The organism is Microbacterium sp. MMO-35 (assembly GCF_037147555.1).
Classification (GTDB): domain Bacteria; phylum Actinomycetota; class Actinomycetes; order Actinomycetales; family Microbacteriaceae; genus Microbacterium.
The window spans coordinates 503,028-616,246 of sequence record NZ_JBBCVH010000002.1; the positions used below are offsets into that span (position 1 = coordinate 503,028).

The 113,219-nt window shown below is 70.9% G+C and carries 103 protein-coding genes and 3 tRNA genes (2 of these 106 cut by a window edge); 34 read left to right on the forward strand and 72 right to left on the reverse strand.

The features are described from left to right. The 5 genes from WFJ01_RS05860 to WFJ01_RS05880 form a co-directional block, all read left to right on the forward strand. Positions 1-566 carry the 3' portion of a 3-methyladenine DNA glycosylase gene (locus WFJ01_RS05860; RefSeq protein WP_336628504.1) on the forward strand. Its footprint begins 343 nt before the window's first position, so 566 of the gene's 909 nt are visible here — the last part of the coding sequence; its start codon lies off the left edge, out of view; the stop codon is at positions 564-566. 70 nt (positions 567-636) lie between these two features. Then, positions 637-1,929, forward strand: a complete 1,293-nt coding sequence (locus WFJ01_RS05865) for a threonine/serine exporter family protein (RefSeq protein ID WP_336628505.1) — start codon at positions 637-639, stop codon at positions 1,927-1,929. Between the two features lie 102 nt (positions 1,930-2,031). After that, positions 2,032-3,846: a TIGR03767 family metallophosphoesterase gene (locus WFJ01_RS05870; RefSeq protein WP_336628506.1), complete on the forward strand. Its 1,815-nt coding sequence runs from the start codon at positions 2,032-2,034 to the stop codon at positions 3,844-3,846. After that, on the forward strand, positions 3,843-4,211 hold the full coding sequence (locus WFJ01_RS05875) for a hypothetical protein (RefSeq protein WP_336628507.1): 369 nt from the start codon (positions 3,843-3,845) through the stop codon (positions 4,209-4,211). Before WFJ01_RS05870 ends, WFJ01_RS05875 begins: the two co-directional genes overlap by 4 nt. After that, positions 4,208-4,786, forward strand: a complete 579-nt coding sequence (locus WFJ01_RS05880; protein WP_336628508.1) for a hypothetical protein — start codon at positions 4,208-4,210, stop codon at positions 4,784-4,786. The genes WFJ01_RS05875 and WFJ01_RS05880 overlap by 4 nt, the downstream gene beginning before the upstream one ends. 22 nt (positions 4,787-4,808) lie before the next feature. On the opposite strand, the gene WFJ01_RS05885 is transcribed toward WFJ01_RS05880, so the two are convergent. Continuing rightward, entirely contained in the window at positions 4,809-5,882 is a 1,074-nt protein-coding gene (locus WFJ01_RS05885) for a flavin-containing monooxygenase (RefSeq protein WP_295033721.1), read from the reverse strand. Positions 5,883-5,952: 70 nt separating this feature from the next. Then, entirely contained in the window at positions 5,953-6,972 is a 1,020-nt protein-coding gene (locus WFJ01_RS05890; protein ID WP_336628509.1) for a helix-turn-helix domain-containing protein, read from the reverse strand. Between the two features lie 85 nt (positions 6,973-7,057). On the opposite strand from WFJ01_RS05890, the gene WFJ01_RS05895 reads away from it, so the two are divergent. Further along, positions 7,058-7,276, forward strand: a complete 219-nt coding sequence (locus WFJ01_RS05895; protein WP_336628510.1) for a hypothetical protein — start codon at positions 7,058-7,060, stop codon at positions 7,274-7,276. Positions 7,277-7,305: 29 nt separating this feature from the next. Here WFJ01_RS05895 and WFJ01_RS05900 read toward each other — a convergent pair whose 3' ends face one another. From WFJ01_RS05900 to WFJ01_RS05915, 4 genes are all read right to left on the reverse strand, one after another. Next, positions 7,306-7,716: a pyridoxamine 5'-phosphate oxidase family protein gene (locus tag WFJ01_RS05900; RefSeq protein WP_251441655.1), complete on the reverse strand. Its 411-nt coding sequence runs from the start codon at positions 7,714-7,716 to the stop codon at positions 7,306-7,308. A gap of 87 nt (positions 7,717-7,803) precedes the next feature. After that, the gene (gene mgtA, locus WFJ01_RS05905; protein ID WP_336628511.1) at positions 7,804-10,476 is read right to left on the reverse strand and encodes a magnesium-translocating P-type ATPase; all 2,673 of its coding nucleotides are present in this window, start codon (positions 10,474-10,476) and stop codon (positions 7,804-7,806) included. Then, complete coding sequence (locus WFJ01_RS05910; protein WP_442928021.1) at positions 10,466-12,895, reverse strand: phosphoketolase family protein; 2,430 nt, start codon at positions 12,893-12,895, stop codon at positions 10,466-10,468. The genes mgtA and WFJ01_RS05910 overlap by 11 nt, the downstream gene beginning before the upstream one ends. A 2-nt stretch (positions 12,896-12,897) precedes the next feature. Continuing rightward, positions 12,898-14,817, reverse strand: a complete 1,920-nt coding sequence (locus WFJ01_RS05915; protein WP_336628512.1) for a heavy metal translocating P-type ATPase — start codon at positions 14,815-14,817, stop codon at positions 12,898-12,900. 126 nt (positions 14,818-14,943) lie between these two features. Between WFJ01_RS05915 and WFJ01_RS05920 the strand changes: the two genes are divergently transcribed. Beyond that, complete coding sequence (locus WFJ01_RS05920) at positions 14,944-15,405, forward strand: universal stress protein (RefSeq protein WP_336628513.1); 462 nt, start codon at positions 14,944-14,946, stop codon at positions 15,403-15,405. Positions 15,406-15,514: 109 nt separating this feature from the next. Here the strand turns inward: WFJ01_RS05920 and WFJ01_RS05925 are convergent. Both WFJ01_RS05925 and WFJ01_RS05930 read right to left on the reverse strand, forming a co-directional pair. After that, positions 15,515-15,590: transfer RNA gene (locus WFJ01_RS05925), tRNA-Ala, on the reverse strand. A 121-nt stretch (positions 15,591-15,711) separates the two neighbouring features. Then, positions 15,712-16,638, reverse strand: coding sequence for a LysR family transcriptional regulator (locus WFJ01_RS05930; protein WP_336628514.1), 927 nt, complete (start codon positions 16,636-16,638; stop codon positions 15,712-15,714). Between the two features lie 119 nt (positions 16,639-16,757). Here WFJ01_RS05930 and WFJ01_RS05935 point away from each other — a divergent pair, with 119 nt between their 5' ends. The 4 genes from WFJ01_RS05935 to lysA are packed head-to-tail and all read left to right on the forward strand — an operon-like array spanning position 16,758 to position 22,077. Then, entirely contained in the window at positions 16,758-18,314 is a 1,557-nt protein-coding gene (locus tag WFJ01_RS05935; RefSeq protein ID WP_336628515.1) for an aminotransferase class I/II-fold pyridoxal phosphate-dependent enzyme, read from the forward strand. Positions 18,315-18,374: 60 nt separating this feature from the next. Continuing rightward, positions 18,375-19,877, forward strand: coding sequence for an amino acid permease (locus WFJ01_RS05940; protein ID WP_336628516.1), 1,503 nt, complete (start codon positions 18,375-18,377; stop codon positions 19,875-19,877). Then, positions 19,874-20,767 carry a universal stress protein gene (locus tag WFJ01_RS05945; protein ID WP_292885910.1) on the forward strand — a complete coding sequence of 298 codons (894 nt, stop codon included), beginning with the start codon at positions 19,874-19,876 and terminating at the stop codon, positions 20,765-20,767. Before WFJ01_RS05940 ends, WFJ01_RS05945 begins: the two co-directional genes overlap by 4 nt. Positions 20,768-20,817: 50 nt before the next feature. Beyond that, positions 20,818-22,077, forward strand: a complete 1,260-nt coding sequence (gene lysA / locus WFJ01_RS05950) for a diaminopimelate decarboxylase (RefSeq protein WP_336628517.1) — start codon at positions 20,818-20,820, stop codon at positions 22,075-22,077. Positions 22,078-22,228: 151 nt separating this feature from the next. Here the strand turns inward: lysA and WFJ01_RS05955 are convergent, their stop codons facing one another. The 3 genes from WFJ01_RS05955 to WFJ01_RS05965 form a co-directional block, all read right to left on the reverse strand. After that, on the reverse strand, positions 22,229-24,574 hold the full coding sequence (locus WFJ01_RS05955) for an FdhF/YdeP family oxidoreductase (RefSeq protein ID WP_336628518.1): 2,346 nt from the start codon (positions 24,572-24,574) through the stop codon (positions 22,229-22,231). Next, on the reverse strand, positions 24,571-25,455 hold the full coding sequence (gene fdhD, locus WFJ01_RS05960) for a formate dehydrogenase accessory sulfurtransferase FdhD (protein WP_336628519.1): 885 nt from the start codon (positions 25,453-25,455) through the stop codon (positions 24,571-24,573). Before fdhD ends, WFJ01_RS05955 begins: the two co-directional genes overlap by 4 nt. Positions 25,456-25,557: 102 nt before the next feature. After that, positions 25,558-26,124 (reverse strand): TetR/AcrR family transcriptional regulator, encoded by a 567-nt coding sequence (locus WFJ01_RS05965; protein ID WP_251441697.1) that lies wholly within the window; start codon positions 26,122-26,124, stop codon positions 25,558-25,560. Positions 26,125-26,188: 64 nt separating this feature from the next. Between WFJ01_RS05965 and WFJ01_RS05970 the strand changes: the two genes are divergently transcribed. Then, the gene (locus WFJ01_RS05970; RefSeq protein ID WP_336628520.1) at positions 26,189-26,662 is read left to right on the forward strand and encodes a DUF1772 domain-containing protein; all 474 of its coding nucleotides are present in this window, start codon (positions 26,189-26,191) and stop codon (positions 26,660-26,662) included. Positions 26,663-26,685: 23 nt separating this feature from the next. Here the strand turns inward: WFJ01_RS05970 and rsfS are convergent, their stop codons facing one another. The 9 genes from rsfS to rplU all read right to left on the reverse strand — a co-directional run bounded on the left by rsfS (position 26,686) and on the right by rplU (position 33,683). Next, on the reverse strand, positions 26,686-27,072 hold the full coding sequence (rsfS, locus tag WFJ01_RS05975) for a ribosome silencing factor (RefSeq protein ID WP_374208766.1): 387 nt from the start codon (positions 27,070-27,072) through the stop codon (positions 26,686-26,688). Then, the gene (locus tag WFJ01_RS05980) at positions 27,072-28,433 is read right to left on the reverse strand and encodes a hypothetical protein (protein WP_336628521.1); all 1,362 of its coding nucleotides are present in this window, start codon (positions 28,431-28,433) and stop codon (positions 27,072-27,074) included. The genes rsfS and WFJ01_RS05980 overlap by 1 nt, the downstream gene beginning before the upstream one ends. Beyond that, complete coding sequence (nadD, locus tag WFJ01_RS05985) at positions 28,430-29,026, reverse strand: nicotinate-nucleotide adenylyltransferase (RefSeq protein ID WP_251441704.1); 597 nt, start codon at positions 29,024-29,026, stop codon at positions 28,430-28,432. Before nadD ends, WFJ01_RS05980 begins: the two co-directional genes overlap by 4 nt. A 9-nt stretch (positions 29,027-29,035) precedes the next feature. After that, positions 29,036-29,263, reverse strand: coding sequence for a hypothetical protein (locus tag WFJ01_RS05990; RefSeq protein ID WP_251441706.1), 228 nt, complete (start codon positions 29,261-29,263; stop codon positions 29,036-29,038). Between the two features lie 48 nt (positions 29,264-29,311). After that, positions 29,312-30,538 (reverse strand): glutamate-5-semialdehyde dehydrogenase, encoded by a 1,227-nt coding sequence (locus WFJ01_RS05995; RefSeq protein ID WP_336628613.1) that lies wholly within the window; start codon positions 30,536-30,538, stop codon positions 29,312-29,314. A 120-nt stretch (positions 30,539-30,658) separates the two neighbouring features. Next, a complete protein-coding gene (gene proB / locus WFJ01_RS06000) occupies positions 30,659-31,441 on the reverse strand; it encodes a glutamate 5-kinase (protein WP_336628522.1) in 783 nt (260 codons plus the stop codon). Further along, positions 31,438-32,973, reverse strand: a complete 1,536-nt coding sequence (gene obgE, locus WFJ01_RS06005; RefSeq protein ID WP_336628523.1) for a GTPase ObgE — start codon at positions 32,971-32,973, stop codon at positions 31,438-31,440. Before obgE ends, proB begins: the two co-directional genes overlap by 4 nt. Before the next feature lie 123 nt (positions 32,974-33,096). Beyond that, positions 33,097-33,354, reverse strand: coding sequence for a 50S ribosomal protein L27 (gene rpmA, locus WFJ01_RS06010; protein ID WP_251441714.1), 258 nt, complete (start codon positions 33,352-33,354; stop codon positions 33,097-33,099). Positions 33,355-33,374: 20 nt separating this feature from the next. Further along, positions 33,375-33,683, reverse strand: coding sequence for a 50S ribosomal protein L21 (gene rplU, locus WFJ01_RS06015; RefSeq protein WP_233309240.1), 309 nt, complete (start codon positions 33,681-33,683; stop codon positions 33,375-33,377). Between the two features lie 269 nt (positions 33,684-33,952). Between rplU and WFJ01_RS06020 the strand changes: the two genes are divergently transcribed. After that, the gene (locus tag WFJ01_RS06020; RefSeq protein WP_336628524.1) at positions 33,953-34,216 is read left to right on the forward strand and encodes a DUF4031 domain-containing protein; all 264 of its coding nucleotides are present in this window, start codon (positions 33,953-33,955) and stop codon (positions 34,214-34,216) included. 165 nt (positions 34,217-34,381) lie between these two features. Here WFJ01_RS06020 and WFJ01_RS06025 read toward each other — a convergent pair whose 3' ends face one another. After that, complete coding sequence (locus WFJ01_RS06025; RefSeq protein WP_336628525.1) at positions 34,382-36,889, reverse strand: Rne/Rng family ribonuclease; 2,508 nt, start codon at positions 36,887-36,889, stop codon at positions 34,382-34,384. 262 nt (positions 36,890-37,151) lie between these two features. Between WFJ01_RS06025 and WFJ01_RS06030 the strand changes: the two genes are divergently transcribed. Further along, positions 37,152-37,772, forward strand: a complete 621-nt coding sequence (locus WFJ01_RS06030; protein WP_336628526.1) for a vitamin K epoxide reductase family protein — start codon at positions 37,152-37,154, stop codon at positions 37,770-37,772. A gap of 21 nt (positions 37,773-37,793) precedes the next feature. Here the strand turns inward: WFJ01_RS06030 and WFJ01_RS06035 are convergent, their stop codons facing one another. The 6 genes from WFJ01_RS06035 to ileS all read right to left on the reverse strand — a co-directional run bounded on the left by WFJ01_RS06035 (position 37,794) and on the right by ileS (position 46,342). Continuing rightward, positions 37,794-39,134: a flavin monoamine oxidase family protein gene (locus tag WFJ01_RS06035; protein ID WP_336628527.1), complete on the reverse strand. Its 1,341-nt coding sequence runs from the start codon at positions 39,132-39,134 to the stop codon at positions 37,794-37,796. Continuing rightward, positions 39,131-40,669: an APC family permease gene (locus WFJ01_RS06040; RefSeq protein ID WP_292885935.1), complete on the reverse strand. Its 1,539-nt coding sequence runs from the start codon at positions 40,667-40,669 to the stop codon at positions 39,131-39,133. The genes WFJ01_RS06035 and WFJ01_RS06040 overlap by 4 nt, the downstream gene beginning before the upstream one ends. Before the next feature lie 96 nt (positions 40,670-40,765). Beyond that, positions 40,766-41,182: a nucleoside-diphosphate kinase gene (ndk, locus tag WFJ01_RS06045; RefSeq protein ID WP_336628528.1), complete on the reverse strand. Its 417-nt coding sequence runs from the start codon at positions 41,180-41,182 to the stop codon at positions 40,766-40,768. A gap of 5 nt (positions 41,183-41,187) precedes the next feature. Further along, the gene (locus tag WFJ01_RS06050; RefSeq protein WP_336628529.1) at positions 41,188-41,667 is read right to left on the reverse strand and encodes a DUF4233 domain-containing protein; all 480 of its coding nucleotides are present in this window, start codon (positions 41,665-41,667) and stop codon (positions 41,188-41,190) included. Next, the gene (locus tag WFJ01_RS06055; RefSeq protein ID WP_336628530.1) at positions 41,655-43,010 is read right to left on the reverse strand and encodes a bifunctional folylpolyglutamate synthase/dihydrofolate synthase; all 1,356 of its coding nucleotides are present in this window, start codon (positions 43,008-43,010) and stop codon (positions 41,655-41,657) included. The genes WFJ01_RS06050 and WFJ01_RS06055 overlap by 13 nt, the downstream gene beginning before the upstream one ends. After that, positions 43,007-46,342, reverse strand: a complete 3,336-nt coding sequence (gene ileS / locus WFJ01_RS06060) for an isoleucine--tRNA ligase (protein WP_336628531.1) — start codon at positions 46,340-46,342, stop codon at positions 43,007-43,009. Before ileS ends, WFJ01_RS06055 begins: the two co-directional genes overlap by 4 nt. 484 nt (positions 46,343-46,826) lie before the next feature. Between ileS and WFJ01_RS06065 the strand changes: the two genes are divergently transcribed. After that, positions 46,827-47,471: a pentapeptide repeat-containing protein gene (locus WFJ01_RS06065; RefSeq protein ID WP_336628532.1), complete on the forward strand. Its 645-nt coding sequence runs from the start codon at positions 46,827-46,829 to the stop codon at positions 47,469-47,471. Positions 47,472-47,984: 513 nt separating this feature from the next. Here the strand turns inward: WFJ01_RS06065 and WFJ01_RS06070 are convergent. The 5 genes from WFJ01_RS06070 to WFJ01_RS06090 form a co-directional block, all read right to left on the reverse strand. Continuing rightward, a complete protein-coding gene (locus WFJ01_RS06070) occupies positions 47,985-48,830 on the reverse strand; it encodes a type IV toxin-antitoxin system AbiEi family antitoxin domain-containing protein (RefSeq protein ID WP_336628533.1) in 846 nt (281 codons plus the stop codon). A 338-nt stretch (positions 48,831-49,168) separates the two neighbouring features. Next, on the reverse strand, positions 49,169-50,695 hold the full coding sequence (locus tag WFJ01_RS06075; RefSeq protein ID WP_336628534.1) for an ABC transporter ATP-binding protein: 1,527 nt from the start codon (positions 50,693-50,695) through the stop codon (positions 49,169-49,171). Further along, on the reverse strand, positions 50,692-51,504 hold the full coding sequence (locus WFJ01_RS06080) for an ABC transporter permease (RefSeq protein WP_336628535.1): 813 nt from the start codon (positions 51,502-51,504) through the stop codon (positions 50,692-50,694). The genes WFJ01_RS06075 and WFJ01_RS06080 overlap by 4 nt, the downstream gene beginning before the upstream one ends. Next, positions 51,501-52,514: an ABC transporter permease gene (locus WFJ01_RS06085; protein ID WP_336628536.1), complete on the reverse strand. Its 1,014-nt coding sequence runs from the start codon at positions 52,512-52,514 to the stop codon at positions 51,501-51,503. The genes WFJ01_RS06080 and WFJ01_RS06085 overlap by 4 nt, the downstream gene beginning before the upstream one ends. Before the next feature lie 25 nt (positions 52,515-52,539). Continuing rightward, positions 52,540-54,156: an ABC transporter substrate-binding protein gene (locus tag WFJ01_RS06090; protein ID WP_336628537.1), complete on the reverse strand. Its 1,617-nt coding sequence runs from the start codon at positions 54,154-54,156 to the stop codon at positions 52,540-52,542. A gap of 198 nt (positions 54,157-54,354) precedes the next feature. Between WFJ01_RS06090 and WFJ01_RS06095 the strand changes: the two genes are divergently transcribed. The 7 genes from WFJ01_RS06095 (at position 54,355) to WFJ01_RS06125 (ending at position 63,169) form a co-directional block, all read left to right on the forward strand. Further along, a complete protein-coding gene (locus tag WFJ01_RS06095; RefSeq protein WP_295033073.1) occupies positions 54,355-55,116 on the forward strand; it encodes a DeoR/GlpR family DNA-binding transcription regulator in 762 nt (253 codons plus the stop codon). Then, positions 55,113-56,060 (forward strand): 1-phosphofructokinase, encoded by a 948-nt coding sequence (gene pfkB, locus WFJ01_RS06100; protein WP_251441736.1) that lies wholly within the window; start codon positions 55,113-55,115, stop codon positions 56,058-56,060. The genes WFJ01_RS06095 and pfkB overlap by 4 nt, the downstream gene beginning before the upstream one ends. Positions 56,061-56,084: 24 nt before the next feature. Beyond that, positions 56,085-58,184, forward strand: a complete 2,100-nt coding sequence (locus WFJ01_RS06105) for a PTS fructose transporter subunit IIABC (protein WP_336628538.1) — start codon at positions 56,085-56,087, stop codon at positions 58,182-58,184. Positions 58,185-58,211: 27 nt separating this feature from the next. Further along, on the forward strand, positions 58,212-58,481 hold the full coding sequence (locus tag WFJ01_RS06110; RefSeq protein WP_251441740.1) for an HPr family phosphocarrier protein: 270 nt from the start codon (positions 58,212-58,214) through the stop codon (positions 58,479-58,481). Position 58,482: 1 nt separating this feature from the next. Next, positions 58,483-60,174, forward strand: a complete 1,692-nt coding sequence (gene ptsP, locus WFJ01_RS06115) for a phosphoenolpyruvate--protein phosphotransferase (protein ID WP_336628539.1) — start codon at positions 58,483-58,485, stop codon at positions 60,172-60,174. Between the two features lie 116 nt (positions 60,175-60,290). Beyond that, a complete protein-coding gene (valS, locus tag WFJ01_RS06120; RefSeq protein ID WP_336628540.1) occupies positions 60,291-62,909 on the forward strand; it encodes a valine--tRNA ligase in 2,619 nt (872 codons plus the stop codon). Continuing rightward, the gene (locus WFJ01_RS06125) at positions 62,909-63,169 is read left to right on the forward strand and encodes a hypothetical protein (protein ID WP_251442396.1); all 261 of its coding nucleotides are present in this window, start codon (positions 62,909-62,911) and stop codon (positions 63,167-63,169) included. The genes valS and WFJ01_RS06125 overlap by 1 nt, the downstream gene beginning before the upstream one ends. A gap of 40 nt (positions 63,170-63,209) precedes the next feature. On the opposite strand, the gene WFJ01_RS06130 is transcribed toward WFJ01_RS06125, so the two are convergent. The 4 genes from WFJ01_RS06130 to tdh form a co-directional block, all read right to left on the reverse strand. After that, positions 63,210-63,431 (reverse strand): hypothetical protein, encoded by a 222-nt coding sequence (locus WFJ01_RS06130; RefSeq protein ID WP_251441751.1) that lies wholly within the window; start codon positions 63,429-63,431, stop codon positions 63,210-63,212. After that, entirely contained in the window at positions 63,428-64,081 is a 654-nt protein-coding gene (locus WFJ01_RS06135) for a winged helix-turn-helix domain-containing protein (RefSeq protein WP_292885983.1), read from the reverse strand. Before WFJ01_RS06135 ends, WFJ01_RS06130 begins: the two co-directional genes overlap by 4 nt. A 182-nt stretch (positions 64,082-64,263) precedes the next feature. Continuing rightward, a complete protein-coding gene (locus WFJ01_RS06140; RefSeq protein ID WP_336628541.1) occupies positions 64,264-65,439 on the reverse strand; it encodes a glycine C-acetyltransferase in 1,176 nt (391 codons plus the stop codon). Positions 65,440-65,448: 9 nt separating this feature from the next. Then, positions 65,449-66,492 carry an L-threonine 3-dehydrogenase gene (gene tdh, locus WFJ01_RS06145; RefSeq protein ID WP_336628542.1) on the reverse strand — a complete coding sequence of 348 codons (1,044 nt, stop codon included), beginning with the start codon at positions 66,490-66,492 and terminating at the stop codon, positions 65,449-65,451. Between the two features lie 87 nt (positions 66,493-66,579). Between tdh and WFJ01_RS06150 the strand changes: the two genes are divergently transcribed. From WFJ01_RS06150 to WFJ01_RS06160, 3 genes are all read left to right on the forward strand, one after another. Further along, a complete protein-coding gene (locus tag WFJ01_RS06150; RefSeq protein ID WP_251441756.1) occupies positions 66,580-67,482 on the forward strand; it encodes a LysR family transcriptional regulator in 903 nt (300 codons plus the stop codon). Between the two features lie 70 nt (positions 67,483-67,552). Beyond that, the gene (locus WFJ01_RS06155; RefSeq protein WP_336628543.1) at positions 67,553-69,604 is read left to right on the forward strand and encodes a M3 family metallopeptidase; all 2,052 of its coding nucleotides are present in this window, start codon (positions 67,553-67,555) and stop codon (positions 69,602-69,604) included. Positions 69,605-69,705: 101 nt separating this feature from the next. Then, a complete protein-coding gene (locus WFJ01_RS06160; protein ID WP_336628544.1) occupies positions 69,706-70,233 on the forward strand; it encodes a GyrI-like domain-containing protein in 528 nt (175 codons plus the stop codon). A gap of 52 nt (positions 70,234-70,285) precedes the next feature. Here WFJ01_RS06160 and clpX read toward each other — a convergent pair whose 3' ends face one another. From clpX to WFJ01_RS06210, 10 genes are all read right to left on the reverse strand, one after another. Next, on the reverse strand, positions 70,286-71,554 hold the full coding sequence (clpX, locus tag WFJ01_RS06165) for an ATP-dependent Clp protease ATP-binding subunit ClpX (protein WP_251441767.1): 1,269 nt from the start codon (positions 71,552-71,554) through the stop codon (positions 70,286-70,288). Positions 71,555-71,816: 262 nt separating this feature from the next. Further along, on the reverse strand, positions 71,817-72,668 hold the full coding sequence (locus tag WFJ01_RS06170) for an aldehyde dehydrogenase family protein (protein ID WP_336628545.1): 852 nt from the start codon (positions 72,666-72,668) through the stop codon (positions 71,817-71,819). Further along, complete coding sequence (locus WFJ01_RS06175; protein WP_336628546.1) at positions 72,665-74,182, reverse strand: aldehyde dehydrogenase family protein; 1,518 nt, start codon at positions 74,180-74,182, stop codon at positions 72,665-72,667. Before WFJ01_RS06175 ends, WFJ01_RS06170 begins: the two co-directional genes overlap by 4 nt. Positions 74,183-74,195: 13 nt before the next feature. Then, entirely contained in the window at positions 74,196-75,158 is a 963-nt protein-coding gene (gene deoC / locus WFJ01_RS06180; protein WP_336628614.1) for a deoxyribose-phosphate aldolase, read from the reverse strand. Positions 75,159-75,205: 47 nt separating this feature from the next. Then, a complete protein-coding gene (locus tag WFJ01_RS06185; protein WP_251441785.1) occupies positions 75,206-76,162 on the reverse strand; it encodes a sugar-binding transcriptional regulator in 957 nt (318 codons plus the stop codon). Between the two features lie 146 nt (positions 76,163-76,308). Further along, a complete protein-coding gene (locus WFJ01_RS06190; RefSeq protein WP_251441788.1) occupies positions 76,309-76,959 on the reverse strand; it encodes an ATP-dependent Clp protease proteolytic subunit in 651 nt (216 codons plus the stop codon). Positions 76,960-76,976: 17 nt separating this feature from the next. Beyond that, entirely contained in the window at positions 76,977-77,567 is a 591-nt protein-coding gene (locus WFJ01_RS06195; RefSeq protein ID WP_251441790.1) for an ATP-dependent Clp protease proteolytic subunit, read from the reverse strand. Between the two features lie 80 nt (positions 77,568-77,647). Beyond that, complete coding sequence (locus WFJ01_RS06200) at positions 77,648-78,142, reverse strand: tetratricopeptide repeat protein (RefSeq protein WP_251441793.1); 495 nt, start codon at positions 78,140-78,142, stop codon at positions 77,648-77,650. Between the two features lie 79 nt (positions 78,143-78,221). Further along, positions 78,222-79,706 carry a trigger factor gene (tig, locus tag WFJ01_RS06205; protein ID WP_251441798.1) on the reverse strand — a complete coding sequence of 495 codons (1,485 nt, stop codon included), beginning with the start codon at positions 79,704-79,706 and terminating at the stop codon, positions 78,222-78,224. Between the two features lie 64 nt (positions 79,707-79,770). Beyond that, positions 79,771-79,844: transfer RNA gene (locus WFJ01_RS06210), tRNA-Pro, on the reverse strand. A gap of 128 nt (positions 79,845-79,972) precedes the next feature. Between WFJ01_RS06210 and WFJ01_RS06215 the strand changes: the two genes are divergently transcribed. Together WFJ01_RS06215 and WFJ01_RS06220 are read left to right on the forward strand one after the other, a co-directional pair. Continuing rightward, positions 79,973-80,043 (forward strand) — tRNA-Gly (locus tag WFJ01_RS06215). A gap of 52 nt (positions 80,044-80,095) precedes the next feature. Next, entirely contained in the window at positions 80,096-80,464 is a 369-nt protein-coding gene (locus WFJ01_RS06220; RefSeq protein ID WP_251441801.1) for an A1S_2505 family phage non-structural protein, read from the forward strand. A 68-nt stretch (positions 80,465-80,532) separates the two neighbouring features. Here WFJ01_RS06220 and WFJ01_RS06225 read toward each other — a convergent pair whose 3' ends face one another. The 16 genes from WFJ01_RS06225 to WFJ01_RS06300 all read right to left on the reverse strand — a co-directional run bounded on the left by WFJ01_RS06225 (position 80,533) and on the right by WFJ01_RS06300 (position 96,625). Next, positions 80,533-80,889, reverse strand: coding sequence for an RNA polymerase-binding protein RbpA (locus tag WFJ01_RS06225; protein ID WP_251441805.1), 357 nt, complete (start codon positions 80,887-80,889; stop codon positions 80,533-80,535). Further along, positions 80,889-81,137 (reverse strand): preprotein translocase subunit SecG, encoded by a 249-nt coding sequence (gene secG / locus WFJ01_RS06230; protein ID WP_251441808.1) that lies wholly within the window; start codon positions 81,135-81,137, stop codon positions 80,889-80,891. Before secG ends, WFJ01_RS06225 begins: the two co-directional genes overlap by 1 nt. A gap of 99 nt (positions 81,138-81,236) precedes the next feature. After that, a complete protein-coding gene (tpiA, locus tag WFJ01_RS06235; protein WP_251441810.1) occupies positions 81,237-82,028 on the reverse strand; it encodes a triose-phosphate isomerase in 792 nt (263 codons plus the stop codon). Continuing rightward, positions 82,019-83,245 (reverse strand): phosphoglycerate kinase, encoded by a 1,227-nt coding sequence (locus tag WFJ01_RS06240; protein ID WP_336628547.1) that lies wholly within the window; start codon positions 83,243-83,245, stop codon positions 82,019-82,021. Before WFJ01_RS06240 ends, tpiA begins: the two co-directional genes overlap by 10 nt. A 10-nt stretch (positions 83,246-83,255) precedes the next feature. Beyond that, positions 83,256-84,266: a type I glyceraldehyde-3-phosphate dehydrogenase gene (gene gap, locus WFJ01_RS06245; RefSeq protein WP_045252312.1), complete on the reverse strand. Its 1,011-nt coding sequence runs from the start codon at positions 84,264-84,266 to the stop codon at positions 83,256-83,258. Between the two features lie 100 nt (positions 84,267-84,366). Continuing rightward, the gene (locus tag WFJ01_RS06250; RefSeq protein ID WP_251441816.1) at positions 84,367-84,993 is read right to left on the reverse strand and encodes a superoxide dismutase; all 627 of its coding nucleotides are present in this window, start codon (positions 84,991-84,993) and stop codon (positions 84,367-84,369) included. 197 nt (positions 84,994-85,190) lie between these two features. Next, entirely contained in the window at positions 85,191-86,168 is a 978-nt protein-coding gene (gene whiA / locus WFJ01_RS06255) for a DNA-binding protein WhiA (protein ID WP_251441818.1), read from the reverse strand. Between the two features lie 86 nt (positions 86,169-86,254). Then, complete coding sequence (rapZ, locus tag WFJ01_RS06260) at positions 86,255-87,124, reverse strand: RNase adapter RapZ (RefSeq protein WP_336628548.1); 870 nt, start codon at positions 87,122-87,124, stop codon at positions 86,255-86,257. Positions 87,125-87,151: 27 nt separating this feature from the next. Then, positions 87,152-89,131, reverse strand: a complete 1,980-nt coding sequence (gene uvrC / locus WFJ01_RS06265; RefSeq protein ID WP_336628549.1) for an excinuclease ABC subunit UvrC — start codon at positions 89,129-89,131, stop codon at positions 87,152-87,154. Next, positions 89,131-92,049, reverse strand: a complete 2,919-nt coding sequence (gene uvrA, locus WFJ01_RS06270; protein ID WP_251441823.1) for an excinuclease ABC subunit UvrA — start codon at positions 92,047-92,049, stop codon at positions 89,131-89,133. The genes uvrC and uvrA overlap by 1 nt, the downstream gene beginning before the upstream one ends. Before the next feature lie 89 nt (positions 92,050-92,138). Beyond that, positions 92,139-92,651: a hypothetical protein gene (locus WFJ01_RS06275; protein WP_336628550.1), complete on the reverse strand. Its 513-nt coding sequence runs from the start codon at positions 92,649-92,651 to the stop codon at positions 92,139-92,141. Beyond that, positions 92,648-93,955, reverse strand: coding sequence for a DUF58 domain-containing protein (locus WFJ01_RS06280; RefSeq protein WP_336628551.1), 1,308 nt, complete (start codon positions 93,953-93,955; stop codon positions 92,648-92,650). Before WFJ01_RS06280 ends, WFJ01_RS06275 begins: the two co-directional genes overlap by 4 nt. Beyond that, positions 93,952-94,947, reverse strand: coding sequence for an AAA family ATPase (locus tag WFJ01_RS06285; RefSeq protein ID WP_336628552.1), 996 nt, complete (start codon positions 94,945-94,947; stop codon positions 93,952-93,954). Before WFJ01_RS06285 ends, WFJ01_RS06280 begins: the two co-directional genes overlap by 4 nt. Further along, a complete protein-coding gene (locus WFJ01_RS06290) occupies positions 94,944-95,417 on the reverse strand; it encodes a hypothetical protein (protein ID WP_336628553.1) in 474 nt (157 codons plus the stop codon). Before WFJ01_RS06290 ends, WFJ01_RS06285 begins: the two co-directional genes overlap by 4 nt. Further along, a complete protein-coding gene (locus WFJ01_RS06295) occupies positions 95,414-96,124 on the reverse strand; it encodes a DUF4129 domain-containing protein (protein WP_336628554.1) in 711 nt (236 codons plus the stop codon). Before WFJ01_RS06295 ends, WFJ01_RS06290 begins: the two co-directional genes overlap by 4 nt. Positions 96,125-96,181: 57 nt before the next feature. Beyond that, a complete protein-coding gene (locus tag WFJ01_RS06300; protein WP_295034020.1) occupies positions 96,182-96,625 on the reverse strand; it encodes a MarR family winged helix-turn-helix transcriptional regulator in 444 nt (147 codons plus the stop codon). 45 nt (positions 96,626-96,670) lie between these two features. Between WFJ01_RS06300 and WFJ01_RS06305 the strand changes: the two genes are divergently transcribed. Next, complete coding sequence (locus WFJ01_RS06305; RefSeq protein WP_292886054.1) at positions 96,671-96,916, forward strand: hypothetical protein; 246 nt, start codon at positions 96,671-96,673, stop codon at positions 96,914-96,916. A 29-nt stretch (positions 96,917-96,945) separates the two neighbouring features. On the opposite strand, the gene WFJ01_RS06310 is transcribed toward WFJ01_RS06305, so the two are convergent. From WFJ01_RS06310 to rpsA, 7 genes are all read right to left on the reverse strand, one after another. Then, positions 96,946-97,290, reverse strand: coding sequence for a TfoX/Sxy family protein (locus WFJ01_RS06310; RefSeq protein ID WP_336628555.1), 345 nt, complete (start codon positions 97,288-97,290; stop codon positions 96,946-96,948). A gap of 30 nt (positions 97,291-97,320) precedes the next feature. Continuing rightward, entirely contained in the window at positions 97,321-99,390 is a 2,070-nt protein-coding gene (uvrB, locus tag WFJ01_RS06315) for an excinuclease ABC subunit UvrB (RefSeq protein WP_292886058.1), read from the reverse strand. Positions 99,391-99,544: 154 nt separating this feature from the next. Next, positions 99,545-100,162 (reverse strand): hypothetical protein, encoded by a 618-nt coding sequence (locus tag WFJ01_RS06320; RefSeq protein ID WP_251441867.1) that lies wholly within the window; start codon positions 100,160-100,162, stop codon positions 99,545-99,547. A gap of 234 nt (positions 100,163-100,396) precedes the next feature. Further along, the gene (locus WFJ01_RS06325; RefSeq protein ID WP_336628556.1) at positions 100,397-101,215 is read right to left on the reverse strand and encodes a GNAT family N-acetyltransferase; all 819 of its coding nucleotides are present in this window, start codon (positions 101,213-101,215) and stop codon (positions 100,397-100,399) included. Then, positions 101,182-101,790, reverse strand: coding sequence for a dephospho-CoA kinase (gene coaE / locus WFJ01_RS06330; RefSeq protein ID WP_336628557.1), 609 nt, complete (start codon positions 101,788-101,790; stop codon positions 101,182-101,184). Before coaE ends, WFJ01_RS06325 begins: the two co-directional genes overlap by 34 nt. Before the next feature lie 52 nt (positions 101,791-101,842). Beyond that, complete coding sequence (locus tag WFJ01_RS06335) at positions 101,843-103,054, reverse strand: MFS transporter (RefSeq protein WP_336628558.1); 1,212 nt, start codon at positions 103,052-103,054, stop codon at positions 101,843-101,845. A gap of 178 nt (positions 103,055-103,232) precedes the next feature. Next, complete coding sequence (gene rpsA, locus WFJ01_RS06340; RefSeq protein ID WP_251441879.1) at positions 103,233-104,690, reverse strand: 30S ribosomal protein S1; 1,458 nt, start codon at positions 104,688-104,690, stop codon at positions 103,233-103,235. A gap of 294 nt (positions 104,691-104,984) precedes the next feature. On the opposite strand from rpsA, the gene WFJ01_RS06345 reads away from it, so the two are divergent. Next, positions 104,985-105,920, forward strand: a complete 936-nt coding sequence (locus WFJ01_RS06345) for a 5'-3' exonuclease (RefSeq protein ID WP_336628559.1) — start codon at positions 104,985-104,987, stop codon at positions 105,918-105,920. A gap of 9 nt (positions 105,921-105,929) precedes the next feature. Here WFJ01_RS06345 and WFJ01_RS06350 read toward each other — a convergent pair whose 3' ends face one another. Together WFJ01_RS06350 and trpD are read right to left on the reverse strand one after the other, a co-directional pair. Beyond that, positions 105,930-106,916, reverse strand: coding sequence for a PHP domain-containing protein (locus WFJ01_RS06350; protein WP_292886074.1), 987 nt, complete (start codon positions 106,914-106,916; stop codon positions 105,930-105,932). A gap of 17 nt (positions 106,917-106,933) precedes the next feature. Next, positions 106,934-107,998, reverse strand: a complete 1,065-nt coding sequence (gene trpD, locus WFJ01_RS06355) for an anthranilate phosphoribosyltransferase (protein ID WP_295034008.1) — start codon at positions 107,996-107,998, stop codon at positions 106,934-106,936. Between the two features lie 180 nt (positions 107,999-108,178). Here trpD and ctaE point away from each other — a divergent pair, with 180 nt between their 5' ends. The 5 genes from ctaE (at position 108,179) to WFJ01_RS06380 (ending at position 113,047) form a co-directional block, all read left to right on the forward strand. Beyond that, the gene (ctaE, locus tag WFJ01_RS06360; protein ID WP_442927998.1) at positions 108,179-108,811 is read left to right on the forward strand and encodes an aa3-type cytochrome oxidase subunit III; all 633 of its coding nucleotides are present in this window, start codon (positions 108,179-108,181) and stop codon (positions 108,809-108,811) included. Between the two features lie 21 nt (positions 108,812-108,832). Then, positions 108,833-109,630, forward strand: coding sequence for a cytochrome bc1 complex diheme cytochrome c subunit (qcrC, locus tag WFJ01_RS06365; protein ID WP_251441891.1), 798 nt, complete (start codon positions 108,833-108,835; stop codon positions 109,628-109,630). Between the two features lie 33 nt (positions 109,631-109,663). Next, positions 109,664-110,737, forward strand: a complete 1,074-nt coding sequence (qcrA, locus tag WFJ01_RS06370) for a cytochrome bc1 complex Rieske iron-sulfur subunit (RefSeq protein ID WP_251441894.1) — start codon at positions 109,664-109,666, stop codon at positions 110,735-110,737. Continuing rightward, entirely contained in the window at positions 110,734-112,545 is a 1,812-nt protein-coding gene (gene qcrB, locus WFJ01_RS06375) for a cytochrome bc1 complex cytochrome b subunit (protein WP_336628560.1), read from the forward strand. Before qcrA ends, qcrB begins: the two co-directional genes overlap by 4 nt. 82 nt (positions 112,546-112,627) lie before the next feature. After that, positions 112,628-113,047 (forward strand): rhodanese-like domain-containing protein, encoded by a 420-nt coding sequence (locus WFJ01_RS06380; RefSeq protein WP_336628561.1) that lies wholly within the window; start codon positions 112,628-112,630, stop codon positions 113,045-113,047. Between the two features lie 67 nt (positions 113,048-113,114). Here the strand turns inward: WFJ01_RS06380 and WFJ01_RS06385 are convergent, their stop codons facing one another. Next, on the reverse strand, positions 113,115-113,219 hold the 3' portion of the coding sequence (locus WFJ01_RS06385) for a VOC family protein (RefSeq protein WP_336628562.1). 300 nt of this gene lie beyond the right edge of the window; 105 of the gene's 405 nt are visible here — the last part of the coding sequence; its start codon lies off the right edge, out of view — the gene reads right to left on this strand; its stop codon occupies positions 113,115-113,117.

The window sequence follows — 113,219 nt, forward strand, 5'->3', positions numbered from 1 at the left end:
AACCGGAGCTCGCCCGGCTGGTACGGCTGATGCTCGCCCGCACCGCCGCGCGCCCCGGGCAGTTCGGCTGCTTCGGGCTGCACGAGTGGGCCATGGTCTACCGCACCCCGGAGCATCGCCACGCGGTGCCGCTGCGCCTCGGCCAGGCGGGCACCGACGCCGTGGTGGAACAGGGCGAGCTGCGCTGCACGCACATCGACGCCTACCGCTTCTTCACCCCGGAGGCCGTGCCGCGCAACCGCCTGCACCCGACGCGGGAGACCCAGCCGCAGCTGGAGCAGCCGGGCTGTCTGCACGCCGGGATGGACGTGTACAAATGGGCGATGAAGCTCGGCGCGCTCGTGCCGGGCGAACTGCTGCTGGATGCGTTCGAGCTCGCCCGCGACATCCGCGTCCTCGACATGGAGGCGGCGCCCTACGATCTGTCGGACTGGGGCGTGGAACCGGTGCGGATCGAGACGGCCGAGGGCAAGGCCGAGTATGTGCGCCGGCAGCGCGGCTTCGCCGAGCGCGGGAACGCGCTCCGGGCGAGGATCCTCGAGGCCTGGCAGGAGCCCGCGGTCTGATCCGCCCCGCGCTTGCCCCGGACGCCGGCGCGCGAGCGCGGGAGGACGGCCGCAGGTTCTACGATTTCTGATGATGTCTCCCACCGACCCCGTCTCCCCCGACGTCGCGCTCGGCGACCTCGGTGCGCTGCTGCTCGATGCGGGAGTGTCCGTCACCGATGTGCGCGGCACCCTCGAACGCGCACGCGACGCCGTCGTCCCCGGCACGGAACTCGCGTTCGCCGTGCTGCCGGAGCACGTCTTCGTCAGCCGCCCCGGGGTTCCGCGCGCGACCACCATCGCCGCGGGGGGCGGGCCGGGACTCACGTTCCGGCAGACCGCGCATGCGTCGCGCCTGGCGAGGCGGCTCGAGGCCGGCCGTGTCGCCCTGGATCAGGTCCCGGCGCACGTCTCCCACATCCGTGGTCTGGAACGCCGCCATCCTGCGCTGCAGACCGCACTCGGCGGCGCCCTCCTGTCCGCCGGACTCGCGGTGCTGTTCCGGTGCCCCTGGTGGGCGGTGGTGCTGGCGCTGCTCGTGGGAGCGCTCGTGGCGTCGATCGTCCTCCTCACCGAGCGCATCCGGGCGGCGGCCGCCGTCGTCCCCTTCGTGGCGGCGCTGATCTCGACGCTCGTCGTCGGGGTCGTGGCCGACCGGCTCGACTTCGGCGCGGTACCGCTCTTCGCCGTGTGCGCCCCGGTGGCCCTGCTCGTTCCCGGGGCGCTCATCACGAATGCGCTGCTCGAGCTCACCGCGGCCGACATCGTGACCGGAGCGTCCCGCCTCGTGTACGGGCTCATCATGCTGACGTTCATGGCGGCGGGGATCTTCGCGGGCGCGGCCGCGACCGGATTGCGGGTGGATCCGCGGTCCGCGGCCCTCGTCGGCGAGACCTCGCTCGTCACCGGGCACGGCGGCTGGGAGGCGGTGCCGCCCCTGGCCTGGAGCTGGGTCGGCGTCGTCGTGCTCGCGGTCGGGATCGGCCTGAGCTTCGGATCCGGGTTCCGGCTCACCATCGCCACCGTCGTGATCATGATCTGCACGTACGCGGCGCTGATGCTGCTGAGCCCGTTCACGGGCAGCACCATCGCCACCGGGATCACGGCGGGGCTGCTCTTCCTCGCCGCCCGCGTGCTGGAGCGGGTCACGCTGGCGGTGCCGGCGACGGTCTCCTTCCAGCCGGCGTTCCTGCTCCTCGTCCCCGGGACCGTCGGCCTCGTCGCGCTCGCATCCTTCGACGCCGCGGCTCTCGCAGCCGCACCGATGGTCTTCATCAGCCTGTGCATCGGGACGAAGGTCGGCGCGCTCCTGGCGGACGCGCTGCGGATCACCCGGCCGGCGTCTCCTTCGACCGCGACCGGATCGATCCGCATCATCCGCTGAGCGCCCGCTCCGGCGCTCGACGCTTGCGCGGGGAGCGTCTCCCCCGCCAGGATGAGTCAACCGTTCCTCCTGCGAACGTTCCCTCCCCCGAAGGGCGCCCGTATGCCCGGTCTCAGCCGACGGCACTTCCTCGCGCATGCGACGATGCTGGCCGCCGCCTCCCGACTGCCCCTGGACGCGCTCGGGCCGCGGCTCGCGACGGCGGATCCGTCTGCCGTCCGCTCTGCCCCGGGACTGTCCGGTCCGCCTCAGGAGGCACCCAGCACGCTGCTGCAGACCATCCTGCGCGGCCCCGTCGTGCAGGGCAGCTACCGCCGGCTCTCGACGGGGCCCGGCGAACCGCACCTCCCCCGCTTCGACGTGCTGCGCCGGGTCGCGGACGACGCGCGGAAGACCTCCCGGCGCTCGCTGCTCTATCTCGGGCACCTCTCCGACCTGCACGTGATCGACGCGCAGTCCCCCGGCCGCATCGAGCCCATGATCACGCAGGACCACTCGGCCTGGGGATCCGCGTTCCACCCGCAGGATCCGCTCAGCCCGCACACCGTGGCCGCCATGGTGCGCGCGTTCTCCGATGCGCGCTACAGCGCCGTGACCGGGGCCCCGATGGGCGCCGCCGTGGTCACGGGCGACAGCGCCGACATGCACTCCCACCTCGAGCTGCGCTGGTACATCGATCTCATGGACGGGCTCGCCGTCGATCCCGCGACGGCGGGTGCGACCTACCGCGGCGTGCAGGCGTGGTCGGAGGCGACCTGGGCGTACCGGCCCGGCGACCCCCGCGGAGGCGCGTTCGGCGACTACGGGTTCCCTCGCCTCCCGACGCTCCTCGCCGATGCGATCGCCTCGAAGGTGCCGTCTCCCGGGCTCCCCGCGCCCTGGTACGCGGTGTACGGCAACCATGACACCCTGCTCCTGGGCACCTTCGGGCTGACGCCCCAGTTGCGGGCGCTCGCCACCGGAGGGCAGAAGGCGTACACGCTCGAGGCGACGGCGGGCACCGCGCTCGGCGGATACGCCTCGTCGACCGGACTGCTGCAGCAGATGATCGACGGCCTCGGCCTCGCGCTCGGCAGGCCGGGGTTCCGCACGGTGCCGCCGAATCCGGAGCGCTTCCTGTTCGAGCAGCGCGAGTTCATGGCCGAGCACTTCCGTACGGAGAAGAACCCGGGGCCGGTCGGCCATGGGTTCACCCAGCACAACCTCGACACCGGGGAGACCTGGTGGAAGGCCGATCTCAGCCCGCGCGTGCGCGCCCTGGGCCTCGACACCTGCAACGCGGTCGCCGGACCCGACGGCGCCGTGCCCGACGTGCAGTTGCGCTGGCTGGAGCAGGAGCTCGCACGCGCCGAGCGCGAGAACGTCCTGGTCCTGGTGATGAGCCACCACAACAGCCTGACCCTGGAGAACCGCGCCCAGCGCCCCGGCGACACGAGCGTGCTGCACGGCGCGGATGCGCTCATCGACGTGATGCTGCGCCATCCGGTCGCGGTCGGCTGGCTCAACGGGCACACCCATCTCAATCAGGTCCTCGCGCACACCTCGGCCACGGGCGGGTTCTGGGAGATCACCACCGCCTCCTGCATCGACTTCCCGCAGCAGCAGCAGGTGATCGAGATCGTCGACAACCGCGACGGCACGCTCTCCCTGTTCGCGACGGTGCTCGACCACGCGTCGGACGCGAGGCCCGGATCCGGCGGCTCCTCCGCCGACCTGGCCTCCCGCGCACGAGAGTTCTCGTTCAACGACTGGGCCGAGTCGCCGACGATGCGCCGCGGCTCCCCGCTGGACCGCAACGTCGAGCTGCTGCTCCCCGCCCCCTTCGATCTGTCCACGATCTCGGACGCGGCGCTCGAGGCGCAGCGCATGACGGAGCAGACCCGCATGCTCGCCTACGAGCAGAGGCTCCGCGCATGAGGCGCCGGTCGCCGCGCCCGTTCCGCGCCCGCGCCGCCGTGGTGCTGGTGCTGGCGGGCCTGTGCCTGACCGGCTGCTCGCAGGCGCAGGCGCTCGCGCCGGTCGGCGGCGACCGACTCGCGGCGGTGCGCTTCGGCACGCTCGACGCACTCGTGGAGGCGGAGGTGGAGGTCCGCTCGGCGCCGACCTGCGAGCAGAAGCCGGACGACACCGTCTCCTGCACGGGCACCGCGAGCGACGGGCGCGAGATCAGCGCGATCTCGCGCGGTACCTCGCCCGACATCGAGGTCGTCGTCGGCGGGGAGACGGTGTACTCCGGATCCCTGACCGACCTCCTCGATCGCGCGGCGGGAGAAGCCGGATGACCGCGCCCCGCTCCCGGGGCCGCCTGCTGCGGACGGCCCTCGCCGTGGTCGGCGTCGCGGCGATCCAGGCGGCCCTGGTCGCCCTGATCCCCTCTCCGGCCGCTCCGGCGCCCCTGATCGCAGGAGCCGTCGCGTCCTTCGCGGCCTGCGTGCTGGGCCTGGCCGTCGCCGTGCGCGAGGCGGGACCCGGCGCTGCCGTACCGGCGGTCGGTTTCGGACGCGCCGTGCTGTTCTCGCTGCTCGCGACGGCCGCCGTCAGCGCGGCCGCGATCGTCTCGGTCTTCGCCGGCGCGGCGGTCATCGTCCTCGCCCTCGGCCTCGTCCCGCTGCTGACCTCGGGAGCCCGCGCCACGGCGCTGGCCTGGCGACGACGACCGGTCCGCGGAGCGCTGCGCGTGCTGACCACCCTCCTCGCGATCGGGCTCGCCGCCACGGCGTCCCTGCTCCTCGGGCTCTTCGTCACCGGCTGGCCGGCGAGCGCACTGTCGTGGCTGTGGTTCGGGACCACGGCGGCCGCCCTCGTGCTGTGGTGGGCGGCATCGGCGCATCCGCGCTCCGTGCGGACCGCGGTCTGAACCGCCGCTCCCTCGCCCCGCCCTAGGCCGTCGCGTCGAGCGCTGGGGCCGGCGTCCTCAGGTACCGCTGCACGCCGCGCGCGGCCGTGCGCCCGGCCCGGTTGGCGCCGATCGTGCTGGCGGACGGACCGTAGCCCACGAGCTGGATCCGCGGATCCTTCACCGCGGTCGTGCCGCGTCCGTCGTGATCGAGCTGGATCCCGCCCAGCGCGCTGCGCAGGTGCAGCGGCGCGAGGTGGCCGATCGCCGGCCGGAAGCCGGTCGCCCACAGGATCGCGTCGACCCGCTCGAACGAGCCGTCGGCCCAGCGCACGCCGTCGGGCTCGATGCGCTGGAACATCGGTCGCCGCGCGTCGTACACGCCCAGCCGGGCCGCCTCCTGCTCCTGCGGACGCAGCATGAGCCCGGTGACGCTCACCACGCTCTGCGGTGCGAGCCCGCGCGCCACGCGCTGCTCGACCAGGGCGACCGCGGCCGCGCCCGCCTCCGGGGTGAAGTCGTCGGTGCGCCAGACCGGTGGCCGGCGGGTCGCCCACAGCACGTCGGCGATCGGGGCGAGTGCTCCGAGGAACTGCACGGCCGAGGCTCCACCCCCGACGACCAGTACGCGCTTGCCGCGGAAGTGCTCGGGCCCGGGGTAGTCGACGGTGTGGAACTGCTCGCCGAGGAAGGTCTCCATGCCCGGGTAGTGCGGGAGGAACGGCTGCGTCCAGGTGCCGGTCGCGTTCACCAGCGTGCGCGCCCGCCACGTGCCCTCGGCCGCGTGCACGACGAGGATCCCGTCCTCGTCCGTCACGCGGTCCACGTGCACGGGACGCCGCACCGGAAGCTCGTGCTCGCGCTCGTAGGCGGCGAACGTGGCGGGCACCGCGGTGTTCGCCCGCGCGCTGGTGCGCGGGGGCGGCACGGATCCGGGCAGTTCGGCGACGCCGTGCACGTCCTGCATCGTCAACGCATCCCACCGGTGCTGCCAGGCTCCGCCCGGAGCGTCGTCGGCGTCGAGCACCAGGTGCGGGATGCCCAGGCGGCGCAGATGGTACGAGCTCGAGAGCCCGGCCTGGCCGGCGCCGATCACGATGCTGTCGAGGAGGTCCACGGCGGGTGCAACATCGGCGGCCCGGGCGCTGTTCCCCGGGACGGCCGCCGGCGACACGGCCCGAGCCCTGCTACGTCGTCAGCAGAGCGTGCCCGGACGAGGCGTCGACCGGGCGAACATCCGACTCCGCGACGTCACACGCGTACGACCGGCGATACGCGGTCGGGGCGATCCCGACTTCGCGGGTGAAGTGGTGGCGGAACAGCGTGGCGCTGCCGAAGCCACAGGACGCGGCGATCTCCTCGATCGAGGCGTCGGTCGTCTCCAGCGCCAGGCGCGCCTGCAGCACCCGCTGAGCGGCGAGCCACTGCATCGGCGTCACCCCCGTCTCCGCGACGAACCGGCGCGCGAAGGTGCGGCTGGACATGTGCGCGCGCTGCGCGAGCGAGGCGACGGAGTGGGCGTCGGCGAGGTTGTCGTCCATGTGCGCGAGCACGTCGCTCAGCGCGTCGCTGGACACCTTCGGCACCGGGCGCTCGATGTACTGACGCTGGCCCCCGTCGCGCTGCGGCGGCACCACCATGTTGCGCGCGATGACGTTCGCGATCGCACTGCCGAGCTCGCGGCGCACCAGGTGCAGGCTCGCGTCGATGCCGGCGGCGGTCCCGGCGCTGGTGATGAGGTCCCCGTCGTCGACGAAGAGCACGTCGGGGTCGATGCGCGCGCTCGGGTACCGGCGCTGCAGCTCTTCGGCGTAGCGCCAGTGCGTCGTGCAGGGCCGCCCGTCGAGCAGGCCCGCCGCGCCGAGGACGAATGCTCCCGAGCAGGCGCTGAGCAGGATCGCACCCCGATCGGCGGCGCGCCGGAGCGCGTCCAGCAGCTCCGCCGGGTACTCGTCGGCCGGCCGCACGCGAGCCGCCGGCACGGCGATCACATCGGCGTGCTCCATCGCCTCGAGGCCGTGCGCCGGGATCACCTGGGCCCCCACTTCGGTGCTCACGGGCCGGCCGGCCTCGATGCCGCAGACGCGGAAGTCGAACGCGGGCACATCGGAGTAGACGCTGCGATCCAGCCCGAACACCTCGCTGAGCAGGCCGAATTCGAAGACGGCGAGCCCGTCGATGACGGGAAGAGTGACGCTGCGGATCATGCCCTCATGGTACTGGCTGAATCTTTATGAGGAAAGGCTTTCCGCCATCTGGTGGCAGGAATCAACCGATCGTAGCTTTAGAGCCATGACCGAGACCGCAGCATCCCACCCCTCCCTTCCGCTCCTGCCCCGTGCCGGATCCGCGGCACGCCCCGTCCCGCCGCGGGAGGCGCCGCGTCGCGCACGGCTCCCCCTCCCCGCCTGGCTCCCCCGTCGGATCCTGCAGCGCGGCGGCATCGCCACCCGTGACGACGTACGCGCCCTGCGCGACCTGGAGGCCGCCCGCGATCGCAGCGAGTGGTGAGGCGGGCGCCCACTGCTGCCCAGGACCGGCTAGCCTCGCGCGAAGATCCGCCCCGTCACCGCCGTGGGCCGGATCCGCACCCAGCGGTCCTTGGGCTCCGGCGCCCACGGTGTCACCCCCGTGCGCTCCGCGGCCAGCGTGTCCGCATCACGGTCGAACTCCTCGGCGAGGCCCTTCACCACGACGCTGAAGGCCTCGGCGTCGTCGGCCCCGTCGATCTCGAACACGACCCGCTGCCGGATCGTCAGCTCGAGCAGCTTCGTGCCCGCCGCGGTGCGGAACACGATCGTCCCGTCGAGCACGGCGTGGTTGACCGGGAACACGTCGATCTCGTCCGCCGCGGCGACGGCGATCCGCCCGTAGGGCGCCCGGCGGATCCGCTCCCAGCATTCGCTCTCCTCGAGGGGCCGTGTCGGCTCCCTCTCCACTTCGGTGTCCATGTCCCGATCGTGCGCCCTGCCGCGACGACGGCCCGGGCCGAAAGTCCCGCCGGCATCCGCCGGACGGCCCGGACGGCGTCCCTCCGCTCAGCGTCCTGATCGCGCGGTGAACCGGGCGGCCCGGCGGAGCACGCGCCGCGCCGGACGCCGGGGCGCGCGAGCCCTGGGAGGGTGCGCGCCCACCCGCCGGAAGTACCCGCGCTTCGCGAGCTCGACGAGCACGAGATACAGGATCAGCATGCCGACGAGGGCGAGGAAGAAGGGCGCCGGAAGCGGCGTGAACCCGAGCAGCCCGTTCAGAGGCGAGTAGGGAAGCCACGCTCCGACCGCGATCGCCGCGAGCACGGTGACGACCAGCACCGGCGCCGGCCGACTGCGGAAGAACGGCACCCGATGGGTGCGGATCGCGAACACGATGAGCGTCTGCGTGGCGATCGACTCGATGAACCATCCGGAGCGGAACTCGGGCGGTGCGGCATGGAAGACGAACAGCATCAGGCCGAACGTGGCGAAGTCGAAGAGCGAGGAGATCGGGCCGAACAGGAGCATGAAACGGCGGACTGCCGCGATGTCCCAGTGCGAGGGTGCGCGCAGCTGCTCCGGATCCACCCGGTCGGCGGGGATCACGAGCTGGCTCGCGTCGTAGAGCAGGTTGTTGAGCAGGATCTGACCGGGCAGCATCGGCAGGAACGGCAGCACGATCGAGGCGGCCGAGGCGCTGAACATGTTGCCGAAGTTGCTGGACGTGCCCATCATCACGTACTTGATCGTGTTCGCGAAGATGCGCCGCCCCTCGGTCACGCCGTCGGCGAGCACGTCGAGGTCCTTGTCGAGCAGGAGGACGTCGGCCGCATCCTTCGCGACGTCGACCGCCGAGTCCACGGAGATGCCGACGTCGGCTCCGTGCAGCGCGAGGGCGTCGTTGACGCCGTCGCCGAGGAAGCCCACGGCCCGGCCCTGGTGACGCAGCGCCCGCACCACGCGCGCCTTCTGCTCGGGCGACACCCGGGCGAAGACGGTCGTGCGCTCGGCGAGCTCGATGAGCCGCCCGTCGTCGAGCTCGTCGATCTGATCCCCGGTGAGCGTGCCCTGGATGGTCATGCCGAGGTCGGCGCAGGTGCGGGTCGCGACCACCGCGCCGTCGCCGGTGCAGACCTTGACCGAGATGCCGAGGTCCGCGAGTCGCAGCAGGGATGCTCTCGCGCCGGGCTTGATCTCGTCCGTGAACACCAGGAACCCGTCGAGGGTCAGCCTCCCGTCGGCCCCCTCCGCTGCGACGGCGAGCGTCTCCGCACCGGGAGCCCGGCGCCCTGCCACCGCCACGACCCGGAATCCCTCCCGGTACAGGTCGTCCAGTCGAGCCGACGCAGCGTCCGGCACCCCCTCGCACCGCGGCAGGACCGACTCGGCCGCGCCCTTCACGATGATCATCGGATCCTCGCCGTCCCGCCGGGCGAGCACGGTCGTCGTGCGGCGCTCATGATCGAACGGGATCGCGTCCAGCCGGCGCCAGCCGACCAGCCCGCTGCGATCGGCGACCCCGGCGAGCAGTGCGGCATCGAGCGCGTTCAGGCCGATGCCGGAGGGAGCGGCGAGGTCCGCGTCCGAGGCCAGCAGGCCGCGCTCCGCGAGCGCCTGAGGCGTGCCGCCGGACACCGGGACGGCCTCGCGGAACGTGATCTCGCCGCTCGTGAGCGTGCCGGTCTTGTCGGTGACGAGCAGGTCGAGGTCGCCGAGGTCCTCGATGCACACCATGCGCTTGACGAGCACGCGTCGCCGGGCCATCGCGCGCGACCCTGCCGCGAGGCTCGTGCTCACGACGGCCGGCAGGAGCTGCGGCGTGATTCCGACCGCGATGGCCAGCGAGAACAGCAGCGATTCGATCAGGGGCCGCCCCAGCGCGACGGCCACCGCGAAGATGCTCGTGGTGAGCACCAGCGCGACGATCAGCAGGAAGGACGAGAACCTGCCCAGGCCGCGCTGGAACTCGGTCTGCGGCTCCTGCGCCGCGAGCCCCGCGGCGATCCGCCCGAACTCCGCGTCGCGCCCGGTCGCGACCACCACGCCCAGCGCGGTGCCGGCATGCACGACGGTGCCCATGAGCGCGCAGCAGGAGAGCTCGCCGACCCCGGTCCCCGCCGGCACCGGCGCCACGCCTTTGACCGCGGGGACGGACTCGCCGGTGAGGATGCTCTCGTCGCATTCGAGGCCTTCCGCGCGGACGAGGCGCAGATCGGCCGGCACCACGGATCCCACGGACAGGGCGACGAGATCCCCCACGACGAGTTCGGTCACATCCACCCGCAGGGTCGCCCCGGAGCGGTGCACGATCGCCACGTGCCGCATCCGATCGTGCATCGCATCGGCGGCGCGCTCGGCGCGGAACTCGTTGACGAAGCCGAGTCCGACGCTGAGCAGCAGGATCGCGCCGATCACCCCGGCGTCGGTCGCGTCCCCCACGAGACCCGCGACGAACGCCGTGCCGAACAGCATCAGCACGATCGGGCTGCGCAGCTGTCTTCCCAGCACCCGCCAGGGGCGGGCGCGGTGCATGCGGATCGCATTCGGCCCGTCCGCGGCGAGACGCGCCGCCGCTCCGGCGGGATCCAGGCCCGAGAGTCCGGATCCGAGCTCGTGCAGCACCTGGTCCGCCTCCTGTGCCGCGACTCGACGGACCGGGCTCGGCGCCTCGGCGCCGGAAACCCGCGCTCCGCGGTCGACCGGTACGGCTGAGCTGCTCGCCGGGTCCTCAGCGACCACGATCCCAGGCCCACTCGGCCACTTCGGGGATGTCCTCGCCGTGCGCGCGGGTGTAGGCGCGAGCGCGCAGCCGGGCGTCCTGCAGGTCCTGACGCAGTCCGGCGCAGCGCTGGGCGAGGCCGGGGACCCGGTCGATCGCGTCGATCGCGAGCTGATAGCGGTCGAGGTCGTTGAGCATGACCATGTCGAAGGGCGTCGTGGTGGTGCCGTTCTCCTTGTAGCCGCGCACGTGCAGGTTGTCGTGGCCGTGCCGCTTGTACGCGAGGCGGTGGATGAGCCAGGGATAGCCGTGGTACGCGAACACGACGGGGCGGTCGACGGTGAAGATCGCGTCGTACTCGCGGTCGGAGAGCCCGTGCGGATGCTCGCTCTCCGACTGCAGCCGCATCAGATCGACCACATTGACCACCCGGACCCGCAGGTCGGGAAGGGCCGAGCGCAGGATCTGCGCGGCGGCGAGCACTTCGAGCGTCGGGATGTCGCCCGCCGCGGCCAGGACCACGTCCGGGTCCTCCCCCGTCACCTCGGTGCCCGCCCATTCCAGGATCCCGAGCCCGCGCGTGCAGTGCTGCACGGCCTCGTCCATGGTGAGCCAGTTCGCGGCCGGCTGCTTCCCGGCGACGACGACGTTGACGTAGTCCACGGAGCGCAGGCAGTGATCGTAGGTCGACAGCAGCGTGTTCGCGTCGAACGGGAGGTAGACCCGCACCACCTCGGCGCTCTTGTTGACGACATGGTCGATGAATCCCGGATCCTGGTGGCTGAACCCGTTGTGGTCCTGCCTCCAGACATGGCTGGTGAGGAGGTAGTTCAGGCTCGAGATCGGACGCCGCCACGGGATCTCCCTGGTGACCTTGAGCCACTTCGCGTGCTGGTTGAACATCGAGTCGACGATGTGGATGAAGGCCTCGTAACAGGTGAACAGACCGTGCCGGCCGGTGAGCAGATACCCTTCCAGCCACCCCTGGCACTGGTGCTCGCTGAGCATCTCCATGACCCGGCCGACGCGGGCGAGGTGGTCGTCCGTGGGCAGGATCTGGGCGGTCCACTGCTTGTCCGTGGCTTCGTAGACCGCGGGCGCGAGGCGATTCGACGCCGTCTCGTCCGGCCCGAAGATCCGGAAGTCCTCGGGATTGCGCCGGATCACCTCCGCCAGCCAGGTGCCCAGGACCCGGGTCGCCTCGGCCGTGGTGGCACCGGGCGCCGGCACGTCCACGGCGAAGTCGCGGAAGTCGGGCAGCGACAGCGGCGTGCGCAGCAGCCCGCCGTTCGCGACGGGGTTCGCGCTCATCCGGTGCTCTCCGCGAGGGGCGAGCCGCTCGATGAGGGCGACGGGTGCGCCCGCATCGTCGAAGAGCTCCTCCGGGCGATACCGGCGCATCCAGTCCTCGAGGATGCGCAGGTGCTCGGGGGTGTCCCGCGCGCTGGCGAGCGGGACCTGGTGGGCGCGATAGGTGCCCTCCACGAGCACGCCGTCGACCTCGTGCGGCCCGGTCCATCCCTTCGGCGAGCGCAGGATGATCATCGGCCACTCCGGGGTCGCCATCACGGGATCGTCGGAGTGGTAACGGCCGGCGCGCGCCTCCGTGCGGATCCGCGCGATCTCGTCGAACACCTCCTCGAGCAGCTCGGCGAAGCGGCGGTGGATGCTGAGCGGATCCTCGCCGTCGAACCCCGCCGTGAACACGTAGGGCGCGTAGCCGAAGCCGCGGAAGAGCTCGACGAGGCGACGCTCCGGGATCCGGGCGAGCACGGTGGGGTTGGCGATCTTGTAGCCGTTCAGGTGCAGGATCGGCAGCACCGTGCCGTCCTGCACGGGATCCAGGAACTTGTTCGAGTGCCACCCGGTCGCGGCGGGCCCGGTCTCGGCCTCGCCGTCGCCGACGACGCAGGTCACCACGAGGTCGGGGTTGTCGAACGCGGCGCCGAAGGCATGGCTGAGCGAGTACCCGAGTTCGCCGCCCTCGTGGATGGATCCCGGCGTCTCCGGGGCGACGTGGCTCGGGATCCCGCCCGGGAACGAGAACTGCCGGAACAGCCGGCGCACGCCGTCCTCGTCCCGGGCGATGTCCGGATACATCTCGGAGTAGGTGCCGTCCAGGTAGGCGTTGGCGACCATGCCGGGGCCGCCGTGCCCCGGTCCGGTGACGAAGATCGAGCTGAGCGCACGATCCCGGATGACGCGGTTGAGGTGCGCGTAGAGGAAGTTCAGCCCGGGGGTGGTCCCCCAGTGCCCGAGCAGTCGGGGCTTGACGTCCTCCGGCACGAGCGGCCGGCGCAGCAGCGGGTCGTTCAGGAGGTAGATCTGCCCGACGCTGAGGTAATTCGCCGCACGCCACCAGGCGTCGATGCTCGCGAGGTCCGCGTCGCCGACGCTCCCCGGGGTCGTGGCGGGTGTCATCGGGGGCGTCTCGCTCATGCTCACAGCCTGGTCCTCTCCTCGTGATCACGACGGGCCTTTGGTCCCGCCTCGGGATGCTCTGCCGCGATGTCGCTCTCCGAGGTCAGCGGGCCCCGCAGCGCCCGGAGCGCGTAGAGGATCGTCGCGAGATCCACGAGCTCCTGGATCAGCGCGCCCGCGACCGCGGGGATGACGCCGGTCATGGCGACGATCATGAGCGCGATGCTCAGTGCGATCCCGATCCAGATCGCCGTCAGCGCGACCCGGACGGTGTGCCGGCCGATCTCGACCGCGTGCACGACCTTGGCCAGGGAGTCGACGAGGATCACCGCGTCCGCCGCCTCACCCGCCGCCGTCGCCCCCTTCGCCCCCATCGCGATCCCCACGTCGGAGGCGGCGAGGACGGGGGCGTCGTTGACCCCGTCGCCGACCATCATCAGGGGGCGCGGCCGCAGATCACGGGCGAGGCGGACCTTGTCGTCCGGCAGGAGCTCGGCATGCACACCGGTGATCCCGACCGTCTGCGCGATCGACATCGCTGTGGCCTCGGCATCGCCGGTCAGCATGACCACGCGCTCGACCCCGTGGGCGCTCAGCCACGCGACGACGCCAGGGGATTCGGCGCGGGGCGCGTCGGCGAGCACCAGCGCTCCGGCGTGCCGGCCGTCGATGGCGACGTAGGCCGCGGCCTCGCCCGGCGCGAGGTCGGTGCGCGCGAACTCCGGCACGAGCGAGGCGACGTACGCGGGTTTGCCCACGACCACGGTCCGCCCGCCGATGCGCGCCATGACGCCGTTCGTGGCGACCTCGCCCGCGTCCTCCGCCGCGGCGAGCGCGAGACCGCGCTGCCGCGCTGCGGCACGGATGCCTTCCGCGAGCGCGTGCGAGGAGTACTGCTCCGCGGACGCGGCCAGGTGCAGCACCTCGTCCGCGGAGAATCCTCCTGCGGGCCGCACGGCCACCAGCGCGGGGCGACCGCGGGTGAGCGTGCCGGTCTTGTCGAACGCGGCCGAGCGCACCCGGGAGAGCGTCTCGATCACCGCGCCGCCCTTGAGCACGATGCCCGCCCGCGCCGAGCGCGACAGGCCGCCGAGGAAGGCGACGGGGGCCGCGATCAGCAGGGGGCACGGCGTCGCGAGCACGAGCACCTCGGCGAACCGCACGGCTTCGCCGGAGAGCGCCCAGGCCAGGCCCGCGAGCACCAACGACACCGCGGTGAACGGGATCGCGAACCGGTCGGCGAGCCTCACCACGGGCGCACGCGACTCCTGCGCCTGACGCACCAGCAGCAGGATCTGCTGGTACTGGCTGTCGGCACTGCGGCGCAGAGCCTGCATCCGCACGACACGGCTGCCGTTGACGGCGCCGGAGAGCACGGTGTCGCCGGCGCTGCGTCCCACGGGCAGGCTCTCACCGGTGAGCGACGACTCGTCGAAGGAGGCCTCGTCGGTGAGGAGTGCGCCGTCGACCGGCACGATCTCCGAGGGACGCACGAGCAGGAGATCGCCCACGGCGACGTCGTCGACGGGCACGTCGCGCACCCGCTCCCCTTCGACGTCATCGGCCTCGACGATGTGAGCGGTCTGCGGCGAGCGCTCCAGCAGCGCGGTGAGCTCGCGCTTGGCGCGTCGCGCGGCGAAGTCCTCCAGCGCCTCTCCGCCGGACAGCATCAGCACGATGATGAGCGCCGCGACGTACTCCCCCACGACGAGGGTCGCCACCATGGCCACGATCGCGAGGACATCGAGCCCGAACCGGCCGTGCAGCATCTCGCGGATCATCTGCACGAGCGTCCAGACCACGAAAGCCCCGACGACGACCGTGGCGAGCCAGCGCGCCGCGAGATGCTGGCCGGTCGTGTCGAGCACGAGGACCACGACGAGGGTGAGGAGGGCGAGGGGGATCGTCGGCTGGCGTCTCATCGCCTTCAGCACTGCCATGTCCTCGGGGATCTCCTCTCCGGTGGCGCGCGGATCCGCTCCTGCTCTCACCCTTCCGCGCGCTCCCGCCGTGCGCAAGTGACTTTCGTCCCGGTCGTGGCCGCGCTGCCGGAGGAGGCTGAGCGCATGAACACCTCTGCGAACGCCCCCATCCTCGTCGGCGTCGACGGCTCCGACCCGTCGCTCGACGCCCTCCGCTATGCGGCGAAGCTCTCCGCCGCCCTCGGCGTCCCGCTGCGTGCGGTGACGACGTGGGACTACCCGGCCCTCATCGACCTGTATCCGAGCGCGGGCTGGACGCCGGACAAGGACGCGGCGGTCGTCCTCGACGCCGCGATCAAGGACGTGTTCGCCGGGGACCCGCCGGCGGATCTCTCGGCGTCGGTGCTGGCCGGCCCCGCCGCGCCCGTGCTCATCGAGCAGACCCGTGGCGCGGAGATGCTGGTGATGGGCAGCCGGGGCCGCGGAGGATTCACCGGACTGCTGCTCGGATCCGTGAGTGCGACCTGCGCGACGCACGCGCACTGCCCCGTCCTCATCGTGCGGCACGAGAGGCACGAGGAGAAGCACGACAAGCAGGAGGACTGAGCGCCGGGGTGGTGCCGTCGAACCGGCGGCACACACAGGCCGGCGGACCAGGACATCCGCGCGACGGGAACGACGAAGCCCCCGATCTCTCGGGGGCTTCGTCGTGTTTTGGTGGACCTGAGGGGACTCGAACCCCTGACCCCCTGCATGCCATGCAGGTGCGCTACCAGCTGCGCCACAGGCCCAGACGCTGTTCGCGGCTTCCCGCGACAACTCACTCAGCTTACAACACCGTTTCGATCGGATGCGAATCGGTGCGGCGAATCCCGGACGCCGGGCGTGTCCCTCGACGAACCGCAGAAGCCCTCAGTCGAAGGACAGCGCGGCGAAGCCGTCGCGGATCGCCAGGACCAGCTGCCGCACCGCGGTCGACGGGCCGCGCGGCGAGCCCTCGGCCGAGGTCGCCACGAGCACCGAGCGCGCGAACGCCGGATCCTCGATCGGGCGCAGGACGATGCCCGGATGCGCATTGCCGACCGCGAGCCGTGGGAGCAGTCCGACGGCCAGGCGCGCCGCGATCATCCCGAGCATGACCTGGAAGTCGTCCGTCCTGATCGCGACCTCGAGCGCGTGCCCCTCGGCGGCGAACGCGTCGACCACGATCGTGTCCATCGGATCGTCCCCCGCCGCGGCGAAGAGCCAGCGCTCCTGCCACAGCGTGAGCATCGTCGGCAGGTCGATCGGGCCGGGCGTGGCGAGCGGATGGCCGGACGGCAGCGCCAGCAGGAGCGGATCCCGATGGACCTCGACCGCGGCGACGTGCGGCCGGAACGGCAGCTCGTACCCGGGCACGGTGTAGACGAGGGCGGCATCCAGCCCACCGCGGTTGATCCGTTCGACGAGCGTGGGCACCTCTTCGAGCACGGCGTCGATCTCGATCCCGAAGTCGTTCACGCGGGAGACGACCGCCGGCAGGATCTTCGCCGCGGCCGTCGGGAACGTCCCGAACCGCAGCCTCACCCGGCCCATCTGGGTGAGCTCCCTCGCGTCGCGGATAGCGCGTTCGCTCAGGGTCAGGATCTCCTGGGCCCTGTCGAGCAGGAGCATTCCGACGGGCGTGAGCCGGCTGCCCCGCGGCGAGCGCAGCAGCACCGGGGATCCGACCAGGCGCTCGAGGTTCTTCAGATGGTAGTCGACGGTCGGCTGCCCCCAGCCGAGACGGCGCGCGGCCGCGGTCACGGAACCCTCGGCATGCACCGCTCGGAGCGCCTCGAGCTGCCGCAGATCGACCATGACACCAACCTCCTATGTGGGATCAGGCCGTTTCGGACCGTCCAGTCACATACAGGATATGTGAGGCGGATGAAGTTCGAGGGATTCCTTCCCGCCGGCTCCGCCCTCACCATGGGGGAATGCCTTTCACCGAGTCCCTCGTCGCGGCCGCACCCGTCGCGTCCAGCGGGTCCTCGATCACCCGAGATCTCCGCCACGCAGCGACCCCCTACGCCGACGCGCTCGAGCGCCACGCGAGCCGATCGCCGATCCAGCTCATGGTGCCCGGCCACAGCGGAAACGGCCGCGGCATCAGCGCCCGCCTGGCGGAGTACTTCGGCGAGCGCGTGCTGCAGCTCGACGTGCCGATGCTCCTCGACGACATCGACCTGGGCGAGGCCTCCCCCCTCTCCCAGGCGCTCGAGCTCGCCGCTGACGCCTGGGGCGCGCGGCGCACCTGGTTCCTCGCCGGCGGCGCCTCTCAGGCGAACCGGATCGCCGCGCTCGCCGTGCGCGGCCTCGGCGCGAACATCCTGTCGCAGCGCAGCGCGCACTCGAGCTTCAGCGACGGCGTGCTCACGGCCGGTCTCACGCCGTCGTTCGTGCTGCCCTCGGTCGACCGCCGTCACGGCGTCGCACACGGCGTCTCCCCCGCAGCTCTCGACGACGCGCTGACCGCGGCGGCCGCACGGGGCCAGGCGGCGAGCGCCGTCTACATCGTCTCGCCGAGCTACTTCGGATCCGTGGCCGATGTCGCCGGACTCGCCGAGGTCGCGCATGTGCACGGCGCCCCGCTGATCGTGGACGGGGCCTGGGGGCCGCACTTCGGCTTCCACCCCGACCTCCCGGAGTCGCCCGCCCGCCTCGGCGCGGACCTCGTGGTCTCGAGCACGCACAAGCTTGCCGGGTCCCTCACCCAGTCCGCGATGCTGCACCTCGGCGACGGCCCATTCGCCGACCGCCTGGAGCCCCTGATCGAGCGCGCCGTGTCCACGACGTCATCGACGTCCTCCTCGGCTCTGCTCACCGCCTCGCTCGACATCGCGCGGCACTCGCTCATGACGGGCGCCGAGGAGATCGGCCGCTCGATCGTCGCCGCGAACGCGTTCCGCGCCGCACTGCGCGAGGATCCCCGCTTCACCGTCCTCGACGACGGCTTCGGCGCCTTCGACGACATCGTCGCGACCGACCCGCTCCGCGTGCCGATCGACGTCTCGGCCACCGGGGTGAGCGGCCATTGGCTGCGCCAGCACCTGCTCGAGGTCGAGGGCATCTACTTCGAGATCTCGACGGCGACCGCACTCGTCGCGCTCATCGGCGCCGGCAAGACGCCGGACCTCGAGCACGTGCACCGCGTGCTGTCCGCGGCGGTCGACTCCGATGAGGCGCACGCTGAGCGCGCGCAGGCCGACACCGCCGACTTCCCCGCGCTGCCACCCTCCGGCGCGCTGCGCATGCTCCCCCGCGACGCCTACTTCGCGGGCACAGAGCTCGTCCCCGCCGCGCAGGCGGTCGGCCGCGTCTCGGCCGACACCCTCGCCGCGTACCCTCCGGGGATCCCGAACGTCATCCCGGGCGAGGAGATCACGGCGCAGACCGTGGCGTTCCTCCAGGCCGTGGCCGCGTCACCGAGCGGATACGTCCGCGGTGCGGTCGATCCCGACGTAGCGCGATTCCGGGTGACGAGAGAAGACTGACACCTGATCCTGCCGGACCCGGACCGCGCAGGATCACACATCCAATCGAAGGAGACTGGAATGACCACCATCGCCCAGCAGCTGCTGCGCCGGAAGCCGACCACACCGGTCGGCGCCGGCGAGGTGCACCTGAAACGCAGCATCGGACTGTTCTCGCTGACCATGATCGGCGTGGGCGGCACGCTCGGCACGGGAATCTTCTTCATCCTCTCGCAGGCCGTACCCATCGCCGGCCCGGCCGTGATCTGGTCGTTCGTGATCGGAGGCGTCGTGGCCGGGCTGACCGCCCTCTGCTACGCCGAGATGGCGGGCGCCGTGCCGGTGTCCGGATCCACCTACTCCTACGCCTACGCCACACTCGGCGAAGGGACCGCGATGGCGGTCGGCGCGTGTCTGCTCCTCGAGTACGGCGTCTCCACGGCAGCGGTCGCGGTCGGCTGGTCGCAGTACGTCAACCAGCTGCTGCAGAACCTGTTCGGCTGGCAGATCCCGGTGCAGTTGTCGCAGGCTCCGGAGCAGGGCGGCATCATCAACGTCCCCGCCGTCATCGTGATCGTGCTCTGCGGGCTGCTCCTGATGCGGGGCGCCCGCGAGTCGACCCTCGTCAACAGCATCATGGTCGTGATCAAGATCTCGGTCGTGCTGTTCTTCTGCGCGGTCGCCTTCACCGGCTGGAACGCCGACCACTTCCAGAACTTCGCCCCCGCGGGCTTCGCCGGCATCGTCGGCGGCGCGGGGATCATCTTCTTCTCGTTCGTCGGTCTGGACGCCGTCTCGACCGCCGGCGACGAGGCGAAGAACCCGAAGCGCAACCTGCCGCTCGCGATCATCTTCGCCCTCGGCATCATCATCACCCTCTACGTGCTCACCTGCCTCGCCGCGCTCGGCGCGCAGGCCCCGGAGAAGTTCGAGAACCAGGATGCGGGCCTGTCCGCGATCCTGCAGAACATCATCGGATCCACCTGGCCGGGCACGGTCGTGGCGATCGGCGCGATCATCTCGATCTTCTCGGTGACCCTGGTCTGCCTCTACGGCCAGACCCGGATCCTCTTCGCGATGTCGCGCGACGGCATGATCCCGCCGGTGTTCGCGAAGGTCGACCCGCGCACCCTCTCCCCCGTGAACAACACGATCATCGTGGTCATCGCGACGAGCGTCCTCGCCGCCGTCGTGCCGATCAACTTCCTCGCCGAGATGACCAGCATCGGCACCCTCGTCGCCTTCCTCGTGGTGTCGATCGGCGTGATCATCCTGCGCGTGCGCGAACCCGAGCTGGAGCGCGGCTTCCGTCTGCCGCTCGGCTGGACGATCCCGCTCCTCTCGATCATCGGCTGCATCGCGATCATCACCCAGCTGCGTCCGATCACGATCTTCGTGTTCGTCGCCTGGGCGGCCGTGTTCCTCGTCTTCTACTGGTTCTACGGGCGCAAGCACTCGGCGCTGGGGGCCGGCCACCCGGTCGTCGCCGCCCCGGACGTCCCGTACACCACCGCCGTCGCCCAGCCGAGCACCGGCGAGGTGCGCCGGGCCGCGGCCGAACGCCGGACGGACGGCGAGCGATGAGCCTGCTCGTCGGCCTGAACCCCGCCAGCCGCTCGGCGTCGGTGCTGCACCTCGCGGCGATGCTGGCGCGCTCCGCGGACACCGATCTGATCGTCACGACGGTGATCCCGGAGACCTGGCCGCGCGCGGCCGCCGCCCGAGACGACGCCGAGTGGCAGGCCTACACCCACGAGACCGCGAACGCCGTGCTCGACCACGCCGCCGCGGTGCTGGGCGGGTCCGTGCGGGCGGAGTTCGTGCTGCACGAGGCGGCCTCCGCCCGGCGCGGGCTGCTCGAGCTCGCAGAGCTGCGCGATGTCGGCATGATCGTGATCGGATCCTCCTCCGCCGCCCCGCTCGGGCGGATCGCCCTGGGATCCGAGAGCGACGCACTGCTGCACGCCTCCCCCGTCCCTGTGGCGATCGCGCCCCGCGGCTTCCGCACGAAGGGCGACGCCAGGGTCGGCCGGGTCACCGCCGCGTACCGGGGCACGGACTCGTCCTCGACCCTCGTGCTCGATGCGGCCACGGTCGCGGCCGCGGTGGGCGCGTCCTTGCGGATCGCGTCCTTCGCCGTGGTCCCGCGCACCTCCGGCACGGCGGGCGCCGGGCTCGACGCGGAGCGGGGCATCGCCGAGAAGTGGGCAGAGGACATCCAGGCGGACGTGGCGCGACTCCTCTCCGAGGTGTCCACCCTGCCCGACCCGCCCGAGCTCGCGGGCACGGTGATCGGCCTGGCCGACACCTGGGAGGCCGCGGTCGACGACGTGGAATGGGACCCGGACGAGGTCCTGGTCGTAGGATCGAGCAGTCTCGGGCCCCTCGCCCGGGTCTTCCTGGGCTCGAACGCGACCAAGGTCGTCCGGCACTCCCCCGTGCCCGTCGTGGTCGTCCCGCGCCGCGCCCTGTGAGACGCTGACCGCACCCCCGAAGTGACCGCACCGACCCGAAGGATGTGACCATGCCGCACCCGATCCTCGACCTGTTCCCCGCCGGGACCACCGTCGACCCCGACGGCACGCTGCGGTTCGGCGGCTGCCGCGTCGACGACCTGGCGCGGGAGTTCGGCACTCCGGCGATCGTCGTCGACGAGCCCGCTCTGCGGGCGCGGGCCAGGGAGTACCGCACCGAGCTGACCTCGCGGTGGCCGAACGCGCGCGTCGTGTTCGCGTCCAAGTCGTTCCCGGCGACCGCGGTGCAGCGCGTGATGGTCGAGGAGGGCCTGGGGCTCGACGTCGCGGGCGGCGGCGAGATCCTCAGCGCCCTCCGCGCGGGGGTGGATCCGGCTCTGCTCGTGCTGCACGGCAACGCCAAGTCGACCGAGGAGCTGCAGATCGCGGTGGACGCCGGCCTCGGCCTGGTCGTGGTCGACAACGCGGACGACGTGGACCGCCTCGAGCAGCTCGTGCCGGAGGGGCGCACGCAGGACGTGCTCGTGCGGATCATTCCCGAGGTCGAGTCGTCGACCCACCCGCACGTGCAGACCGGGCAGGTCGGATCCAAGTTCGGCCTCACCATCCCGGTCGCGAAGGAGCTCATCGCGCGGATCGAGGCGAGCCCGAAGCTCTCGATGCGCGGCGTGCACGCTCACGTCGGATCGCAGATCATGGATCCGTCCGAGCTGGCGGCCGCCGTCGCCCCGCTCGCCGAGCTCGGCACCTTCCCGGTGTACGACCTCGGCGGCGGGCTCGGCGCGCGCTACACCTACGACGAGCACCCGGCGAGCGTCGCCGAGTACGTCGAGGCGCTGCTCGCCGCCGCGCGGGAGCACCTCCCCGCGGGGGCGGAGCTCATCATCGAGCCCGGCCGCAGCATGGTGAACGGCTCGGCGATGACGCTCTACACCGTGACGACCGTCAAGCGCGATGCGCGGACCTTCGTCGCGGTGGACGGCGGGATGGGCGACAACCTCGAGGTGGCGCTGTTCGCGCAGCGCTACGAGGCGGCTCTCGCGGCCCGCATGAACGAGGAGCCCGAGGAGGACGTGCTCGTCGTCGGGCGGCACTGCGAGTCCGGCGATGTGCTGATCGACCCGCTGCGGGTTCCCGCGCCGCGGGTCGGCGACCTCCTCGCCGTCCCCGCGACGGGCGCGTACACGCACACCATGGCGAACAACTACAACGGCTACCGGCGCCCGCCCGTGGTCTTCGTGCGCGACGGCGAGGCCCGCGCCGTCATCCGCCGCGAGACCTGGGACGACCTCTTCGACCGCGATCTCTGAGACCGCCGCAGTGCGGTCGCTCGGTTCACCGTGCGCCTCGCTCGGAGATGTGCGCTTGCTTCGGACGCGATGAGCGAAGACGTCCGATCGAAGAGCACATCTCCGAGCGAGATGCACAGCATCACGCCAGGCAGCCCGCGCCGTGGGGGCCTCAGGCCGCGGAGCGGCTCACCGTCACCTGGATGCTCTTCATGAGCGGCTGATCGCTCTGCACACTGAAGTCGGCGTGCCCGATGAGCACGTTGAGCTCGGGCATGTACCCCGCGGCGTTGCCTCGGGGCAGGTCGTACGGCACCGCGCGGAAGGCGCGCGCGATCCGCGTCGAGCCGTCCTTCGACGTCGAGCGGATGTCGACCAGGTCGCCCTCGACGATCCCTCTGGCACGCATGTCGTCGGTGTGCAGGAAGATCAGCTCGCGCAGGTTCTTGACGCCCCGATAGCGATCGTTGTTGGAGTAGATCGTGGTGTTCCACTGGTCGTGGGAGCGCATCGTCTGCAGCACCAGGGTCTCGTCCGACGCCGGGATGACGTCGGGCATCGGCGCCAGCGAGAACTCCGCGAGACCCGACTCGGTCTCGAACACGCGCTCGCGCGCGGGCTGCGGGATGCGGAAGCCGTGCCGGCTCTGGATCCGCTGGTTGAAGCCCTCGAACCCGGGCAGCACCTGGGCCATCACGTCGCGGATGCGGTCGTAGTCGGCGATGTAGTCGTCCCACGGCGTCTGCGTCTGCGGGAGCGTCGCCTTCGCGATGCCGGCGATGATCGCGGGCTCCGAGCGCAGGTAGGCCGATGCCGGCCGCTTGCGGCCGATCGAGAGATGCACCATGCTCATCGCGTCCTCGACGGTGACGCCCTGCGGCCCGGCCTCCTGCTGATCCCGCTCGGTGCGCCCGAGGCACGGCAGGATCACCGCCTTCTCGCCGTGCACGAGGTGGCTGCGGTTGAGCTTGGTGCTCACCTGCACCGTGAGGCGGCAGCGACTGAGCCCTTCGGCGGTGTACGGGGTGTCCGGTGCGGCGAGCACGAAGTTGCCGCCCATGCCGACGAACACCTTCACGGTGCCGTCGTGCATGCCGCGGATCGTCTTCACCGTGTCCAGGCCCTCCCGGCGGGGCGGGTCGATGCGGCAGACCTCGGCCAGCCGGTCGGTCCACGCCGGCGGCCGGTGATCGATGCCGCAGGTGCGGTTGCCCTGCACGTTGCTGTGCCCGCGCACGGGTGACGGTCCGGTGCCCGGCCGCCCGATGTTGCCCCGCAGCAGCAGCAGGTTCACGATCTCGCGCACCGTGTCGACGCCGTGCTCATGCTGGCTGACGCCGAGGCACCAGCTGATGATGGTGCGCTCCGAGCCGAGGTAGATCGCCGCAGCCCTGCGGATCTGCTCCTCGGTGAGGCCGGACTGCCGCACCAGCTCGGCCCAGGGCGTCGCCTCGACGAGCGTCCGGTACTCCTCGACCCCGTTCGTGTATTCGCGGAGGAAGGCGGTGTCCAGCACCGTCGGATCCGTCCGCGCCTCCTCGAACACGACCTTGGCCATACCGCGGATCAGCGCGAGGTCGCCGCCGATGCGCACCTGCAGGTTCATGGTGCTCGTGTCGGTGCTCTTGAACAGCGCCATGTCCACGAACTCGTGCGGCACGATCGTGCGAGTCGCTCCGGCCTCGACCAGCGGGTTCACATGCACGACCTGGGCTCCGCGGCGGACCGCGTCCGACAGCGCCGTCAGCATCCGGGGTGCGTTCGAGGCCGCGTTCACACCGAGGATGAACAGCGCGTCGCACTCCTCCCAGTCGCGCAGGTCGGCTGTGCCCTTGCCCGTGGCCAGGGACGCCTTCAGGGCTCGCCCGGAGGCCTCGTGGCACATGTTGGAGCAGTCCGGGAGGTTGTTCGTCCCGTACTCGCGCACCATCAGCTGGTACAGGAAGGTGGCCTCGTTGCTCAATCGTCCCGAGGTGTAGAAGCTCGCCTCGTCGGGGCTGTCCAGCGCCTGCAGCTCCGCGCCGATGAGGGCGAACGCGTCATCCCACGAGATGGGCACATAGCGGTCGGTGACGGGGTCGTAGCTCATCGGCTCGGTGAGCCGGCCCTGGTCCTCGAGGTCGAAGTCGGTCCACTGCGCGAGCTCGGCGACGGTGTGCTGGGCGAAGAACTGGCGGTCGACGCGCTTGTGCGTCATCTCCCAGGTGACGTGCTTGATGCCGTTCTCGCAGATGTCGAGCCGCAGATTGCCGAGGTCGTCCGGCCACGCGCAGCCGGGGCAGTCGAAACCCGAACGCCCGTGGTTCATGATGAGCATCGCCTCGGATCCGGCGATCGGCTCGCGCTCGCGCAGCAGCACTTTCCCCACCGACATCGCCGCTCCCCAGCCGGCTGCCGGGTGATGGTAGGGCTTGCGCGACCAGGCCGCCGTCGTGCGCGGCCCGTAGCCGCCCTGGCGGGGCTCCTCGGGCATCAGGCCGAAGGCCGTGCCTCCGCGTGCGTCCACGTCGTCGCTCATCGTCGTGCTCGTCCTTCCTGCACGGGCGCATCGCCCCGCGTCACCGCATCGATCAGCACACGATGCTCGTGCGCGTACACGTTCATGGTTCGGCCCCGGACGAAGCCGAGCAGGGTCAGCCCGGACTCCTCGGCGAGCTCCGCCGCCAGCGACGACGGCGCCGACACCGCGGAGAGGATCGGGATCCCCGCCATCACGGCCTTCTGCACGAGCTCGAAACTGGCGCGTCCGGAGACCTGCAGCACGGTCCCGCGCAGCGGCAGCCGTCCCTCCTGCAGCGCCCAGCCGACCACCTTGTCGACGGCGTTGTGCCGGCCGACGTCCTCTCGGATCACCAGCTGCTCGCCGGTCGCGACGTCGAAGAGGCCGGCCGCATGCAGTCCCCCGGTCTTGGCGAATGCCGCCTGCCCGGCGCGGAGACGATCCGGCAGCTCGGAGATCCACTCCGCGTCGACGGTGACGTCGTCATGCGTCACGTCATGATGCGAGGTCGTCCGCACCGCGTCGATGCTGGCCTTGCCGCAGACCCCGCACGAGCTCGTCGTGTAGAAGCGCCGCGTCTCATCGGCACCGGGGATCCGGACCCCTGGTGCGAGCGTGGCGTCGAGCACGTTGTACGTGTTCTCCGCGCCGCCGGTGCCGGGCCCGCCGCAGTGGATGGCGGACCGGAAGTCGGAGCTGTCTGTGATCACGCCTTCGGAGACGAGGAATCCGATCGCCAGCTCGACGTCGTGCCCCGGCGTGCGCATCGTGACGGCCAGCGGGGTTCCGCCGATGCGGATCTCCAGCGGCTCCTCGACCGAGAGGGTGTCGGCGCGGCGACGAACGCCCTCGCCCAGGGCGATCCGAGTGACCGGCCGCAGAGTCGTGATCCGTCCCACGGCTCGACCCTACCCGTCGATCACCCGCGGACAGGTCGACCCGACCGTCTTTGTCAGCGAGGACAAAGAACGCGTTCGCGCGGCACCGCCGCGAGCCGGATGTCAGCTGCGTCGATCGAACAGCGCGACGATCGCCGCAGTCCGGTCGTCCTCGAGCGCCGCATCCAGACGAGCATGCGCGTCCAGCTGGCTCAGGCCGTGCAACGTGCTCCAGAGGAGCTCCGCGCGCACCGCGCGGTCCCGGGCGTCCGTCCCGCCGACGGCGAGCTCCAGCATCCGGAATCCGCGACGGAGCTCCTCGGGTGTCTCCTCGGCGGCGAAGACGACGCTGCTGCGCGCCGACGCCATGGCCTCGTACACGGCCGGATGTTCACGTGCGAAGTCGAGATAGGCCGAGACCAGGGCCGGAAGGGTGCTCCCCCGGTCGTCCGGGACATCCATCGCCGCCGCCAGCTCGGCGTATCCCTCGACGACGACCCGGCCGACGATGTCCTCGCGTCCACCCGGGAAATGCCGGTACAGGATCGGCTGGCTGACGCCGACCGCGGCGGCGAGGCGGCGCACCGTGACCGCCGGCCATCCCTCGCTCTCGGCGATCTCCCGGGCGCTGCGGATGATCCGCGACTCGCGTTCGCGGACTCTTTCGGCATCTTGCGCTGATCGGGCCATGGGATTACCTTAGCAGTGCTAACAGTTAGCGCCGCTAACACATGCATTCCCGATCGGAGAAGCAATGTCCCTCATCATCGGCATCACCGCCGTCCTCGCCGTGCTCGGACTCGCCGGCATCTTCGGCACCGATCTGAGCGTCGCCGTCGTGCAGCGCGCCGTCTACGCGGAACTGGACGACCGCACCCTGGTGCGGATCATCGGCCGCGGCCACTACTACGGCGACCGCCGGTTCCCCGTGATCGGCATCGGCGGCACCGTCGCCACGGCGGCGACCGCGCTGCTGGCGTTCCTCGGGGGCACCCCGCTCGCCGGACCGCTCGCTGCCGCGGCGCTCATCCTGGTGATCGTGTGGCTGCTGCTGTTCGTCCGGGTCGCGAAGCCCATCAACGCCCGCTTCACCGCGGCAGCAGCGGCCGGCGAGATCCCTGAGGACGCGCGGGCCCTGCAGGCGCGTTGGGAGTCGATCATCCCGTTGCGCGCAGGGCTGCTGGCGGTCGCGATCGCCCTGCTGTGCGCGACGCTGTTCCTGCTCTGAGGCCTCCTGCCCCGAGGCGGGGCTCAGTCCTGGTCGGCGGCCACGCGCAGCGGCGCCGGCTCGGCGATGGGGACGACCGGGCAGTCCTTCCAGAGGCGCTCGAGACCGTAGTACGTGCGCTCCTCCTCGTGGAAGACGTGCACGATGAGGTCGCCGAAGTCGAGCAGCACCCAGCGGGCCTCGCTGCGGCCCTCGCGGCGCACGCGCTTGTATCCCGCCTCGATCATGCGGTCCTCGATCTCGTCGGCGATCGCGGCGACGTTGCGCTCGCTGTTACCGGTGACGAGCAGGAAGATGTCGACGAGCGGAAGGGGCTCCGACACGTTCAGCGCCAGCAGATCCTCCCCGCCCTTGGCACGGGCCGCGTCGGCGGCGATCTGCAGCATCTCTGCGGCGGAGGGTGACTGCATCATGAAGAGAACGCTCCTGTGGCGATGGCGACGATGAGTGCCCCGACCAGTGCGACGGCGAGGGCGCCGGCGGTGATGGTGAGGGCGAGCATGAGCTTGTTGCCCTTCTCGGGCTCCGGCGGTCGGATGACCTCGCCGGCGGGCTTGATGGTGCCGATGGCGGCGCTGGCCGCGATCGGAGTGGGCGACGACGACGGCGCGAGCTCGCCGTCGAGCAGGACCGCATCGATCTCCTTGCCGTCGGCGACGCCGTCGGCGTGGCCGCGCGAGCCGAGCCCCGCAGGCAGCTCGTAGCTGCCGGTGACGAGGATCTCGCCGGTCGAGGCGACCGGGCCGGAGAGCGAGGGCCCCGCAGGAGCCTGCTGGAAGATCAGGGCGTTCGGGGCCGCGTGGTGCGATCCGGTGGAATCCCCGATCAGCGTGTCGAAGGAGTCGATCCCCGGCGCGGTCGGGACCGACTGCTCCGAGAGCACCCGGGCGCCGAAGGCCGGGTTGACGGAGGATCCGGCCGGGGCGGCGGGCGCGGCCGGGGCGGGCTCGGGCGCCGCGTCGGACTCGGCGACGAGCTCCGACCACAGCGCGGACTGTCCGGGCTCCTCGACCGCATCGGACATCGGCGCGGCGGGCCGCAGGGGCGCCACGGCGGGCGCAGCGGCCGGATCCGACGACGGCGCGGCCGGAGCGGCCGCGGGAGTCGTCGGCGCGGCGGCATGCCAGGTGCGCCCGGTCTCCTCCTCGGCGCGCATGACCGCCGAGACCGACACCGGCGCGACGGCCTGCTCGGCGTCGTCGACGCCCTCCTGCTCCTCGTCGGACCCGGACGGTGCCGGTGCGGCGTCGACGGCCGGCTCGTACGACCGACGGCGGCTCGGGTAGGCCGGACGCGGGACGTCGGTGATCATCCCTTCCGCCGCGGGAGCGCTCGGCGCCGCGGGAGCCGGCGCGGCGGGCCGCTCCGGGATCGTCATCGCGGCAGCGGACGGCGCGACCGGGGCGGTCGGTGCCGGGGCGACCGGGGCGGTCGGTGCCGGGGCGACCGACGCTGCAGGGTCGTGCACCGGGACAGAGCCCGTGCGGATCCGCTCCTGCTCGCGGATCTGACGGCGGGTCAGCGGCTCCTCGGCGTCGTCCTCTGCGACGGGGTCGGGGCTCGTCTCGGGCGCTGCGACCGGAGGCACGCTCACGGCATCCTGGAGACGCGCGGCCGCGGCCTCCTCCTCCGTGACGATCGGGGTCGAGCCGGTGAGGCGGGACTCCCGCAGCTGCTTCCGGGTCAGCTGACCGCCACCCGATGACGGGTCAGCACCGTGCGTGCTGCTGTCGGCCGACTGATCAGCGGGGCGCTGATCCCATGTGCTCATGACGTGCTCCGATAAAGATGATGCTTCGCGATGTACTGAACCACCCCATCCGGTACGAGATACCAGACCGGGTCTCCCTCGCGGACGCGGGAACGGCAATCGGTCGAGGAGATCGCAAGGGCGGGGACCTCCAGCTGGCTGACGTCGCCGGGCGGCAGACCGTCCGTGCTCAGCACGTGACCGGGTCGGGATACCGCGACGAAGTGGGCCAGATCCCACAGTTCATCATGATCCCTCCAGCTGAGAATCTGCGCCACGGCGTCCGCACCGGTGATGAAGAAGAACTCGGCGTCGGGACGCTGCGCCTTCAGATCCCGGAGCGTGTCGATCGTGTACGTCGGACCGTGCCGATCGATGTCGACGCGGCTGACCGTGAACGACGGGTTCGAGGCCGTGGCGATCACCGTCATGAGGTAGCGGTGCTCGCTCGGCGTGACGCCGCTCTTCTGCCAGGGCTCCCCCGTGGGCACGAAGACCACCTCGTCGAGCCCGAAGGAGTGCGCGACCTCGCTCGCGGCCACGAGGTGCCCGTGATGGATGGGGTCGAACGTCCCGCCCATCACGCCGATCCGCGGCGCCGGAGTGGTCGTCATCGGCTCAGCTCAGTGACCGTGGCCGGCCCCGTGTCCCTCGTGACCGTGCTCCGCGGCCCAGGCGTCCGCCTTCGCGGCGTGGCGGTTGGCGACGTTGCGGTAGGAGAGCGCGACGAGCCCGAGAAGCGCGAACACGCCGCCGGCGATGAAGAAGAACGGGAGCGTCTCCAGCATCACGTTGCCGCTCTGCTCGGTGTTCTCAGCGGCGGCCTGCACGAGCTGTGCGACGAGGTTCATCGATTCTCCAGAGTGATCAGGGTGGATCTCAGCTCCTCAGTCTAGCCCTCAGCCGCGCGTCTGCCCCGCTCCGCGCGCGAGCCACTTGGTGCTGGTCAGCTCCGCGAGGCCCATCGGGCCCCTCGCGTGCAGCTTCTGCGTCGAGATGCCCACCTCGGCGCCGAAGCCGAACTCGCCGCCGTCGGTGAAACGCGTCGATGCGTTCGCCATCACCACCGCGGAATCGACCTCGGCGAGGAAGCGCTCGATCGCCAGCGCGTCGGTGCTGATGATCGACTCGGTGTGACCCGTGCTGTACCGCCGGATGTGCGCGAGCGCCTCATCGAGGTCGTCCACGACGCGCATCGAGAGGTCGAGGCTCATGTGCTCCAGCCCCCAGTCCTCCTCAGTCGCAGGGACGGCGTCCGGGACGAGACGGCGGATGTCGTCGTCGCCGTGGATGGTGACCCCCTGCGCGATGAGCGCCTCCGCGACCTCGGGCACGAGGCGTTCGGCCGCGCCGCGCAGCACGAGCACCGTCTCCACCGCATTGCAGACGCTCGGGCGCTGCGCCTTGGCGTTCACGACGATGTCCCGCGCCCAGTCCCGCGGCGCCGACTCGTCGAGCACGATGTGCACGACGCCCGCACCGGTCTCGATCACGGGCACCGTCGACTCGGTGACGACGGTCTCGATCAGCCCGGCGCTCCCCCGCGGGACGAGCACGTCGATGAGTCCGCGGCCGTGCATCATCGCGGTGGCGCCGGCCCGTCCGAAGTCGTCGACCGTCTGGATCGCCTCGGCGCTCACCCCGGCCGAGGCCAGCGCGTCGCGCATCACCTGCACGAGCACCGTGTTGCTCTCGCGGGCGGCGCTGCCTCCGCGCAGCACGGCCGCGTTGCCCGACCGCAGGGCCAGGGCGGCGATGTCGACCGTGACGTTCGGCCGCGCCTCGTAGATCGCCCCGACCACCCCGAACGGCACGCGCACCTGCTCCAGAGCGACGCCGTTGGGCATCCGATGCCCGCCGACCACGCGCCCGACCGGATCCGGCAGCGCTGCGACCTCGCGCACGGCGGCGGCCAGCGCCTGGATCCGCTTGTCGTCCAGGCGCAGCCGATCCAGCAGCCCGTCGCCGATCCCCTCCTCGGCGCCTCGCTCGAGATCCCGTGCGTTCGCGGCGATGATGTCGTCCGACGCCGCCGTGAGCGCAGCGGCGATCGCCTCGAGCGCCTTCGCCTTGCCGTCGCTGGTGAGCCGCGCGGTCTCGCGCGAGGCGTCCTTCGCCGCGCGCATGCGCGTTTCCGGGGAGTCGTGACCGGCGGAGACGTCGGCGGGCGCGGTCGTATCGGCGATCATCGTGGACATGCGGTCAGTGTACCCACGCCGCGCGCCACCCGGACGCGGGATGACGGATCAGACCGCGGGTTCGAACCAGGTGCCGATCTCGGATCCGGAGAGCGCCTCGGCGACGAGATCAGCACTGGTCACCAGCACGCCGATCCCGCTGGCCGCGGCGAGGCGTGCCGCCGAGACCTTCGTCGCGGCGCCGCCGGTGCCCACGCCGTTGACGACCGTCGCACCGAACTCCAGACCCGAGAGGTCCGCACCGGCGGCCACCACGTCGAGCGGCTCGGCGGCCGGATCGGACGGCGGCCGCGTGTACAGCGACTCGACGTCGCTGAGCAGCACGAGCGCATCGGCCCCGACGAGCTGCGCGACGAGGGCGCCGAGCCGGTCGTTGTCGCCGAAGCGGATCTCCTGCGTGGCCACGGTGTCGTTCTCGTTGACGATCGGCAGCACCCGCAGTCCGAGCAGCCGCTCCATCGCCCGTCGCGCGTTGCTGCGCGACGTGGGGTGCTCGAGGTCGCCGGTCGTCAGCAGCACCTGTCCTGCCACGATGCCGTGCGGGCGCAGCGCTTCCTGATAGCGGTAGACGAGCACGTTCTGGCCGACCGCGGCCGCCGCCTGCTGCGTCGCGAGGTCGGTGGGGCGGGCCTCCAGCTGCAGGAACGGGATGCCGGTGGCGATGGCGCCCGAGGAGACCAGCACGATCTCCGCACCGCGCGCGTGCGCAGATGCCAGCGCCTCGACCAGCAGGGGGATCCGCCAGGCGGCGTCGCCGCTGATCGACGAGGATCCGACCTTGACGACGATGCGCGCGGCTCCGGGCAGGTCCGCCCGGGTGAGTGCCGTCACCGCGCGTCCTCGCCGGACTCCTCGACGTCCTCCCCCGCGGCGGCGCGGGTCGCGAGGCGCTGCTCCTCGAGCTCGGCGCGTGCTGCGGCCTTCGCGTCCATGCGCTCGTGGTACTGCTCGCGACGCTCGCTCGTGGTGCGGCGCGTGTTCGGGTCGAAGCGGGAGTCGAGGCCGCGCGGCGACGTGATCAGCTCGGCCGCGGAGCTCAGCTGCGGCTCCCAGTCGAACACGATGCTCTCGCCCGGGCCGATGACGACGGTGGATCCGCGCACCGCACCGAGGCGGAACAGCTCGTCCTCGACGCCCAGCTTCTCCAGACGGTCGGCGAGGTAGCCCACGGCCTCCTCGTTCTGGAAGTCGGTCTGCTGCACCCAGCGCACGGGCTTCTCGCCCAGGATCCGGTAGATGTTGCCGTAGCTGCCGCCCTCGACCCGGATCTCGAAGTCGCGCTTCGCGCCCTTCGGGCGGATGACCACGCGCTCCTTGGGCGCTTCGGCGGCCGCGGCGAGCTCGGCGCGGTGGGCGTCGACGGTCTCGCCGAGCGCGAAGGTCAGCGGGCGCAGCCCCTCGTGGGCGACCGTGGAGATCTCGAACACGCGGAAGCCGCGCGCCTCGAGCTCGGGGCGCACGAAGTCGGCGAGCTCGCGCGCCTCGGGAACGTCGATCTTGTTCAGGGCGATCAGCTGGGGACGCTCGAGCAGCGGCACCTGCCCCTCGGGCACCTCGTAGGCGGCGAGCTCGGCGAGGATCACGTCGAGGTCGCTGATCGGATCGCGGCCCGGCTCGAGGGTCGCGCAGTCGAGCACGTGCAGCAGCGCGGAGCAGCGCTCCACGTGCCGGAGGAACTGGAGGCCGAGTCCGCGGCCCTCGCTCGCGCCCTCGATGAGTCCGGGGACGTCGGCGACGGTGTACCGCGAGTCCCCGGCCTGCACGACGCCGAGGTTCGGGTGCAGCGTGGTGAACGGGTAGTCAGCGATCTTGGGACGGGCCGAGGAGATGGCGGCGATCAGGCTCGACTTGCCGGCGGACGGGAAGCCGACCAGCGCGACGTCGGCGACCGTCTTGAGCTCGAGCACGACATCGCCCTCGAAGCCGGGCGTGCCGAGCAGCGCGAAGCCGGGCGCCTTGCGCTTCGGAGTCGCCAGTGCGGCGTTGCCGAGGCCCCCGTGGCCGCCCGCGGCGACGACGTACCGCTCGCCGGGCGTGACCATGTCGGCGAGGATCTGGCCGTCCGTGGTCTTCACGACGGTGCCCACCGGCACCGGGAGCTCGAGGTCCTCGCCGTCGTAGCCGGAGCGGTGGTCGCCCATGCCGAAGCCGCCGTTCTGCGACGTCCGGTGCGGCGAGTGGTGGTACGAGAGCAGGGTGCCGGTCTGCGGGTCGGCGACGAGCACGATGTCGCCGCCGTCACCGCCCTTGCCGCCGTCGGGCCCGCCCAGGGGCTTGAACTTCTCCCGGTGCACGGACACGCAGCCGTTGCCGCCCTTGCCCGCGCGCAGGTGCAGCGTCACCCTGTCGACGAACGTGACCATGCGGGGATCCTCCTGGGTTGGCGGGCGGTGGGCCCTGTTGATCGTGCCGGGAATAGGGAAACGGGGCGAGCCGAAGCCCGCCCCGTTTCCGAACGCTCAGCCGATGGCCGAGCCGTCGAAGCCTTACTCGGCAGCTGCGACGATGTTGATGACCTTGCGGCCGCCCTTCGCGCCGAACTCGACCGCACCGGCGGCGAGGGCGAACAGCGTGTCGTCGCCGCCACGGCCGACGTTCACGCCGGGGTGGAAGTGCGTGCCGCGCTGGCGGACGAGGATCTCGCCGGCGTTGACGGTCTGGCCGCCGAAGCGCTTCACGCCGAGTCGCTGTGCGTTGGAGTCACGACCGTTGCGGGTCGAGCTCGCACCCTTTTTGTGTGCCATTTCTCAGCTCCTCTTCGTGCTTACTTGATGCCGGTGATCTTGACGCGCGTGAGGTCCTGACGGTGCCCCTGGCGCTTCTTGTAGCCGGTCTTGTTCTTGAACTTCTGGATGACGATCTTCGGGCCGCGGAGGTGGCTCACGACCTCTGCCGTGACCTTGACCTTCGCGAGCTTGTCGGCGTCGGTGGTGATCTTGTCACCGTCGACGAGGAGCACCGCGGCGAGCTCGACCTTGTCGCCCTGGGCAGCCTTCAGGCGGTCGAGCTGAACGATCGTGCCGACCTCGACCTTCTCCTGGCGTCCACCGGCGCGCACTACTGCGTAAACCACTTCATACCTGTTTCGTTGGGGAGCGGGACCGCTCCGTAATCTCACGGGAAGACTGTGCGTGCATCGCGCCACAGCAGAGGGATCCGCAGTGGCGGGCGCGAGTTGCATGATCCCGCGGCGGCCGAGTGGGGCGTCCGGCGCGGTGCACCAAGGAGCTACTTTACCGGATGCGCCGTCCCCTCGCAAAGCGAGCGCGGCCGTGTCGGGATCCCGGATCCGATCCGCTCCGATTCGGCCGCGCGGCCGGCACGGCGTCCTAGGATCGCGGAATGGCGATCCTCGTGGACGATCCGATCTGGCCGGCGCACGGCCGGCTCTGGGCGCATCTGGTCAGCGACTCCGACGTCGACGAGCTGCACGCCTTCGCCGCCGCGCACGAGATCCCGCCGCGGGCCTTCGACCTCGACCACTACGACGTGCCGGAGGACGCACTTCCCCGGCTCATCGCCGGCGGTGCGGAGCACGTCGGCGGCAAGGAGCTCACCCGCCGTCTCATCGCCTCGGGGCTGCGCATACCGGCTCGCGACCGCTGATCGGCGCGCCCCTCTGCACTCCCCGAAGGATCGTCGCTCTCCGACGGTCGTCGCGACGATCGGCACATCATGTGACGATCAGCACAGGATCCCGCAGGATCCGTGTGCCGATCGTCACACTGTGTGCCGATCGCGACATGCGTCGTCCGACGACGCGTGCGGGTCTCAGGCCTGCTCGCCCCGCGGCGCCGCCTCGGTCGTGTGCACGACGGCCGTCCCCGCGGAGAGCGCCGCCGTCGTCACCCGACGACGATTGCGCCCCTGACCCGGGGCCTTGGGCTCGGGCAGCGCGTCCAGCACGGAGTCGAGCAGCTGCTCGGCCTCGGTCTTCGGGCCCTTGCCGCGGTCGGATCCGCGCTTCTTGCGCTGCTTCTTGGGCCGCTCGGCGACGGGCGCCTCGGCAGCGGCGTCGACCGGTGCCTCCGCAGAGACCGGGGCCTCTCCCGCGGGCCGGCTGGACGCGGCGATCTGGGCGAGCGCCGACTTGGCGCCCTCGGGGATGCTGTGCGTGCCGCCGTTGGCGGCGGCGGGCGCGGGCGCACCGCTCGCCGCGCCGTTGGACGGCGAACCGCCGTTCCCGCCGCCGCGCTGGCGTCGGTTCGACGTCTGCTGCGGCGCGGCCGCGCGGTGCTTGACGACGGGATCGTGATGCACGATCACGCCACGGCCCGCGCACACCTCGCAGGGCTCGCTGAAGGTCTCGAGCAGGCCGAGACCCAGCTTCTTGCGGGTCATCTGCACGAGCCCGAGCGAGGTGACCTCGGCGACCTGGTGCTTGGTGCGGTCGCGGCTCAGGCACTCCACGAGGCGGCGCAGCACGAGATCGCGGTTGGACTCGAGCACCATGTCGATGAAGTCGACGACGATGATGCCGCCGATGTCGCGCAGGCGCAGCTGGCGGACGATCTCCTCCGCGGCCTCGAGGTTGTTCTTGGTGACGGTCTCCTCGAGGTTCCCGCCCGAGCCCACGAACTTCCCGGTGTTGACGTCGACGACCGTCATGGCCTCGGTGCGGTCGATCACGAGGGATCCGCCCGACGGCAGCCAGACCTTGCGGTCCAGGGCCTTCTCGATCTGCTCGGTCACCCGGTAGGCGTCGAACGGGTCGCGCTCGTCCTCGTACGCCTCGACCCGGTCGAGCAGGTCGGGCGCGACGCTCTCGAGGTAGGAACGGATCGTGCGGCCGGCGTCGGCGCCCTGGATCCGCATCCGGGTGAAGTCCTCGTTGAAGACGTCGCGGACGATCTTGACGAGCAGGTCGGGCTCGGCGTGCAGCAGCGCGGGCGCCTGCTGGGTCTCGACCTGCTTCTGGATGTAGCTCCACTGCGCCGTGAGGCGCTGCACGTCGTTGGTCAGCTGCTCCTCGGTCGCGCCCTCGGCCGCCGTGCGCACGATCACGCCGCTGGACTCCGGGAGCACCTCCTTGAGGATCCGCTTCAGGCGCGCGCGCTCGGTGTCGGGCAGCTTGCGCGAGATGCCGTTCATGGATCCGTTCGGCACGTACACGAGGTAGCGGCCGGGCAGCGAGATCTGGCTGGTCAGGCGGGCGCCCTTGTGACCCACCGGGTCCTTGGTGACCTGCACGAGCACGCGGTCGCCGGCCTTGAGCGCGAGCTCGATGCGCCGGGGCTGGTTGCCGGTCTCGACGCCGTCCCAGTCCACCTCACCGGAGTACAGGACGGCGTTGCGGCCGCGGCCGATGTCGACGAACGCGGCCTCCATGCTGGGGAGCACGTTCTGCACGCGCCCCAGGTACACGTTGCCGATGAGCGACGCGTCCTGGTTGCGGGCGACGTAGTGCTCGACGAGGACGTTGTCCTCGAGCACCGCGATCTGGGTGCGCCCGTTCTTCGAGCGCACGATCATCTCGCGGTCGACCGCCTCGCGACGGGCGAGGAACTCGGCCTCGGTGACCACGGGGCGGCGGCGACCGGCGTCGCGGCCGTCGCGGCGGCGCTGCTTCTTGGCCTCGAGCCGCGTGGATCCCTTGATCGCCTTCGGCTCGGTGATGTACTCGACGACGCGCTGGCGCTGGCGCGGCTGCTCGGCGTCGCCGCCGCGCCCGCGGGTGCGGCGGCCGTCCTCGGCGTCACGGCCGGTGTCGCGCGTGCGCGCCGGAAGCGGGACGAACGCGGGGGCGTGGAAATGCAGCTGCGTCGAGACGCGCGAGACGAAGATCTCCGGCAGCAGTCCCAGGCTCACGGCGGTGGCCGCCACGGGCTCCGCCTCGGGAGCGGACTCGGCTGCGGTCTCCGCGGCCGGCTCGCTCTCCGGGGCCGCCTCGGCCTCAGATTCCGCGGGGACCTCGGCCTCGACGACGGGCTCGGCCGACTCACGCTCGGCAGCGACGGGCTCGGGCTCGACGGCGCGCGCCGGCTGGGCCTCGGCCGCGGGCTCGGGCTCGACGGCGGGCGCCGGCTCGGCCTCGGCCGTGGGCTCGGCCTCGACGGCGGGCTCGATCTCAGCCGCGGGATCGCCGATGCTCTCGTCCTCGGCGGATGCCGCAGCGTCCTCGACGGGCGCATCGGGAGTGTCGACGGGCGCCTCCGGGGCGTCCTGGACCTCGGCGGGTGCCGTGTCCTCGACCGCCGGGGGCTCCGCGGAACCCGGCGCTACCGGCAGCAGCGCATCGATGTCGAGGGTAGGGGCGTTGTCATTGTTCTCGTCGGCCATCTCTGGCGTACTCCCTGCACGACGGGCGAGCCGTCGTGAATTCTCTCGTGCGATGCGCTCGGCACCGCGAACTCAATCGGTCTGCGATCGGCGTGTGCTCTGATCGCTGGGGGCCGGAGCCCCCGAAGTCTGTATCCGTCGTCCGTCGTCATGGCGGTTCGACCCCTCCATTATCGCACCATCGGGGCAGGATGCCCGCCTCGACGCGTTCCGATGCGCGCAGATGGATCCCGCGCAGAAGCGCGACTGCGATAATCGCGGCATGTCTGCACAGCGCAACCTCGCGGGAACCAGGCCCGTCGGCTACGCCATCTGGCTCATCGTGGCGAGCGTCGTCGGGTGGTGGGCGGCCTTCCAGCTCACACTCGACAAGTTCGCCACCCTGGAGAACCCGACCGCGGATCTCAGCTGCAACGTCAGCGTGTTCGTGCAGTGCGGCAAGAACCTGGACTCCTGGCAGGGCTCGGTGTTCGGCTTCCCGAACCCGCTGATCGGCCTCACCGGCTGGATGGCGCCGCTCGTCGTCGGCGTGGCGATCCTCGCCGGTGCGCGCTTCCCGCGCTGGTTCTGGGCGCTCTTCGGCCTCGGGATCACCGGCGCGTTCGTCTTCATCGCCTGGCTGATCTGGCAGAGCTTCTTCGACCTGCACACGCTGTGCCCCTGGTGCGGGCTGACCTACCTCGTCGTCATCCCCACGTTCCTGGCGACCGTGCAACAGCTGTTCGCGAACGGGACGTTCCCCGTGGGCAAGGGCGCCCAGCAGGCGGCGCGCCGCCTCGGCGCGTGGGTGCCGCTCGCGTCGATCCTGGGGTTCGCGATCGTGGTGATGCTCGCCCAGATCGCCGGCGTCGACCTGATCGGCGAGATCGTGCGGATGTTCTGAGGCGGATCCGGGACGCCGGCCTCAGTCCGTCGCCCAGAGCGTCTCGATGCCGATCGCCGCGCCGAGGATGCGCTCCGCCGCGCGGTGGCCGGAGAGCAGGGCGGCGGTGACGGTGGCCGGATCGTCCGTCCAGGTCGCTTCGCCCGCGATGTGGAGCCGGTCGCCGACCGGGGTGGCGAGATCGTCGTGGTCGGACGTCGTCGATCCGAGGGCCATGTAGGCGTAGGCCCCGCGCGAGAAGGGATCGTCCTGCCAGGCCGTGCGGTGCACCTGAGCCGGCGGGACCGCACGATCGCCGTAGAGGCGTCGCAGCTGCGCCATCACCGACTCGACGACCCGGTCGTCGTCCCAGGTCCGTGTGGCATGGGCCGCGCGCCCCGCCGCGAAGGTCAGCAGGGTCGGCTCGCCGTGCAGGGCGGTGAGGTCGTACCAGGAGTGCCACCAGTCCCCCGCGGAGCCCTGCTGCCGGATGGCGTAGACGTCGTCCTCCCAGAACCGCACCGGGAACCGGAGGAACACCTTCTCGAACGCGTTCATGCGGAGCCGGCTCAGGGCGTCCCGGTTGACCGCGGGCAGGGGCGGCGTGAACCTCACGGTCCCGCTGCGGAGCACGCCCACCGGCAGCGTGACGACGGCCTCCTGTGCGAGGAAGTCGCCCCGCTCGGTCGTGACGCGGACGCCGTCCGACCAGTCGATCCCGGTGGCCACCTGGTTCAGACGGACGTCGAGCCCCTCTGCCAGCCGCATCGGGAGCACGTCGTACCCGTCGGGGAACACGACCTCGTCGCCGTCGATCGCGTCGTCGTCGAGGCCGTGCGCTGCGAGCTCGCCGATGACCGCGCCGTACTGCTCCTCTGAGCGATGGGCGAGGTACTCGCGGACCCGCTTCGTGCGCTCCGGATCCCACCCCTGCTTCTCAAGCACCGCCTCGGTGACATCGCGGTAGGACGCGTCCGGCGCCGAGCCCGCGATCTCCTCCGCCAGAAGGTCGTCCACCCGGTGGATGTCTGCGACGAACGCGGCGGCGGCCTCGTCCGGCAAGCGGCGCCCGTCCGGCCCGTAGTACGCGATCGGCCGGCTGTCGGCCTGGTAGCCGCCGACAGTGAACTCGTGCATGCGCATGCCGAAGGCCGTCGCTGCCGCGGCGACGGCGCTGCCGTCGATCCCGTGGATCCAGGATGCGCCGAGATCGGTGGGCGACCCGGTGCGATCCGTGTGCACCCGCCCGCCGACGCGATCGCGTGCCTCGAGGACGATGACCTTCCTGCCGGACCGGACGAGCAGCCGGGCCGCCGTCAGGCCCGCCACTCCGGCCCCGACCACCACGACATCGCAGCGCTCCGTCACGACGACCTCGCTCACATTCCGCCGTCGATGGAGCGCGGGAAGTCGGCGGGCTCCTCGGGCACCATGACCTCGGTCTCGCGGTTCAGGCTCTCCCCGCGGAAGAACCTCTTGGACCGCGGGAAGAGGTACCAGAGGAACATCAGCACCAGTCCGATCCCGAGAGAGCCGATGCCCACGACGAACGTCCCGCCGATGCCCCAGATCACGGTGTTGCCGTAGTCGGGCTGCCACATGTCCATCGCCGACTGCACGAACGCCGCCGCGAGCATGATGCCGCCCAGGAGCGGGAAGAGACCCTTGAAGAAGAAGTCCCGGGCGGAGCGGGTGAGCTCCGCGCGGAAGTACCACACGCACGCGAATCCGGTGATGGCGTAGTAGAAGGCGATGGCGAGGCCGAGCGACAGGATCGAGTCCTGCAGGATGTTGTCGCTGATCAGGGTCATCCCCACGTAGTACGCGATCGCCACCACGCCCATGACGAGGGTCGAGAACGACGGGGTCTTGTACACGGGGTGCACGTCCTTGAACCGGGCCGGCAGCGCGCGGTACACGCCCATCGCGAGCGTGCCCCGCGCGGTCGGCAGGATCGTCGTCTGCGTCGAGGAGATCGCGGAGATGACGACGGCGACGACGAGCACCCATCCGAACGGACCCAGCAGCCCGTCCTTGATCGCGAGGAAGAAGTCGTCGGCGTTGGCCTCGTTCCCCAGGCCCGTCCCCTCGGTCCCGAGGCCCGCGTACATCATCGCCGCGATGGTCACCGACACGTAGGTGACGAGCAGGATGACCGTGGTCAGCAGCGCCGCGCGACCGGGGATCCGCTTCGGATCCTTCGTCTCCTCGTTCAGTGCGAGACAGGTGTCCCAGCCCCAGTAGATGAAGAGCGCGAGCAGGATCGCCTGGGTGAACCCGGACCAGGAGGTGAACGCGAACGGGTTCAGCCACTCCCAGGAGAACGGCGTCGCCCCGGGTGCGGTTCCCGTGGCGAACTGCCATACGGCCGCGACGAGGAAGACGGCGAGGGCCAGGTACTGGATGCCCAGGAGCACGTTCTGGACGCGCTCGCCGATCTCGACGCCGCGCCAGCTCACCCACGTCATCGCGGCGATGAAGAGCACGGCGACGAGGATGACCCGCAGGTCGTTGTTGGTCACGTCCTGGCCGAGCAGGGACCAGAAGTAGACGGACGCGATCTGGGCGAGGTTCGCGAGCACCACCATGCCGGCGACCGCGACGCCCCATCCGCCCATCCACCCGACGACGGGCCCGAACGCCTTGGTCCCCCACGTGAAGGTCGTGCCGCAGTCGGGCACGGCGTTGTTCAGCTCGCGATAGGCGAACGCGATCAGCAGCATCGGCACGAAGGCGAGGACGAACGCGATCGGAGCCTGAGCCCCGACGGCGATCACCACCCACCCCAGTGACGCGACCAGCGAGTACACCGGTGCGGTGGACGCGAGCCCGATGACCGTCGACCCCCACAGCCCCAGCGTCCCCGCTGCCAGTCCCTTGCCCTCGGGGTTGCCCAGATGGATCGGCGTCGTCGACATGCAAGCGACAGTAGGGGCATTGCGCCCGAGCGCACAACTCCACGCAGAAGGCCCCGTGCTCCCTCGGGAGCACGGGGCCTCGTGGCGCGCTTCGGATCAGCCGAACCAGATGCCGAGCTCGCGCGCGGCGGACTCGGGCGAGTCCGAGCCGTGCACGAGGTTCTGCTGCACCTTCAGCCCCCAGTCGCGGCCGAAGTCGCCGCGGATCGTGCCGGGCGCGGCCGTGGTCGGGTCGGTGGTGCCGGCCAGCGAGCGGAAGCCCTCGATGACGCGGTTGCCCGCCAGGCGGATCGCCACGGACGGGCCCGAGAGCATGAACTCGAGCAGCGGCTCGTAGAACGGCTTGCCCTCGTGCTCGGCGTAGTGCGCGGCGAGGAGGTCGCGGTCGGGTTCGACGAGACGGATGTCGACCAGCGCATAGCCCTTGGCCTCGATGCGGGCGAGGATCGCGCCGGTGAGGCCGCGTGCGACTCCGTCGGGCTTGACCAGGACGAGGGTCTCTTCGGTGGGCATGTCAGTCACTCTCTGTCGTTTCCAGCGGGGTCGGTGGAGCTGTGCGCGGCGGGGTCTGCCGGACGGGTCGCGGAGCCTGCCGCGCGAGCGGCGCGATCCGCGCGTCCGCCGACGATCATCGCATAGGCCCACATGCCGCCGAAGACGATCACGACCAGCAGGATCGCGGGCACCAGGATGGCGGACAGCAGGACGATGACCTGCAGGATCCATCCCATCACGATTCCCGCCCTGCTGCCCATGAGACCTGCCGCGACGAGCATGGCGACACCCACGACGGCGCCTCCGACGATGCCCCACCACGGCTCGATGTCGGGCCCCAGCGCCTTCAGGCCGAAGATCGTGAGGCCGGCGAGGCCGACCACGATCGCTTCGAAGGCGAGGATGATCGACCCGAGCTTCTGGGCGAGGCCCCGCGGCGGACGGGCCCGGCGAGGCTTCACCGCGGCGGATCCGGGGGTGGTCTCGTCGGTCACGCGCGCCATCCGCTCTTCCAGTCCTCATCCGCCGCCAGCGAGATCGCCTCGCCCGCGAGCACGACGGATCCGGCGATGATCACCGCGCGGCGCTCGGCGGATGCGGCCCATTCGCGTGCCGCGTCCGCGGCGTCGGCCAGGGTCGGGTGCACCGTGGCCCGGCCGCCGGCGCGCTCCACGAGATCCGCGATCGCGTCGGGATCGCTCGCGCGATCGGAGTCGGGGGCGGTCGCGAACACGTGCTCGACCGACGGCAGCAGCGTCTCGACGATGCCGGCCGCGTCCTTGTCGCCGAGCACACCGAGCACGAGGCCCCACTCGTCGAAGTCGAAGCTGTCCTTCAGGGCAGCGGCGAGGGCGCGCGCGCCGTGCGGGTTGTGGGCCGCGTCCACGACCACGGTCGGAGCGATCCCGAGCAGCTGCAGGCGGCCCGGCGAGGTCGCGCCCTGAAGTCCCTCGGCGAGGACGTCGCCCACGATCGCGTGCTGCGCACCGCCGATGAGCGACTCGACGGCGGCGATCGCGAGCGCGGCATTGAAGCCCTGGTGCTCGCCGTACAGCGGCAGGTACTCCTCGGAGTACTGCCCGGCAAGACCCCGTACGGTGATCTGCTGGCCGCCGACGGCGAGCCGCTGCTCGACGAGGGCGAAGTCCTGGCCTTCGAACGCGATGCTCGCCCCGCGTTCCGCCGCGACCCGGCGCAGCACGGCTTCGGCCTCGGGCGTCTGCCGCGAGGAGACCACGGCGGCGCCGTCCTTGATGATCCCGGCCTTCACCTCCGCGATCTTCGCGATCGTGTCGCCCAGGCGATCGGCGTGGTCGAGGTCGATCGGGGTGAACACCGCGACGTCGCCGTCCGCCGTGTTCGTGGAGTCCCAGGATCCGCCCATCCCGACCTCGAGCACGAGGACGTCGATGGGGGCGTCGGCGCAGGCCACGAAGGCCAGCACGGTGAGCAGCTCGAAGAAGGTGAGCGGCGCATCGCCCGCAGCCTCGAGTTCGGCGTCCACGATCCCGACGAAGGGCTCCACCTCCTCCCAGGCGTCGGCCACGGCGGCGTCGGCGATCGGCTCGCCGTCGACCATGATCCGCTCGGTGAAGCGCTCCAGATGCGGGCTCGTGAACAGGCCGGTGCGCAGCCCGTGCGCCCGCAGCAGGCTCTCGATCATCCGTGCGGTCGAGGTCTTGCCGTTCGTGCCGGTGAGGTGCACGACCCGGTACGTCTTCTGCGGGTCGTCCATGAGCTCGAGGAGGCGGGCCGTGCGCTCCTTGCGGGGCTGGACCCACCGCTCCCCCGCGCGCTCCAGCAGCGCGGAGTACACGGCGTCGGCGCGCTCACGGTCATCGGTCATGATGCATCTCCGATCCGGCTCACGGCGACGGCGAAGGCGCCGCGGTTCGCGTAGGTGCCCTTCTCGATGTCCGCCACGAACTCGGCCGTGGCGAACTCGGCCCCCGCGTCGAGCACGTCCGCCTCGACCGCGAGCGTCTCCTCGGCCACCGCGGCCACGGCGAACGCCGAGCGGACTGCCGCGGCGTCGTCCGCGTCGGCGAAGCGCAGCTGCAGGCGGATGCGGTCGCTCACATCGAAGCCGGCGTTCTTGCGGGTGTCCTGCACGGCGCGGATCACGTCGCGCGCGAGGCCCTCCGCCTCCAGCTCGGGCGTGGTCGCGGTGTCGAGCAGCACGAACCCGCCGGTGGGGACGACGGCGAGCGCCTCCCCTTCCGGGCGTCCCGTGGTCTCCAGGGCGAGCTCGTACTCGTGCGGCTCCAGGGCGATGCCGTCGGCCGTCACCACCCCGTCCTCCTCAGTCCAGAAGCCGTCCTTCGCGGCGCGGATCACGCGCTGCACGTCCTTGCCGAGCCGCGGTCCGGCTGCGCGGGCGTTGACGCTGAGGCGGTGGCTGATGCCGTACTCCGCCGCCGTGCCCTCGCCCTGGGCGACGAGCTCGACCGCCTTGACGTTGAGCTCGTCGCGGAGGATCTCCTCGAAGGGCGCGAGCGTCGCCGCGTTCGGGGCCACGACGGTGAACCGGGCCAGGGGCAGGCGCACCCGCAGCTTCTCCTTCTTGCGCAGCGCGTTGCCGACGCTGGACAGCTCGCGCACGGCGTCCATCGCATCGCGCACGTCGTCGGCGTGCGGGAACAGCTCGGCATCGGGCCAGTCGGTCAGGTGCACGCTGCGCCCGCCGGTGAGGCCCTGCCACACACGCTCGCCGATGAGCGGCACGAGCGGGGCCGCGACGCGGGTCAGCGTCTCGAGCACGGTGTAGAGCGTGTCGAAGGCCTCGGTCGTCGCGGGGTCGGACGGATCGACGCCCACCCAGAACCGGTCGCGGGAGCGCCGAATGTACCAGTTCGTGAGCACCTCGGCGAAGTCGCGCAGGCGCGACGCCGCAGTGGTCGAGTCGAGCCCCTCCAGGTCCTCCTGCACGCCGCGGACGAGGTCGCCCGTGCGCGCCAGGATGTACCGGTCCAGCACGTCGGTCGAGTCCGTGCGCCAGCGCGCCTCGTAGCCGGAGCCGTCGGGCCCGGCGGCGGCGTTCGCGTAGGTGGCGAAGAAGTACCACGAGTTCCACAGCGGCAGGATGAACTCGCGCACGCCGGCCCGGATCCCCTCCTCCGTCACGGACAGGTTGCCGCCGCGCAGCACCGAGCTCGACATGAGGAACCAGCGCATCGCGTCGGATCCGTCGCGGTCGAAGACCTCGGAGACGTCCGGGTAGTTGCGCAGCGACTTCGACATCTTGTAGCCGTCGGATCCGAGCACGATGCCGTGGCAGCTCACGCCGGTGAACGCGGGGCGGTCGAAGAGCGCGGTCGACAGCACGTGCATGAGGTAGAACCAGCCGCGGGTCTGCCCGATGTACTCGACGATGAAGTCGGCCGGCGAGTGCGAGTCGAACCACTCCTGGTTCTCGAAGGGATAGTGCACCTGCGCGAACGGCATGGATCCGGAGTCGAACCACACGTCGAAGACGTCCTCGATGCGGCGCATCGTGCTCTTGCCGGTGGGGTCGTCGGGGTTCGGGCGGGTGAGCTCGTCGATGAACGGGCGGTGCAGATCCACCTCGCCCTCGGCGTTGCGCGGCAGACGGCCGAAGTCGCGCTCCAGCTCGGCGAGGGATCCGTAGGCGTCGACGCGCGGGTGCTCCGGGTCGTCGCTCTTCCAGATCGGGATCGGGGATCCCCAGTACCGGTTGCGGCTGATCGACCAGTCGCGCGCGCCCTCGAGCCACTTGCCGAACTGGCCGTGCTTGACGTTCTCCGGCACCCAGGTGATCTGCTCGTTGTTCGCGAGCATGTCGTCCTTGAAGTCCGTGACGCGCACGAACCAGCTGGAGACCGCCTTGTAGATGAGGGGGTTCCGGCAGCGCCAGCAGTGCGGGTACGAGTGCAGGTAGCTCTGCAGGCGCAGCAGACGGCCGTTCCCGCGCAGCAGGCGCACGAGCGGCGTGTTCGCGTCCATCCAGAGCTCGCCCGCGACGTCCGTCACGTTCGGCAGGAAGCGCCCGCCCTCGTCGAGCGACAGGATCGTGGGGATCCCCGCGGCGCCGGCGACGCGCTGGTCATCCTCACCATAGGCGGGGGCCTGGTGCACGATGCCCGTGCCGTCGCTGGTCGTGACGTAGTCGTCGACGAGGACCTGCCAGGCGTTCTCGGTGCCCCAGGTCTCGGCATCGGCGTAGTAGTCGAAGAGGCGGTCGTACGTCACGCCGCCGAGCTCGGCCCCGGTAACCGTCGCGGAGACCGCGGCGAGCGCGTCCTCCGCGCTGTCGTAGCCGAGGTCCTTCGCGTAGCCGCCGAGCAGGTCCCGCGCGAGCAGGAAGCGGTCGCCCTGGGCGCCCTCGGACGCGCCGTTCGGCCCGACCGGCAGCACGGCGTAGACGATCTCGGGCCCCACGGCGAGCGCGAGGTTGGTCGGCAGGGTCCAGGGGGTCGTGGTCCAGGCCAGCGCCCGGACGCCCTCGAGGCCCAGGGCCGCCGCCTTCTCCCCGGAGAGCGGGAAGCTCACCGTGACCGAGGGATCCTGACGCTCCTTGTAGACGTCGTCGTCCATGCGCAGCTCGTGCGCGCTCAGCGGCGTCTCATCGCGCCAGCAGTACGGGAGCACACGGTACCCCTCGTAGGCGAGGCCCTTGTCGTGCAGGGTCTTGAAGGCCCAGAGCACGCTCTCCATGTAGCTCAGGTCGAGCGTCTTGTAGCCGCGCTCGAAGTCGACCCAGCGCGCCTGGCGGGTGACGTAGTCCTGCCACTCGTGCGTGTAGGCGAGCACGGACTCGCGCGCCTTCGCGTTGAAGACGTCGATCCCCATCTGCTCGATCTCGTCCTTCTCGGTGATCCCGAGCTGCTTCATCGCCTCGAGCTCGGCGGGAAGGCCGTGCGTGTCCCACCCGAACACACGGTCGACCTTCTTGCCGAGCATGGTCTGGAAGCGCGGGAACAGGTCCTTCGCGTAGCCCGTGAGCAGGTGGCCGTAGTGCGGCAGGCCGTTGGCGAACGGCGGGCCGTCGTAGAAGACCCACTCCTCGGCGCCCTCGCGCTGCGCGATCGACGCACGGAAGGTGTCGTCGGCCTCCCAGAACGCGAGCACCTCGCGCTCGATCTCGGGAAAGCGCGGGCTCGGCGTGACGGCGGCCGGACCGAAGGAGGATCTGGTGGGAGAGGTGCGCGGGTAGGTCATCGTGTCTCGCAGTGTCGGTGGCGGGCGGGAGCTGCGCGCCGGGACGATCCTGCGGACCGCGGTACCACCCTGCATTGCCGTCCGGTCCTCCGAGCCTGCCGAAGGGCCGAACCGCCACTCTCACTGCGGCTGTGACGGGCCTGCCCCGCTCGGTTCTACTGACCCCGTCTCCGGCGCTTCGACTGGCTCAGCGACCGCAGGTCGGGACGTTCTTCCGAGAGCTCCCCGGTGATGGCCGGATCGATGCTCGTGCCGACCAGTCTAACGCCGCCGTGGCCGGTGCCGCGCCTGGGCCCCCGTCCCCGGTCCGCGCCGCGGGCGCTTCGCGCGGAGATGTGCGCGTTCCTCGGAGGAATCTGACGGATCCGTCCGAACTTGGCGCCCATCTCCGTGGATGTCGCCCGCACCGAGACAGCCGGCCCGGCCGGCCGGGTAGGGCATCACGCGATGAGTCGCTGTCGGCGACGGATCCTAGGGTCGTGGCATGGCCCGCAGCACCGAACGCCCTCAGCCGCCCCGCGTCTCGCCGCCCGATCTGCCGGACGATCTCGACGATGCCGTCGGTCGCCGTCACGGCGACCACGTGGGCCAGCGGATCCCGCTCTCCGCGGATCTCGCACATGCGCAGTTCGAGCAGTGCTCGCTGTCCGGCGCCGCGGACGGCGTCGACCTGACCGGAGCGACCCTTCTGGACGTCGAGATCGTGGATGCCCGCACGCCGGTCCTCTCGCTCAAGGACGCCACGATCCGCAGGCTGCGCATCTCCGGCGGGCGGATCGGCACACTGGATCTCTCCGGCGCCCACGTGGCGGAGCTGATCCTCGAGCGCGCCAGGGTCGACTACCTGTCCCTCGCCGCCGCCAAGATCCAGGATTCGCTCATCGCGGACTGCACCCTCGCGACGGTCGACCTGCCCGCCGCCACGGCCACCCGGGTGCGGTTCGAGCGCTCCAGCGCGGACGAGGTCGACACCCGCGGACTGCGCGCGGACGGCCTCGACCTGCGCGGACTGGATGCGCTCGCGTTCCTCGACGTGACGGCGCTGCGCGGCGCCACCCTCACGGCGCGGCAGGTCGAGCTCCTCGCGCCCGTCTTCGCCCGAGCCGCGGGCATCGACGTCCAGGACTGACCGCCCCACGCAGCGGCGACGTCCAGAACCGACCGCTCCGCGCAGCACCCCCGGAGAACCGCCCTCTCCGCGCAGCACCCGCGGAGAACCGCCCTCCGCACAGCACCCCGGAGAACCGCCCTCTCCACGCATCACCGCCGGAAAACCACCCCCTCAGCACAGCATCCGCGGAAAACCGCCCCCTCCGCACAGCACCGCCGGAGAACCGTCCCTTCCGTGCAGTCTCCGCGGAGAAATGCAGGAACCTCGGAGATATCGGCCGAATCCCTCCGAAATACGCGTACTTCTCCGCGCGAGACGTCTGTGAGCGCGGGAGGTCCGAGGGCTCGGGGCGTCCGCGCGGGCGGGGCGTCCGCGCGGTCGGGAGGTCCGGGGGCTCGAGATGTCCGGAGGCTCGAGATGTCTGGGGCCCGAGATGTCCGGAGGCTCGAGATGTCCGGGGCTCGAGATGTTCGGGGCCCGGGGCGTCCGCGGGGAGGTCCGGCGCCGGGTGAGCGGCCTGGCACGCCGGGATCACGCGGCACGGTGCAGCCCCTGTGCGACGGCGCGCATGACGAGATCCTGCACGACGGGCCACGCGTGCATCATCTGCGCGTAGCTCACGCGGATCACGTGATAGCCCATGAGGCGCAACTCGGCGTCGTGCCGGATATCCTCGCTGCGCTGCGCGCCGACGTGATGCGCGCCGTCGATCTGCAGGACGAGACGGTCGCCGATGAGCACATCCACGCGATGGCCCGCGATCCAGCTCTGGATCCGGATCGGCAGCCGCAGCCAGGCGAGCCGAGGCCGCAGATAGGTCTCCAGGCCGGCGTCGGCGAACGGCGTCGCCGCTGCGAGGATGCGGCGCGCCGTCGGCTTCCAGGAGTAGCCGGCGAGACCTTCGAGAGTCACGAGTCCCTTGTTCAACGCCGACTCCCAGGTCGCGAGGGCCCGCTCGAACGGCTCGCAGGAGGCCACGGCGGCCAGCACGTTCTCGATCGGATCCTCGAGCAGGTCGGGAGGACGCGGCACGATCGGCGTGAACCAGTGCACGTGCGCGCGTCTCGTCTTCCGGCCCGCAGACTTCGGATCCGCTCCGACATGCTGCCGCGAGTCGGCCTCATGCACCCAGAGGCCGAGCCGCGACGCCTGTGAGATGCAGGTGATCACCACTCCCTCGCGCGCCGCCGCCACCAGCACCGGATCCGCATCGTTCGTCGCCACCCAGCCCCGGCGCACGCGGAGCAGCCGACCGGACCGCAGCGCGCGCTCGAGCGCACGCCGTCCGATGCCCGCCTCCGTCAGTACGGCGACGCGCACGACGCCGCCGCGGTCGGCGACGAGGTCGATCGGATCCAGGATGCGACGGGGGCTCATGCGCCCACTCTTCTCCGGACGAAAGCGATGGAGAGTGCGATCCACGGTTCCGGTGGACAACTCCCCCGCCGATGCTCCTGTGCAGGACGATCGCACGCGGCTCCTCGGGCCTTCGGCGGCCGCGTGGCGTACGTCTGACTCGGAGATGTCCCCCAACTTCGGACGAATCCCCCGGATCCCTCCGAAGATCTCGCACATCTCCGCGGCAGGCGAACGGCCGCATGGTGCCGCGCACGCGCGCAAGCAGAGCACAGCACGCGCGCCCGCACAGCACAGCACGCGCACCGCAAGCACAGCACAGCACGCGCGCGCACCGCACCGCGCGCGCAGCGCCTGCGCTACGGAGCAGACGCCGCGAGCAGATCGCGGGTGAACGGATGCCGGGGCGACTCCAGCACTCCCGCGGCGGGACCCTGTTCGACGATCGCGCCGTCCTGCATCACGATCAGGTCGTCGGCCACCGACGCGATCACGCCGAGATCGTGCGAGACGAGGAGCATCGTCAGCCCGCGCTCGCGCTGCAGGCGATCCAGCAGCGCCAGGATCCGCGCCCGCACGGTCGCGTCCAGCGCTGACACCGGCTCGTCGAGCACGAGCACCTCGGGCTCCGCCGCGAGGGCGCGCGCGATCGCCGCGCGCTGGCGCTGCCCTCCCGAGAGCGCGGCCGGACGCCGTGTCGCGAGCGCGGGATCCAGTCCCACCTCGCGCAGCAGGTCGATCGTGCGCACCGCCCGTTGCGCACGTGGAACGCCGCCGGCGGAGAGCGCCTCCCCCAGCGAACGACCGATCGTCCAGCGCGGATCGAACGCCCCCAGCGGGTTCTGGTGCACCAGCTGGATCCGCGGTCGCGCACCGCCGGCCCACATGACGGTCCCGGCGTCGGCGCGCTCGACGCCGAGCAGGATGCGGGCCAGGGTCGTCTTCCCGGATCCCGACTCCCCCACCACGCCGAGGGTGCGACCGCGGTGCAGCGCGAACGACACCCCGTGCAGCACCGGGCGATCGAAGCTCTTGCCGATCCCGACCACCTCGGCCAGCACCGGCGCATCGCCAGGGGACGGGATCCGCGGTGTTCGCGACGAGGCGAGCACCAGTTCCCGCGTGTACTCCTCGTGCGGCGCTGCGAGCACGTCCGCCGCGGGCCCGTGCTCGACCACGCGCCCGTCGCGCAGCACCACGACGCGGTCGGCGATCCGGCGCACGGCGGCCATGTCGTGGCTGACGAAGACGACCGCGGTGCCGTCGTCCGCGATCCGGCGCAGCAGCGCCAGGACTCTGGCCTGCACGGTCGCATCGAGGGCGGTGGTCGGCTCGTCCGCGATGAGCACCGTGGGATCGGCCGCGAGCGCGCTGGCGATGAGAGCGCGCTGACGCAGTCCGCCGGACAGCTCGTGCGGGCGCTGCCGGGCGCGCCTCTCTGGCTCCGGCATCGCGACGTCGACGAGCAGCTTCCGCACGCGGGCTTCCCGCGCGGCGCGCGGAAGGGAACCGTGGATCTCCAGCGGCTCCGCGACCTCCGCGCCGATGCGGCGCAGCGGATCCAGGGAGACCAGGGCATCCTGCGAGACCAGGGCGATCCGCGCCCCGCGGAGCGCGCGCCAGCCGCGTTCGGACAGTGCCGTGGTGTCGACACCGCCGACCTCGAGCCTCGTCGCCGAGACCGCGGCCCGCTCCGGCAGCAGGCCGAGCAGCGCGCGTACGGTGAGGGACTTCCCCGCCCCCGATTCGCCGACGAGCGCGACGCACTCCCCGGGGGCGACCGCGAAGGAGACGTCGTCGACGAGCGTCCGACCCTCGATGCCGATCCGCAGTCCCTGCACCTGGAGTGCGGGCGGGGCGCCGGACACGGAACCCGCGCCGCTCATGCGCGCCTCCCCTCGGCCCGGGCGCGCAGCGTGCGGCCGAGGAACGTCGCCGACAGCACGGTCAGCGTGATCGCGAGCCCGGGGAACACCGCGATCCACCACGCCTGCCCCAGCACATTGCGCCCGCCCGCGAGCATGAGCCCCCACTCGGGCGAGGGCTCGGCGGGGCCGAGGCCGAGGAAGCTGAGACCGGCGGCGGCAAGGATGCTGGATCCGAGACCGATCGTGGCGAGCACGCTGAGCGCCCCGAGGACGCCGGGGGCGACGTGCCGGCGGAATGCCGTGAACGGCCCGACCCCGAGGATCCGAGCCGCCTCCACGTGCTCGGCCCGGCGCAGCACCTGCGTCTGGGCTCGAGCGAGCCGCACGTACACCGGGATCGCGGCCAGGGTCACCCCGATCGCGACGTTCGCGGCACCGGGGCCGAGGATCGCGACGACGACCAGTGCCAGCAGGAATTCCGGGAACGCCATCAGCACGTCGTTGGTGCGCATGAGCACCGCATCGACCGGGCGCGGCGAGACGCCGGCGAGCGCGCCGACGATCAGGCCGGCCAGGAGCGCCAGGCCGGTCGCGAGGATGCCGATGCCGAGCGAGCGTCCTGCGCCGTGCACGACCCGGGCGTACACGTCGCGCCCGCTCTGGTCGGTGCCGAACGGGTGCCCGGGTCCGGGCGGCAGCAGCGCATCACGGACGTGGGTCTGCAGCGGATCGACGGGGGCCAGCAGTGCGGGCACGACGGCGGCGATCACGACCGTCGTCAGCACGAGCACGGCGAGCGCGAGCAGGGTCCGGCGCAGCAGCATCATCGTCCGGCCTCCGAAGGCGCGGAGACGTCGCCGACGGCGGAAGAGACGCGCAGCCGGGGGTCCAGGACGGGCGCCACCAGCTCCACCACCGTGTTCACGACGACGAACACGAGGGCGCTGAAGAGGATGATCCCGGTGACCACCGGCAGATCCCGCCCCGTGATCGCCGCCAGCGTCACCCGTCCGAGCCCCGGGCGCGCGAAGACCGTCTCCACGAGCACCGCACCGCCCAGCAGCGAGCCCACGAGGTACGCGCTCAGCGTCACTGCCCCGAGGGAGCCGTGCCGGAGGGTGTGCCGCAGCGTGAGCCGCGCGTGGTCGGCACCGCGGGCGCGCACGGTCAGCGCCCAGGGCTGTCGCTCGGCCGCCTCCACGCCGTCGCGCAGCACCTGGCCCAGCAACGCCGCGACGGGCAGCGCCAGGGTGACCGCGGGCAGCACGAGGCTCGCCCCGGTCCGCGAGCCCGCCACGGGGAACCAGCCCAGGCCGAACGCGAACACCGTGAGCAGCAGCAGGCCGATCCAGAACACGGGCGAGGACAGGACGATCAGCTCTCCCGCCGCAAGGAGGCCGCGGGCGAACGGCCGTCGCGCGATCAGCACTCCGGCGAGCGCGAGAAGCACGGCGATCGCGAGGGCGGCGGCCGTGAGCTGCAGCGTCGCGCCGAGCTGCCGTCCGATCACCTCGCTCACCGGCATGCGCAGCTGATAGGACGTTCCGAGGTCCCCGCGCAGCAGATCACCCAGCATCGACAGGTACTGCTGCCAGAGCGGGCGATCGAGCCCGAGCTCCGCCCGGGTCCGGTCCTTGACCGCCTCGCTCACCTGGGCTTGAGGGCCGAGCATGACGCTCACCGGATCGCCGGGCAGCACGCGGAACGCGAGGAACGACAGCGTCGCCGCCCCCCAGAGGACGAGCACGACCGACAGCGCCGCCCCGCCGATCCGGCGCAGGAGCGCGCCGGCACGCGGCGGGACGGCCGCTCTCGGCCGGGCAGGACGATCGGTCACGAGCGGACGATACCGCGAACCGCGCTCACTTCACGCCGGTGCCGAAGAACAGCGGCCGCCCGTAGATGTCGAAGCCGAGGCCCGTCACCGTGTCGCCCACCGCCGTGATGGCCGAGGTCACGTAGAGCGGCACGATCGCGTCGTCCTTCGCGTTCCACTGCTGGATCTGCGCGTAGACCTTCGCGCGCGCCGCGGCGTCGGTCGTCGCGATGCCGTCCTTCAGGAGCTGGTCGAGCTTCGGGTCGCTCACCGAGGAGGCGTTCTGGAAGCCGTCGGTCGCCAGGTGGCTGCGCAGCAGATCCGGATCGACGCCGGAGAAGTCCCAATCCGTGATGTCGAAGGTCTTCGGGCCGTACTTCTCGTTGTACGCGCCCGGCTCGAGCGTCTCGCGGGTGACCTCGAAGCCGACCGACTTGAGGTCGGACTGGATCGCGTTCGCGAGCGCGGCGTGGTCGTCGGACACCGGGGTCCAGGCGATCCAGTTCGCCGTCAGCCGCTGGCCGTTCTTGGTGCGGATGCCGTCGGCGCCGCGCTGGGTCCAGCCCGCCTCGTCGAGCAGGCTATTCGCCAGGTCCTTGTCGAAGGGCCAGCTCTTCTCGAGGCTCTTGTCGTAACCCGGGGTGGTCGGTCCGAGGATGCTCCATGCGCGGGGGAACTGCCCGAAGAAGATCTTGTCCACCGCGGTGTCGACATCGATCGCGCGGGTGAAGGCCTCGCGCACCTTCTGGTCGGCGAACACGCCGTTGCGCTCGTTGAGGAACAGCGAGTACGGAAGCCCGGGCACCTGCACCGACTTCACGGACGCGGAGCCCTTGACCTGGGAGACCAGGTTCGGGGGCAGCTGCGAGGCGAGGTCGATCTCGCCCGACGACACGGAGCCGCTGCGGACCGAGGCCTCGGGAAGGATCTGCACGCGCAGGGTCTTGAAGGACGGCGCCTTCTCGCCCTCGGGTGCCCACGCGTACTTCGTGTTGCGGGTGTAGACGATCTCCTGATCCGGCGTGTAGGAGGTGAGCTCGAACGGCCCGGTGCCGACCGTGATGCCCTTGCCGCCCGCGGCGAGGTCCGCGGAGTGCTCGGCGAGCACCTTCGGCGCGTAGAAGCCGAGCTGCGCGGTGCTCGCCGCCTGCAGGAACGGCGCGTAGGGCTGCGAGAACGTCACCTTCACGGTGGTGGGGTCGACCACCTCGGTGCCCTGATACAGGTCGCCACCGAGCATGCTCGCGGCCTGGGCGGATTTGGTCGCGGGATCGGCGATCCGATCGAAGTTCGCCTTCACGGCGGCCGCGTCGAACTTCTCGCCGTCGGTGAAGGTGACATCGTCGCGCAGGTGGAACGTGTAGGCGGTTCCGTCCGCGGAGACCTCCCACTTCTTCGCGAGCCACGGCACGAAGGTGCCGTCCGCCTTCTGGAAGACGAGCGAGTCGAGCACGGCACGCTGCACCATGGCGGTCACGTCGAGCTGGCTGGTCTGCGGATCCATCTTCCCGCTCGAGAGCAGGCTGCCGTCGACGCCCCAGACGATCTCGCCGTTCGCGTCGGAACCGGAGCCGGACGACCCCGAGCAGGCGGTGAGGGCGAGGGCGGCGACCGCGGCGAGAGCGGCGAGCGGCAGAAGTCGGCGCCGGAGCGGAGCAGGCATGGGTGTTCCTCGGGAGTGCTGTGGGCGGGGATCGGGAGACTCCAGGCTAGCGGTTTGTGGACGGGGTGGATCTATCGCGCGCCTCAGGATCCGGTGGATTGTGGTCTTCTTCTTTGTTTGTGTTGTTTTCTGTCGCTTTGTGTGGGAAAGTGGCTCAACGCCTCGATCGAGGCGGTCGGAAGACGGCGAGGGAGCCCGATGTACGCAGCGGAGCGGCAGCAGCGCATCCACGAGCGCGCGCAGCAGGACGGGCGCGTCGACGTCGCCGGCCTCGCCGAGTTCCTGGACGTCACGACGGAGACCGTCCGGAGGGATCTCGCCGTGCTGGAGCAGCAGGGTCTCATCCGCCGCGTCCACGGCGGCGCGCTCCCGGCACAGCCGTCCCTCCCCGAGCTCACCCTCGCCGCCCGCATCGGCCAGCATTCGGAGGAGAAGCTGCGCATCGCGACGCGCGCACTGCAGGAGCTGCCCGATGGCGGCACGATCCTCCTCGACTCCGGATCCACCACCCTCGCCATCGCCGAGCTCATCCCAGCCGACACGCAGCTGACGGTCGTGACCAACAACACCCTCATCGCCGGCGCCCTCGCCGGTCAGCGCAACATCACGCTCCTGCTGATCGGCGGCCGGGTGCGCACCGTGACCGGCGCGGCAGTCGGCCCCTGGGCGATCGGCGCGCTCTCCGAGCTCGCCGTGGACGTCGCCTTCCTGGGCACCAACGGCTTCGACGCCGACCACGGGCTCTCGACGCCGGATCAGGACGAGGCGGCCGTGAAGCGCGCGATGCTCGAGGCCGCGCGCACCCGCATCCTCGTCGCCGACTCCAGCAAGCTCGGCGCCGTCCACCTCCAGCGCTTCGCGCGCGTCGACGAGCTCCATGCGATCCTCACCGACACCGGGGCGGACTCCGACGCCGTCGAGGCGCTGCGCGCCGCAGGACCGAAGGTCGTGCTCGCGTGATCGTCACCCTCACCCCCAATCCGAGCATCGACCGCGCGATCACGATCGACGCGCTCACCCGCGGCGAGGTGCTCCGGGCGACGTCCAGCCGGGTCGACCCCGGCGGCAAGGGACTCAACGTCTCCCGCGCCGTCGCCGCGATGGGCGGCGCGACCCGCGCGGTGCTCCCCTCGGGCGGGCTCGAGGGCGGACTGCTCGAAGCGCTCTGCCGCGCGGCTTCCGTGCCCGTCGTCGCCGTGCCGATCCACGGCAGCGTGCGCATGAACATCAGCGTGCTCGAACCGGACGGCACCACCACCAAACTCAACGAGCCCGGACCGCTGCTGGATCCGGCCGAGGTCGACGCGCTCATCGAGAACGCGCTCGCGGACGTTCCCTCCGGCGGCTGGCTGTCCGGCGGCGGCAGCCTCCCCCTCGGGGCTCCGGAGGACTTCTACGGCCGCCTGGTCCGCGGCGCGCATGAGCGGGGCATCCGCGTCGCGATCGACACCTCCGGGTCTCCGCTCGCCGCCGCCGTCGACGCGCAGCCGACGCTCATCAAGCCGAATCGGGATGAGCTCGGAGAGCTGGTCGGCCGCGATCTGCTCACGCTCGGCGCCGTGCTCGACGCGGCGCAGGCGCTGCAGCGCGGCGGCGTCGACCTGGTCGCCGTGAGCCTCGGCCGGGACGGCGCCCTGCTCGTCGCCGAGACCGGAACGTGGCACGCGACCGCCGCCGCGGCCGAGGTCGTGTCCACGGTCGCCGCCGGCGACTGCATGCTCGCGGGATTCCTGTTCGCGCTCGGCGCGGGCCGGGCTCCCCAGGACGCCCTCGCCGAGGGCGTCCGCTGGGGCACCGCCGCCGTGGCCCTGCCCGGCAGCCAGGTTCCGGCCCCCGCCGATGTCCGCGACGTCCGCGTCACGGTGTCCTCCTCCCCCGACCGCGAGCTCCCCCTCGCGGACTGACCTCCTCCACGGAAGGAATCCCTCATGGCACTGATCAACGAAGAACAGGTCGTGCTCGATCTCACCGGCGCCGACCGGCACGAGGCGACCGCCGCCCTCGCGTCGCGGCTCGTCGCCACGGGCCGCTGCACGGACCTCGACCGGTTCCTGGCCGACGTCCGCGAGCGCGAGTCGAAGATGGCCACCGGGCTCCCCGGCGGCATCGGCATCCCGCACGCCCGCAGCGCCGCGATCACGGAGCCCTCGCTCGTCTTCGGCCGCACCCGGGACGGGATCGACTGGGGCGCCAAGGACGGCCCTGCGCGCCTCGTGTTCCTCATCGCCGCGCCCGAGGCCGGCGGCGACGCCCACATGCAGATGCTGCCGAAGCTCGCCAGGGCGCTGATGCGCTCGGAGTTCCGGGAGGCGCTGCTGTCGGCGACGACCCCCGCCGAGGTGGTCGCGATCGTCGGCGAGCATGTGCAGCTCGACGAGGCGCCCGCGACCCCGCCTGCCTCGGCCACGACCCCCGCGCCCGCCGACGCCCCCGTACCGGCGCCCGCCGCAGAGCCGGGTCCGTCCCCGATCGCCTCCGGCCGCTCGCTCACCCTCGTCGGCGTGACCTCGTGCCCGACCGGCATCGCGCACACCTACATGGCCGCCGAAGCCCTGGAACGGGCTGCCAAGGCCGCGGGGCACACGATCACCGTGGAGACCCAGGGCTCGGCAGGATCCACACCGCTCACCGCCGCCCAGATCGCCGCAGCCGACGCCGTCGTGTTCGCGCACGACCTGGCGGTGAAGGACGCCGGACGCTTCGCGGGCAAGCCCACCGTCGACGTCCCCGTCAAGAAGGCGATCTCCGACGGCCCCGAGCTCATCGAGCGTGCTGCGGCCCTCGCCGAGGAGTGGGCGGCCGACCCGAGCAAGGCCGCTGCGGCGGCCGCCGCCGGTCCCGCGGCCGGAGGCCTCACCACGAAGGTGGAGGCCGACGCCAGGATCGGAACGAAGATCCGGCAGTGGCTGATGACCGGCGTGTCGTACATGATCCCGTTCGTCGCGGCCGGAGGCATCCTCATCGCGCTCTCGTTCGTGATCGCGCAGATCGCGGTCGGCGAGTCCGGGGCGCTCGAGGTCGTGAAGTTCAACCTCACGGCGGCCGACGCGACGAACATCGCCCAGCACTTCGACCCTCTGAGCCTGATGTCCTGGGGCGGGCTGCTTTTCGTGATGGGAGCCGCGTCGTTCGGCTTCCTGGTCCCGATCCTCTCGGGGTTCATCGCCTTCGCGATCGCGGACCGCCCCGGACTCGTCCCCGGCATCGTCGGCGGCGCGATCGCGGCCACCATGAACGCCGGATTCCTCGGCGGCCTCGTCACCGGTTTCCTCGCCGGATTCATCGCGCGCTGGATCTCGCGCTGGCCCGTGCACAAGGGCGTCCGCGGTGTCATGCCGGTCGTCGTGATCCCGCTGCTCTCGACGCTGATCACCGCCGGGCTGTTCATCACGATCCTCGGCCGTCCGATCGTCTGGCTCATGACCCAGCTCAACGGATGGCTGAACGGGATGACCGGCGCAGGGGCGCTCGTGCTCGGCATCGTGCTCGGCGCGATGATGGGCTTCGACCTCGGCGGTCCGGTCAACAAGACCGCGTACGCGTTCGCGACCACCGGTCTCGCCGCCGCCGGAGCGGCCACCGATGCCCCACAGCTGAAGATCATGGCCGCGGTCATGGCGGCCGGCATGGTGGCGCCGCTGGCGATGGCCCTCGCCACCGTCGTGCGTCCGAAGCTCTTCACCGAGCCGGAGCGCGAGAACGGCAAGGCGGCCTGGCTGCTCGGGCTGTCGTTCATCTCCGAGGGTGCGATCCCGTTCGCGGCCGCGGACCCCATCCGGGTGATCGTGTCGTCGGTCATCGGATCGGCGGTCACGGGCGGCCTGTGCATGGTGTTCGGCGTCACCCTCCGCGCGCCGCACGGTGGGATCTGGGTCCTCCCCCTGATCGGCGCTCCCCTGCTCTTCCTGCTCGCGCTGGTCATCGGCGTCGTCGTGATGGCGCTCATCATCACCCTGCTGAAGACCCTGTCGCTGAAGAGGCGCGTCGAGCAGTCCGAAGCCGCTCCCGCCCAACCCGTCGCCGTCTGAACACCCACCCCTTCGAAGGAGAACATCATGGCCACCCGTACCGTCACCATCGCCTCGTCCGTCGGCCTCCACGCCCGTCCCGCCTCGCTCTTCGTCGAAGCGGCGGCGGACTCGGGGCTCGACGTCGAGATCGGCCGCCCCGGGGAGGACGCCGTCGACGCAACCAGCATCCTGGGCGTCATCGCCCTGGGCGCCAAGCACGGCGAAGAGGTCGTCCTGACCGCCGAGGGCGCCGACGCGGACGCCGTGCTCGACCGTCTCGTGGCGCTGCTGTCCACCGACCTGGATGCGCAGTGAGATGACCACGCAGCACGCCGGCGAGGTCCGGCAGGGAATCGGCGTCAGCCCGGGAACGGCGTACGGTCCGGTGGTGCAGGTCGCACCGCCGGTCCAGCCGCCGCAGGACGAGCCGGCCCCCGCCGATGCCGAGCAGGCCGCGGCGGACGTCGCCCGGGCCTTCGCCGACGTCGCCGCCGCACTGGACGCCAAGGCGGAGCACGTCGTGGACACCGCGCAGGCGATCCTGAAGGCCACGGCGATGATGGCGCGCGACAAGTCGCTGCTCAAGGCGGCCCAGGCGGGCGTGCGGGCCGGCGTCGGCCCTGCGACCGCGGTCTCGGCCGCGGTCGAGGAGTTCGTCGTCAAGTTCGAGGCCCTCGGCGGCTACTTCGCCGAACGGGTCGCGGACCTCCGCGACGTGGGATCCCGGGCCGTCGCCGCGGTGCTCGGCGTGCCGGCCCCCGGCGTCCCGGATTTCACCGTGCCGAGCATCGTCGTCGCCGAGGACCTGGCGCCGGCGGAGACCGCCACCCTCGATCGCGCGCTCGTCGCGGGGATCGTCACGCGGGCGGGCGGACGGACGAGCCACACCGCGATCCTGGCCGCGCAGATGGGCATCCCGGCCGTCGTGCAGCTGCCCGGAGCGACGCAGCTCCCCCCGGGCACCTTCATCGCCGTGGACGGCGACACCGGTGAGGTCGTCGTCGCCCCGGATCCGGCCCTCGTCGCCGAGCAGCAGACCCGCCGCGAACGGCGGGCTACGGCTCTGGCCGGATCCTCCGGGCCCGGCCGGACCAAGGACGGTCTCGAGATCGCCCTGCTCGCCAACATCGGCGGTGTCGAGGACGCGGTCCTCGCCGGCGCGCAGGATCTCGAGGGCGTGGGGCTGTTCCGCACCGAGTTCGTCTTCCTCTCCGCCGAGACCGCGCCCACCGTCGCCGAGCAGACCGAGGTGTACCGGCGCGTGTTCGAGCCGTTCGGCGAGCGCCGCGTCGTCGTGCGCACGCTCGACGCGGGCGCGGACAAGCCGCTGAGGTTCGCCGACCTCGGCCCCGAGGAGAACCCGGCGCTGGGAAGGCGGGGCCTGCGCCTGTCGGCGGAGCGACCGGAACTGCTCGACGCCCAGTTGGAGGCGCTCGCCGCCGCCGCGAAGCAGACCGGCGCCGACGTGCGCGTGATGGCGCCGATGGTCGCGACCGTCGAGGAGGCCGCCTGGTTCGCGCGGCGCGTCTACGAGAACGGCCTGCCCCAGGCCGGCGTGATGATCGAGGTCCCCGCGGCGGCCCTGCGCGCGTCGCACGTGCTGGGCGCCGTCGACTTCGGCAGCCTCGGCACGAACGACCTCGCGCAGTACACCATGGCGGCCGACCGGATGCAGGGCGAGCTCGCCGATCTCCTCGACCCCTGGCAGCCCGCGGTGCTCGACATGATCGCGGCGGCGGCCGACGGCGCCCGGACCGCGGGCAAGCCGCTCGGCGTGTGCGGCGAGTCGGCGGGCGACCCGCTCCTCGCGCTCGTGCTCGTGGGGCTGGGCGTCAGCAGCCTGTCGATGGCTCCGGGCAAGGTGCCCGCGGTGCGCGTGGCGCTCGCGCACCACACGCAGCTCGACTGCCAGCGGCTCGCGGACGCGGCGCGAGCGGCCGCGACGGCGGTCGAGGCGCGCGAGGCGGTCCGTACGGGCGCGGCTCCGGAGCTGCTCGCCATCCTCTGAGGGGCGGGCGGGGCCGCGGCAGGATCGAGGGCGGCGGAGCGACCGGTAGACTGTCGGCACACCCCACACTCAGGCACGCTCACACGGTGCCGCACACATCGCACGAGGAGACACCCATGTCGACGAACCCGATTCCGGACAAGCCCGCGCTGGAAGGCCTCGAAGCGAAGTGGGGTGAGCGGTGGAGCACGTCCGGCACGTTCCTGTTCGACCGGATCCGCGCCGCCCAGACCGGTCGCGAGGGCGTCTACTCGATCGACACTCCCCCGCCGACCGCGAGCGGCAGCCTGCACATCGGGCATGTGTTCAGCTACACGCACACCGACATCAAGGCGCGCTTCGAGCGCATGCGCGGCAAGAACGTGTTCTACCCGATGGGGTGGGACGACAACGGCCTGCCCACCGAACGCCGCGTGCAGAACTACTACGGCGTGCGCTGCGATCCGTCGCTCCCCTATGACGCCGACTTCACGCCGCCGTTCGAGGGCGGCGACAACAAGTCGTCCCGCGCCGCGGACCAGCTCCCGATCAGCCGTCGCAACTTCATCGAGCTCTGCGAGAAGCTCACCGTCGAGGACGAGAAGCAGTTCGAGGCGCTGTTCCGCCAGCTCGGCCTCAGCGTCGACTGGACGCAGACCTATCGCACGATCTCGGACGACTCGATCCGGCAGAGCCAGCTGGCCTTCCTGCGCAACATCGAGCGCGGCGAGGCCTACCAGTCCCTCGCGCCGACCCTGTGGGACGTGGACTTCCGCTCCGCGATCGCCCAGGCCGAGCTCGAGGATCGCGATCAGCAGGCCTCGTACCACACCATCGACTTCCCGTTCGCGGACGGATCCAGCCACATCACGATCGAGACGACCCGCCCCGAGCTGCTGCCCGCGTGCGTCGCGATCGTGACCCACCCGGAGGGCCCGCACAAGCACCTCATCGGGACGAAGGTCCGGACCCCCTTCTTCGACGCGGACATCGAGATCCACGGCCACCACCTCGCCCAGCCCGACAAGGGCACGGGAGCGGCGATGGTCTGCACCTTCGGCGACGTGACCGACATCGTGTGGTGGCGCGAGCTGCGCACCACGGACGGCCGCGACCTGCCGAACATGACCACGATCGGCCTCGACGGGCGCTTCCTGCCCGACGCCCCGGGCTCGGTGCGCGACGCCGACGCCGCCGCCTGGTACGGGGAGAACATGGCGGGCAAGACCGTCTTCTCCGCCCGCAAGGCGCTCGTGGAGAAGCTGCAGGAGACCGGCGCGATGACGGCGGTCGGCAAGCCGTTCAACCACGCGGTGAAGTTCTTCGAGAAGGGCGACCGCCCGCTCGAGATCGTGTCGACCCGCCAGTGGTACATCCGCAACGGCGCCCGCGACACCGAGCTCCGCGACCAGCTGCTCGCGCACGGCGCAGAGCTGAACTGGCACCCGGAGTTCATGCGGGTGCGCTACGAGAACTGGGTGGGCGGCCTCACCGGCGACTGGCTCGTCTCCCGGCAGCGCTTCTTCGGCGTGCCGATCCCGCTCTGGTACGCGCTCGACGAGAACGGCGAGCGCGACTACGACCGCGTGCTCCAGCCCGATCTCGCCGCACTCCCGATCGACCCGACCACCGACGTGCCGGACGGCTACACCGCCGAGCAGCGCGGCGTCCCGGGCGGCTTCGACGCCGAGGCCGACATCCTCGACACCTGGGCGACCTCTTCGCTCACCCCGCAGCTCGCGGGCGGCTGGGAACGGGACGCCGAGCTCTGGGAGCTCGTGGCGCCGATGGATCTGCGCCCGCAGGGGCAGGACATCATCCGCACCTGGCTGTTCTCGACGATGCTGCGCTCGACGCTCGAGGACGGCCGCTCCCCCTGGCGCAACGCCGCGATCAGCGGCTTCATCGTCGACCCCGACCGCAAGAAGATGTCCAAGTCCAAGGGCAACGTGGTCACTCCGGCCGACATCCTCGATGCGCACGGATCCGACGCGGTCCGCTACTGGTCGGCCTCCAGCCGCCTCGGCGCGGACGCCGCGTTCGACCCGCAGAACCCGACGCAGGTGAAGATCGGCCGCCGCCTCGCGATCAAGATCCTCAACGCGGCGAAGTTCGTGCTGTCCTTCCCCGTTCCGGAGGGCGCGGAGATCACGCACGCGCTGGACGCGTCCATGCTCGCCACCCTGGACGGTGTGGTGCGCGACGCGACCACGGCGTTCGAGAACTACGATCAGGCCCGCGCGCTGGAGATCACCGAGGCGTTCTTCTGGACGTTCTGCGACGACTACCTCGAGCTGGTCAAGGAGCGCGCCTACGACCGCACGAACGTGGGTCAGGCCTCGGCGGCCCTCGCCCTGCGCCTCGCGCTGTCGACGCTGCTGCGCCTGCTCGCTCCCATCGTCTCGTTCGCGACCGAGGAGGCCTGGAGCTGGTTCGAGGACGGCTCGGTGCACACCGCGGCCTGGCCGGAGCCGCGGGGCGACGCCGGCGATCCCGCCGTGCTCGCGACGGCGAGCAAGGCACTGATCGGCATCCGCCGTGCGAAGACGGAGGCGAAGGCCTCGCAGAAGACCCCGGTGTCGTCCGCGACCATTGCCGCTCCGGCCGCGGAGATCGCGGCGCTCGAGGCGGCCGCCGACGATCTGCGCGCGGTGGGGCGCATCGCGGAGCTCGGTTTCGTGGAGGCCGAGGAGCTCCTCGTCACCGCGATCGAGCTGGACTCCGCTGACTCCGTGGCGCAGACCGAGGGGGCGTGATGCAGCTCGGGACGCGCTGGGCCGCCGGATCCGAGCCGCCGGCTTCGGTACCCGCGGCCCTGCGTCCGGCGATCGCCGACGCCGAGGCCCGGAGCGTGGCCGGCGGAACGCTGAGCCTGCAGACCGGAGCGCTGAACCTGCTCCGCGGCACGTGGACGCTCACCTGGCTGGAGGGCCGGCCGATCGCCGAGCTCGACACCGGCTGGGAGGTCTCGCGCACCGCGTCCGGCGAGGTCGTGGTCCGTCCGTTCGACGACTGATTCTCGAACGGACGCCGGCGCGAGGCGGCCGGCGGCGCTCTCAGCGCGAGCGGGATCCGAGCATCTGCAGCGCGTGCTCGAGGACGAACGGATCCACCGCCTTGCGCGCCTGCTGCTCGCGGAGCAGGTCCAGAGCGAGCGCACGACGCTCGGCGCGGCGCTCCATGCGCTCGCGCACACGCGCGGTGATCGCATCGGCGATGCGAAGCCCCGCGCGCTCGACGAAGGTCGGGGCGGCGATGTGCAGCGTTGCGGCGGTCATGACAGCTCCTCGGTCTCGGTGGTGCGGTGCTGCGCCGCAGCCCGGGGGCGGGCGTCGGGCAGGTCGAACAGGTCGGCGCGGATGGTGACGCGGCGCACGTCGGGTCCGGACTGGTCGCGGTAGAGCTGCACGGCCTCGTCGATGACCGCATCGATGCGCTCCCCGAGCTCCTGCAGTTGCGCCGCGGTCATGTCGAGCATCGTCGTCACGTGATGCGCGGCGTCGCGCCACTCCTGCGGCACCTGCGACTGCGGCCGGTGCAGATGGTCCATGAGTCGCTGATGACGGTTGCGGAAGAACTCGTCCTCCACGATCTGCGCCGCCGCGCGCCCGGACGGCGTCATCTCATCGGTGGGTCCGGAGAACGACATGCGTCCACGGGGGCGCTCCCACCAGCGCTCGCGCGCGGTGCCGAGGTCGGCGACCTCGTGGATGAGGTCGCGGGCGGCGAGCGCCCGCAGGTGATAGCTGGTGACGCCCGAGCTCTCCCCGATCAGCGTCGCGAGCGAGCTCGCCGTCTGCGGGCCGCGTTCCGCGAGCAGATCCAGGATCCGCACGCGCAGCGGGTGCGCCAGCGCCTTCAGGGCGCCCGCGTCGAGCGTGCGCTCCTCGGACGTCTCGTCCGTTCGGGATGCTTCGTTCTCCGTCATGCTTGCAAAGATACCTTTGCAAGACACTCTTTGCAAGCACTTCTTTGCAAAGTGTTCTCTGCGGATCCTCGACCCGCGAGCGGACACCTTCTCGTCGACGCCCCCGCTGCGCGTCGACGCCCCCTCGCAGGAGCGGCGCCCAGAGGGGGCACCGGTGCTGCGAGGGGGCGTCGAGGGATCTGTCAGGCGGCGGCGCGCGCGGCCACGAACGCCGCGACGCAGCGCTCGACCTGCTCCGGGGTGTGCGCGGCGGAGAGCTGCACCCGGATGCGCGCGAGGCCGCGCGGCACCACCGGGAAGCTGAACGCGGTCACGTACACGCCCTGCTTCTGCATCTCGGCGGCGATCCGCGCGGTCAGCGCGGCATCGCCGAACATCACGGGCACGATGGGGTGCTCCCCCGGAAGCAGCTCGAAGCCCTCCTCCGTCATGCGGCGGCGGAACAGCGCGGCGTTGGACTGCAGCTGCGTGCGCAGGGATCCGGATCCCTCCACGAGGTCGAGCGCGCGCAGGGTGCCCGCGACGATCGACGGGGCGAGCGTGTTGGAGAACAGGTACGGCCGGGCCCGCTGGCGCAACAGGGCGACGATGTCGCGATGCCCCGCGACGTAGCCGCCGCTCGCGCCGCCGAGAGCCTTGCCGAAGGTGCCCGTGTAGATGTCCACGCGGCCTTCGACTCCGCACAGCTCGGGCGTGCCGCGCCCGTGCTCGCCGATGAAGCCGACGGCGTGAGAGTCGTCCACGAAGACCAGGGCGTCGTAGCGCTCCGCGAGGTCGCAGATGTCTGCGAGGGGGGCGATGTAGCCGTCCATCGAGAACACGCCGTCCGTGACGATCACCCGGAAGCGGGCATCGGCCGCGGCCTTCAGCTGCTCCTCGAGGTCCGCCATGTCGCGGTTCCGGTAGCGCAGGCGACGGGCCTTGGACAGGCGGATCCCGTCGATGATCGACGCGTGGTTGAGCTCGTCCGAGATGATCGCGTCCTCGGCCGAGAACAGGGTCTCGAAGACGCCGCCGTTCGCGTCGAAGCACGAGGAGAACAGGATCGCGTCGTCCGTGCCCAGGAACGCCGACAGCCGCCGCTCGAGCTCGAGGTGCTGCTCCTGCGTTCCGCAGATGAACCGCACGCTCGCGAGGCCGTAGCCCCACTCGTCGAGCGCGCCCTTCGCCGCGTCCACGAGGCGCTCGTCGTCGGCGAGGCCCAGGTAGTTGTTGGCGCAGAAGTTCAGCACCTCGGCGCCGTCGGCGACGATCTCGGCGCGCTGCGGTCCGCGGATCCCGCGCTCGTGCTTGGTGAGGCCCGCCTCGTCGATCCCGGCGAGCTCGCTCGCGAGGTGCTGCTGGAATGCTCCGTACATGGTCGTCTCCTACAGTTCGGTCCAGTCGAGGATGATCTTGCCCGTACCCGCGGAGGCCGCGGCCGCGAAGCCCTTCTCCCAGTCGCGCGCCGGGAGGACCTCGGCGATGATGCGGGTGATGGACTCGCGCAGCACGGGACTGGTCTGCAGCATCGCGCCCATCGCGTTCCAGGTCTCGAACATCTCGCGTCCGTAGATCCCCTTCACCGTGAGCATGTGCGTGACGATCTTGCCCCAGTCCACGCCGAACGGGCCGGCCGGCAGGCCGAGCATCGCGATCCGTCCGCCGTGGTTCATGTTGTCGATCATCGCGGGCAGCGCGCTCGGCGCCCCGCTCATCTCGAAGCCGATGTCGAATCCCTCGCGCATGCCCAGTGCACGCTGCGCGTCGGCGATGTCCTCGCGGGACACGTCGACGACCGCATCGGCGCCCATCCGACTCGCCAGTGCGAGCCGCGGCGCGCTCACGTCCGTCGCGGCGATGAAGCGCGCGCCCACATGGCGGGCGATCGCGATGGCCATGAGACCGATCGGGCCGCAGCCGGTGACGAGCACGTCCTCGCCGACCAGGGGGAAGGCGAGCGCGGTGTGCACGGCGTTGCCGAGCGGGTCGAAGATCGCGCCCAGTTCGGGCGTCACGTCGGCGTGGTGGACCCAGACGTTCGTCGCCGGCAGCGTGAGGTACTCGGCATAGGCCCCGTCGCGCTGCACGCCGAGGCCGATCGTGCGGATGCACATCTGGCGGCGGCCGGCACGGCAGTTGCGGCACATCCCGCAGACGATGTGCCCCTCTCCGGAGACCCGATCGCCGACCGAGATGTCGTGCACGAGCGGGCCGACCTCGACGACCTCGCCGTAGAACTCGTGGCCCGGGATCAGCGGCGCCTTCACCGCGGAGGCGGCCCAGTCGTCCCAGCGCTGGATGTGCAGATCCGTGCCGCAGATGCCGGTGCGCAGCACGCGGATGACCACCTCGTCGGGTCCGGCCACGGGGTCCGGCCGGTCGACGAGCTCGAGGCCCGCGTGCGGGCCGTCCTTGTAGAGAGCCTTCATGCTTCGATCCCACCGCGAACGACGATGTAGATCAATCCCCACTGTCTGGAGTAATCCTTAAGCATCGCTACATGCTTGACTGGACATATGCAACTCCAGCAGCTTCAGATCCTGCGTGAGCTCGGTGCGCTCGGCAGCGTGACCGCCGTGGCCGACGCCCTGCGGGTGACGCCGTCCGCCGTCTCGCAGCAGCTCGCCGCCCTGCAGCGCGGGGTGCGTGCGCCGCTGACCCGCAAGCAGGGCCGCACGCTCGTGCTCACTCCCGCGGGCGAGGCCCTCGCCGAGGCCGGCGCGGCCGCGCTCGACGCGATGGCGGCCGCGCGGTCGGCCGTCGACGAGTTCGAGGCGGCAGAGAACGGCATCGTCACGATCAGCGGCTTCCTCAGCGCCGCTCAGGCGCTGTTCGGTCCGCTCATCCGGGAGGTGGGATCCGGTCCCGGCGTCCCCGCCATCCGGTTCACGGATGAGGACGTCGCGCAGAGCGACTTCCCCGCCCTGACCGCCCGTTATGATCTCGTGCTCGCACACCGCATGGAGCACAGTGCCCCCTGGCCCAAGACCGGGATCCGGGTGCTCACCCTCGCCACCGAGCCCCTCGACGTCGCTCTCGCACCGGAGCACCCGCTCGCGCAGCGGGCGTCCCTGCGGCCGGCCGACGTCGTGGGAGAGCGCTGGGTCACGAGCCGCGCCGGCTACTCCCCCGATGACGTCCTGCGCACGATCTCCGCCGTCACCAATCGTCCCGCCGAGATCGTGCACCGCATCAACGACTACGGAGTGGCCGCGTCGGTGATCGCGACGGGCGATGCGATCGGCGTGCTCCCGCGCTACACCGCTCCCGGTACGGGCGCCGTCGTGCGGCGACCGCTGCAGTACGTCAGCACGAACAGGATGATCGACGTCCTGGCTCGTCCGGAGAACCTCCGGCGACGATCCGTGCGCCTCGTCGCCGACGCGCTCAGCCGGGTGATGGCACAGCTCGCCCGATGAGACGCCGTCGCGGCGCCATCGGCGGGATCCGTATCGCCGTCACGCCGCCGCCGTCTCCTAGGCTCGGAGCATGACGGTCGAGACGAATCCCCTCCTCAGCCCATCGACGCTCCCGTATGCCCTGCCCGACTTCGGCCGCATCCGTGCGGAGCACTACCTGCCCGCGTTCCGGCAGGGCTTCGACGAGCAGCTGGCCGAGATCCGCCGGATCACGATGGTGCGCTCGATGCCGACGTTCGAGAACACCCTGGAGGCGCTGGAGCGCAGCGGCGAACTGCTCGACCGGGTGGCGCATGCCTTCTACACCGTGAGCTCTGCCGACGCGACCGCGGAGATCCAGGCGATCGACGAGGAGCTCGCGCCCCTGATGGCGGCCCATCAGGACGCCGTCCTCCTGGACGCCGCCCTGTACTGGCGCGTCACGCAGCTGCACGAGCAGCTCGACGCGCTGCCCCTGGAACCCGAGCAGCGTCGCCTCGTCGAGCGCCGTCATCGCGAGATGACCCTCGCGGGCGCCGCGCTCGACGAGGACGCGAAGCGCCGCCTCACCGAGGTGAATCAGCTGATCTCCTCCCTCAGCGCCACCTTCGAGAAGAACCTGCTCGCCGACACCAACGAGCTGGCCGTGATCTTCGACGACCCGGCGGAGCTCGACGGACTGAGCTCGGGCGAGCTCTCGGCGGCGGCGCGCGCCGCCGCCGATCGCGGCCTCGACGGCAAGCACCTGCTCGCGCTCCCCCTCTTCACCGGGCATCCCGCGCTCGCCGTGCTGACGAACCGCGAGAGCCGACGTCGGCTCATGGAGGCGTCGCGATCGCGCGGATCCCGTGGCGGCGCCTACGACAACCGTGCGATCCTGGCCGAGATCGTGTCGCTCCGCGCCGAGCGCGCTGCGCTCCTCGGCTACCCGAACCATGCCGCCGCGGTGACCGCCGACGAGACCGCCGGCACCCCCGAAGCCGTGGAGCGGATGCTCCACGACCTCGCGGTCCCCGCCACACGCAATGCCGTCGCCGAGCGCGTCGCCTTGCAGCAGCTCATCGACGAGACCGAGAGCGCGCCGTTCCCCCTCGAGGCGCACGACTGGGCGTTCTACACGGAGAAGCTGCGCGCCGCACGCTACGACATCGACACGGCGGTGCTGCGCGCCTGGTTCGACGCCGAGCGTGTGCTGCAGGAGGGCGTGTTCGCCGCCGCCGGGCGCCTGTACGGTCTCTCCTTCTCGGAGCGCCCCGACCTTCCTGTCTACCACCCCGGCGCCCGCACGTTCGAGGTCTTCGAGGAGGACGGGTCCCCGCTGGGTCTGTACGTGCTCGACCTCTACACGCGCGACAGCAAGCGCGGCGGAGCCTGGATGAACGAGATCGTCAGCCAGTCGGCGCTGCGCGGCACGCTGCCCGTCGTCGCGAACAACCTCAACGTCGCGCAGCCGGCGGACGGCGAGCCCACCCTGCTCACCTTCGACGAGGTGAACACGCTGTTCCACGAGTTCGGACACGCGCTGCACGGCCTGTTCTCGGACGTGACCTATCCCCACTTCTCCGGAACCGAGGTCTTCCGCGACTTCGTGGAGTTCCCCAGTCAGGTGAACGAGATGTGGATGCTCTGGCCCGACGTGCTCCCCGGCTACGCCCGCCACCACGAGACCGGCGAGCCTCTCCCGAGCGAGCTGATCGCGCGCCTGCAGGCGACCGAGACGTTCAACCAGGGCTTCGAGACGAGCGAGTACCTCGCAGCCGCGTGGCTGGACCAGGCGCTGCATCGCGTGCCCGCGGGCGGGACGATCGACGACGTCGCCGCGTTCGAGGCCACTGCGCTCGCCGATATCGGCCTGGCCGACCCGGCCGTGCCCACGCGCTACTCCTCCCCCTACTTCGCGCATGTCTTCTCCGGTGGCTACAGCGCGGGCTACTACTCCTACATCTGGAGCGAGGTGCTCGACGCCGACACGGTCGAGTGGTTCCGCGAGAACGGCGGGCTCACGCGCGCCAACGGTGAGCGTTTCCGGCGGCGACTGCTCGGCGTCGGCGGATCGAAGGATCCGCTCGAGGCGTATCGGGACTTCCGCGGCAGGGACGCCGACATCGCGCCGCTGCTCACGCGGCGCGGGCTGGACGGCTGATCGGTCGGATCGAACCGCCCTCGCCCTTGCGCGCGGGCCGCACGCACCGCGAAGCTGGGCGGAGCACGCCGTTCGCCTCTGCACCCGCACGAAGGAGATCCATGTCCGTGTTTCCCGCCGAGCCGTTCGACGGCATCGAGCAGATCACCGTCGAGCCCACCCCGATCGCGGTGGTGCGGCACGTCGGGCTGCGGCTGAGCGACCTCGCCCGCGTGTTCGATCCCGCCTACACCGCGCTGGCCCGGGCCTTCGCCGAGGGGGCGCTGGTTCCGGCGGGTCCGGCGGGTCCGGCGCTCGCCGTCTACCACGGAGACGCGATGGCCGAGTTCGACCTGGAGATCGGCTTCCCCGTGGAGGCTGCACCGTCCGCCCCGCTGACGGTGGACGGCATCGAGATCTCGGCATCGGCGCTCCCCGGCGGATCCGCCCTGGCCACCACCCACATCGGCGGATTCGAAGGCCTCGGCGCCGCGTGGGCGGGCCTTTACGGCGAGGCCGCGTCACGCGGACTCGAGCGCTCCGGCGACTGGATCGAGATCTACGTGTCGGATCCCCGTACGACGGCGGAGACGGACCTGCGCACCGACCTCGTGCTGGGCATCGAGGCTCCCGCTTCCCCCGACGTCTGAGCCCGTCGGCTCGGCCCGCTGCGGGAAGGGTCCGCGTGCGAGAAGCGAGGGATTACGCGCTCTTGCGCTTGCGCGCGAGCACCAGCGTGGGCGCGGCGCCCTCCTCCACGGCGGCGCGGGTGACGACGACCTTCTGAACGTCTTCCGCCGAGGGGATCTCGAACATGATCGGCCCGAGCACGTCCTCCAGGATGGCGCGGAGTCCGCGTGCGCCGGTCTTGCGCAGCACGGCGAGGTCGGCGATCGACTTGAGCGCATCGTCGTCGAACTCCAGCTCCACGCCGTCGAGCTGGAACATGCGCTGGTACTGCTTGACCAGGGCGTTGCGCGGCCCGGTGAGGATGTCGATGAGGGCGGCCTGATCGAGCGGCGAGACCGAGGCGACCACCGGCAGCCGGCCGATGAACTCGGGGATCAGACCGAACTTGTGCAGATCCTCCGGCAGCACCTCGCTGAACAGATCCAGATCCTTGCCCTTGTCGTGCAGCGGGGCGCCGAATCCGACGCCGTGCTTGCCGACGCGGGAGGAGACGATGTCCTCGAGGCCTGCGAACGCGCCTGCGACGATGAACAGCACGTTCGTGGTGTCGATCTGCAGGAACTCCTGGTGCGGGTGCTTGCGACCGCCCTGAGGGGGCACCGACGCGACCGTGCCCTCGAGGATCTTCAGCAGCGCCTGCTGCACGCCCTCGCCGGACACGTCGCGGGTGATCGACGGGTTCTCCGCCTTGCGCGCGATCTTGTCGATCTCGTCGATGTAGATGATCCCCTGCTCGGCGCGCTTGACGTCGTAATCGGCGGCCTGGATCAGCTTGAGCAGGATGTTCTCGACGTCTTCGCCGACGTAGCCCGCCTCGGTGAGCGCGGTCGCATCGGCGACGGCGAACGGGACGTTCAGCCGCTTCGCGAGCGTCTGCGCCAGATAGGTCTTGCCGCACCCGGTCGGGCCGATCATCAGGATGTTGCTCTTGGCGATCTCGATGTCTTCGGCCTTCTGCTCGGCCGGCTGCAGGGTGCCGCGGGCGCGCACCCGCTTGTAGTGGTTGTAGACCGCGACGGCGAGGGCCTTCTTCGCCGGCTCCTGACCGACGACGTACTCCTCGAGGAAGGAGAAGATCTCTCGGGGCTTGGGCAGATCGAACTCGGCGACCTCGCCGTTCGCGGACTCCGCCATGCGCTCTTCGATGATCTCGTTGCAGAGCTCCACGCACTCGTCGCAGATGTACACGCCGGGCCCGGCGATGAGCTGCTGCACCTGCTTCTGACTCTTGCCGCAGAACGAGCACTTGAACAGGTCGGCGCTCTCACCGATGCGTGCCATGTGCGTCCTCCTTCGAGACGTGGTCCGCGGTCGCCTCGTGCGGACACGAGGGCGATCACGGCGTGGGATCACCGTGCGGCGATGCCGCTGTTCGAGCCTAACCGCTGCATCCGACATCCAGCCGCATCGCCACGGATCCCCCGCCGCACGTCGCTCCGCGCACGGCGAACACGCCCGGATCCGGCCTTTCATGACGAGGGGCCCGCCCCGCGCAGCGCGGGACGGGCCCCTCGGCCGTTCGACAGGCTCAGAGCCCGAGCGCTCAGACCATGCTCTTCGGGTGCCAGACCGTCTTCACCTCGGTGAACGCGGCGATCCGCTGCGGGGAGGCGACGACCTCGCCCGGAGGAAGCACGCGCTTGAGCGTGTCGGCGGCGGCGATCTGCAGGTCGACCCAGTCGATCCCGCCGGCGCCGGCCAGGTCCAGGGCGTTCACGTCGGCGTGCGAGGCCAGCCAGGGCGCGAGCTCCGCCGGGGATCCGGTGAGCACGTTCACCACGCCGCCGGGGACGTCGCTCGTGGCGAGCACCTCGGCGAGACTGATCGCCGAGAGCGGGAACCGCTCGCTGCCCACGACGACCACCGCGTTGCCCGCGACGAGCGCCGGCGCGACGACCGAGACGAGGCCCCGCAGCGCGTCCTCCTGCGGGGCGATGATCGCGACCACACCGGTCGGCTCGGGAGCGGAGATGTTGAAGTAGGCACCGGCCACCGGGTTCAGGTTGCCCGCGACCTGTGCGTACTTGTCGCACCAGCCGGCGTACCAGACCCACAGGTCGATCGCCTCGTCGACCTGCGCGCCGGCGGCGGCCGCGGACACGCCCTGCTGCGCCATGATCTCGTCGACGAACTGGGCGCGGCGTCCCTCGAGCACCTCGGCGACGCGGTACAGCACCTGACCGCGGTTGTACGCGGTCGCCTTCGCCCAGCCGGACTGCGCGGTGCGCGCGGCCTTGACCGCATCGCGGGCGTCCTTGCGCGACGCCTGCGCCGCGTTCGCGAGGAAGACCCCCTTCGGGGTGGTCACCTCGTAGGTGCGTCCCGACTCGCTGCGCGGGAACGCGCCGCCGATCGCGAGCTTGTAGGTCTTGGGGACGGTCAGACGCGCGCTCATGCCGCGGCTCCCTTCTTCGGCGCCTTGGCTTCGCTCTTCGCGTCGCTCCCCTCGTTCAGGGATCGCCGGGGAGCCGTGCCGGCCGGACGCAGGTACGCCGCGAGGCCCTGCTTGCCTCCCTCACGCCCGTAGCCGGACTCCTTGTAGCCGCCGAAGGGGCTGGAGGGGTCGAAACGGTTGAAAGTGTTGGCCCAGACGACGCCTGCGCGAAGGCGGTCGGCGACGGCGAGGATCCGGGAGCCCTTGTCGCTCCAGATTCCGGCGGAGAGACCGTACGGGGTGTTGTTGGCCTTCGCGATCGCCTCGGCGGGGGTACGGAAGGTCAGCACCGACAGGACCGGGCCGAACACCTCCTCGCGGGCGATCCGATGCGAGGCCTCGACACCGGTGAAGATCGTCGGCGCGAACCAGAACCCCTTCTCCGGGATGACGCAGTCGGCGGTCCAGCGCTCCGCGCCCTCGTCCTCGCCGACCTGGCTGAGCTCGCGGATGCGTGCCAGCTGCTCCGCGGAGTTGATCGCACCGATGTCGGTGTTCTTGTCGAGCGGATCGCCGAGGCGCAGCGTCGACAGGCGCGACTTCAGCCGGTCGATCACCTCGTCGTGGATGGACTCCTGCACGAGCAGGCGGCTGCCGGCGCAACACACGTGTCCCTGGTTGAAGAAGATGCCGTTGACGATCCCCTCGATGGCCTGATCGATCGGAGCGTCGTCGAAGACGATGTTCGCCGCCTTGCCGCCGAGCTCGAGCGTCAGCGCCTTGCCCGATCCGGCGATCGAGCGCGCGATCTCTCGCCCCACGCCCGTGGATCCGGTGAAGGCGACCTTGTCGACGTCGGGATGCCGCACGACCGCGGCCCCGGTCGCACCGGCGCCCGTGACGATGTTCACGACACCCGCCGGCAGGTCGGCCTGCTGCAGGATCTCGGCGAAGATCAGCGCGGTGAGCGGCGTGGTCTCCGCGGGCTTCAGCACCACGGTGTTGCCCGCCGCCAGCGCCGGGGCGACCTTCCACGCCAGCATCAGCAGCGGGAAGTTCCAGGGGATGACCTGGCCCGCCACGCCGTGCGCCTTCGGGTCGGGGCCCGCACCCGCGTAGTCGAGCTTGTCCGCCCAGCCCGCGTAGTAGAAGAACCACGAGGCCACGAGCGGCACATCGACGTCGCGGGACTCCTTGATCGGCTTGCCGTTGTCGAGACTCTCGGCCACGGCGAGCTCGCGGGCGCGCTCCTGCACGAGGCGGGCGATGCGGAACAGGTACTTGCCGCGATCCCGGCCGCTCATCTTCGACCACACCTTGGTGTAGGCGCGGCGCGCGGCGGCGACGGCGCGATCGACGTCCTCGTCCGAGGCGTGCGCGATCGTGGCGATGCGCGACTCGTCCGCCGGCGAGATGGTGGCGAACGGGGCGCCGTGTCCCTCGACGAACTCGCCGTCGATGAACAGCCCGTACTCGTCCTTCAGGTTGAGGATGCTCCGCGACTCGGGCGCGGGTGCGTATTCCAGGAATCCCATGAACAGTCCTTCGTCAGTCGATCGTGACGTAGTCGGGGCCGGAGTAGTGGCCGGTGGTCAGCTTCTGCCGCTGCAGCAGCACGTCGTTGAGCAGGCTGGAGGCGCCGAAGCGGAACAGGTGCGGCTGCAGCCAGTCCTCCCCCACGGTCTCGGCGACGTGCACGAGGTACTTCACCGCATCCTTCGAGGAGCGGATCCCGCCCGCGGGCTTCACGCCGATCTTCTCGCCGGTGAGCCGGTGCCAGTCGCGCACGGCTTCGAGCATGAGCAGCGTGACCGGCAGCGTGGCCGCCGGGGCGACCTTGCCGGTGGAGGTCTTGATGAAGTCGCCACCGGCGAGCATGCCCAGCCAGGACGCGCGCTTGATGTTGTCGTAGGTGTTCAGCTCGCCGGTCTCCAGGATGATCTTCAGCGAGGCGGAGGATCCGTCGGCTCGGCGGCACGCGTCCTTGACCGCGACGATCTGGTCGAAGACCTGTCCGTAGCGGCCGGCGAGGAAGGCGCCCCGGTCGATGACCATGTCGATCTCGTCGGCGCCGGCGTCGACCGCATCCCGGGTGTCGGCGAGCTTGATCGCCAGCGCCGCCCGACCGCTCGGGAACGCCGTGGCGACCGCGGCGACCGAGATGCCGCCCTCGTCGGGGTCGCCGTGCCGGGCGCCGAGAGCCTCGACGGCGTAGGGCACCATGTCGCCGTACACGCACACGGCCGCGACCGACGGGCACGAGGGATCCGACGCGTCGGGGAGCTTGGCCTTGGAGACCAGCGAACGCACCTTGCCGGGCGTGTCCGCGCCCTCGAGCGTGGTGAGGTCGATCAGGCGGATGATCGTGTCCAGCGCCCAGGCCTTCGACGTCGTCTTGATGGATCGCGTGCCGAGCGCGGCGGAGCGCTGCTCGAGGCCCACCGCGTCCACACCGGGCAGTCCGTGCAGGAAGCGGCGCAGCGTGAGGTCGTCGGGTTCGCCCCCGAGCACCTCGAGCGCGGTGCGCCGCGCGAGTTCGGTCGTGGTCGCAGTTCCGGTCACTTTTCCAGCTCCAGCAGAGTCAGGGCGGTCTCCTCGTCGGTGACCACCATCGTGCACAGGTTCGCCGTCACGACGGTGCGGGCGATGTCGTGCTTCGCCTCTCCCGCCGTGACGAAGACGGCGGTGCGCGCTTCGCGCAGCCGTTCGAGGCTGAGCCCGACCGTTCGGGCGTCGAGCTCGGGGTCGACGATGTTGCCGTCCGCGTCGATGTAGCGGCCGAGCACGTCGCCGACCGCGCCCCGACGGGCGAGCTCGTCGATGTCGCGCGCAGTCAGGTAGCCGTTCTCGACATGCGCGGATCCGGCGTCGCACACGCCCGCCGTGAACAGGTAGGCATCGGCCAGAGCGGCCTGCTCGAGCACGCCCGCCACGGTGCGGTCGCGCTCGATCGCCTGCTTGGTCTCCAGCCGCTCCAGGATCGCAGGGCTCGGCAGCAGCGCCACATGGCCGGACGCGCGCTGCGCGATCGTGGCGGCGAGGGACGCGGCGCCACCGGGGCGCCGGTTCACGCTCACGCCGCCGTTCATCTGCACGACGGTCACGCCGCGCGCCCACCCCTCCGCCATGCGGTCGGCGATCGCGGTGAGCGTGCGTCCCCAGCTGACGGCGAGCGTCTTCGGCACGGGGCGGAGAGCGGCGAGATGGTCGGCGGCGCCCTGCGCGACCCGTCCGAGGGTCTCGGTGTCGCTCGGTCCGTTCGGCACCACGACGGCGTCGGCGAGGCCGAAGCGCTCGCGCAGCTCGCGCTCGATGCCGAGCTTCCGCGCGCGCGGATGCACGATCTCGATCCGCACGATCCCGTCGGTCCTGGCCTGCTGGAGGAGGCGCCCGACCTTCCACCGCGAGATGCCGAGCAGCCCGCCGATCTCGTCCTGCGTCTTGTCCTCGTCGTAATAGAGCTCCGCGACGCGGACGGCGAGCAGTTCGTCGTCGTCGATGGCGGAGCGAGGCATGCTCCGAGAGTACCCTTCACCACGCGCACGCGCACGGATCTGCTCATATGCGCATTGGAGTTCGCTCACCCGCGCAACGGGAGCGGGTACGCGCGAGGGCGGCCCGGAATCGGATCCGGACCGCCCTCGACGAGTGCGTCAGCGCGTCAGCTCAGCGACTGGCGCTTGCGGCTCGTCAGCACCTGGTCGACGATGCCGTACTCCCGCGACTCCTCGGCCGAGAGGATCTTGTCCCGGTCGATGTCGCGGTGCACCTGCTCGACAGGCTTGCCGGTGTGCCTGGCCATGGTCTCCTCGAGCCAGGTGCGCATGCGGAGGATCTCCGCCGCCTGGATCTCGATGTCGGAGGCCTGGCCGTGACCGGCCTCGCCCATCGCCGGCTGGTGCATCAGCACGCGGGCGTTGGGCAGCGCCAGCCGCTTGCCGGGGGCGCCGGCCGCGAGCAGCACGGACGCCGCAGAGGCCGCCTGGCCGAGGACGACCGTCTGGATCTGCGGCGCGACGTACTGCATCGTGTCGTAGATCGCCGTCATCGCGGTGAAGGATCCACCGGGCGAGTTGATGTACATCGTGATGTCGCGCTCGGAGTCCTGGCTCTCCAGGACCAGCAGCTGCGCCATCACGTCGTCGGCGGATGCGTCGTCGACCTGCACGCCGAGGAAGATCACACGATCCTCGAACAGCTTGTTGTACGGGTCCTGGCGCTTGAAGCCGTAGGCGGTGCGCTCCTCGAACTGAGGAAGGACGTAGCGGCTCGAGGGCAGGGTGCCGGCGGAGCGGAACGTGGGTGTGTACATGGGTGTCCTCTCCAGCCTTACTTGTCCGCGCCCGTGCCGCCGCCGCCGTGCACGTCACTGGCGTGCTCGCGCATGTGGTCGACGAAGCCGTATTCGAGCGCCTCCTGCGCCGAGAACCAGCGGTCCCGGTCGCCGTCCTCGTTGATCTGCTCGACCGACTTGCCGGTCTGCGATGCGGTGATCTCGGCGAGACGCCGCTTCATGTCGAGGATGAGCTGCGCCTGGGTCTGGATGTCGCTCGAGGTGCCGCCGAAGCCGCCGTGCGGCTGGTGCAGCAGCACGCGCGCGTTCGGCGTGATGTAGCGCTTGCCCTTGGTGCCGCTGGTCAGCAGCAGCTGGCCCATCGAGGCCGCCATCCCGATGCCGACGGTGACGATGTCGTTCGGCACGAACTGCATCGTGTCGTAGATCGCCATGCCGGCCGTGATGGATCCGCCGGGTGAGTTGATGTAGAGGTAGATGTCCTTCTCGGGGTCCTCGGCGGCGAGAAGGAGGATCTTGGCGCAGATCTCGTTGGCGTTCTCGTCCCGCACCTCGGATCCCAGCCAGATGATGCGATCCTTGAGCAGCCTGTCGAAGACGCTCGTCGCGACCAGGGGTTCAGCCATTTCCGCTCCTGTTTCCGTGTTCGGTGTTTCGAATCTACCGGCGACAACGCACGCGCCCGGCCGTGTTCGCCGTCGGCATATCAGGCGTCGTCGCCCGCGATCTCGTGGGCGTAGGCGGTCATCGAGCGGTGGTAGCGGGGCATGTGCGGCACGAGGGCGAGGACGGCCACGCTCAGCCCGCGTTCCGGCTGGCCGGCACTGGCGAGGGCGAGGGCGTGCAGGGCGGCGATCGCCTCACGGTAGACCGATTCGGGATGCGCCGCACGCTCGGCCTCGATCAGCTCGAGCGCACCGTCCACGTCGCCGAGATTGCGCAGCGAGCTCGCCAGCTGGATCGTCGCCTGAGCGCGCCGATCGTCGTCCAGGCCGATCTCCAGAGCCCGGCGGTAGAGCGGCACGGCCTCGTCGGGCCGTCCCGCGGAATCGCGCGCACCCGCGCGCTCGAACGCGGCCTCGGCATCGTCCGGCCCGCGCTCCGCCGCGATCGCGTCGATCCGTGCGATCACCTCTTCGTCGACGAGCCCGCCGGCCGCGGCGTCCCAGACCGCGTCGATGCGCTCCTGCCAGTCGTCCATGTCCTACCTCGTCCCGTGCGGATGCGAGGAGGGCGGGTGCATGATGCACCCGCCCTCCTCCGGATCGTGGATCCGATGCTTACTCGGCGTCGGCGGCCTTGTCGGCGGCCTTCTTGGCCGGAGCCTTGCGGGCGGCCGGCTTCTTGGCCGCGGGCTTCTCCTCGGCCGGAGCCTCGGCGGGCTCCTCGTCCTTCGCGGCAGCCTTCTTGGCCGGCGCCTTCTTCGCGGGAGCCTTCTTCGCCGGGGCCTTCTTGGCAGGAGCCTCGGCGGCCTCCTCCGCCTCGTCCTCCGTGGCGACGAAGCCCGTCAGGTCGACGGCCTTGCCCTCGGAGTCCACGACGGTGACCTTGCCCAGCGCGACGGCCAGGGCCTTGTTGCGGGCGACCTCGCCGACGAGAACGGGGAGCTGGCCCGACGACTGCAGCGCCTCGACGAACTCCTGCGGAGCCATGCCGTACTGCGCGGCGGACTGGATCAGGTACTGGCTGAGCTCGTCCTGCGAGACCTGGACGTTCGCGTTCTCGGCGATCGTGTCGAGCAGCACCTGGGTCTTGAACTGCTTGGTGCTGGCCTCGGTGACCTCGGCGCGGTGCTCGTCGTCCTCGAGACGGCCTTCGCCCTCGAGGTGGTTGTGCACCTCGTCCTCGATGAGCTGCGGCGGGACGGGGATGTCGATCTGCTCGAGCAGCGTCTCGACGAGCTTGTCGCGGGCCGCGGAGGCCTGCGTGAACACGCCCTGCTGCGAGACGGACTCGCGCAGGCTGTCGCGCAGCTCGCCGATGGTGTCGAACTCGCTCGCGATCTGCGCGAAGTCGTCGTCCGCCTCGGGCAGCTCGCGCTCCTTGACGGCCTTGACGGTCACGGAGACCTCGGCCTCCTCGCCGGCGTGGTCGCCGCCGACCAGCTTCGAGCGGAACGTGGTGTCCTCGCCCGCGGTGAGCGAGTCGATCGCGTCGTCGATGCCCTCGAGCAGCTCGCCCGAGCCCACCTCGTAGGAGACGCCCTCGGCGCGGTCGATCTCGGCGCCGTCGATCGCGGCGACCAGGTCGAGCTCGACGAAGTCGCCGGCCTTGGCGGGACGGTCGACGGGGACGAGCGTCCCGAAGCGCGCGCGCAGGCGGTCGAGCTCGGCGTCCAGTGCGGCGTCATCCGCCTCGACGGCGTCGACCGTCAGCGTGATGCCGTCGAGCGACGGGACCTCGATCTCGGGACGCACGTCGACCTCGACCTCGACCTTGAGGTCGCCGGAGAAGTCCTTCTCGTTCGGCCACTCCACGACCTCGGCCGACGGGCGGCCGACGATGCGGAGGTTGTGCTCGAGCGACGCCTCGCGGAAGAAGGTGTCGAGCCCCTCGTTGACGGCGTGCTCGATGACGGCGCCGCGGCCGACGCGCTGGTCGATGATCGGCGCGGGCACCTTGCCCTTGCGGAAGCCGGGGATCTGCACGTCCTGCGCGATGTGCTCGTAGGCGTGCGCGATGCTGGGCTTGAGGTCCTCGGGGGTGACCGTGATGTGCAGCTTGACCCGGGTCGGGGCCAGCTTCTCGACGGTGCTGTTCGCCATGCTGGTGTGTTCTCCTTGTGAATGTCCCGCGCGGAGATCCACGCGAGTGCGACGTGTATGAACGTCGGGGCGACAGGATTTGAACCTGCGACCTCCCGCTCCCAAAGCGGGCGCTCTACCAAGCTGAGCTACGCCCCGGGTAGGACCCGCGCGCGCGGGAACGGCCTTCACGAGTCTAACGGAACGGAGCACGTCCGTCTGTCAGGTATGCTCGTGGAGTCCCGGTGTTCCACCGGGCCCGCCCCGGCGCCTCGTGCTCCGGGTCCGGGGGTGTAGCTCAATGGTAGAGTCTCAGTCTTCCAAACTGATTGCGCGGGTTCGATTCCCGTCACCCCCTCCCCTTCCTCCCCGCTCCGCGGCGTAGAGTTCGCTGCGTTGAGAGGGGATCCATGGACATCACGCCGGAGCACGTCGCCGCTCTCGCGCCGAACGAGGTGTTCGTCTTCGGCTCCAACGCCGAAGGCAGGCACGGCGGCGGAGCCGCTCTCGTCGCCTACCGCGAGTTCGGCGCGATCTGGGGCGAGGGCCACGGGCACCACGGCAGCACCTACGCCATCGACACGATGAGCGGGCTCGATGTCCTCGCCGCCGAGGCCGAGACCTTCATCGGGTACGCCGTCGCCCACCCCGGACTGCGGTTCCTTCTCACGCCGGTCGGCTGCGGGATCGCCGGATACCGGCCGGAGCAGGTGGCGCCCCTGTTCGCCGGCGTCCCGCCCCACGTGACGGTCCCGAGGAGCTTCGTCCCGTTCATCTGATCACCCACCTCGCGGACGAGAAGAGCCCCTGCGATGCAGGAGCTCTTCTCGTCGGAGGCGTCAGGCGATCACGCCTGGCCGCGACGTTCGCGCAGCTGAGTGAGCGCGTCGCCGAGCAGCTGTTCGGCCTCTTCGTCGGTGCGACGCTCCTTCACGTACGCGAGGTGCGTCTTGTAGGGCTCCGCCTTCGCGATCTCCGGCGGGTTCTCCTTGTCGCGCCCGGCCGGCAGACCGGAGTGCGGGTGATCGATGATGTCCGGGATCTCCTCTTCGGGCAGGCCCGCCGCGAAGTACCGCACGGTCTCGTTGCCGAGCCCGTCCCAGTACGAGATCGCGATGCGATCGGCGTGGTAGCCGTGGTCCTGCTCCCCCATGGGGCCGGATCCGACCCGCGTGCCGCGGATCGCGTTGCCGCCGGTCGCCATCAGATGGCCTCGAACTTCGTGATGAGGCCGAGACCCACGACCGCGACGAACCAGACCAGCGCCAGCACGACGGTGAACCGGTTGAGGTTCCGCTCGGCGAGACCGCTGGACCCGACGGCAGAGGACATACCGCCGCCGAACATGTCGGAGAGGCCTCCGCCGCGCCCCTTGTGGAGCAGGATCAGAAGGGTCAGCAGGACGCTGGTGATGCCCAGCAGCACCTGCAGGATGAACTGGAGAATATCCACGGATCGGCCTTTCGCTCGGGCCCGCACGGGCGTGCGGGATCCCGGGTAACGGTCAATTATACGTCGGGACGTCCCCGCCCCTCGGGGCGGGGACGCGTGTCACACTCCGACGTGCTTCTGATAGCGCACGATCGCGGCGAACTCGTCGACGACCAGGCTCGCGCCGCCCACCAGCGCGCCGTCGACATCGGGCTCGCGCATGAAGCCGGCGATGTTCGCGGACTTCACCGATCCGCCGTACAGGATCCTGGTGCGCGCGGCCGCCTCGTCGCCGAGGACCTTCGCGATCACCCCGCGCAGCACGGCGCACACGTCCTGCGCCTGCTGCGGGGTCGCGGCCTGGCCCGAGCCGATGGCCCAGACCGGCTCGTACGCGACGACGATGTCCGCCTTCGCGTCCAGCCCCTGCAGCGCCGCCTCGAGCTGACCGGCGGGAACCGCGCTCGCGCCGAACTTCTCCAGATCCTCCGCGGTCTCGCCGACGCAGATCACGGGCACCAGGCCGTGCTTGAGCGCCGCCCGGGTCTTCGCCGCCACGACCTCATCGCTCTCCGCGTGGTACTCGCGCCGCTCGGAGTGGCCGATGATGACGTAGCTCGCGTCGAGCTTGGCGAGGAACGCGCCCGAGATCTCACCGGTGTACGCCCCGGAGTCGTGCTCGGACAGATCCTGGGCGCCGAACGCGAACGGGATCTTGTCCGCGTCGATCAGCGTCTGGACGCTGCGCAGATCGGTGAAGGGCGGGAAGACCGCCACCTCGACCGTGCCGTCCTCGTGCTTGGCGTCCTTGAGCGTCCAGTGCAGCTTCTGCACGAACGCGACCGCCTGCAGGTGGTCGAGGTTCATCTTCCAGTTGCCCGCGATCAGCGGGGTTCTGCTGTTCACACCCATCCGAGGACCTCCAGTCCGGGAAGCTTCTTGCCCTCGAGGAACTCGAGGCTCGCGCCCCCGCCCGTCGAGATGTGACCGAACTGGTCGTCCGCGAAGCCGAGCTGGCGTACGGCCGCGGCGGAATCGCCGCCGCCGACGACGCTCAACCCGTCGGTCTCCGTCAGCGCCTGCGCGACGGCCTTGGTGCCTGCCGCGAATGCCGGGAACTCGAACACGCCCATCGGGCCGTTCCAGAACACCGTCTTGGATCCGCGGATCGCCTCCGCGAAGCGCGCCGCGGTGTCCGGCCCGATGTCGAGTCCGATGCCCGAGGCGCCGAAGGACGTCGCCTCGATCTCGTCGGCCGCCGCGATCTCATGAGCCGCGTCCGCGGAGAACGAGGCCGCGACCACCACGTCGGTCGGGAGCACGAGCTCCACGCCGCGCTCGGCCGCCTCGGCGATGTAGCCGCGGACGGTGTCGAGCTGGTCCTTCTCCAGCAGGCTGGAGGCGACGGCGTGCCCCTGAGCCGCGAGGAACGTGAACAGCATCCCGCCGCCGACGAGGAGGCGATCCACCCGCGGGAGCAGGTGAGAGATCACGCCGAGCTTGTCGGAGACCTTCGATCCGCCGAGCACCACGGTGTAGGGGCGCTCGGGGTTCTCGGTGAGGCGGTCCAGCACCGTCAGCTCGGCCTCGATGAGCAGGCCGGCCGCGGACGGCAGGATCTGCGCGAGGTCGTAGACACTGGCCTGCTTGCGGTGCACGACACCGAAGCCGTCCGAGACGAGCGCGTCGCCGAGGGCGGCCAGCTGCTCAGCGAAGGCGCGGCGCTCGGCGTCGTCCTTCGAGGTCTCCCCCGGGTTGAACCGCAGGTTCTCCAGCACGACGACACCACCGGCCGGCAGCGCGGCGACGGCGTCCTGCGCCGCAGCTCCGACGGTGTCGGCCGCGAACGCGACGGGGCGGCCGAGCAGCTCACCCAGACGCACCGCGACGGGCGCCAGGCTGTACTGCGGGTCCGGAGCGCCGTCCGGGCGACCGAGGTGGGAGACCACGATCACGCGGGCCCCCTGGTCGATGAGGGCCTTGAGGGTCGGCACCGACGCTCGAACACGGCCATCGTCCGTGATGACCCCGTCCCGCAGGGGGACATTGAGGTCACAACGGACGATGACGCGTGCTCCGTCGAGCGACCCGACCGATTCCTTCAGGGATTCGAGGGTGCGCAGAGTCATGGATATGAGCTTAGAGCCGCTCGGCGACGTACTCGGTGAGGTCGACGAGACGGTTCGAGTAGCCCCACTCGTTGTCGTACCAGCTGGAGACCTTGACCAGGTTGCCGGAGACGTTCGTGAGGGTCGAGTCGAAGATCGACGAGAACGGGTTGCCCTGGATGTCGCTGGAGACGATCTGGTCCTCGTTGTACTGCAGGTAGCCGTTGAGACGCCCCTCGGCGGCGGCCTTCGCGTATGCGGCGTTGACCTCGTCGGCCGTCAGGTCCTCACGCTCGGTGATGAGGGTCAGGTCGACGATGGAGCCGGTGGGAACGGGCACGCGGTACGAGGAACCGCTGAGCTTGCCGTTCAGCTCCGGCAGCACGAGGCCGATCGCCTTGGCGGCGCCGGTCGAGGCCGGGACGATGTTGATCGCGGCAGCGCGGGCGCGGCGCAGGTCGCTGTGCGGGCCGTCCTGCAGGTTCTGGTCCGCGGTGTAGGCGTGCGCGGTCATCATGAAGCCGCGGACGATGCCGAACTCGTCGTTGAACACCTTGGCCAGCGGCGCGAGGCAGTTGGTCGTGCAGGAGGCGTTGGAGATGATGTGGTCGGTCTCCGGGTTGTACGTCTCCTCGTTGACGCCCATGACGATGGTCGCGTCGTCCCCGGTCGCGGGAGCGGAGATCAGCACCTTCTTGGCGCCGGCCTCGATGTGCTTCTTCGCGAGCTCGGCCTTGGTGAAGAACCCGGTGGACTCGATGACGATGTCGACGCCCAGCTCGCCCCACGGCAGGTTCGCGGGGTCGCGCTCCGCGAACGCCTTGATGTGGTGGCCGTCGACGGTGATGCTCTCGTCGTCGTAGCTCACGTCCGCCTTGAGCACGCCGCCGACGGAGTCGTACTTCAGCAGGTGCGCGAGGGTCTTGTTGTCGGTGAGGTCGTTGACCGCGACGATCTCGAGGTCGGCACCCTGCTCGAGGGCTGCGCGGAAGTAGTTGCGTCCGATTCGGCCGAAGCCGTTGATACCGATCTTGACAGACACGAAAGTCTCCTGGTTCTTACTCAAGGAAAAGCGTGATTCTTGCAGATTGCGCGGACAACGGCGTCCTGATGGGTTTTTCGCCCATCAGGACGCCCATCTTTTACGACAGTACCAGCAGTCCGTTGGTCTTCTCACGCGCGGCCGCGAAGCGCTGGGCGACGTTCTCCCAGTTCGCGATGTTCCAGGCCGCCTTGACGTAATCCGCCTTCACGTTCAGGTAGTCCAGGTAGAACGCGTGCTCCCACATGTCCAGCTGGAACAGCGGCACCGTGCCCTGCGCGGTGTTGCCCTGCTGGTCGAACAGCTGCTGGATGATGAGGCGGGCGCCGATCGGGTCCCAGCTGAGGACGGACCAGCCGGAGCCCTGGATGCCCATGGCCGCGGCGGTGAAGTGCGCCTGGAACTTCTCGAAAGAGCCGAAGAACTCGTCGATCGCCGCCTTCAGCTCGCCCTCGGGCTCGCCCCCGCCATTCGGCGACAGGTTGGTCCAGAAGATCGAGTGGTTGACGTGACCGCCGAGGTTGAACGCGAGGTCCTTCTCGAGCTTGTTCACGTTCGCGAGGTTGCCGCTCTCGCGGGCCTCGGCGAGGGACTCGAGCGCCGCGTTCGCTCCGGCGACGTAGGCGGCGTGGTGCTTGTCATGGTGCAGCTCCATGATCTTGCCGCTGATGTGCGGCTCGAGTGCCGCGAAGTCGTAGGGAAGGTCGGGCAGCGTGTAGATCGCCATGTCGATGTCATCCAATCCGCGCCGCGCTCGCGGCGCTTGCCGGTCCCCCGAAGCGCGGTGGTGCGCACGGGGCGGACGTCTCTCATCCTACTGACGGCAACGCGCGGACAGCCCGGAACCTTCCGGATGTGACACGACGAGGGCCCGCGTCCCGGCGTGTTTCCACAGACCGGAACGCAGGCCCCCGATGAGGTGTCTCAGACGTCGAGACCGACGGGAACGGCCGATTCGGTTCCGGGGATCCCCTCGGTCTGCGCCCGCTTGTCGGCCATCGCGAGCAGACGCCGGATGCGGCCCGCGACGGCGTCCTTGGTGAGCGGCGGGTCGGCGTGGTGGCCGAGCTCGTCGAGGCTCGCATCCCGGTGCGCGAGGCGCAGTGCGCCGGCCGTGCGCAGGTGCTCGGGGACGTCATCGCCGAGGATCTCGAGCGCGCGCTCGACCCGGGCGCAGGCGGCGACGGCGGCCTGCGCGGAACGGCGCAGGTTCGCGTCGTCGAAGTTGACGAGACGGTTGACGCCGGCGCGCACCTCGCGGCGCTGGCGCATCTCCTCCCACGCGGCGGCGGTCTTGGCGGCTCCCATCAGGGCGAGCACGGCACGGATGCCCTCGGGCTCGCGGATGACCACCCGCGGCATCCCGCGCACCTCGCGCGCCTTCGCGGCGATGCCGATGCGATGCGCGGCGCCGACGAGCGCCATCGCCGCCTCGGATGAGGGGCACGCGACCTCGAGGACGGCGGAGCGCCCCGGCTCGCTGAGGGATCCGGCGGCGAGGAAGGCGCCGCGCCAGAGGCCGGCGAGCTCTTCCCGGGATCCGGTGGTGAGGCGATTGGGCAGGCCGCGCACGGGACGGCGGCGCTGGTCGAGCAGGCCCGTCTGGCGGGCGAGAGTCTCACCGGCGGCGATCACGCGCACGGCGTACTTGGCACCGTCGTGGCTGGAGGCGCCCTGGATCGGGGCGATCTCCGGCCGCACCCCGAAGAGCTCGGCGAGGTCGCGCGCCACCCGTCGAGCCAGCAGCTCCGCGTCCACCTCCGCCTCGACCGCGATGCGGTTGGCGATCTGGTGCAGCCCCCCGGCGAACCTCAGCACCGCTGTCACCTCCGCGACGCGCACCGACGGCGGTGCGTTCCGGATGCTGACGAGCTCGGCCTTGACGTCGGTGGTGAGTGCCACGGGTCTCCTTCTCACGGGCGGCGCCGGATCTCGGCGCAAGGGATCAGCTTACCCGGCCGAAGCGCTCCGCACCCGCCGGGGGCGCCTCACTCGCGCCCGAGGTCTCGGTGCCGGACCGTCACGGCGACGCCGGGGAACTGACCCAGGCGCGCCGCGAGCTCCTCCACCATCGCCACCGAGCGGTGCTTGCCGCCCGTGCAGCCGATCGCGACCGTGGAGTGGCTCTTGTTCTCGCGCTGGTAGCCCTCCAGGATCGGACGGAGCGCGGCGGTGTACGCGTCCAGGAACTCCTGGGCGCCCTCCCGGCTCAGTACGTAGTCCCGCACCTCGGCATCGAGCCCTGTCGACCCGCGCAGGTCGTCGATCCAGAACGGGTTCGGCAGGAACCGCATGTCCGCGACCAGATCGGCGTCCGAGGGCAGCCCGTACTTGAAGCCGAAGCTCATGACGGTGACCTTGTGCCGCGCCGCGCCTTCCTCGGCGAACACCTCGTTGACCTTGGTGGCGAGCTGGTGCACGTTGAAGCTCGACGTGTCGATGACGATGTCGGCGGCCTCGCGCAGCGGTGCCACCCTGGTGCGCTCCGTGCGGATGCCGTCGAGCAGAGTGCCGCCGCCCTGCAGCGGGTGCGGGCGCCGGACCGACTCGAAGCGGCGCACGAGGACATCGTCCGAGGCGTCGAGGAACACGACCTGCACGGATCCGTGCTCACGCAGGGCCCGGGCGACACCGGGGAAGCCGTCGAACAGATCGCGACCGCGCACGTCGACCACGGCGGCGACCTTGGGAAGCGCGGCCCCGCCGAGATTGGCGAGATCGAGGAGCGGGCGGAGCATCTGCGGAGGCAGGTTGTCGACGACGTACCAGCCGAGATCCTCGAGCGCGTTCGCGACGGTCGAGCGGCCCGCGCCCGACATTCCGGTGACGATCAGGAACTCCCCCTGGTCGGCGCTCATCTGCTCTCCTCCTCGCTCTGCTCCAGCCTAGCCAGAAGCCGGGGTCGACGACGCACCGGAAGTGGATCCGACGCCGTCTCCCGCCGTCACCGGCACGGGTTCTCCGGCGGAGCCCGCGAGATGCGCGCGGATGGCGTCGGCGAGAGCGGGCCCGATGCCCTGCACCTCCTGGATCTCCGCCGTCGTCGCGCGTCGCAGCGCCGCCACGGAGCCGAAGTGCCGCAGCAGGGCCTTGATCCGCGCCGCTCCGAGACCGGGGACCTCACCGAGGATCGAGGCGATGTCGCGCCTGCGCCGCTTGCGCTGGTGCATGATCGCGAACCGGTGGGCCTCGTCGCGCAGGCGCTGCACGAGGTAGAGCGCTTCGCTGGTCCGCGGCAGGATCACGGGGTAGTCCTCGCCGGGGAGCCAGAGCTCCTCGAGCCGCTTGGCGATGCCGCAGAGGGCGATGTCGGCTCGTCCGGCATCCCGGAGGGCACGCGCGGCCGCTTCGACCTGGGGCTTGCCTCCGTCGACGATGAGCAGCTGGGGCGGATACGCGAACCGTGGCCGACGTCGCTCGGAGACCACCAGCTCCTCGCCGTCTTCGCCGATCAGGGGAGCCTCCTCGGCCTCCTCGGGAGCGTCGATGTGCGCGAGCCTGCGGCGCAGCACCTGGTACATCGAGTCGGTGTCGTCGGTGGTCTCCGCGATGTTGAACGAGCGGTACTGGTCCTTGCGCGGCAGGCCGTCCTCGAACACGACCATGGAGGCCACGACGTTCGTGCCGCCCAGGTGCGAGATGTCGTAGCACTCGATGCGCAGCGGTGCCTCGTCGAGCCCCAGCGCCTCCTGCAGATCGGTGAGCGCCTGGGTGCGCGTCGTGTAGTCGCTCGATCGGCGCGTCTTGTGGCGGATCAGGGCCTGCTGGGCGTTGAGGGTCGCATTCCGCATCAGCTCGGCACGCTGTCCGCGCTGGGCGACAGCGATCTCGACCTTCTTCCCGCGGCGCTCCCGCAGCCACTCCTCCAGCTCTGCCGAGTCGTCGGGCAGCGCCGGCACGAGCACCCTTCGCGGGACCTGCTCGCCGTTCGCCTCCCCGTAGACCCGCTGCAGGATCTGGTCGACCAGATCGGCGCCTGCGATGTCGATCTCCTTGTCGAGCGTCGAGGCGCGCACACCGCGGACGCGTCCGCCGCGGATCACGAAGTGCTGGATCGCAGCCGACAGCTCGTCCTCGGCGATGCCGAACAGATCCGCATCCTCGTCCTGGGGCAGCACGAGGGCGCTGCGCCCCAGCACCGCGTCGATCGACGCGAGCCGATCCCGGTACTTCGCCGCGCTCTCGTAGTCCATCGCCGCCGACGCCTCCTGCATCCGCCGCGTGAGGTCCCGCGTGAAGCGCTCGTCGCCGCCCTCCATGAACGCGATGAAGTCGTCGACCATCGCACGGTGCTCCGCGATCGTCACGGTCATCGAGCAGGGGCCGCCGCACTTGCCGATCTGACCGGGGAAGCACGGCCGGCCGGTCGCCATCGCCTTGCGATAGCTGGCGTCGCTGCAGGTGCGGATCGGGAAGACCTTGATCATCTGGTCGATCGTGTCGTGGACGGTCCACACCTTCGGATAGGGGCCGAAGTACTTCGCGCCCGGGATCCGCCGATTGCGCGTCACGATGACGCGCGGAGCCTCGTCGGCGAGCGTGATCGCCATGAACGGATAGGACTTGTCGTCCTTGTAGCGCACGTTGAAGGGCGGATCGAACTCCTTGATCCACATGTACTCGAGCTGCAGCGAGTCCACATCGGTGGGCACGACCGTCCACTCCACGGACGCCGCCGTGGTGACCATCCGCCGCGTGCGCTCGTGCAGAGTGCGCAGCGGAGCGAAGTAGTTGGACAGCCGCTGACGGAGGTTCTTCGCCTTCCCGACGTAGAGCACCCTCCCCTGCGCGTCGCGGAACCGGTACACGCCGGGATCGGTCGGGATCTCTCCGGGCCTCGGCTTGTACGGAAGCTCTGCGGCCATCAGCCCGCCTTGCGCTCGAGCGCCCGCCGCGCACCGGGCCGCCCGGCGGCGACGGAGGCGTCGAGGATCTCCGCGAGGAACGCGCCGGTGTGGCTGTCGGCGTTGCGCGCGACCTGCTCCGGCGTGCCCGTCGCGATGACCTGGCCTCCGCCGGACCCGCCCTCGGGACCGAGATCGATCACCCAGTCCGCCGACTTGATGACGTCGAGGTTGTGCTCGATCACGATGACCGTGTTGCCCTTGTCCACGAGTCCGTTCAGCACCTCGAGCAGCTTGCGCACGTCTTCGAAGTGCAGACCGGTCGTCGGCTCGTCGAGCACGTAGATCGAGCGGCCGTTGCTGCGGCGCTGGAGCTCGGTGGCGAGCTTGACGCGCTGCGCCTCGCCGCCGGACAGCGTGGTCGCCGACTGGCCGAGCCGCACGTAGCCCAGACCCACGTCGACGAGGGTCTTCATGTAGCGGTGGATCGCCTGGATCGGCTCGAAGAACTCCGCAGCCTCCTCGATCGGCATCTCCAGCACCTCGGCGATGTTCTTGCCCTTGTAGTGCACCGCCAGCGTGTCGCGGTTGTACCGCTTGCCGTGGCACACCTCGCAGTCCACGTAGACGTCGGGCAGGAAGTTCATCTCGATCTTGATCGTGCCGTCACCGGAGCACGCCTCGCAGCGGCCGCCCTTGACGTTGAAGCTGAACCGCCCCGGCTGATAGCCGCGGACCTTGGCCTCCGGCGTCTCGCTGAACAGCGTGCGGATCCGGTCGAACACGCCCGTGTAGGTCGCGGGGTTGGACCGCGGGGTGCGGCCGATCGGGGCCTGGTCGACGTGCACGACCTTGTCGAGGTTGTCCAGCCCCGTGACCCTGGTGTGCTTGCCCGGCACGGTGCGCGCACCGTTCAGCCGCGAGGCGAGCACCCGGTAGAGGATGTCGTTCACGAGCGACGACTTGCCCGATCCGCTCACGCCCGTGACGGCCGTCAGCACGCCGAGCGGGAAGTCCGCCGTCACGTTGCGGAGGTTGTTCTCCTTCGCACCGACCACGCTGAGCATGCGCTTGCGGTCGATGCGGCGCCGCTTCTTCGGCGTGAGGATCTCGCGGCGCCCCGCCAGGTAGTCGCCCGTCATCGAGGACTTCTCGCGCAGCAGAGCCTCATAGGGACCGGAGTGCACGACGAGTCCGCCGTTCACGCCCGCGCCGGGGCCGATGTCGACCACCCAGTCCGCGGCCTCGATCGTCTCCTCATCGTGCTCGACGACGATCAGCGTGTTCCCCAGATCGCGCAGTGTGAGGAGGGTCTCGATGAGACGACGGTTGTCGCGCTGGTGCAGGCCGATCGACGGCTCGTCGAGCACGTACAGCACGCCCGTGAGTCCCGATCCGATCTGGGTCGCGAGACGGATGCGCTGGGCCTCGCCGCCGGAGAGCGATCCGGCGGAGCGGCTGAGATTCAGGTAGGACAGGCCGACCTGCAGCAGGAAGTCGAGACGGAGGCGGATCTCGCGCAGCACCTGCGCGGCGATCTTGGCCTCGCGCGGGCTGAGCTCGAGACGCTGCATGAAGTCCTGCGCCTCGGCGAGGCTCTTGTGGGACACCTCGGCGATCGAGTGCCCGTGCACCTGCACGGCGAGCACCTCGGGCTTGAGCCGGTCGCCGTCGCACACCGGGCAGGGCACCTCGCGCAGGTACTCGCCCCAGCGGCTGCGCTGGGTGTCGCTCTCGGCCTGCTGGTACTGGCGCTCGATGTACGGCACCACACCCTCGAAGCCGGACGAGTACCGCATCTCGCGGCCGTACCGGTTCTTCCACTTGACGGTGACCTTGTAGTTCTCGCCGTGCAGCACCGCCTCCTTCACATCGGAGTGCAGGTCCTGCCAGGGCGTGTCGAGCGAGAAGTCGAGATCTACGGCAAGCCCCTCGAGCAGGCGCTCGTAGTACTGGAACAGTCCCTTGCCCTGCGTCGTCCAGGGGATGATCGCGCCCTCGCGGATCGACAGCGACTCGTCGCCGAGCATGAGGTCGGGGTCGACCGACATCCGGGTGCCGAGTCCGGAGCAGGCGGGGCAGGCGCCGAACGGCGCGTTGAACGAGAAGGTGCGCGGCTCGATCTCGGTGAGGGTGATCGCGTGCCCGTTGGGACAGGCCAGCTTCTCGGAGAACGACTGCCAGGCGTCGTCGCCCTCCTCGTCCACGAAGTTGACCTGGATGACGCCCCCGGCCAGTCCGAGCGCGGTCTCCACAGAGTCCGTGACCCGGCCCAGGAGGTCGGGAGCGGCGACGAGCCGGTCGACCACCACGCCGATGTCGTGCTTGTAGCTCTTCTTGAGCACGGGCGGCTCGGCGAGCTGGATGAGCTCGCCGTCGACGATCGCCCGCGCGTAGCCCTTGGCTCCGAGCTCGCGGAACAGGTCGACGAACTCGCCCTTCTTCTGGCTCACGACGGGCGCGACGATCTGATACCGGGTGCGCTCGGGCAGCTCCATGAGCTGATCCGCGATCTGCTGCACGGTCTGACGCTGGATGCGCTCGCCGCACTGCGGGCAGTGCGGCACGCCGATGCGCGCCCAGAGCAGGCGCATGTAGTCGTAGATCTCGGTGATCGTGCCCACCGTCGAGCGCGGGTTGCGGTTGGTCGACTTCTGATCGATCGACACCGCAGGGCTGAGTCCCTCGATGAAGTCGACGTCGGGCCGGTCGACCTGGCCGAGGAACTGCCGGGCGTAGGCGCTGAGCGACTCGACGTATCGGCGCTGCCCCTCGGCGAAGATCGTGTCGAAGGCGAGGCTCGACTTCCCGGACCCGGAGAGGCCGGTGAAGACCACGAGGGAATCGCGCGGGATCTCGAGGTCGACGTTGCGGAGGTTGTGGACACGAGCGCCACGGACGCTGAGTCTTCCAGGGCTGGTTACGGGTACGATCGGCACCCGTCAAGTCTAGGAGCGGCCACCGACATTGGCTCCGGGAGCCCCGGGTACCGGCGGCTCGTCGAGGCCTGCGGGGGTGCCGGACGAGGTCAGCCCCTCCCCCACGACAGATGCAGGGCGAGGGCGCTGGCCGCCGTCAGCACGGCCGCTCCGAGCGGTGCGAGCCAGGCGAAGCCCGGGCCGTGCAGGGGCGGGACGGCGAGGACCACGAGCAGTGCGGCCGACTGCGCGATCGCCTGGATCACCAGCAGGCGACGGATGCCCGGAATCAGCACGACGAGCCGGATCCGCGAGCGCCAGGGCACGGCCCAGGCCCAGGCGGACAGCACGTGCGCGAGATGGATGAGCAGCACGGCGATCGCGGTCCGCCCCGGCGACGGCTCGACCAGGATCACCCCCAGGGCCAGGCACGCGATCCCGGCCCAGGACGCCAGGGACCGCGGGAGCAGCACCGCCACCGCCACGGCGATGGTCGCGATCGCGCGCCACATCGGATAGGGGTTCAGCAGCAGCACGCCGCCCAGGACGACCGCGGCGGCCCCGAGGCGCAGCACCGCGCCGGGCACGGCTCCCGGCACCCGCATCTCGTGCCGTCGCATCATCGCCGCGCCCCTCGTCCGTGCGTCCGACGCGCGCGGCGCGCCGCGACCCGCAGTTCGGTCACGGCATCGTCGGCCGCCCAGGAGACGACCTCGACCCCGGCGCCGCGCAGATCCTGCAGCACTCCCGCCCGCTCGAGCAGGAGGGTCCGCATCGCGAGGTTCTGAGCGGGGGTCAAGCGGTCCGTCTGCGGCTGCGGCAGCACGTCGACCGCGACCACCGACTGGCCTCCGGCGCTCCACCGCAGCGCGAGATCCGCCGCCGCCCCGTCGAAGAACGTGGACAGCACGAACACGATGGATCCCGGCGGCACCGGCGGCGTGCGCCGAAAGCGCGTGCCGTCGCCGTCCGGCCCGGTGCCGGCGATCACGCCGCGCAGCCGCTCGAGATGGCGCGCGCCGGAACCGCTGCGCAGCGAGCGTCCGCCCGGCGTCAGAGCATGGAACGCCACGCGGTCGCCGTCGCCGATGGCCGAAGTCGCGACGGACAGCGCCACCTCCCGCCCGAGATCCATCGAGGTCGGTCCGCTGCGCGCGGTGGCGCCGCTCCCCCAGGTCGCCACGACGGCGCCCAGGTCGTCGGCCGCGTCCAGGGCGATCACGACCGCGCTGTCGCTGAGCGCGTTGGTCCTCCGCACCAGGAGGTCGCCTGGACGCCTCGCCATGCGTGCCGTGGCGCGCCAGTCCACGCGGCGCAGCTCATCGCCCGGCGCGAACGGATGGATGTCGCGGAAGTCCCCGCCGGTGCCGCCGCGACGCCCCTCGTGCCCGCCGTGCAGGCCGAGCAGACGCGGCGAGAGCGGGAGCTCCGCCGTCGGACGCACGCGAGGAGCGGCGTTCCAGATCGCGTCCGCCCGAAGGGCCGCCGCGCTCGCCCAGCAGGCGTCCGCGTGCAGGGTGCGAGCCGTCACCGCGAGTGCCTCCGCCGGACCCGAGTGCAGGAGCCTGGTGCGGGTCGTCGCCGCCGTGCCCGCCGTCGTCTCGACCGCCCCGGTGCGCTCGCCGCCCTGATCGATCACGAGCTGGAACCACTCCGCCGCACCGGACACGTCGACCCGCCCCGCCACGGTGCCGGGGTCGGCCTCGACATCCACGCTCAGCGCCACTCCCACCGATCCGGCCCTCGGCGGCCGCAGCAGGGCCCACACGCCGGCGAGGGCGAGCGGCAGGCCGGTCGCGATCACATCCGGCCGGCCCAGCACGAGCCCGGCACCGGCGAGGAGCACGCCCCCGGCGAGCGCGCAGGCGAGCACCGGCGTCCTGTACCAGCGCAGCGGAGCGCTCTGCACGCGGCGGTCCTCGGTCATGCGCGGATCGCGCTCTCCCCCGCGACCGTGGGCGGGACCGGGGTCGCGCCGACGACGGCGGCGACGACCGCCGCCGGATCCACTCCCTGCGCCCAGGCCTGGGGCGTGAGAGTGAGCCGGTGCGCGAGCACCGGGACAGCGATGCGCTTCAGATCGTCGGGGCGCACGTAGCCGCGCCCCTCGACGGCGGCGACGGCCCGCGCGAGCAGGATCAGCGCCTGGGATCCGCGCGGCGAGGCCCCGACGGCGACGTTCGGAGCCGTGCGGGTGCCGCGGGTGAGCGCGACGGCGTAGCGGATGAGATCCGGCTCGACGTGGATCCGCTCGACCTCGGCCTGGATCCGGATCAGCTCGGCCGCATCGATGACCGCCGCCACTTCGGCGAGCTCGCGCTGCCGTCGGACCCGTTGAGCGACGATGCCGGCCTCGTCGTCCTGGTCCGGATACCCCACCGCGAGACGCACCATGAACCGGTCGAGCTGGGCCTCGGGCAGCGCATATGTGCCCTCGTACTCGATCGGGTTCGAGGTCGCGATCACGTGGAAGGGCTCCGGCAGCGGATAGCGCCGCCCCTCGACGGTCACCTGGCGCTCTGCCATCGCCTCGAGCATCGCCGACTGCGTCTTGGGAGTGGTCCGGTTGATCTCGTCCGCGAGCAGCAGTCCGGTGAAGATCGGCCCCGGACGGAACCGGAACTCGCCGGTGTCCGGGGCGTAGACGAAGGAGCCGGTGACGTCCCCTGGGAGCATGTCCGGGGTGCACTGCAGCCGGCGGAACTCCAGCCCGAGCGCGGAGGCGAGGCTGCGGGCGGCGAGCGTCTTCCCGAGGCCTGGGACGTCTTCGAACAGCACGTGCCCGCCGGCGAGGATCGTAGCGAGGGCGAGCGTGAGCGGCTCGTCCATGCCGACCACCGCGGTGCGCACGCCCTCGAGGACGCGTGCGGCCGTCTGCGTGATCGAGGCGACGTCGCCGTTCGTCTGCTCCGGGATCATGGTCTCTCCAGGGTCGAGGGGACGGGGTCGTGCTCCAGCGCCTGCAGGAGCCGTTCGAGTTCTGCGCGCCGCAGGACCGGCCCGGTGAGCGCCGCGTGCACCCCCGGGCCGAGGACGGCGTCGACGGCGCTCGCCTCCGCCGTGTCGAGCTGCACGCCGTGCGCACGGAGGCGCCGGTCGGCGAGCGCGGTGATCCGCTGTCGCAGCGAGGGCCCCACCGCGCCGGTGCGGGAGTCGATCGACCAGGCGAGGCGGGACACGTCCGAACCCCGGCGAGGGATGTCCGGAGGTGCGGGCGGCCACGGGCCGGACTCGTCGAGGAAGTTCTGCCGGGCGATGAGGAGCGCCGCGGCGAAGACGAGGATCCAGGCGACCGCGAACTCGAGCGGGACGCCGAGGAACGCGAGCAGCAGGGCGACGGGGATGCCGAGCGCGATCCAGACGACGACGATCAGGACCCGGCCTCTCATCGCCACCCCTCCTCGATCGCGGCGAGGCAGCGTCGCGCCGCTCCCCGTGCGTCCTCGTCCGCCGACCAGCCGCCGAAGCGCACGGATTCGTAGAGTCCGAGCAACGTGCGCAGCTCGGCGTCGAGACCGGGCCTGCCACTCAGGATCCTCACGGTGAACTCTCCGGGCGTCTCCGAGTCCGCCCTTCGGCGGCCCGAGCGCGCGGACGCCTCCTCCAGGCTCACCCAGGCCGCGATGATCGCATCGCCAGGATCGCGGTGGGCCTCGATCGCCCCCTGCGCGTCCGCCGCCGCATCGCGGATCTTCTCCGCATCGACCGCCTCCTCCGCGGCCGCCGTGCTCCGGCCGAGGCCGACGTCGCCGCCGGCTCGACGGTTCAGCGGGCGTGCCGACCAGAGCGCCCGGATCGCACGCCAGAGCAACCAGCCGAGGGTCGCCAGCCCGGCCAGCGCGACGAGGACCGCGATCACCGAGGCGATGGTCGCCCACACCGGGTTCCCGGGCAGCTCCTGCGGGATCGGTGCCCCCGACGCCTGCGTAGTCGCGGTGTGCGCGGGCTGCGGGATCGGCCCGCCGAGTCCGATCTCGCCGAACCTCGGCACGCCCTGCAGCGATGCGACGGCCATGAGCAGCACCGCCACCAGCACCACGATCGCCAGCGCTCCCGGTAGCGGGAGCGTGCGATGACGCGGGTCGGCGCGGACCATGCCCTCACCCTATGCGGTGCCGCACCGGCGTCTGCGGTGTCGCCGTCCCGCGGCGCGTCAGAGCTCCACGGCCCCCGCGAACCGGGTGAGCGCATCGCGGACGGCTTCGACCTCGGCCACCGTCATGCCCAGTCGCGCCATCACCTGCTGCGGCACGTCCAGCGCCTTCCGGCGCAGTCCCGCCCCCTTCTCCGTGAGGGCGATATCGAGCCGACGCTCGTCCGAGGTGCTGCGACGCCGTTCGATCAGGCCGTCCGCCTCCAGCCGTTTCACCAGGGGCGAGGCGGTGGCGGGGTCCATGGCCAGCGCCGTGGCGAGATCGCCGAGCGACCGGGGAGACTGCTCCCACAGCGCCAGCATGGCGAGGTACTGCGGGTGGGTGAGCCCGAGCGGCTCGAGGATCGGCCGGTAGATCGCGACGACGTTGCGCGCCGCCGTCACCAGCGCGAAGCAGAGCTGACTGTCCAGCCGGAGCAGATCGTCGGTCGTCGTCTCGGTCACGACCCGATGGTACCAAATGCCCTAATCATTAGTACACTAAGGGTTATGGTGAACTCTCCGACCGAGCATCCGCCGCTCCGCCAGCGCATCCGCGAGGCGGGCGGCTTGTACGCCTGGATCAACACGAACCTCATCCGGTTCGCCGGCCCCGCCTCCGTGGGCCCGTACGAGGCGACCCCGCCGCCCTCTGCCGCGGAGCGCGCGCAACGCGGCTGCCCGCTGTGCGGCGCGCCGATGACGGAGCACGAGATCGACCGCAGCGGACCGAAGCCGCTGATGCACTGCCCCTGACGAGCACGCAGCCCGTCAGCGGCGCCGCATCACCCGTTGCGCCCGTTGTCGTCCGCGTCCTCCCGGGAGATGTCGATCCACTCCATGAGCGCCGCATCGTCCGCGACGACCTCGGCGGCGACGTCGAGCCAGTTGTCGCTCATCGTGCGCGCCCCCATCACCGCCCGGGACACGCCATGCTCGGTGAGCAGCACAGCCGCCCGTTCCGACGCCACGCGCACCAGCAGGGTCCCGCCCGCACGTGCGCCGACCAGGATCCGTCCGCCGCTCAGGAACGCGCGGCTGCCGAACATCGCCCGCTCCTCGATCTCGCCGTCGCCGCCGAGGAGCGCGCGGATCCGGTCCGCCAGCTCCATCACCGCCGCATCCGCCATCCGCCGACCTCCGCCTCTTCGCGCCGCGGCTCAGGCGTGCCCGGCCCGCTCCATCGCCCGCAGCTCCTTCTTCAGGTCCTGCACCTCGTCGCGCAGTCGGGCCGCGAGCTCGAACTTGAGCTCCCCTGCCGCGGCGAGCATCTGCGACGACAGGTCCGCGATCGTCTCCTCGAGCTGCACCGCCCCTTCCGCAGCGATGCCCTCGCGGCGCAGGTTCGGCGTGGGCGACTTGCCCCGCCCCGACTTCGTGCGCTTGGACAGCAGCTCCGCGGTGTCGGCGCCTTCGCGCGCCAGCACGTCGGTGATGTCCGCGATGCGCTTGCGCAGCGGCTGCGGGTCGATGCCGTTCGCCGTGTTGTAGGCGATCTGCTTCTCACGGCGCCGCTCGGTCTCCTCGATCGCCTTCGCCATCGAATCGGTGACCGTGTCGGCGTACATGTGCACCTGCCCCGAGACGTTGCGCGCCGCGCGCCCGATGGTCTGGATGAGCGACGTGCCGCTGCGCAGGAACCCTTCCTTGTCGGCGTCGAGGATCGCGACCAGCGAGACCTCGGGAAGGTCGAGTCCCTCCCGGAGCAGGTTGATGCCGACGAGCACGTCGTAGACACCGGCCCGCAATTCGGTGAGCAGCTCGACGCGGCGCAGAGTGTCGACGTCGGAGTGCAGGTAGCGCACCCTGACACCGTGCTCGCCGAGGAAGTCGGTCAGCTCCTCCGCCATCTTCTTGGTGAGCGTGGTGACGAGGACGCGCTCGTCGCGGGCGACGCGGATCCGGATCTCCTCGAGCAGATCGTCGATCTGCCCCTTCGACGGCTTCACGACGATCTCCGGATCGACGAGTCCCGTCGGCCGGATGATCTGCTCGACCACGCCGTCGGCGATGCCCATCTCGTACTTGCCGGGGGTCGCGGACAGGTAGACGGTCTGCCCGATGCGCTTCGTGAACTCGTCCCACCGCAGCGGGCGGTTGTCCAGCGCGCTCGGCAGCCGGAACCCGTGATCGACGAGGGTGCGCTTGCGCGAGGCGTCGCCCTCGTACATCGCGCCGATCTGCGGCACGGTGACGTGGGACTCGTCGATGACGAGCAGGAAGTCATCGGGGAAGAAGTCGAGGAGAGTGTGCGGGGGTTCTCCGGCCTCTCGGCCGTCCATGTGCCGCGAGTAGTTCTCGATGCCCGAGCAGAACCCGAGCTGCTGCAGCATCTCGAGATCGAACGTCGTGCGCATGCGCAGGCGCTGCGCCTCCAGAAGCTTGCCCTGGCGCTCGAGCTCGGTGAGGCGCTCGGTCAGCTCGTCCTCGATCTGCCCGATGGCGCGCTGCACCACGTCGGTTCCCGCCACGTAATGCGAGGCCGGGAAGATCGGCACCGAATCGAGCCGCGCGATCACCTCTCCCGTCAGGGGATGCAGCGAGTACAGCGCCTCGATCTCGTCCCCGAAGAGCTCGATGCGGATCGCATGCTCTTCGTAGACCGGGATGATCTCGATCGTGTCGCCGCGCACACGGAAGTTGCCCCGGGAGAAGTCGACGTCGTTGCGGTTGTACTGCATGGCGATGAACTGCCGGATGAGCGCATCGCGGTCGTAGCGCTCCCCGACCTGCAGAGCGACCATCGCGCGCAGGTACTCCTCCGGCGCGCCGAGGCCGTAGATGCAGGAGACGGTCGAGACGACGACGACGTCTCGCCTGCTGAGCAGGGAGTTCGTCGTGGAGTGCCGCAGGCGCTCGACCTCCGCGTTGACCGACGAGTCCTTCTCGATGAAGGTGTCCGTCTGCGGCACGTAGGCCTCGGGCTGGTAGTAGTCGTAGTACGAGACGAAGTACTCGACGGCGTTGTTCGGCATGAGGTCGCGGAACTCGTTCGCGAGCTGGGCCGCGAGGGTCTTGTTGTGCGCGAGCACGAGCGTGGGGCGCTGCACCTGCTCGATGAGCCACGCCGTGGTCGCCGACTTGCCCGTACCGGTGGCGCCGAGCAGGACGACGTCGGTCTCGCCCGCGTTGATGCGTGCCGCGAGCTCGGCGATCGCCTGCGGCTGATCACCGGCGGGCGCGTACTCCGAGACGACTTCGAACGGCCGGACCGAACGTGTGGGTTGCATGCTTCCAGGGTAGGCGGCCCCTCCGACATCGGGGCCGGGATCCGCGTCCAGCGGAATCCCGCTGAGGAGAGGCGCGCCCGGATTCCCGGAGCGGACGCGGAGACGACCAGGGGCCTCCCGCACCGGGCGGGAGGCCCCTGGTCGAAGCGAAGGCTCAGACGGGCCAGGACCCCGCCGTCGGACCGCTCAGCGAGCCGGTGCCGCCGTTCGGGTCCACGATGAGGTTCGGGATCACGCCTCCGTCCGGGTAGTCCCCGCCGCGCGCGATCGAGGCGACACCGGAGAAGGTGATGGATCCGTCCTCGGGGCGCACGGAAGGATCGAGCACCCACGAGAACGAGGTCCCGGTCGGCTCCGTCGAGTCGGCGCTCGTCACGTACGACAGCACGAGCTTGGTCGAGCTGATCGTCGTGAAGGTCCAGCCCTGGCTCTGCTGCTTGTTCCAGTCGACCCCGTAGGGCGTCTTCAGGAAGTCGAACGCCGGGTTCGTCCCGTGGTATTCGATGGTGATCTCGAAGACGGTCCCCGCCGCGACCACCTTGGGCGCGCTCGGGTCGGCCGGCGAGATGCGCACGCCGTTCGAGCGGATCTGACCGGTGGAGGCGCCCTGCCCGATCACCTCTCCCGCGGTGAGGAAGAAGCGCAGCTCAGCCTGCGGGCTGGCACTGGCTGCCGCCATCGGCGCGGCGAACGCGGCGGCGACGACGGGCACGGACCAGGCGGCGCCCTTGATCATGGTGCGGCGGGAGAAGCCGCTCTTGACGTCGGTCATGGTGCACTCCAGAGATCGGTCGAGCCGAAGGGCTCGGGAACCGAGATCGCGCACCTCGCGAGTTCGATGCGCGACGGAGACGCGGCGCAGCGGATGGCCGGATTCCCGGGCTCTCGCCGGCGTCCCCACAGCGCTTCCCCGCACTGCCCGAACCTTCAGGATATACCGGTCGACAACATAGTGCAAAGCAGGTGAACAAACCGACGGCGCAGAATCGCCCCGTGATGCGCCGATTCAGCCGTCCGCCCTGGCCCACACATACGGCGTCGTGGTGGTGACCTTGCGCATCCCGGCGCGTTCCAGGATCGGACGGGAGAACTCCGTCGAATCGGAGTGCAGGAGACGCAGGCCGCGAGCGAGGGCCGCCTGAGCCCGCTTCGCGGTCAGCGCCCGATAGACACCGCGTCCGCGCCACTCCCCGACCGTCGCTCCGCCCCAGATCCCCGCGAAGTCGGTGCCCGGCACCGGCTCCAGCCTTCCGGCGCTGATCACCTGCCCCTCTGCCTCCGCGATCCAGAGCACGACGTCGTCGCCCGCCGCGATGCGTGCGATCATGTGCGCAGCCCGCGCGTCGCCGTCGCCATGCCCGAAGACCTCCGCCTGCATCCGCTCCATCGCCCGGATGCCGTCCGCGTCGCGGACCTCCCGGAGCACGATGCCGTCGGGAATCGGCACGTCGACGGAGAGCGCGACCGCCTCGCCGAGCATCACCGACTCCGCCTCCTCCGGCACGAAGCCGGCATCCCGCAGGGCGGCGTCGAGCCCGGGGGCGATGTCATGACCGCGGGTCTTCCACTCGGCGGTCACGACCTCCGGCGATCCGGCGAAGTGCGCGCGCACCTCGCCGACGAGAGACCGGATCCGCCGCTCCCCGAGACCGGCGAGATCGCGATAGCTCGCGAACCCGGTTCCTCCGGGGAACACCCCGACGACGACCGGACCGATCGTGCGCACGTCGGCCGCGCCGCGCAGCTCAGCCGCTCCGCGCAACTGCTCGTCGTAGGCGGACAGGAGACCGGTCATCGGGGCGCGGCCCCGGTCAGCGTCCGCCACAGCGCATCCGTCTGCCGGATCGTGTCGGCGAGGTCGCCCGAGGTGTCGATCAGCACATCGGCGATCTCGCGCCGTCGCTCGTCCGGCACCTGCGAGGCGATGCGCTTGGCCGCCTCGGCGCGGTCCAGCCCCCGCTGCCGCACGAGCCGGTCCTCGCGCAGCGCGGCGGGCGCATCGGCGACGACGATGAGGTCCCAGGGGTCGTCCGCGCGCGCCTCGACGAGCAGCGGCACGTCGTACACGACGACCGCCTCCGGATCCGCCTCCTTCGCGGCCGCGAAGCGACGCTGGGACTCCGCCTTCACCGCGGGGTGCACGATGGCGTTCAGCCGGCCGAGCGCCTCCGCGTCGCCGAACACCCGGGCGCCGAGGGCGGCACGGTCCAGCTGACCGTCGGGGGCGATCATCTCGTCGCCGAACTCCGCTGCGATGCGCGCGAACACCGGGGATCCCGGCGTCTGCACCTCGCGCACGATCCGATCCGCGTCGACGATGACCGCGCCGTGCTCCGCGAGCCGGGCCGCGATCGTGGACTTGCCCGACGCGATGCCGCCGGTGAGTGCGATGAGGGGCATGAGGCCAGTCTGGCACGCGGGCGATCGCCGCCGGCGCGGCGACGGCTGCGGCTCAGCGGGCGGAGGGATCGGCACCGCGCAGCGCGGTCCCCGCCGCGGCTGCGGCGAGACCGCACATCGCGATCACGATCGCCGCGAACCAGCTCCACCCCCAGGCTCCGAACGCGATGCCGAGCGCCCACCCGAACAGGCTCGAGCCGGCGTAGTACGCGAAGTAGTACAACGACGACGCCTGAGCGCGGCTCTCGGGCTCGGCGGCGGCCGAGGTCCACCCCGACGCCACGGCATGCGCCCCGAAGAATCCCGCGGTGAAGAGCAGGAGACCGGCGATCACGACGACCGTGCTCGCGGTCAGCATGAGCAGCGCACCGCCCGCCATCACCGCGATCGAGCCCAGCAGTACCGGATACCTCCCGCCGCGCGACGCGAGCACACCCGCCCAGGGCGAGGCGATCGTTCCCGCGAGGTAGGCGACGAACAGCAGGGTCACGAGCCATGCGGGAAGCGCGAACGGGGGCGCCGCGAGGTGGAAGCCCAGATAGTTGTAGACCGCCACGAAGGCGCCCATGAGCAGAAACCCCTGAGCGTACAGCGCGAGCTGGCGAGGCGAGGCCAGCAGCCGCCGCAGGCGCGTGGCGACGCCCGCCCGCCGTCCAGCCCGGGCACGGACGGGCACGAAGCCCTGCGAGCGCGGCGCGAGCCAGAGGAACAGCGCTGTCGCCACCGCGCAGAGGCCCGTCGCCGTCCACACGCCGGCCCGCCACCCCGCCCCCTCGGCCACTAGCCCGGACACGATCCGCCCGGCGAGCCCGCCGACGGTCGTCCCCGCGATGTAGCTTCCCGCCGCGGCTGCCGCATACCGCGGCCCCACCTCCTCGGCGAGATACGCCAGGGCGACGGCGGGGACCGCGCCGAGGGCGACGCCCTCGGCGCATCGGAGCGCGAGGAGCGGGACGATGCTCCCGCCGAAGGGGGCGGCGAGACCGAGCGCCGTCGCCGCGATCACGCCGATCGCCATCGCGGGCACCCGCCCGATGCGATCGGCGACCACCGACCAGCCGATCACGGAGGCGGCGAGCCCCAGCGTCGCCGCGGAGACGCTCAGCGCGGCCGTCGCCGGGGAGACCCCCAGATCGGCGGCCAGCTGCGGCAGCACCGCCTGCGGCGCGTACAGCTGCGCGAAGGTCGCGATCCCGGCGAAGAAGAGGCCGAGGATGAGTCTCCGGTACTGCGGGGAACCGGGGGCATGGCCGGGGAAGCTCACGGGATCCGGATCCGCGCTCCTGCGCCGGCGCGCGGGTGCGATGCGAGAGGATCCATGTCCTTCATCCTCACACGCCCCCGCGTCCGAGCCGACCGCACCCGGCGGGCCGCACTCGGACGCGGAACGGGCCGCCACCCGCCCGAAGGCGAGGTGACGGCCCGTTCCGTGGATCGGCTGCTTACGCGTTGCCGCCAGAGAGCTTCTCGCGGAGAGCCGCGAGAGCCTCGTCGTCGGCCAGCGTGCCGGCACCGGCGGAGTCGCTCGAGAACGACTGCGCGCCCCCGAAGTCGTCGCCCGCGGCGGCCTCGGCCTCGGCGGCCTTGAGCACCTGGGCCTTGTGCGCCTCCCAGCGAGCCTGGGCAGCCGCGTACTCCTGCTCCCAAGCCTCGCGCTGAGCGTCGAAGCCTTCCTTCCAGGCGCCGGTCTCGGCGTCGAAGCCCTCCGGGTACTTGTACTCGCCGTTCTCGTCGTACTCGGCGAGCATGCCGTACAGGGCCGGGTCGAACTCGGTGCCGTAGGGGTCGACCGACTCGTTGGCCTGCTTCAGCGACAGCGAGATGCGGCGACGCTCGAGGTCGATGTCGATGACCTTGACGAAGACCTCTTCGCCCACCGAGACGACCTGCTCGGCCAGCTCGACGTGCTTGCTGGACAGCTCCGAGATGTGCACGAGGCCCTCGATGCCGTCCGCGACGCGCACGAACGCACCGAACGGAACGAGCTTGGTGACCTTGCCCGGGGTGACCTGGCCGATGGCGTGGGTGCGGGCGAAGACCTGCCACGGGTCCTCCTGCGTCGCCTTCAGCGACAGGGAGACGCGCTCGCGGTCGAGGTCGACCTCGAGGATCTCGACGGTGACCTCCTGGCCCACCTCGACGACCTCGGAGGCGTGCTCGATGTGCTTCCAGGACAGCTCGGAGACGTGCACGAGGCCGTCCACGCCGCCGAGGTCGACGAACGCACCGAAGTTCACGATCGACGACACGACGCCCTTGCGGACCTGGCCCTTGTGCAGGTTGTTGAGGAACGTGGTGCGCGACTCGGACTGCGTCTGCTCGAGCAGGGCGCGGCGCGACAGGACCACGTTGTTGCGGTTCTTGTCGAGCTCGAGGATCTTGGCCTCGAGCTCCTGGCCGAGGTACGGCGTGAGGTCGCGGACGCGGCGCAGTTCGATGAGCGACGCCGGCAGGAAGCCGCGGAGGCCGATGTCGACGATGAGTCCACCCTTGACGACCTCGATGACCTGACCGGTGACGACGCCGTCGTTCTCCTTGATCTTCTCCACGTCGCCCCAGGCGCGCTCGTACTGGGCGCGCTTCTTGGACAGGATCAGACGGCCTTCCTTGTCCTCCTTCTGGAGGACGAGGGCCTCGACCTGGTCGCCGACGGAGACGACCTCGTTGGGGTCGACGTCGTGCTTGATGCTCAGCTCGCGCGAGGGGATGACGCCCTCGGTCTTGTAGCCGACGTCCAGCAGCACCTCGTCGCGGTCGATCTTGACGATCGTGCCCTCGATGATGTCGCCGTCGTTGAAGAACTTCAGGGTCTTCTCGACCGCAGCCAGGAAGTCCTCGGCAGATCCGATGTCGTTGATCGCGACCTGCTTGGTGGCCGGAGCGGCCGTTGCGGTAGTCATGTAGTGGGTTGTCCTTGTTGATGGATACTCGGGCCGCGATGCACGCCCTCGAGGGGGCACAGGATCGCATCGCAGCGGAATGGATGTGTGTTGTTCGTCACGCACGCGCGAGGAAGCCCCCGCGGGTGACACTTCATGCTATCAGGTCGCCCGGGCTCGGCAAACCGCATTCGCAGCCGGCGCACGGACGCGGGACCGCCTCCCCGCACCCGGGGAACAACGCCGCTGACCGGCGCCGTGTTCCCGCACGCCCGCTCCCCCGCAGGACCGGCCGAGCACTGGCAGACTGTGGGGATGACCGACGCCGCGCCGAAGCTGCTCCTCCTCGACACCGCCAGCCTGTACTTCCGCGCGTTCTACGGCGTGCCGGACACGGTCAAGGCGCCGGACGGCACCTCGGTCAACGCGGCCCGCGGCCTCCTCGACATGATCGCCAAGCTCGTGTCGTCCTATCGGCCCACGCACCTCGTCGCCTGCTGGGACGACGACTGGCGTCCGCAGTGGCGGGTCGACCTCATCCCGAGCTACAAGGCGCACCGCGTGGTCGAGGTCGTGCCCGGCGGCGCGGACGTCGAAGAGGTGCCCGACCCGCTCGAAGCGCAGATCCCGATCATCCGCGAAGCGCTCGCGGCGCTGCGGATCCCGGTCGTCGGAGTGGCGGAGCACGAGGCCGACGACGTGATCGGGACCCTCGCGACCGTCGCGGACATGCCCGTCGACATCATCACGGGCGACCGGGACCTGTTCCAGCTCGTGGACGACGCCCGCGGAGTCAGGGTGGTCTACACCGCCCGCGGCATGAGCAACCTCGAGGACCTCACCGAGGAGGCGGTGGTGCGCAAGTACGGAGTGCTCCCGAGCCAGTACGCCGACTTCGCGACGATGCGCGGCGACGCGTCCGACGGGCTCCCCGGCGTGGCCGGGGTCGGCGAGAAGACGGCCGCGAACCTGCTCGCCGTGCACGGCGACCTTTCGTCGATCCGTGCCGCGGCCGAGGCTGCGGAGGGCATGTCGGCCGGCGTCGCGAAGAAGATCCTCGCCGCCTCCGACTACCTCGACGTCGCCCCGACCGTGGTGCGCGTCGCGACCGCGCTTCCCATCGCCGTCCCCGACGAGCCCCTGCGACCGCTCGACCCCGCGGAGACCGCGGCCGCGGTCGGCGTCGCGGAGCGCTGGAACCTGGGCACGTCGATGGCCCGCGCGCTGGAGGCGCTCAGCCGCACGGCCTGACCCGGCCCCTCAGCCGGCCCAGCGCAGCAGGCGCTCGAGCCCCCACGTCGTCACGATCCGCTCCGCGGGCACCCCGGCGCGCTCGGCGCGTTCGGCGCCGTGGTCCAGCAGCGACAGCTGGCCGGGGGCGTGCGCGTCGGAGTCGATCGAGAACAGGCACCCGATCTCGAGCGCGAGCGCGAGCAGCGCGTCGGGCGGGTCGTGCCGCTCGGGACGGGAGTTGATCTCCACGGCGACGCCGTGCTCGGCGCACGCCTCGAAGACGGCACGGCCGTCGAATCGCGAGGGCGGCCGCGTGCCCCGATCCCCCTGCACGAGCTGGCCGGTGACGTGTCCGAGCACGCTGACGCGCGGGTTCGAGACCGCGGCGACCATGCGCCGGGTCATCGGCGCGGGTTCCATGGCCAGCTTGGAGTGCACCGAGGCGACCACGATGTCGAGCTCGCCGAGCAGCCGATCCTCCTGGTCCAGGCGCCCGTCGTCGAGGATGTCTACCTCGATGCCGGTGAGCATCGTGAGCCCGTCCCCGCTCAGCGCCCGCACCTGCGGCAGCTGGGTCCGCAGGCGCTCCGCGGTCAGGCCGCGCGCCACGCGCAGCCGCGGCGAGTGATCGGTGATCGCGAGGTACTCGTGCCCCAGCGCGCGCGCCGCGTCGGCCATCGCCGCGATCGGCGTCGTCCCGTCCGACCACTCGGTGTGCGCGTGCAGGTCGCCGCGCAGGCGCGTGCGCAGCTCCGAGACGATCTCCGGCTCGACCTCGCCGCGCAGCTCGACGAGATACGACGGCGTCTCGCCCGCGAGCGCCTGGCGGATCACCTCGAACGTGGAGGATCCGATCCCCTTCGCCTGCTGGATCCGGCCCGGATCCCGTCGCGCGTCCTCCGGAAGGCCCGCGTAGGTCTCGGCCGCGGCGCGGAACGCCTTGGCGCGGTACCGCGACGCCCGCTCCCGCTCGAGCAGCCGGGCGATCTCGAGCAGCGCCTCCTGGGGATCCATGCCTGCCTCCTGCCCGCTCAGTCCGCCGCGAGCTCCCGCGACGCCGCGACCCAGGCGTCCAGCTTCGCGACAGCGCGGCCGTCGTCGACGGCCGCCTCCGCCCGGCCGTACGCGTCGCGCAGCCGCTGCACGATCGGCACCTGCGCCTGGGCCGCGTCGTGCGACAGCTCGTAGGCGACGATCCCGGCCGCGGCGTTCAACAGCACGATGTCGCGCACCGCCCCCTTCTCCCCCTCGAGCGTGCGCCGCAGCACTGCGGCGTTGTGCTCCGGGGATCCCCCGATGAGGTCCGCGAGGTCGGCGAGCGGGATGCCCAGGTCCCGGGGATCCAGGTCGTGCTCGTGGATGTCGCCGCGGGTGACCTCCCAGATCCTGCTGTGACCGGTGGTCGTCAGCTCGTCCAGTCCGTCGTCGCCGCGGAACACGAGCGCCGTGGCGCCGCGCGTGCGGAACACGCCCGTGATGAGGGGCACGCGGTCCAGCTGGGCCACGCCGACGGCGTTCGCCTCGGCGCGTGCGGGGTTGCAGAGCGGGCCGAGCATGTTGAAGACCGTCGGCACCCCGAGCTCGGCGCGGACGGCGCCGGCGTTCTTGAAGCCGGGGTGGAACGCCCCCGCCCAGGCGAACGTGATGCCGGTGCGGTCCAGGATCTCGGCGACGGCCCGCGGGTCGAGGGTGAGCTGCAGACCCAGCGCGCCGAGGACGTCGGACGAACCCGACGACGAGCTCGCTGCGCGGTTGCCGTGCTTGACGACCGGCACCCCGGTGGCACCGATGATGATCGCGGCCGTCGTCGACACGTTCACGGTGCCGACGCGGTCGCCGCCCGTGCCGACGATGTCGAGGACGTCCGAGGAGACCGGGAGCGGCACGGCCGCCTCGAGGATCGCGTCGCGGAAGCCGACGACCTCGTCGATCGTCTCCCCCTTCGCGCGCAGGCCGACGAGGAACCCCGCGAGCTGCGCCTCGGTCGCCTGGCCGCGCATCACCTGGCGCATGGCCCAGGTGGACTCGTAGACGCTGAGATCGCGTCCGGCGAGGAGGGTGGAGAGGACATCGGGCCAGGTCAGAGCTTCCGCCATGCCAGCGATCCTATCGATGTGATGCAGTCGTGATCGCCGTCGCGGATCCGCGCCCTCCCGCGCAACGCCGCGGCTCTCAGGGGATTCGCGGCGGGTTCCGAGGTCGCACCGAGCCTGCGACGGGCTGAACCGCCGCGGCCGGTGCGACAATCGGCCTCCCGGATCGGCCATAATGGACAGGTGACGACCTCAGCGACGTATGCCCCGGCGGCGAGAACGATCAAGCGCCCCAACCCGGTGGCTGTGGGAACCATTGTCTGGCTCGGCAGTGAAGTGATGTTCTTCGCGGGACTCTTCGCGATCTACTTCACTCTGCGCAGCACCTCTCCGGAGCTCTGGGCCTCGCGCACCGAGCACCTGAATGTGCCGTTCGCCGCGATCAACACCCTGGTCCTGGTGGCGTCCTCGTTCACCTGCCAGATGGGCGTGTTCGCCGCGGAGCGCATGCAGCCGTACACGGCGGTGAACGACAAGGGCCGCAAGCGCTGGGGCATGGTCCCCTGGTTCTGGGTGACCTTCATCATGGGCGCGTTCTTCGTGTCCGGCCAGGTGTGGGAGTACTCGCAGCTCGTCGCCGAGGGCATGCCGATCTCGGCCGACTCGTACGCGTCCGCGTTCTACATCACCACCGGCTTCCACGCCCTGCACGTCACGGGCGGTCTGGTCGCGTTCCTGCTGACCCTCGGCCGCGCCTTCGCCGTCAAGAACTTCACGCACAAGGAGGCGACGACCGCGATCGTGGTGTCCTACTACTGGCACTTCGTCGACGTCGTCTGGATCGTGCTGTTCTTCGTCATCTATTTCCTCAAGTAAGAAGCGGAGCGGATCCCCGACATGGCACGTGAGAAGAAGCGCCGTTCCGGCCGTCGCAGCCCCCTGGCAGCAGCGGCGCTGATCGGTGCAGGCCTGATGATCACCGGCGGCGTCTACGCCGGTGCGAGCGCGGCGTTCGCCGCCACCGAGCCGGCGTCCGTCACCGCCGCGGTGTCGACCGAGGACGGCCAGAAGCTGTTCCAGGCGAACTGCGCGACCTGCCACGGCATGAACCTGCAGGGCACCGCGACCGGCCCGAGCCTCTACGGCGTCGGCGAGCTGGCCGTCGAGTTCCAGATGTCCACGGGCCGCATGCCGCTGCAGATGCAGGGACCGCAGGCCCCGCAGAAGCACCCGCAGTTCACCGAGGAGCAGATCAAGAACGTCGCGGCCTGGGTCCAGTCGGTCGCTCCCGGCCCGACCTACCCGGACGAGAAGATCATCGACGGCAAGGGCGACGTCGCCCACGGCGCCGAGCTGTTCCGGATCAACTGCGCGATGTGCCACAACGTCGCCGGCGCCGGTGGAGCCCTCACGGAGGGCAAGTACGCCCCCGGCCTCATGAAGACCAGCGCGCTGCACATGTACGCGGCGATGGTCACCGGCCCGCAGAACATGCCGGTCTTCGGCGACATGAACCTGACGCCCGAGGACAAGCGCGACATCATCTCCGCGCTGCTCTTCCAGCAGAAGGCGACCCAGGTCGGCGGCATGGATCTCGGATCCCTCGGCCCCGTCTCGGAGGGCCTGTTCATCTGGATCTTCGGAATCGGCGCACTCGTCGCCATCACCGTGTGGATCACGGCGAAGTCCAACTGACGCCGGCATATCGAAGAACGTACGAGGAGAACCATGGCACACGACGACCCGCACGCTCTTGACCGGACCTATCAGGCACCGGCCGGGCTGAGCGTCGACGTCAGCGATCCCGCGCAGAACCCGGGACTGCCCCCGCACCGCGAGCGCATCACCGACCAGGATCCGAAGGCGATGAAGACCGCCGTCCGGACGGTCTACACGCTCTTCTACCTCTCCCTCGCGGGCAGCATCTGGGCGGTCGCCGCCTACATGCTGTTCCCGATCGAGAGCGGCTCGCTCATCGACGTGCGCTACAACAACCTGTTCATCGGCCTCGGCATCGCCCTCGCCCTGCTGGCCCTCGGCATCGGCGCGATCCATTGGTCGAAGGCGATCATGGCCGACAAGGAGCACGTCGAGTACCGCCACCCGACGCGCGGTCGCGACTCGACCCGCGAGGCGGCCATCCAGGCGTTCGCCGACGCGAACGAGGAGTCCGGCTTCGGGCGTCGCGTCATGATCCGCAACTCCCTCATCGCCGCCGTCGTGGCGTCCGTCGTTCCCGGCCTGGCCCTGTTCCGCGGTCTCGCGCCCCAGGACACCCCGGAGAACCCGATCGCGGGCCAGCCGGTCAAGCTCCTGCAGCACACGATGTGGGAGAAGGGCATGCGCCTGGCGCACGACCCCGACGGCACCCCGATCCGCGCCGCGGACATCACGATCGGCTCGGCCGTGCACGTGATCCCCGAGCCGCTCGGGAAGATCGGCCACGAGGACGGCTACCTCGAGGAGAAGGCCAAGGCGATCGTGCTGCTCATGCGCCTGCTCCCCGAGCAGCTCATCGAGTCCGAGGAGCGCAAGAGCTGGTCGTACAACGGCATCGTCGCGTACTCCAAGGTCTGCACCCACGTCGGCTGCCCGGTCGCGCTCTACGAGCAGCAGACCCACCACCTGCTCTGCCCGTGCCACCAGTCGCAGTTCGACGTCACGGAGCACGCCAAGGTCATCTTCGGCCCGGCCGCGCGTCCGCTGCCGCAGCTGCCGATCACGGTCGATGACGAGGGCTACCTCGTCGCGCAGAGCGATTTCCACGAACCCGTCGGTCCGAGCTTCTGGGAGCGCCATTGAGCACCGCAACTGTTACCGAGCCGAAGTCCTCGGAGAAGCCCTCGGAGGAGCCTCTGGGCGGCCGATTCGTCGGCGGCCTCTCGAACTACATCGATGAGCGGACGAGCCTCTCCGGCTTCGTCAAGGAGCTCGGCCGCAAGATCTTCCCGGATCACTGGTCGTTCATGCTCGGCGAGATCGCGCTGTGGAGCTTCGTCGTCGTGCTGCTCTCCGGCACGTTCCTGACGTTCTTCTTCCAGGCCTCGATGGTGCCCACGCACTACTCCGGCGCCTACCCCCCGATGCGGGGCGTGGAGATGTCGGCCGCGCTCGACTCCACCCTGCGCATCTCGTTCGACATCCGCGGCGGCCTGCTGGTCCGTCAGATCCACCACTGGGCGGCGCTGACGTTCGTGGCCGGCATCGGCGTGCACATGCTCCGCGTCTTCTTCACCGGTGCGTTCCGCAAGCCGCGCGAGCTGAACTGGGTGATCGGCTTCGTGCTGTTCGTCCTCGCGATGGCCGAGGGCTTCACCGGCTACTCGCTCCCCGACGACCTGCTCTCGGGCAACGGCCTGCGCATCATCGACGGCATGATCAAGGGTCTCCCCCTGATCGGCACCTGGACCTCGTTCATGCTCTTCGGCGGCGAGTTCCCGGGCGATCAGATCGTCGGACGCCTGTACACGCTCCACATCCTGATCCTGCCGCTGCTGGTCATCGGCCTGGTCGTGCTGCACCTGATGCTCATGGTCATCAACAAGCACACCCAGTTCGCGGGCCCCGGTCGCTCCGAGGACAACGTCGTCGGCTACCCGATGATGCCGATCTACATGTCCAAGATGGGCGGCTTCCTGTTCATCACGTTCGGTGTGATCGTGCTGATCGCCTCGCTCTTCCAGATCAACCCGATCTGGAACTACGGCCCCTACGACCCCTCTCCGGTCTCGGCGGGTACGCAGCCCGACTGGTACATCGGCTTCGCCGACGGGGCGCTCCGCCTGGCGCCGTCGAACCTCGACGTGGTGTTCCTCGACCACACCTGGTCGTTCGGGATCATCATCCCCGTGCTCGTGCTCGGCCTGTTCATCGTGCTCGTCGCCGTCTACCCCTTCATCGAGGCGTGGCTCACCGGCGACAAGCGCGAGCACCACATCGCACAGCGTCCCCGTACCGCGGCGACCCGCACCGCGATCGGCGTCGCCGGCGTGGTCTTCTACGCCACCCTGTGGGCGGCGGCATCCTCCGACCTGATCGCGACGCACTTCTCGCTGACGATGGAGGGCGTGATCCACACGCTCCAGGCCCTGCTGTTCATCGGCCCGGTGCTCAGCTACTTCGTCACGAAGCGGATCTGCATCGCCCTGCAGAAGAAGGATCGTGAGATCGTCCTGCACGGCTACGAGTCCGGACGCATCGTCCGCCTCCCGGGTGGCGAGTTCATCGAGGTGCACAAGCCGGTCGACGTGTACGACCGCTGGAAGCTCATCGACACCGAGGTGTACGAGCCGCTCGTCGTCCGCCCCAACGCGAAGGGCCGCATCCCCTGGACGCAGAACCTGCGCTCGTCGATGTCGCGCTGGTTCTTCGAGGACCGCCTCTCCCCGCTCACGCAGGCCGAGGTCGCTGCCGCGGACGCCCACCAGCGCCACGCGCTGCACGACGTCAACGAGGGCGCGCACGATGAGATCGTGGCCTCCCACGCCCGCGCGGGTGTGAGCGAGGACCAGATCGCGCCGGTCGACACCACGCACGTCAGCGAGACGCCGAACACGCCGAGCTCCGCGCTCGCGCCGGAGTCGCTGCCCAAGAAGGAGCAGGGCGAGTAACCCTCCCCCGCACGACGAAGGCCCCGTCATCTGACGGGGCCTTCGTCGTTGCCATCGCGCCCCCCCGCGGTAGCCTGGCGTCATGACTTCTGCCGCCGAACACTTCGCCGCCAAGCTCGCCTTCGAGACCGATGCGAGCGACCTGCACGCCGCCCGCACGTCCGGTGAGCGCATCGCCGTGGTGGACGTGCGCAGCGACGAGGCGTGGGCTCAGGGGCGTGTCGTCGACGCGATCCATATGCACTACAGCGAGATCGCCGCCCGGGCGCCTCAGGAGATCCCTCAGGGCACCCCCGTGGTGGTCTACTGCTGGAGCCCCGGGTGCAACGCCGGCGACAAGGGCGCGCTGGAGTTCGCCAAGCTCGGCTACGACGTGAAGCTCATGATCGGCGGCTTCGAGTACTGGGTGCGCGAGGGATACCCCGTCGAGAATGCGGACGGGATCCATCGTCGACCGGTGGACCCGCTCACCGGGATCCCGCGCATCCGCACAACGGCCTGAGCGCCCGCGCTCCCCCGCGCCTCGGAGAGAGGTCATGAGGAGCGCCGTCGCAGCGGCGTGCAGCGGCTCAGGACGCCGGCTCTGAGGAATCCACGGGTGCTGTCTGCGCCATCACCGCGAGGGTGCGCCCGTCGGGGTCGGCGAAGAACGCCATCCATTCCTCGACACCCGA

Bases quoted from the DNA above. Each gene is read 5' to 3' on its own strand.
- WFJ01_RS05930 (WP_336628514.1), bottom strand. From the start codon at position 16,638: ATGGTCGATCTGCGGCAGCTCGAGGCGCTCCGAGCGGTGCATGCCGAG.
- WFJ01_RS06345 (WP_336628559.1), top strand. From the start codon at position 104,985: ATGACCGACGCCGCGCCGAAGCTGCTCCTCCTCGACACCGCCAGCCTG.
- WFJ01_RS06070 (WP_336628533.1), bottom strand. From the start codon at position 48,830: ATGAGCCCCCGTCGCATCCTGGATCCGATCGACCTCGTCGCCGACCGC.
- WFJ01_RS06150 (WP_251441756.1), top strand. From the start codon at position 66,580: ATGCAACTCCAGCAGCTTCAGATCCTGCGTGAGCTCGGTGCGCTCGGC.
- ileS (WP_336628531.1), bottom strand. From the start codon at position 46,342: ATGACCTACCCGCGCACCTCTCCCACCAGATCCTCCTTCGGTCCGGCC.
- WFJ01_RS05980 (WP_336628521.1), bottom strand. From the start codon at position 28,433: ATGAGCACATGGGATCAGCGCCCCGCTGATCAGTCGGCCGACAGCAGC.
- WFJ01_RS06275 (WP_336628550.1), bottom strand. From the start codon at position 92,651: ATGATGCGACGGCACGAGATGCGGGTGCCGGGAGCCGTGCCCGGCGCG.
- WFJ01_RS06185 (WP_251441785.1), bottom strand. From the start codon at position 76,162: ATGCCTCGCTCCGCCATCGACGACGACGAACTGCTCGCCGTCCGCGTC.
- WFJ01_RS06090 (WP_336628537.1), bottom strand. From the start codon at position 54,156: ATGCCTGCTCCGCTCCGGCGCCGACTTCTGCCGCTCGCCGCTCTCGCC.
- WFJ01_RS06175 (WP_336628546.1), bottom strand. From the start codon at position 74,182: ATGGGATTCCTGGAATACGCACCCGCGCCCGAGTCGCGGAGCATCCTC.
- WFJ01_RS06200 (WP_251441793.1), bottom strand. From the start codon at position 78,142: ATGGACGACTGGCAGGAGCGCATCGACGCGGTCTGGGACGCCGCGGCC.
- WFJ01_RS05875 (WP_336628507.1), top strand. From the start codon at position 3,843: ATGAGGCGCCGGTCGCCGCGCCCGTTCCGCGCCCGCGCCGCCGTGGTG.
- WFJ01_RS05900 (WP_251441655.1), bottom strand. From the start codon at position 7,716: ATGGACACCGAAGTGGAGAGGGAGCCGACACGGCCCCTCGAGGAGAGC.
- ptsP (WP_336628539.1), top strand. From the start codon at position 58,483: ATGACCACGCAGCACGCCGGCGAGGTCCGGCAGGGAATCGGCGTCAGC.
- WFJ01_RS05865 (WP_336628505.1), top strand. From the start codon at position 637: ATGATGTCTCCCACCGACCCCGTCTCCCCCGACGTCGCGCTCGGCGAC.
- qcrA (WP_251441894.1), top strand. From the start codon at position 109,664: ATGGCACACGACGACCCGCACGCTCTTGACCGGACCTATCAGGCACCG.
- obgE (WP_336628523.1), bottom strand. From the start codon at position 32,973: ATGGTCACGTTCGTCGACAGGGTGACGCTGCACCTGCGCGCGGGCAAG.
- WFJ01_RS06220 (WP_251441801.1), top strand. From the start codon at position 80,096: ATGGACATCACGCCGGAGCACGTCGCCGCTCTCGCGCCGAACGAGGTG.
- WFJ01_RS06310 (WP_336628555.1), bottom strand. From the start codon at position 97,290: ATGGCGGATGCGGCGGTGATGGAGCTGGCGGACCGGATCCGCGCGCTC.
- WFJ01_RS05880 (WP_336628508.1), top strand. From the start codon at position 4,208: ATGACCGCGCCCCGCTCCCGGGGCCGCCTGCTGCGGACGGCCCTCGCC.
- WFJ01_RS06080 (WP_336628535.1), bottom strand. From the start codon at position 51,504: ATGATGCTGCTGCGCCGGACCCTGCTCGCGCTCGCCGTGCTCGTGCTG.
- WFJ01_RS05910 (WP_442928021.1), bottom strand. From the start codon at position 12,895: ATGAGCGAGACGCCCCCGATGACACCCGCCACGACCCCGGGGAGCGTC.
- WFJ01_RS05940 (WP_336628516.1), top strand. From the start codon at position 18,375: ATGACCACCATCGCCCAGCAGCTGCTGCGCCGGAAGCCGACCACACCG.
- WFJ01_RS06140 (WP_336628541.1), bottom strand. From the start codon at position 65,439: ATGTACGGAGCATTCCAGCAGCACCTCGCGAGCGAGCTCGCCGGGATC.
- coaE (WP_336628557.1), bottom strand. From the start codon at position 101,790: ATGCCCCTCATCGCACTCACCGGCGGCATCGCGTCGGGCAAGTCCACG.
- WFJ01_RS05995 (WP_336628613.1), bottom strand. From the start codon at position 30,538: ATGCGCGCGGCGAAGGACGCCTCGCGCGAGACCGCGCGGCTCACCAGC.
- WFJ01_RS06285 (WP_336628552.1), bottom strand. From the start codon at position 94,947: ATGATCCCGGAGCAGACGAACGGCGACGTCGCCTCGATCACGCAGACG.
- WFJ01_RS06305 (WP_292886054.1), top strand. From the start codon at position 96,671: ATGGTGAACTCTCCGACCGAGCATCCGCCGCTCCGCCAGCGCATCCGC.
- trpD (WP_295034008.1), bottom strand. From the start codon at position 107,998: ATGGCGGAAGCTCTGACCTGGCCCGATGTCCTCTCCACCCTCCTCGCC.
- WFJ01_RS06065 (WP_336628532.1), top strand. From the start codon at position 46,827: ATGGCCCGCAGCACCGAACGCCCTCAGCCGCCCCGCGTCTCGCCGCCC.
- clpX (WP_251441767.1), bottom strand. From the start codon at position 71,554: ATGGCACGCATCGGTGAGAGCGCCGACCTGTTCAAGTGCTCGTTCTGC.
- valS (WP_336628540.1), top strand. From the start codon at position 60,291: ATGTCGACGAACCCGATTCCGGACAAGCCCGCGCTGGAAGGCCTCGAA.
- WFJ01_RS05935 (WP_336628515.1), top strand. From the start codon at position 16,758: ATGCCTTTCACCGAGTCCCTCGTCGCGGCCGCACCCGTCGCGTCCAGC.
- WFJ01_RS06240 (WP_336628547.1), bottom strand. From the start codon at position 83,245: ATGACTCTGCGCACCCTCGAATCCCTGAAGGAATCGGTCGGGTCGCTC.
- WFJ01_RS06295 (WP_336628554.1), bottom strand. From the start codon at position 96,124: ATGGTCCGCGCCGACCCGCGTCATCGCACGCTCCCGCTACCGGGAGCG.
- rpmA (WP_251441714.1), bottom strand. From the start codon at position 33,354: ATGGCACACAAAAAGGGTGCGAGCTCGACCCGCAACGGTCGTGACTCC.
- WFJ01_RS06040 (WP_292885935.1), bottom strand. From the start codon at position 40,669: ATGTCGACGACGCCGATCCATCTGGGCAACCCCGAGGGCAAGGGACTG.
- WFJ01_RS06020 (WP_336628524.1), top strand. From the start codon at position 33,953: ATGGCGATCCTCGTGGACGATCCGATCTGGCCGGCGCACGGCCGGCTC.
- WFJ01_RS06380 (WP_336628561.1), top strand. From the start codon at position 112,628: ATGACTTCTGCCGCCGAACACTTCGCCGCCAAGCTCGCCTTCGAGACC.
- WFJ01_RS06195 (WP_251441790.1), bottom strand. From the start codon at position 77,567: ATGGCTGAACCCCTGGTCGCGACGAGCGTCTTCGACAGGCTGCTCAAG.
- qcrC (WP_251441891.1), top strand. From the start codon at position 108,833: ATGGCACGTGAGAAGAAGCGCCGTTCCGGCCGTCGCAGCCCCCTGGCA.
- WFJ01_RS05895 (WP_336628510.1), top strand. From the start codon at position 7,058: ATGACCGAGACCGCAGCATCCCACCCCTCCCTTCCGCTCCTGCCCCGT.
- WFJ01_RS06190 (WP_251441788.1), bottom strand. From the start codon at position 76,959: ATGTACACACCCACGTTCCGCTCCGCCGGCACCCTGCCCTCGAGCCGC.
- WFJ01_RS05965 (WP_251441697.1), bottom strand. From the start codon at position 26,124: ATGGCCCGATCAGCGCAAGATGCCGAAAGAGTCCGCGAACGCGAGTCG.
- ndk (WP_336628528.1), bottom strand. From the start codon at position 41,182: ATGCCCACCGAAGAGACCCTCGTCCTGGTCAAGCCCGACGGAGTCGCA.
- WFJ01_RS06095 (WP_295033073.1), top strand. From the start codon at position 54,355: ATGTACGCAGCGGAGCGGCAGCAGCGCATCCACGAGCGCGCGCAGCAG.
- WFJ01_RS06290 (WP_336628553.1), bottom strand. From the start codon at position 95,417: ATGAGAGGCCGGGTCCTGATCGTCGTCGTCTGGATCGCGCTCGGCATC.
- WFJ01_RS05870 (WP_336628506.1), top strand. From the start codon at position 2,032: ATGCCCGGTCTCAGCCGACGGCACTTCCTCGCGCATGCGACGATGCTG.
- uvrC (WP_336628549.1), bottom strand. From the start codon at position 89,131: ATGGCCGCAGAGCTTCCGTACAAGCCGAGGCCCGGAGAGATCCCGACC.
- WFJ01_RS06350 (WP_292886074.1), bottom strand. From the start codon at position 106,916: ATGGATCCCCAGGAGGCGCTGCTCGAGATCGCCCGGCTGCTCGAGCGG.
- WFJ01_RS05920 (WP_336628513.1), top strand. From the start codon at position 14,944: ATGAACACCTCTGCGAACGCCCCCATCCTCGTCGGCGTCGACGGCTCC.
- WFJ01_RS05915 (WP_336628512.1), bottom strand. From the start codon at position 14,817: ATGGCAGTGCTGAAGGCGATGAGACGCCAGCCGACGATCCCCCTCGCC.
- uvrB (WP_292886058.1), bottom strand. From the start codon at position 99,390: ATGCAACCCACACGTTCGGTCCGGCCGTTCGAAGTCGTCTCGGAGTAC.
- lysA (WP_336628517.1), top strand. From the start codon at position 20,818: ATGCCGCACCCGATCCTCGACCTGTTCCCCGCCGGGACCACCGTCGAC.
- WFJ01_RS06050 (WP_336628529.1), bottom strand. From the start codon at position 41,667: ATGGCGCGCGTGACCGACGAGACCACCCCCGGATCCGCCGCGGTGAAG.
- WFJ01_RS06170 (WP_336628545.1), bottom strand. From the start codon at position 72,668: ATGAGCGCGCGTCTGACCGTCCCCAAGACCTACAAGCTCGCGATCGGC.
- WFJ01_RS05990 (WP_251441706.1), bottom strand. From the start codon at position 29,263: ATGAACCTCGTCGCACAGCTCGTGCAGGCCGCCGCTGAGAACACCGAG.
- nadD (WP_251441704.1), bottom strand. From the start codon at position 29,026: ATGACGACCACTCCGGCGCCGCGGATCGGCGTGATGGGCGGGACGTTC.
- WFJ01_RS06280 (WP_336628551.1), bottom strand. From the start codon at position 93,955: ATGACCGAGGACCGCCGCGTGCAGAGCGCTCCGCTGCGCTGGTACAGG.
- WFJ01_RS06030 (WP_336628526.1), top strand. From the start codon at position 37,152: ATGTCTGCACAGCGCAACCTCGCGGGAACCAGGCCCGTCGGCTACGCC.
- WFJ01_RS06155 (WP_336628543.1), top strand. From the start codon at position 67,553: ATGACGGTCGAGACGAATCCCCTCCTCAGCCCATCGACGCTCCCGTAT.
- WFJ01_RS06025 (WP_336628525.1), bottom strand. From the start codon at position 36,889: ATGGCCGACGAGAACAATGACAACGCCCCTACCCTCGACATCGATGCG.
- WFJ01_RS06125 (WP_251442396.1), top strand. From the start codon at position 62,909: ATGCAGCTCGGGACGCGCTGGGCCGCCGGATCCGAGCCGCCGGCTTCG.
- WFJ01_RS06160 (WP_336628544.1), top strand. From the start codon at position 69,706: ATGTCCGTGTTTCCCGCCGAGCCGTTCGACGGCATCGAGCAGATCACC.
- WFJ01_RS06225 (WP_251441805.1), bottom strand. From the start codon at position 80,889: ATGGCGACCGGCGGCAACGCGATCCGCGGCACGCGGGTCGGATCCGGC.
- WFJ01_RS06105 (WP_336628538.1), top strand. From the start codon at position 56,085: ATGGCACTGATCAACGAAGAACAGGTCGTGCTCGATCTCACCGGCGCC.
- WFJ01_RS06250 (WP_251441816.1), bottom strand. From the start codon at position 84,993: ATGGCGATCTACACGCTGCCCGACCTTCCCTACGACTTCGCGGCACTC.
- rsfS (WP_374208766.1), bottom strand. From the start codon at position 27,072: ATGCAGTCACCCTCCGCCGCAGAGATGCTGCAGATCGCCGCCGACGCG.
- tig (WP_251441798.1), bottom strand. From the start codon at position 79,706: ATGGCGAACAGCACCGTCGAGAAGCTGGCCCCGACCCGGGTCAAGCTG.
- WFJ01_RS06135 (WP_292885983.1), bottom strand. From the start codon at position 64,081: ATGACGGAGAACGAAGCATCCCGAACGGACGAGACGTCCGAGGAGCGC.
- WFJ01_RS05955 (WP_336628518.1), bottom strand. From the start codon at position 24,574: ATGAGCGACGACGTGGACGCACGCGGAGGCACGGCCTTCGGCCTGATG.
- WFJ01_RS06055 (WP_336628530.1), bottom strand. From the start codon at position 43,010: ATGACCGATGACCGTGAGCGCGCCGACGCCGTGTACTCCGCGCTGCTG.
- WFJ01_RS05945 (WP_292885910.1), top strand. From the start codon at position 19,874: ATGAGCCTGCTCGTCGGCCTGAACCCCGCCAGCCGCTCGGCGTCGGTG.
- WFJ01_RS05890 (WP_336628509.1), bottom strand. From the start codon at position 6,972: ATGATCCGCAGCGTCACTCTTCCCGTCATCGACGGGCTCGCCGTCTTC.
- WFJ01_RS06075 (WP_336628534.1), bottom strand. From the start codon at position 50,695: ATGAGCGGCGCGGGTTCCGTGTCCGGCGCCCCGCCCGCACTCCAGGTG.
- WFJ01_RS06130 (WP_251441751.1), bottom strand. From the start codon at position 63,431: ATGACCGCCGCAACGCTGCACATCGCCGCCCCGACCTTCGTCGAGCGC.
- tpiA (WP_251441810.1), bottom strand. From the start codon at position 82,028: ATGGGTGTGAACAGCAGAACCCCGCTGATCGCGGGCAACTGGAAGATG.
- rpsA (WP_251441879.1), bottom strand. From the start codon at position 104,690: ATGACTACCGCAACGGCCGCTCCGGCCACCAAGCAGGTCGCGATCAAC.
- rapZ (WP_336628548.1), bottom strand. From the start codon at position 87,124: ATGAGCGCCGACCAGGGGGAGTTCCTGATCGTCACCGGAATGTCGGGC.
- tdh (WP_336628542.1), bottom strand. From the start codon at position 66,492: ATGAAGGCTCTCTACAAGGACGGCCCGCACGCGGGCCTCGAGCTCGTC.
- WFJ01_RS06110 (WP_251441740.1), top strand. From the start codon at position 58,212: ATGGCCACCCGTACCGTCACCATCGCCTCGTCCGTCGGCCTCCACGCC.
- WFJ01_RS05970 (WP_336628520.1), top strand. From the start codon at position 26,189: ATGTCCCTCATCATCGGCATCACCGCCGTCCTCGCCGTGCTCGGACTC.
- WFJ01_RS06320 (WP_251441867.1), bottom strand. From the start codon at position 100,162: ATGACCGACGTCAAGAGCGGCTTCTCCCGCCGCACCATGATCAAGGGC.